We start from the raw sequence: 111,555 nt of genomic DNA, 5'->3' as shown, positions 1-111,555 counted from the left end.
TGTCGGGGGACACGAGGCCGGGGCAGGGTGCCCCGGCAGCGATGCATCAGGCCGACAGCATCAGATCCATGTTCTGGACCGCAGCACCCGAGGCGCCCTTGCCGAGATTGTCGAGTACGGCCACCAGATTGACATGAGCGCCGCCCGGCGTGCCGAACACGAAGAGCTTCATCGTGTCCTGGCCCACCAGTTCCTCGGCATCGATGCGGCCGAGCGCGCGGCTCTCCTCAAGCGGCACAACTGTGACGATGTCCTGCCCGGCATAATGGGCGACGAGGGCGGCATGGAGGACGTCGATCGTCGTGCCCGCTTTCAGGTCGTCGAGGAACAGCGGCACCTGGACGATCATGCCCTGGGCAAAGCGGCCGACCGATGGCGAAAACAGCGGGGCGCGGTCGAGCAGGCCATGCGTCGTCATCTCCGGCACATGCTTGTGCTTGAGGGACAGACCATAGAGGAAATTATTGGCCTTGATGGCGTCGGCATGATTTGCGTCCTCCATCTGCGCGATCATCTGCTTGCCGCCGCCGGTATAGCCGGAGACCGCATTGACTGTGACCGGATAACCATCGGGCAGCAGACCCGCTGCGCGCAGCGGCCGGATCAGGCCGATGGCGCCGGTCGGGTAGCAGCCCGGATTGGCCACGAAGCGCGCGGCGCGGATCTTGTCGGCCTGCGCGTCGTCCATCTCGGCAAAGCCATAGGCCCAGTTCGGATCGACGCGATAGGCGGTCGAGGTGTCGATGATCCGCACATTGTTGTTGCCGGCAACCATGGTCACGGCGTCGCGCGACGCGTCGTCCGGCAGGCACAGGATGGCGATATCGGCGCCATTCAGCATGTCCTCGCGAAGCGCGGCATTGCGCCGTTCGGCTTCCGGGATCGACAGCAATTCGACATCGCGACGGCCGGCCATGCGGGTGCGGATCTGCAGTCCCGTGGTGCCGTGTTCGCCGTCGATGAAGATCTTCGCTGTCATTTTATCCTCGGATATCAGTTGCTTGGTTCCATTTGCGGAATCAGGTGGTGAAAGGCTTGAATCAATCTCTGAGCACCAGTCGGGCCAGCCGCTCGGCATTGAGGCCCAGCATATACATCGCCACCGTCGCCCCTGCAATGGCGGTGATATCGGCATGGTCATAGGCCGGCGCCACCTCCACCACATCGGCGCCGCGAATGTCGATCTGGTGCAGGCCGCGCAGCACCGACAGGATCTTGGCGCTCGACGGGCCGCCGGCAACCGGCGTGCCGGTACCCGGCGCAAAGGCCGGATCGAGGCAATCGATGTCGAAGGTGACATAGGTCGGCAACCCGCCCGTATGGCTGACGATCAGCGAGGCGATATCGCCGGCGCGCATGTCCTCGACCTCATGGCCATAGACGATGCGGATGCCGCAATCGTCGGGCGCATGGGTGCGGATGCCGATCTGGATCGAACGGTCCGGATCGATCAGCCCGTCGCGCGCGGCGCGGCCGACGAAGGAGCCGTGGTCGATGCGCTTTTCGTCGTCGAACCAGGTGTCCTGATGAGCGTCGAACTGCACCAGCGCCAGCGGCCCATGCTTGGCGGCATGCGCCTTCAAGAGCGGCCAGGTGATGAAATGGTCGCCGCCGAGCGTCAGCAGGAAGTCGACGCTCTTCAGGATATGGCTGGCCTCGTCTTCGATCTTGGCCGGCGTCTGCCAGTGATTGCCATAGTCGAGCAGGCAGTCGCCATAGTCGATCGTCGCCATGCCGGCAAACAGATCGCGTTCAAACGGATATTGCGGATCATTGTCGAAGATCGCCGAGGCGCGGCGGATCGCCTGCGGCCCGAACCGGGCACCAGGACGGTTCGACGTGGCAGCATCAAACGGAATGCCCCAGACAGCGGCATCGACGCCCTCCAGCGACTTCGTATAGCGGCGGCGCATGAAGGACAGCGCGCCGGCATAGGTCGGATCGGTGGCCGCCGATGTGAGGTCGGTTGCGGTAAAGGCGTGATCGATGGTCTTATTCATAAGGGCTCTGCTCCAGGCACCGCAGCGACAGCATTTTCAACAAGACATATATGGCGTATATGACAAAGTCATACACGGAGGATATTCCGATGCGTGCGAGCAAACCTATAACAGTGACGCTGGGCGATCAACGCGACGATATCGAGCGCCGGGTGTCCAGTGGTCAATATGCCTCGGCAAGTGAGGTCATGCGTGCGGCGCTGCGGGCGCTCGACCGCGAAGAGCGCATGCTGGATGACTTGGTCGCCACACAGGTCCGTCAGGCTCTGGAGGACACTCGGCCGTCGGTGCCGGCGCGCGCCGCGTTCGCGCGGATCGAGGAGCGACATGCCGCGCAGTCAAACCAGCGGGCAGGGGACGATGGCGCTTGACGTCCGCCTCCATCCGCTCGCCGACGATGACCTGAACCGTATCTACGACTTCATTGCTGCGGACAATCCTGCCCGAGCTATCGCATTCCTGCGGGAACTTGAGGCCTTGTCGTTCTCTCTTGGCGATCATCCGGAAAAGGGCAGGCTGCGACCGGATCTTGGGGCCGATATCAGAAGTTTTTCCATGCGGCGCCGGGTGGTGATCTGCTACCGGGTCGATGCGAATGCCGTCGAGATACTCCGCTTTGTCTATGCCGGACGCCTGCTTGATCCGCTGGATTTTCCCAAGCTGTAATACCAAGTCTCGATGATAGGAACCTATAGGATGGCTTATGGCAGGTCTCTGGCTAGGCGCGGTGCGCAGGGCGATGCTGTCGCATCGGCCAAGCGGCGCAACAACGCCAGAGGCCTGTCATAAGCCACCTTCGGCCGGCTTCTCGGACCTTCTGGCGTCGTCGAGATCCTCGACCGATGCGCAAGCATCGCTCTTCGGACCTCTCCTAGCCAGCAGGGCCGATCGAGCCGGTCCTATAGGTTTCTATCATCGAGACTTGGTATAACCCCAAACGAAAAAAGGCGGAGCCGAAGCCCCGCCTTTTCCAAGTCCGTGTAGCGGAAGCGATTAACGCTTCGAGAACTGGAACGAACGACGGGCCTTCGCCTTGCCGTACTTCTTACGTTCGACAACGCGGCTGTCGCGGGTCAGGAAGCCACCCTTCTTGAGCACGCCACGCAGGCCGGGCTCGAAATAGGTGAGTGCCTTGGAGATGCCGTGACGAACGGCACCGGCCTGGCCGGACAGACCGCCACCGGTGACGGTTGCGACCACGTCGAACTGGCCTTCGCGGGCAGCGGCCACGATCGGCTGCTTCAGGATCATCTGCAGAACCGGGCGTGCGAAATAGACCGGGAATTCGCGGCCATTGACCGTGATCTTGCCGGTGCCGGGCTTGACCCAGACGCGGGCAACCGCGTTCTTGCGCTTGCCAGTCGCATAGGAGCGACCCTGGGCATCGACCTTGCGGACGTGCACGGGAGCGGAAGGGGTTTCCTGGGTCGTGCCGAGGTCCTTCAGGGAAGAGAGATCAGCCATGATCAGGCGCTCCTTACGTTCTTGCTGTTCAGCGATGCCACGTCGAGAGCGACCGGCTGCTGTGCTTCATGGGGATGGTTCGAGCCGGCGTAAACGCGCAGGTTCTTCATCTGGCGGCGGCCGAGAGGACCACGCGGGATCATGCGCTCGATAGCCTTTTCAACGACGCGTTCCGGAAAACGGCCTTCGATGATCTGGCGAGCCGTGCGCTCCTTGATGCCGCCCGGATAACCGGTGTGCCAGTAGTACTTCTTGTCGGAGTACTTCTTGCCGGTCAGGACGATTTTCTCGGCATTGATGATGATGACATTGTCGCCATCGTCAACGTGAGGGGTGTAGGTTGCTTTGTGCTTGCCGCGCAGGCGGTTTGCAACGAGGGTGGCGAGGCGACCGACAACGAGCCCTTCGGCGTCGATGATGATCCACTTCTTCTCCACCTCAGCAGGCTTCTGAACGAAGGTAGACATATCAGTTTCTTTCCTTATGTCCCCGATTGCGAAAGAGCCGCATGGGGCGTTTCTTGTTGCTTGTCTTTGGCCTGTCTTGCGACGCCAAAAAAGAAAGCGGTCCGTAAGGGCCGCCAACTCCGGGCTTTATAGTGTCGCCGCGAAAAACGGTCAAGAGACGCGTTTTGCAGGGCTGCGAAAATAAGAAAGCAAAAACAATGGCTTAATAGTGTGGTAAAATGATACCGCAAAAATCAAGGAGCCAGCCGATGTTTGGCGGGCCTTGGACTCACCGTGGCGGAATGGAATAGGTGGCGGTGACCTGCGCCACGGCCTTGGCCGGATCGCCCTGGTGCAGCAGCGCCTCGACCACGGCCAAGCGCTTGCCGAGCTTCAGGATCCGGCAATCGCAGTCGATGGCGGCCTGTTTCGGCAGGCGCAGGAAGTTGATGGACAGATTGGTGGTGACCACCATGGACACCGGGCCGATCTGGGCTAGAATCGTCACCCAGCAGGCGACATCGGCCAGCGTGAACATCGCCGGTCCCGAGATCGTGCCGCCGGGCCGCAGATGCCGCTCGTCCGGTTCAAGCCGCATGGTGGCCTGGTCGGGACCGATCCTGCTGACGGTAAACTGCCGGCCATCGGTGTGCAGTTGCGGAAATTCGGTCTCCAGGAAGCGGTGTATATCCTCCGCCGTCATCACGGGCGTCCTGTTGTCCGGCATGTCGATATCCCTTCCATCCGTGTCCGCACTGGCGCTGGGGGCGCTTTTCGTGGCACAGATAACCGCAAAATCATCGAGAGAGGAGATAGACCATGGCCGAAGTCGTATCGTTGCACAAGGAAGCGCCCGCGGCACCCTTGGTGCGCGAAGAGCAGACCGGCGGCGTGTTGCGGCTGACACTCGACAATCCGCCGGCCAATGCTCTCTCGGTGGCCATGATGAAGGCTCTGGGTGCAGCGCTCGATCGGGCGGCCGACAATGCGGACGTGCGGGTCATCATTCTGGCGGCCTCCGGCAAGCTGTTTTCGGCCGGCCACGACCTTAAGGAATTGACCGCACACCGCACTGACGCCGACCGCGGCCGTGATTTCTTCGAGACGACCATGCGGCTCTGCGCCGATCTGATGCTGAAAATCACCCATCTGCCAAAGCCCGTCATCGCCGAGATCGATGGCCTGGCGACGGCGGCCGGCTGCCAGCTGGTGGCCTCCTGCGATCTGGCGATCTGCACCGACACCGCGACCTTCTGCACGCCGGGCGTCAATATCGGCCTGTTCTGTTCGACGCCGATGGTCGCCGTCAGCCGGGCGGCCCATCGCAAGCAGGCGATGGAAATGCTCTTGACCGGCGAGACGATCGACGCCTCGACGGCCAAGGATTTCGGCCTCGTCAACCGCATCGTGCCGAAACAATATCTGGCGCAGGTGGTCAACAAATATGCCGCCGTGATCGCCTCGAAGTCGCCGCTGACGCTGAAGATCGGCAAGGAAGCCTTTTATCGCCAGATCGATATGCCGCTCGAGGAGGCCTATCGCTACGCGGCCGGCGTCATGGTCGAGAACATGCTGGCGCGCGATGCGCAGGAAGGCATCGGCGCCTTCCTGGAAAAACGCATGCCGGAATGGTCGGGCGAGTGACCGGAAACGCTGGAGTGGGAGGCCGTTTCGGTCGACAATTCGTTATCATATATACATGATTGTTTTCATCAGCAAATACAACTATAAGGCGCTTCTAATTCAAAAAGAACATTTATAGAAATAAACAGGAACAAACCGTCACTTCATGCCTTGGGAGGCCTGCATGTCACTGGACCGTCGCATTTCCTTGATCACTCTTGGCGTGTCCGACGTGGCGCGCTCCACGGCTTTTTACGAGAGACTTGGCTTTCGTCATTCCTCGGCATCCCAGGACAGCGTCACGTTCATCCAGTTGAAGGGCACCGTCCTGGCGCTGTTCGAGCGCGGCGCGCTGGCTGAGGATGCAGGCGTCGAAAACACCCCGCCCGGCTTTTCCGGCGTGACGCTGGCGCATAATGTGTCGAGCCCGACCGGTGTCGATGCGGTGATCAAGTTTGCGGTGTCCTGCGGTGCGACCTTGGTGAAGAAGCCGGAGAAGGTGTTCTGGGGCGGCTATTCCGGCTATTTCGCCGATCCGGACGGCCATTTGTGGGAAGTCGCCCATAATCCGTTCTTCCCGATGGACGAATATGGCCATATCGTCCTGCCGGACTGAGCGACAGGCATCGGGCTTTGTGCCGATGCAATTGATTAAGACATTCGGAATATTCTGGGTCTGGGGAATTCGAGGAGCGGGAAACACGCAACGCCGGCATGGCCGGGGGAGGTTTCCATGGACCACGACAACTACTCGAGCGACTACATCCGCGATATCCTGGCTTCGGCGAAACATATCGCCGTTGTCGGTGCCTCATTGCGCGACGACAGGCCAAGCCATTGGGTGATCGGCTTTCTGCTCGGCAAGGGATATCATGTCTATCCGGTCAATCCGGCCCATGCCGGCGACAAGATTGAAGGCCAGACCGTCTACGCCCATCTGAGCGACATTCCGGAACCGATCGATCTCGTCGACGTGTTTCGCCGCAGCGACGCCTTTGCCGGCGTGGTCGACGAGGTGCTGGCCCTGAACAAAAGGCCCGCGGCGATCTGGGGGCAATTGGGCGTCCGTGATGACGCGGCAGCGCTCCGCGCCGAAAGCGCCGGCATCAAGGTGGTGATGAACCGCGCCCTGGTGTCGGACTATCCGCTGGTCTACCAGGCCAGCCATCCCGCCGCCAAACGGGCCGGCACGGCCCGAAGCTGACGGTCAGAGCGAATAGTGCGGAAGAAAAAGCCGATCGTTGCGATCCGGTATGGGTTCGCATGCCAGCACCGGGCACCTTGGGCTGTCTTTGGTCGGAACGTAGTTCCACTCGGCATATTCGCCGGGATCGCACTGCCGGCTGTCGCGGACATAGCGATCGTAGAGCGTCATGCCGGCCACCCTCTTGGAGGGATGCCGCAGGATGACCGCGCCTTCGTTGCGGATCGCCTGGCGGGCGCCTTCACAGGTCATGCCGCTCAGATTGTAGCGGCTGATGGCTTCGGCGGGGCCTGATAGCAGCAGGATGCCCAGGCAAAGGGCGGCGGCGACCTTCATGTCATGTCTCCTGGATCTGATGCGGCTGGATGACGCGCAGTCTCGTGTTGGACAATGGCTTTGTCGAGGCGTCCGTTGCCGGGCATTGTTGGTATCGGGAACAAGTCCTAAATGATGTAGTCCTGACGTGAACTTGAGTGAGGCGACCGTGAACCACGACAATTACGACAATGCTTATATAGCAGATATCCTGCACGACACGAAGACCATTGCGCTGACCGGCGCATCCCCCAATCCGGCCCGGCCGAGCTACGGGGTCATGCGCTTTCTGCTGTCCAAGGGTTATCGGGTCATTCCGGTCAATCCCGGTCAGGCTGACAAGGACATCCTCGGCCAGAAGGTCTATGCACGGCTTGCCGACATTCCCGAGCCGGTCGATATGGTCGACGTGTTCAGGGCGGCCGAATATCTGGACGATGTGGTGGACGAGGCGCTCGCCCTGCAGCCACGGCCCAAGGTGATCTGGGGCCAGCTGTCGGTGCGCGACGACGATGCGGCGGCGAAAGCCGAAGCCGCCGGGTTGAAGGTCGTCATGGACCGTTGCCCGGCGATTGAGTATCCCAAGCTGATCAACGCGTGATCAGTCGGCCAGCACTTCGGGCGAGGCGCGCAGGCTGCTGAGGTCATCGGCATTGGCGCAGTAGTCGTTGAAATGCTGGGCGGCGGTGCCGTCCTTGAGATCGCGGCGGCATTCGTCCTTCGACGTGCAGTTGGAACAATCGATCTGCATGGCGCGGAACTGCTCGCGAAAGCGGGTCTCGACTTCCATCGGGTCGATGCCCAGCGCCCGCATCATGGCCGGCATCTCGTCGGCGGCATGCGGACCGGCTTTGGCAAGCGCGATCAACTGGTCGGGCTGGATGCCGCAATCATGGGCGATTTCGCGGATGGTCTCGTCATCGAGCGAGGCGATCATGTCGGCCTCGCTGGCGCGCTCCCAGCCCTTGGCCATCCAGTCGATAATGCGGGAAACGGCACTGCGTGCCGCGTCATGGTGTGCGATGTTCATAGCCGATCCTCCGTCAATTGCTGCCAGTGTCGGCCCGGCGCGGTGCGGCTGCATTGATTTCGATCAAATGTGACGAAAGACCATTTTGGCTGCCGGCCAAAGTTTGCGATTTCAATCGTGCCGCCGCTGGTTATGATCGCGCCGTAAAAACAAGACCAGGGAGGTTTCCATGTCCAGCAACAATCCGGGCTTTGCCACGCTTGCCGTGCATGCCGGCGCGCAGCCCGATCCGACGACCGGCGCGCGAATCACGCCGATCTACCAGACCACGGCTTATGTCTTCCAGGATTCCGACCATGCCGCCGCCCTGTTCGGCCTGAAGCAGTTCGGCAATATCTACACGCGCATCATGAACCCCACCCAGGCGGTTCTCGAGGAGCGGGTGGCCGCCCTTGAAGGCGGTACGGCAGCGCTGGCCGTCGCCTCCGGCCATGCAGCCCAGATGCTGGTGTTCCACACCATCATGCAGCCGGGCGACAATTTCGTCGCGGCCCGCAAGCTCTATGGCGGTTCGATCAACCAGTTCGGCCATGCCTTCAAGAATTTTGGCTGGCAGGGGCGCTGGGCCGATCCCGCCGATCCCGAAAGCTTCGCGGCTGAGATCGACGACAAGACCCGCGGCATCTTCATCGAGAGCCTCGCCAATCCGGGCGGCACCTTCGTCGATATCGCCGCCATTGCGGCCGTTGCCCGCAAGCATGGCCTGCCGCTGATCGTCGACAACACCATGGCAAGCCCCTATCTGATCCGCCCGCTCGAGCATGGCGCCGATATCGTCGTGCATTCGCTGACCAAATTCCTCGGCGGCCATGGCAATTCCATGGGCGGCATCATCGTCGATGGCGGCACGTTCGATTGGTCCAAATCCGGCAATTATCCGATGCTGTCGGCACCGCGCCCGGAATATGGCGGCGTCGTGCTGCATGAGACTTTTGGCAATTTCGCCTTCGCCATCGCCTGCCGGGTTCTCGGCCTGCGCGATCTGGGTCCGGCCATCGCGCCGATGAACGCCTTCCTGATCCTGACCGGCATCGAGACGCTGCCGCTGCGCATGCAGCGTCATTGCGACAATGCCATGAAGGTGGCGACCTGGCTGTCGAAGCACGACAAGATCGCCTGGGTCAATTATGCCGGCCTCGACAGCGATCCGAACCATGCGCTGCAGACCCGCTATTCGCCCAAGGGAGCAGGCTCCGTCTTCACCTTCGGCATCAAGGGCGGACTGGAGGCCGGCAAGGCGCTGGTCGGCGGACTGACGCTGTTTTCGCATCTGGCCAATATCGGCGACACCCGCTCGCTGATCATCCACCCGGCCTCCACCACCCATGCGCAATTGACCGAGGAACAGCAGATCGCCGCCGGCGCCGGCCCCGACGTCGTTCGCCTGTCGATCGGCATCGAGGATCCGGAAGACATCATCGGCGATCTCGAACAGTCGCTGGCCGGGATCTGACCCACACCCAACCGCGCCGTTTCCTGATCGGGACACGGCGCGAAGGAGTTACGCATGAGCAATAGCCTCGTCTTCGATCTGTCGATCATCGAGCCGGAAGAGGGGGCGCCCGCCGCCGACCGGCTGATCTCCGGCAATCCGCGCTTCACCACCTGGAACCTGGAAGAGGCCGCCGGCGGGATTTATGCCGGCGTCTGGCAGGCAACGCCCGGCAAGTGGCTGATCGCCTATGACGAATGGGAATATTTCTCCGTTCTCGAAGGTCATTCCATCGTCACGGAAGAGGGCGGAAATCCCGTCCATCTGAAATCCGGCGACCGCATGATCCTCAGACCCGGCTTCAAGGGAACTTGGGAAGTGGTTGAAACGACTCGCAAGGACTACGTGATCCGGCTTTGACGTTTCCGCCTATTCGTCGAGGCCGGAAAAGCCTTGGCGAAATCCGGCGAGGCGATGAGTGCCAGGGTGCGGCGCAGCTCTTCGGATTTCTCCTTGCCGAACACAGCATCGAAACGTCTCTGCGCCACCCTCCAGTTCGCAACCATGTCGCTCTGGCGCTTGGCCCCGGCCGCCGTCAGCCGCACGCGCTTGGCGCGGCGATCCTTGAGGTCCGGCACCAGTTCCACCAGTCCGTCGCGGATCAACGGTTTCAGCGTGTGCCCGAGCGCCGAGAGATCCATCACCATCGCGTCGGCCAGGGCCTTCTGCGTCGGCTCGCCCGAATGGGCGATCTGCGACAGCAGCGAGAACTGCGTGCCCCTGAGCCCTGTCTCTCCCATCGCATCGTCATAGAGCTGACCCAACTGGCGGGCCGCGCGCCGGACGGCGCTGCTGGTGCAGTGAAGCCAGATGGCATCCTCTGTGTCGTCCATATCTCTCACCTCTTTGCGAACTGTCCCGCACCGGTCACCACCGGCTTAGTCGACCATCCGCGGCATCGCCAACAAAAATTTCGAGGCGGCTCTTGCGCTGTGAAACTCCATCGATAAATATAGTGGTATATACCAGTAAAATCTAACCCAGGATAAAATCATGACCTCGACCCACGGAACTGCCCTCGTCACCGGCGCCTCATCGGGCATCGGCGCCGTCTATGCCGACCGCCTTGCAAGGCGCGGCTATGACCTGATCCTTGTCGCCCGTGATGTCGCAAGGCTGGAAAAACTCGGAGAAAGGCTTGCCGGCGATTACGGAGTGACGGCGCAGGTTCTAGCAGCCGACCTCGGCGATCGGGCCGATGTGCGCAAGGTCGAGGACCGCCTGCGGCAGGATGTCGGCGTCACGTTGTTCGTCAACAATGCCGGGATCGGTCCGAACGGCCCGCTGTTGCAGAATGATATCGACTATCTCGACCGGATGGTCGATCTGAACGTGCTGACGGTAAACCGCCTTGCGGTCGCCGCTGCCCAGGCTTTTGTGCAGCGCGGCTCCGGTGCCATCATCAACACGGCCTCCGTCGTTGCCCTGGCTCCGCATTTTTTCAACGGCACCTACAGCGCCACCAAGGCTTTCGTGCTGACTCTAACCGAATCGTTGGCCGCTGAACTGGCCGGAACGGGCGTGCGGATCCAGGCTGTACTGCCCGGACTGACCCGCACGGAAATCTTTGACCGCGTCGGCGATTCCATCGATGCGCTTGACCAAAGCCGGGTGATGGAGGTCGGCGACATGGTCGACGCGGCTCTGGCAGGGTTCGACCAGGGAGAACTGATCACCGTCCCGTCCCTGGCGGACAAGGCCCTGTACGACGCCTACGAGGCGGCCCGCGGCGCCCTGGCCCCGTATCTCTCCCTGAACAAGCCGGCGCCGCGTTACGGTGTCAGGTCGGCGGCTTAGGCCCGGTCCCACTTCAGATCCAACCGCTCCAGACCGTGAAAATGGTAGATGTCCTTGACCTTCGGTTCGTCCGCAAGCTTTAAGCCCGGCAACCGTTCGAACAGGATCGGCAGGGCGAGGTTGAGTTCCAGGCGGGCGAGCGGCGCGCCGATACAGAAATGGATGCCGGCGCCGAAGGAGAGGTTGGGCGCTTGCGCGCGATCCGGGCGGAAGGCGAGGGGCTCGGTGAATTTCTGCGGGTCGAGATTGGCGGCGGCAAGGATCAGGCTGACCTTGTCGCCGCGCTGGAACGACACACCGTCGATCTCCGCCGGCTCCAGGCAATAGCGCTGGAAGATATGCACCGGCGCGCAAATGCGCAGCGCCTCCTCGACGGTGCGCTCAGTCGCAGGCCCATCGCGGAACAACTCTGTGGGTGACAGGCCGCTGTCCAGAATGATCCGCACCGAATTGCCGATCTGGTGCACCGTCGCCTCGTGTCCGGCATTGAGCAGCACGATCGTCGTCGACACTAGCTCGTCGTCCGTCAGCAACTGGCCCTTGTGCTCGGTATGGATCATGTGGGTCAGCAGGTCGTCGCGCGGCTCGGCGCGGCGCTTGGCGATCATCTCCCTGACATAGGCGGCAAATTCCAGCGCCGCCTGGTCGGCAGCGATCTCGTCGGCGAGGCTGCGCTTGAACATGTACATGCCGACATAGGCATGCGACCATTTCAAGAGCTGCGGCCCCATCTCCTCCGGAATGCCGATCATCCGGGCGATCATCGTCACCGGGATGATCTCGGCAAAGGAGGACAGCAATTCCGTCTCGCCGTCCTTTTCGAAGCGGTCGATCAGCCGATGCGCGAGTTCTGCGATCTCCGGCTTCATCTTCTCGACATGGCGCGACACGAAGGCACGGTTGATCAGGGTGCGCAGCCGCGTGTGCTCGGGCGGTTCGATTTCCAGCAGCGAATGGGCCTCCGCCGCATCGAAATGCCGGGTATGGGCCGTAGGCTCGGCCATCCCAAGCTCTTCCCGGCTGGCGATATGCAGGATCTGCCGACCGAACCGGCGGTCACGCAGCAGCCCGTTGACATGGTCGTAGCCGGTGAAGAACCACTGCTTCTGCTCCTCCCAGTAAAAGGTCGGGCACTGGGCGTGGAGCGCGGCATAAACCGTGTTCGGATCGCCGAAAAAGGCCGGGTCGCGCCCGTCAAGCCTGACGCGGCGGTTGGTGCTGTCGATCGTGAGAAAGGAAGGCGTTGTCATGCGGGCGTTTTATCGCAATCCATGACGGCATGAAAGCGGAGCCCGATCATGTTGCGGCCGTACCTCGGTCGCCGGACGTCAGACCGACGACCCGGCGCAGGGCGGACACCTGGCGGTCGGCATCGAGGTCGATCTCGTCGGCGGTGCCGGCGCGGTCGGCGGCCGGAATGCAGGCGATCGCATCGCCCCGCAGCACCGCCGTCCGGTTTCGCCCGGCAGCCTTGGCCTTATACAGGGCGCGGTCGGCACCGCTCATCAACTGGTCGAGATCGGCGCTGCGGACCGGCATCACCGAGATGCCGATGCTGACCGTGACCTGGACCGAACCTTTTGGCGTGTCGATCTTCGTCTGCGCCAATTGCTGGCGGATGGCTTCGGCCAGCCGGGCCGCCTCGCGGACGTCGCCGATCCGCAGGACCGCGCTGAACTCTTCACCGCCCGATCGTCCGAACACGCCTTTGGCGCCGATGGCCTTCTGGCCGATCTGCGAGAAGGCCATCAGCACGCAATCGCCGGCCTGGTGGCCATGAAGATCGTTGATCTGCTTGAAATGGTCGAGATCGAACAGCAATAGTGCCATGAGCGGCGGCTGAGTGGCCAATGTCGTGGCACGTATCTCGTCAAAGGCGTCGATGATGCCGCGCCGGTTGAGGACGCCGGTCAGCGGGTCGGTGCGAACCAGTTGCTGAAGTCTCAGTTCCGAGCGGTCCATCAGGATGCGCGCGCCAATCAGCAGCGAACTCACGAAGCAGAAGATGGCAACGATCCCCGTGAACCCGAAGATCTGCGCGCCCTGCAGCGTCTGCGGCGGTGAAAGGCAATTGGCGATGCCACCGGCCAGGGAACTGACCGCCTGCATGCACCATATTCCGGATATCCATCCTCGCCTTTTGCGCGAACTGAACTGCCCCGTATAGGCGATCCGGGCCAGGATGAAAAAGCCGGCGGAGGCTCCAAAATTGTAGAGGGCAACGCGGTAGCCGAGATTGTCGTGGATTGGCGGCAACAGCATGCCTGCGATCCACAGCAGCGCGGGGACTGCGGCATAGGCCGGCACGGACCTCCCATCGAATTGTCGAAGCCCGTAGGCCCAGAAGAAAAAGCAGCTGAGCGCCAGGGTATTGGCGAATTCGATCGAGATGAAATCGGGGATATGGCCGCGCAGGGCCACCAATGCGACGCCCATTCCGTGCGCGGCAAATCCCGCGCTCCAGCCCGCGTAATGCCTCTGGGAGCGGTCGTGCAGCCAGACGGCCGCAAGCAATCCTGCAACGGTCAGGGCTTGAACCGACCAGAGAATGAATCCTGTCTTGATATCGAGCACGGAAAAGGGGCCTCAGCTTTTGAATGCGATGACGTTCGCTCAAAACGTGGAAAGGAGTTCTTAACATCGGCCGGTGGGTTGTGAGTTACGCACAGGTTCCTGCGACTTCTTTGGGGGGTACCAATTGTTCACCATAGACTGCGGCATTTCTGTGGGCGCGTGCCGTGGCGCGGCGGCATGGATGGCCACGGGCCAAAATGCACACTAACTTGGTATAAAGCCGGCTGGCACCGACACATTAAGGATATCCGATACTCACGTCTTGAAGTCGGGGGTCCGGACACTCTATGTAGGGATTGACAGGATAAAAAATTGATTCCCGCCGCGACTACAGTGTTTGGGATATGGGCTATAAAGGACGGACATGAGAAATCCAGTTGATACCGCCATGGCACTTGTGCCGATGGTCGTGGAGCAGACCAACCGCGGCGAGCGCTCCTACGATATCTATTCGCGTCTTTTGAAAGAGCGCATCATCTTCCTGACCGGGCCTGTCGAAGACCATATGGCTTCGCTGGTCTGCGCCCAGCTGCTGTTCCTCGAGGCCGAAAACCCGAAGAAGGAAATCGCCCTCTACATCAATTCTCCGGGTGGCGTGGTCACCGCCGGCATGGCGATCTATGATACGATGCAGTTCATTCGTCCTGCCGTTTCAACGCTTTGCGTCGGCCAGGCGGCATCGATGGGCTCGCTTCTGCTGGCCGCCGGCGAGAAGGGCATGCGCTTTGCGACCCCGAACGCTCGCATCATGGTGCACCAGCCCTCGGGCGGCTTCCAGGGCCAGGCATCCGACATCGAGCGTCATGCCCGCGACATCATCAAGATGAAGCGCCGTCTGAACGAGGTCTATGTCAAGCACACCGGCCGGACCTACGAGGAGGTTGAAAACACCCTCGACCGTGACCATTTCCTGGAATCAAGCGAAGCCAAGGAATGGGGTCTGATCGACAAGATTCTGACGTCGCGTCTGGAAATGGAAGGCGCGATGCCGGCCTGATGTCATCCGGCCTGTTCACGTCCGTGTGAACGGATAGTGCTGGCGGGTATGAATGAGGGGGTTTAAACTGGCTGCGAACGCGCTAATAGTAACTATTAAGCCTATGTTGAGTTTTTGTGACATAGTCTGACAATTCGAAGAGGTTTTCGTTGCCGCCGGTTCTCGAATGTGAACTTTGAGAACCGGATAGTACCTTGGAGAATGAGGCAGCCCCGGCTCTGCAGTGGAGCGGCCCGCGGGGCGGTGTAAGTGGACTGCGCTCCGTCAAGGCGGATGTGCGGCGTGCCGGAAGGAAAAAGTTATGAGCAAAGTCAGCGGAAGCAACGGCGGTGACTCCAAGAATACCCTGTATTGTTCGTTCTGCGGCAAGAGCCAGCACGAGGTCCGCAAGCTGATTGCCGGACCGACGGTGTTCATCTGCGATGAATGCGTCGAACTGTGCATGGACATCATCCGCGAAGAGAACAAATCGTCGATGGTGAAATCCCGCGACGGCGTTCCCACGCCGCAGGACATCATCAAGATCCTCGATGAGTATGTGATTGGCCAGAAGCAGGCCAAGAAGATCCTCTCGGTGGCGGTGCACAATCATTACAAGCGCCTGTCGCATGCCTCCAAGGGTGGCGATGTGGAACTGGCCAAGTCGAACATTCTTCTGGTCGGACCGACCGGCTGCGGCAAGACCTATCTTGCCCAGACGCTGGCCCGTATCATCGACGTGCCGTTCACCATGGCCGACGCCACGACACTGACCGAAGCCGGTTATGTCGGCGAGGATGTCGAGAACATCATCCTGAAGCTGCTGCAGTCGGCCGACTACAATGTCGAGCGCGCCCAGCGCGGCATCGTCTATATCGACGAAGTCGACAAGATTTCCAGAAAGTCCGACAACCCGTCGATCACCCGTGACGTTTCGGGCGAGGGCGTGCAGCAGGCACTTCTGAAGATCATGGAAGGCACGGTTGCTTCTGTACCGCCGCAGGGTGGACGCAAGCATCCGCAGCAGGAATTCCTGCAGGTCGACACGACGAACATCCTGTTCATCTGCGGCGGTGCCTTTGCCGGTCTCGACAAGATCATCTCGGCCCGTGGCGAAAAGACCTCGATCGGCTTCGGTGCGACGGTCACCTCTCCGGAAGATCGCCGTGTCGGCGAAGTCCTGCGCGAACTGGAACCCGAGGATCTGGTCAAGTTCGGCCTGATCCCGGAATTCATCGGCCGTCTGCCGGTTCTGGCAACGCTCGAGGATCTCGACGCAGCCGCGCTGATCCAGATCCTGTCGGAGCCCAAGAATGCGCTGGTCAAGCAGTATCAGCGCCTGTTCGAGATGGAAGATGTCGAACTGACCTTCCACGAGGATGCCCTGCGCGAGATCGCTCTGAAGGCGATCACCCGCAAGACCGGTGCCCGCGGACTGCGGTCGATCATGGAGAAGATCCTGCTCGACACGATGTTCGAACTGCCGGAACTCGAAGGCGTCCGCGAGGTCGTGATCTCCGAGGACGTGGTGCGTGGCTCGTCCCGCCCGCTGTATATCTATGCAGACCGTCAGGAAGAAAAAGCCAACGTTTCGGCTTGATCTCGGGTGCTTTGCAAGAGTTAGAGAGCCCGCTTCGGCGGGCTTTTTGCATTTTTGGGTCGTGCTTGTGCTTCAGCCGTGATCCCAGCAGTCCGTCGAGAACGGCATATTTGTGGCCCCGGCCGGTTTCCAGTCGGTTTCGATTGGTCTAGAACGGAGTCTGTGTTCGCTTTGGCGGTTGTCGCCGTGTTCTGCTGTCGCGCCCCGCCCAGCCAAACGGGCCGCGACCGGCGCAAGCCACGCGATAGCTGAGCAAGTTAAGAGTAATGTTGCGTTTTGTCTGTGACATGACTGTCATAATTTGCCGGTGCCTGCCGCCGGCAGGCTTGAATTCTGTGTCACGGAACTCCACTTTCAGTGCGAGACAAAGACCTACCCCGCGGCATTTATCCGTGGGTTCTGTGCCCGGCAACGGGACGATGGAAAGGAAATAGAATGACGAATGTAACGTCTGCCGCAACCGAGGCGAATACCTATCCGGTATTGCCCCTGCGCGACATTGTGGTGTTCCCGCACATGATCGTGCCGCTGTTCGTTGGACGCGAAAAATCCATTCGCGCCCTCGAAGAAGTCATGGGTTCGGACAAGCAGATCATGCTGGCCACCCAGATCAACGCCGGCGACGACGATCCGATGCCCTCGGCAATCTACGAGATCGGCACGATCGCCAATGTTCTGCAATTGCTGAAGCTGCCGGACGGCACAGTGAAGGTGCTGATCGAAGGGCGTGCCCGCGCCAAGATCGATTCCTATACCGGCCGCGAAGAGTTCTACGAAGCCAAGGCCCATGTTCTGAGCGAACCCGACGAAGATCCGGTCGAGATCGAGGCGCTGTCGCGCTCCGTCGTCTCGGAATTCGAGAACTACGTCAAGCTGAACAAGAAGATCTCCCCCGAAGTGGTCGGCGCTGCAAGCCAGATCGAGGATTATTCCAAGCTCGCCGATACGGTCGCCTCCCACCTGTCGATCAAGATCACCGAGAAGCAGGAAATGCTCGAGACGGTCAGCGTCAAGCTGCGTCTTGAAAAGGCGCTCGGCTTCATGGAAGGCGAGATCTCCGTTCTTCAGGTCGAAAAGCGTATCCGGTCGCGCGTCAAGCGCCAGATGGAAAAGACCCAGCGCGAATATTACCTGAACGAGCAGATGAAGGCGATCCAGAAGGAGCTTGGCGACGGCGAGGACGGCCGCGACGAGATGGCCGAACTGGAAGAGCGTATCGCCAAGACCAAGCTGACCAAGGAAGCCAAGGAAAAGGCCGAGAGCGAGCTGAAGAAGCTGCGCCACATGAGCCCGATGTCGGCAGAAGCCACCGTCGTGCGCAATTATCTCGACGTGCTGCTGGGTCTGCCCTGGAACAAGAAGTCGAAGATCAAGGTCGACCTCAACGCTGCCGAGAAGGTTCTCGATGAGGATCACTTCGGTCTCGACAAGGTCAAGGAACGCATCGTCGAATATCTCGCCGTCCAGGCCCGTGCGACCAAGCTGAAAGGCCCGATCCTGTGCCTCGTCGGCCCTCCGGGCGTCGGCAAGACCTCGCTCGCAAAGTCGATCGCCAAGGCGACCGGCCGCGAATATGTGCGCATGGCGCTCGGCGGCGTGCGCGACGAGGCCGAGATCCGCGGTCACCGCCGCACCTATATCGGTTCGATGCCCGGCAAGGTCATCCAGTCGATGAAGAAGGGCAAGAAGTCCAATCCGCTGTTCCTGCTCGATGAAATCGACAAGCTCGGCCAGGACTATCGCGGCGATCCGTCGTCTGCGCTGCTGGAGGTGCTGGATCCGGAACAGAACTCGACGTTCATGGACCACTACCTGGAGGTCGAATACGATCTGTCCGACGTGATGTTCATCACCACGGCCAACACGCTGAACATTCCGGCGCCGCTGATGGACCGCATGGAGATCATCCGGATCGCCGGCTATACCGAAGATGAGAAGCTTGAAATTGCCAAGCGGCACCTGCTGCCGAAGGCGATCAAGGACCATGCGCTGCGGCCTGAGGAATTCTCGGTCGCCGACAGCGCCATCGTCGCGATCATCCAGCAGTACACCCGCGAGGCGGGCGTGCGCAGCTTTGAGCGCGAGCTGATGAAGCTCGCCCGCAAGGCCGTCACCGAGATCATCAAGGGCAAGTCCAAGACGGTGGCGATCACCGGCGAGAACATCCATGACTATCTGGGTGTGCCGCGCTATCGGCACGGCGAGGCGGAAGGCCATGACCAGGTCGGCATCGTCACGGGTCTTGCCTGGACCGAAGTCGGCGGCGAGCTTCTGACCATCGAAGGCGTCATGATGCCCGGCAAGGGCCGCATGACGGTGACGGGCAACCTGAAGGACGTGATGAAGGAGTCGATCTCGGCTGCTGCCTCCTATGTTCGCAGCAGAGCGGTGGATTTCGGCATCGAGCCGCCGCGCTTCGACAAGTCCGACATCCACGTGCATGTGCCGGAAGGTGCGACGCCGAAGGATGGTCCGTCGGCCGGTGTTGCCATGGCAACGGCCATCGTCTCGATCATGACCGGCATCCCGGTCAACAAGGACGTGGCGATGACTGGCGAAATCACGCTGCGCGGTCGGGTTCTGCCGATCGGCGGCCTGAAGGAAAAGCTGCTCGCAGCTCTTCGCGGCGGTATCAAGAAAGTTCTGATCCCGGAAGAAAACGCCAAGGACCTGGCGGACATCCCGGACAATGTGAAGAACAATCTGGAGATCGTTCCGGTGTCGCGGATGGGTGAGGTAATTGCCCATGCTTTGTTGCGGATTCCCGATCCGATCGAGTGGGACGGAACCGTTGAAACGCCGGCTGTTGGCACAGTTGAGGCGGTCGATGAATTCGGCCAAACCTTGGCGCATTAGGCTTTATTTGCCACAATCTTGCCAAATTGGCACATTGACAACAAAAAGGCTGGCAAATTTGCCAGCCTTTTTTGTGTAAACTCGTCAAACCTCCTTGTTTTTCAGGTCATTGCGATGCTTTTGGGTTGCGACGGGCACAAGCATGCGTATTGTCCGCCCGACTTGTAAATCTTGAGTCGTTTCATGCCAATCAGAAAGGGTGGAAACATGAATAAGAATGAACTCGTATCGGCAGTCGCCGAGAAGGCCGGCCTCACCAAGGCTGACGCCGCTTCCGCTGTAGATGCCGTTTTCGAAACGGTGCAGTCCGAGTTGAAGGCCGGCGGCGACATCCGTCTCGCAGGCTTCGGCGCCTTCACGGTTTCGCGTCGCGAAGCTTCCAAGGGCCGTAACCCTTCGACCGGCGCGGAAGTCGACATTCCGGCTCGCAACGTTCCGAAGTTCTCGGCTGGCAAGGGTCTCAAGGACGCTTGCAACAGCTAATCGATTTCCCATCCAGACGGCAATTGAACGATTGCCGTCTGGATGGGACGACGATGTAGAAGACCCGGCCACCGTGCCGGGTTTTTTATTACCCGCTTGCTTGTTCCGCAGCGGTTGGATTATCGAGACAGGGCCGGACCTGCGGGGCATGGCGCATCCGCCAGCATTGGTTTCCCGCTGCTCTCATGCGTCCTGGTTCGTGTTGGTCCTTTGTCGAGGAAACGAAGACATGAATCAGACTTCCCGATCGTTCAAGCGGTCGCGCGCCTTTGCCGGAGCATCCTTTATGGTGCTGGCGGGCATCGCCTTTGCAGTCCTCAACGTCGTCACCCAATGGCTCGCCATGACGCTCGCCTTTCCGGCCGCCTCGATGGCCTTCTGGCAATATGGCTTCGCGCTGGTCCTGTCGCTGCCACTGCTATGGAGGCTCGGATGGTCGGCCATGCGCACCCGCTTTCCCGGCCGGCATATCGTGCGCGTGGCGCTGGCGGCCTTTGGCGTACAGGCCTGGATCATGGGCCTGGCCTCGGTGCCGATCTGGCAGGCGATCGCGCTGGTCATGACCTCTCCGTTTTTCATCATTCTCGGCGCCCGGCTGTTTCTGGGCGAAGCGGTCGGATGGCGGCGATGGGCGGCAACGGCGGTCGGTTTCCTCGGCGCCATGATCATCCTCCAGCCGTGGTCGGACGACTTTACCACCGCTGCTCTGCTGCCGGTGCTCTCGGCTCTGCTGTGGGGTGCGTCATCCCTGTTGATGAAGAACCTCACGGCCTATGAGCGGCCGGAGACCATTACGGTCTGGTTGCTGGTCCTGCTGACGCCGATCAATGGCGGCCTGGCGCTTGCCGCCGGCTTCGTGGTGCCCACCGGCGCCGCCCTCTGGCTGCTGCTGGCGGCCGGTCTTCTGACGGTCGCTGGCCAATATCTGCTGACGCTTGCCTATAATGCCGCCGACGCCGCCTATGTGCAGCCCTTCGACGACCTGAAGCTGCCGCTCAATGTTCTGGCCGGCTGGCTGGTGTTCGGCTACGCGCCGGCCGGGCTGCTATGGCTCGGTGCGCTGCTCATTCTGGGCGCATCGCTGTTCCTGATGAGCAGTGAATTGCGCAAGGAACGACAGACGGCGCCGGCCTGATCGGCGGCCCGCGCCACGAACTCGATAAAACGGAACAACTGTCATGTGCCTGTCATCCACATGACGCAAAAGCCTCCTGTTGGTTTCTCATGGAAACAGGAGGTTTCCCCCATGGCTTTTAATCTTTCCCGCGCCGCATTCACGGCTGCCCTGCTGGCCTCGGTCGCCGTACCGGCCAGCGCCGAGCAGGTCTTCAACCGCATCGCATCCTTCCCGGTCGCCACCAATCTGCCGGCCGACAAGGACAAGCTGTCCACCACCTCGGCGGAAATCGTCACCGCATCGGAAGACGGCATGACGCTGGTCTATTCCGACAGCCCGCTCGGTGCGATCGGTTTCGTCGACATTAAAGACGCCAAGGCTCCGAAGGCCGCTGGTGCGCTGATGATGGACGGCGAGCCAACCTCGGTTGCCGCCATCGGCAGCAAGGTACTGGTCGCCGTCAACACCTCCGAGAGCAAGGCCAAGCCGTCCGGCCGCCTGGCAGTCGTCGACATCGCCACCAAGAAGATCGACTCGACTTGCGATCTCGGCGGGCAGCCGGATTCGGTTGCCATCTCGCCGGACAAGAGCTTTGCCGTCATCGCCATCGAGAACGAGCGTGACGAAGAGGTCAACGAAGGCAAGATTCCGCAGATGCCGGCCGGTGACCTCGTCATCGTCTCGCTGAAGGACGGCACCGTCGATTGCGCCAGCATCAAGCATGTCGCCATGACCGGCCTGGCCGAGATTGCCGGCGACGATCCGGAGCCGGAATTCGTCTCCATCAACAGCCTCGGCGAGATTGCGCTCACGCTGCAGGAAAACAACGAGATCGTCATCATCGACGGCAAGACCGCCACGGTGAAGACTCATTTCTCGGCCGGGACGGTTGACCTCGCCAGCATTGACACCAAGTCCGATGGCGCCCTCAAGTTCAACGGCAAGAAGGAAGGCGTCAAGCGCGAGCCCGACGCTGTGAAGTGGCTGGACGACAACCGTCTCGTGGTGGCCAATGAAGGCGATTACGAAGGCGGTTCGCGCAGCTTCACCATTTTCGACAAGACGGGCAAGGTCGCCTACGAATCCGGCCCTTCGCTGGAACTGGCGATCGCCCAGATCGGCCATTTCCCCGACAAGCGCGCCAAGTCCAAGGGTGTCGAGCTCGAAGGCCTGGAAGCAGCCACCTTCGGCGGCCAGAAGTATTTCTTCGTGCTGGCCGAGCGCGCCTCGGTGGTCGGCGTCTACAAGGACACCGGCGCCGAGCCGGAACTCGTGCAGATCCTGCCGTCGGGCGTTTCGCCGGAAGGCGCTGTGGCCATTCCGGCCCGCAACCTGCTGGTCACCGCCAACGAAGTCGATCTCGGCGAAGACGGCGGCCCGCGCTCCCATGTCATGCTCTATGAGCTTGGCGAAGGCAAAGCCGCCTATCCGATGATCCAGTCCGCTCTCGTCGATGGCGCGCCGATCGGCTGGGGTGCCCTGTCCGGTCTGGTCGGCGATGCCGAGAAGGCTGGCCAGCTCTATGCCGTCAATGACAGCTTCTACAGCATGCAGCCGACCATTTTCACCGTCGACGCCAACCAGTCGCCGGCCGTCATCACGGCGGCCCTGCCGATCACCCGAGCCGGTCAGCCGGCCCAGAAGCTCGACATCGAAGGCGTGACGCTGGACGGCAAGGGCGGCTTCTGGCTGGCCTCCGAAGGCGATGCTGCCAAGCTCACCGGCCACGGCCTCTACAATGTTGACGCCAAGGGCGAGATCAAGACCGAGATCGGTCTTCCGGTCGAGCTGCTGGCCGGCCAGACCCGCTTCGGCTTCGAAGGCGTGACGCTGATCGGCAAGGGCGACGACGCGACGCTGTGGATGGCCATGCAGCGCGAATGGAAGGATGACGACAAGGGCACCGTCAAGCTCGTCTCCTACAACATCAAGGCCAAGGAATGGGGCGCTGTCAGCTACCCGCTCGACAAGACCGAAGCCGGCTGGGTCGGCCTGTCGGAAATCACCGCCCACGGCGATCACGTCTATATCGTCGAGCGTGACAACCAGGTCGGCGACAATGCCAAGCTGAAGAAGCTCTACCGCGTTGCCATTGCCGACCTGAAGCCGGCCAAGCTCGGCGACAAGCTGCCGCTGGTGGCCAAGGAAGAATTCCATGACTTCATCCCGGACCTGAAGGTGACCAACGGCTACGTCGTCGACAAGCTGGAAGGCTTCACCTTCGACGCGAGCGGCAAGGCCTTTGCCGTGACCGACAATGACGGCGTGGACGACTCCTCCGGCGAGACGCTGTTCTTCCCGGTCGACCTGAAGGGCACCAACTAAGTCTCCTAAGTCTTCGTCCTCCCAAGACGACTGCAAGCGGAAGGCCGGGCGCGCGATCGCCCGGCCTTCTGGCATTTGGGAAGGGAAGCCATGGAATGTCCGTGAGATCGGCTCTTCTTTTGTGAGTTTTCGTGGCCCCTCATCCCCGGCGCAACGAGTTGCGCCTGACCTGCCGGCACCTTCTCCCCGCAAGCGGCGAGAAGGACGGATGCCGAACCGTCTCCATCCCTCTCGCGCTTCGAGCCGGGCACGTCCCCTCTCCCCGCTCGGCGGGGAGAGGTCGGAGCAACAAGTTGCTCAGGGGTGAGGGGCAAGGCCCAAGGCCCAAGGCCCAAGGCCCAAGGTCCAAGGCCCAAGGCCCAAGGATGCGATCGAGCGCAAACCGCATCAAAGCCCGCGCAGGAAGGCGATCACCGGTTCGGCGAGGGCCTTAGGCGCCGAGACATGCGGTGCGTGGCCGGTGGCAAGAGTGGCGACGGCCGCACCTGGCACCAGCTGCTGCATGCGGCGTTGCAGGTAGAGAAACACCGACTGGTCCTCCGTCGCCTCGACATAGAGCCTGGGGACGCTGCCGAAGCGGTCCTGTGTCAGATGCGGTGCGGTTGCCCTGCCGCCTTCCGGCTGCGGCGTCAGGCGGGCTGCGGCGCGCGCTGCCACATCCCGTGGCAGGTCGTTCAGGAAGTGCCGGATCGCGGCGTCCGCCGCTACGCTGCTGGTCAGCCGGTCGGCAGACCAGATCAGATGCGGGGAGATGCCGGCCGCCTCCGGGTGCTCGGTCAGCGCCTCGCGCACCAACTGGCCAAACCCCATGCCCGACGGCAGCATCATGCCGGCCACATAGACAAGGCCGCGGATCGCTTGCGGCACCGCCTCGGCCAGGGCAGAGGCCGCCACTCCGCCGCCGGAATGGGCGATCACCGCCACCGGCCCGCCGAGAGCCTCGACGATGGTTCTCAGATATTCCACATATAGCGCGAGCGTGACCTTTTCCGCCGGCGTGTCGTCGGTGCCGTTGCCGGGCAGGTCGATGGCAACAGGCCGAAAGCCGGCATCGGCCAGCAGCGGCGAAAAATCCTCCCAGACCCAGGCGCCCTGCCAGGCGCCGTGAATCAGCAGCACGGGCAGGGGGGCTTGGCTCATCCCTTGGCGGCCGGCGCGTAGGAGCGCTGGTACATGGCCTTCAGATGATCCTCGACGGTGATCGGCGGAAATTTCGGCTGTTCGCCGGGGGCAAGGCAGTTCGGCAGGCATTCGACCACATGGTCGGGATTGCCGACATAGAAGAACGGGATCGAATAGCGCTCCCGGCCGCTGTCGTTGACGACCCGGTGCAGCGTCGAGCGGTAGCGCTCGTTGGTCCAGCGGGCGATCATGTCGCCGAGATTGACGATGAAGGTGCCGGGGATCGGCTCGGCATGGATCCAGCTGCCACCATCGGCATCGAATACCTGCAAGCCGCCGACATCGTCCTGCACCAGGAGCGTCAGCCCGCCGAAATCCGTATGGGCGCCGGCCCCCTTTTCGTTGGGCGCGGCATCGCTCGGCTGCGGCGGATAATGCAGGAGCCGGAGCGTGCCGAGCGGTTCGCGGCAATAGGCGTCGAAATGGGTCTCCGGCAGGCCGAGCGACAGCGCCATGCCGCGCATCAGCCGCTCGCCGAGATCGGTCAAAGCCGCGAAATAGGCCATCATGGTCGGCCGGAAGCCCGGCTGGTCCGTCGGCCACTGGTTCGGTCCGCGGTTGAAGCGGCGCGCCATCACGCGCGGGTCGTCGGGGCCGAGTTCGGGGCCGATGTAAAAACCTTCCTTCAGATCGGCCGGCGCACCCGGCTCCAGCGTCTGGCCGCGCAGATGCTCGTAGCCGCGATTGCAGAAGGACTGCACCTTGTCGACGGCGAGCTTCTCGTCGATCGGCCGGTCGAAGAAGGCCCGGGTCTCGGCAAAGGCCGCATCGATCAGCCCCTCAGGGATGCCATGCCCGGCGCAGTAGAAGAACCCCTTGTCGAGGCACGCCTGGCGCAGGGCGGCACCGACCTCGGCGCGCGTCTCAGGGCTGGACGACGAAAGACCGGAAATGTCGATCACCGGCAGGGCGGCCGTCTCGACGGAACGGGCTTGCAAGAGGGCGCTCATGGACGGTCTGGCTCCTGGCTGGCGGGGATCGTGTCAGCGAGGCTAGTTCAGCCGGAGCCCGGTCGCAACGGGGCGTATGATCAAATTTTGGGTGTTCTTGTTGGGTGCTTATGGATTGGGCATGGTACCGCATGTCGAAGCGCCTGACGTGTTCTGCGCCCCGTCACGCACGGTATGGGGTAAAGCAAGAGATGCCGCCTGCAAACGTCAGGCAGCCACTCTCCCGCAAACCCTACCAGCGCTGATGCACATGCGGTGCGATCAGCCGCTCGTAGGTGTCGTGGGCCGCTGCCATCACCTCGGCAGAGAGCGCCGCCAGATCCGAGGCTTGCGCATTGGCCTTGGCCTGGGCGGCATTGCGGGCGCCGGGGATGACGACGGTCACGGCATCGTGCATCAGGATAAAGCGCAGCGCCAACGCCGCCATGGAGCCGCCCTGCGGCACCAGCTTGCGAATCTCTTCAACGGCCTCAAGGCCGGTCTCGAACGGCACGCCGGCAAAGGTTTCGCCGACATCGAAGGCCTCGCCATGGCGGTTGAAACTGCGGTGGTCGTCCGTGGCAAACACCGTCTCGCGGCTGATCTTGCCGGACAAAAGGCCGCTCGCCAGCGGCACGCGGGCAATCACGGCGACATTTTTGCGTTTGGCTTCCTGGAAAAACAGACCGGACGGGCGCTGGCGAAGCAGGTTGAAGATGATCTGCACGCTGACGACGCCCGGATATTCGATCGCCTTCAGCGCTTCCTCGACCTTTTCGACGCTGACCCCGTAATGGCGGATCTTGCCGGCCTTTGTGAGATCGTCCAATGCGCCGAACACCTCGGGGCGATAGAACACCTCGGTCGGCGGGCAATGCAGTTGCACGAGATCCAGCGTTTCGACACCGAGATTGGCAAGGCTGCGATCGATGAAACCTTCGAGATTGGCCTTGGTATAGCCCTCCGCCACATGCGGGCTCAGCCGCCGGCCGGCCTTGGTGGCGACCATCGGCCGGGCACCGCTGCGGGATTTCAGGACATCGGCAACGATCTTTTCCGAGCGGCCGTCGCCATAGACATCGGCCGTGTCGACAAAACTCATGCCGGCATCCAGCGCTGCATGGAGCGCGGCGCGACCGTCGGCCTCCGAGACATCGCCCCACGAGCCGCCGATCTGCCAGGCGCCGAAACCGATATCGCTGACGGTAAATCCGGTCTTTCCAAAACCATGCTGTCGCATTTTGTCTCCCTTGCATCATTCCGTGCGGTTGCTGGTAACAACTGCGGTCGCAAGCGGCAAGGTCAAGGGCGGCGGGCCGGAAACGTCATCGAAAAGCCCGGAAGCCATGATATCCAGGGCATCACGTTGAAACAGGCCAACCGTGCGAGCGCCTTTGCATCAGATTTTCTCCATCCGACCGGGGAGTTTCCAATGGTGTTGCTGAAAGCGACCCTGTGGAAAGTTTGGCGGATAGTGCGGTGGCTGTCGCTGCTGGCTTCCGTCTGGCTGCTCGGTGAGCAGGGGCTGGCGCTCTATCGCACCGGCATTGCCTTTGGCTTGGTCGATCCGGTGCACCTCGCCGAATACCGGCTCTACATGGCCGGCTCCGATCGATTTGTCGCGGAAATCGAGGCGGCGATCGCGGCGGAGGACTATGGTTATGCCGAGGATCTCGTGACGCTTGCCACCCGCTACGGCCATGACCTGCCGCCCGATCTGCGGGAAAGGGCCGTGCCCGGTTTTGCCACCCGCGCCTTCGTGTCGAGCAGCCGCGCGGCGCGCGGTTTCATCTTCGGCTCCTTCGACAGCGGCGAGGAGATTGCCGGCTCGGTTGCCAGCGATCTGGTCGGCGTCGGCGATCTCCGGGATTTCTCCGTCCAGGGCGTGGCCTACATGGCCGGGCGCGATTACGATCCCTTGCTGCTCGGCCTGTCGGCGGCCGGCCTCGGGCTGACGGCGGCGGCCTATGGCACGGCCGGTGCCGGCGCCCTGCCGGATGCCGGCCTGTCGCTGCTGAAGAACGCCTATCGAGCCCGAAAACTGTCGCGGCCGCTGACCACGTACCTCACCAAAACCGCAACCCGCGTCGTCGACATGAAGGTGCTGCGCCGCGAATTGACGGCGGTGGCCGACGAGGGGGTAACAGGCCTCGGCAAGGTCAGGAGTGCGGCCGCCAAGTCGCTCGACAAGACCGCCGCCCGCACCCTGCTGGACGATGCCGAGGTGCTGGGCGATATCGGCAAGCGCGGCGGCGCACGGGCTTCCGTTGCGGCCCTGTCGATTGCCGACGGCCCGAAAGATCTGCGCAAACTGCAGCGCGTTACCCGCCATTTCGGAGCCGAATCGTCCGCCGTGCTGAAATTTCTCGGCAAGACGGTGCTGAAAGCCGGCTATGGGCTCTATGCCTTTGCCGCGGCCGTGGCCTCGCTGGCCCTGACGCTCCTGTGGATCGCCATCAAGCTGCCGGCCCGGCTGATGCTGCGCCTGCTGGGACGCCGGCTGGGATTTGGCGCGGCGACCACCGGCCTTGTGCTGCGGCCGCTGTCGAGGCTTTGGTAGCCAAAGCCGATGGCCAAGATGATCAGGAAAGGCGACCTGCCGAGCAAGGCCTGTGCCCAGTGCAACCGGCCGTTTGCCTGGCGCAAGAAGTGGGAAAAGACCTGGCACGAGGTGCGCTTCTGCTCGGATCGCTGCCGTAGCGACTCGAAATCGACGCGAAAGGCCTGACGGCGGCGAGGCGCGATCCAGTTCGCGCCGATCTGCGTAACAGATCAAATGACCCACTCCGATGACACCGGCACCCCGCCGCACCGCTCCAGCGCCTCTTATGCGCTCTATGCCCTTCCGGCCATCCCGCTGGCGGCCATCGCTTTGCCCTTGTACATCATCGTGCCGTCCTTCTATGCCGGTCGCTTCGGCCTGTCCTTGGCGGCAATCGGTACGGTGCTGATGGCAATCCGCATCCTCGACGCCGTCACCGATCCGCTGATCGGCTGGCTGTCGGATCGTTTTCGCTCGCGGTTCGGACGGCGGCGCATGTTTTTCCTGGCCTCGGTGCCCCTGACGGCGCTGTCCGCCTTTATGCTGTTCTGGCCGCCGGAAGGCGCTGGCCTGCTTCATCTGGGGATATGGGGTGCGTTGCTGTCGGTGGGTGCCACCTGGTCGCTGCTGCCCTATACGGCCTGGGGTGCGGAACTGGCGACGGGCTATCAGGATCGTGTCCGACTGTCGGGCTTTCGCGAAGGGGCAACCCTGGTCGGCACGCTGCTGGCGATCACGCTTCCCTTTGTCGTCGGACTGGACAACGACCGCGCCTTTCACGGACTGGCCTTTCTGTCGCTGGCCATCGTCGGCCTGCTGCCGCTGACGGCGTTGATCGCCGTTCGCTTCGTGGCCGAACCCCGTGACCGCACCACCCGCCGGTTGGCCCTTGGCGAGAGTGTCCGGTTTCTGACGCGCAACCGGCCATTTCTCAGGTTGGCTGCGGCCTTCCTGCTCAACAGTTTCGCCAATGCCATCCCGGCCTCGCTCTTCCTGTTCTTCGTCAGCGAGCGGATCGGCGCCGCCAGCCTGCAGGGGCCGCTGCTGTTTGGCTATTTCTTCTGCGCCGTGCTCGGCGTGCCGCTGGCCGTCTTGGCCGCCCGCTATCTCGGCAAACACCGCGCCTGGTGCCTGTCGATGATCGTCACCACCGTCATCTTTTCCAGCGCCGGCTTTGTCGGAGAGGGGGATGTGGCAGCTTTTGCTGCGATCTGCGCCGTGACAGGCCTGCTGCTCGGCTTCGACCTGGCCCTGCCGCTAGCCATCCAGGCCGATGTCATCGATCAGGACACGCTGCAATCGGGCGAACAGCGCTCCGGCCTCTATTTCGCCGCCTGGAGCTTCATCACCAAGCTGGCACTGGCGCTGTCCGCCGGCATCGTCTTTCCGATTCTCGGGCTCGCCGGCTTCGTGACCGCGCCGGGCACCCCGCAATCCCCCCTGGCGCTCGGCACGCTGGTCGTCCTCTACGCCTGGCTGCCGATCCTGCCGAAACTGGCGGCGATCGGCATCATGTGGAATTTCGAACTCGACGAGAAGGCTCATGACGTTCTGCGGGAAAGCCTCGACCGGGGGAGCGGGTCGACATGACAAGCGTGATCATACAATTGAAGGAATCGGCTTCGGATGCTGGGGTACAGTCTAAGCCGGGATAGCGTGATCTGTCGGCGAGTGTCTGGGGCGTGGTTAGGGGTGCAGCTAATCCAAGCTAATCGGAACAACCGTGCAGTAAGCTGTCAAGATTAAATACAGCCTGCACAAATGGACTATCCCAGTCTGGCCTTCCAAACTTGCGGGCGTCGATGCATACGTTTGGTTTTAAAAAATCGATAATCTTCTAGTCGGGCCGCCACGTCGTCGTTAAGTAGGTGGAGCGTTCTAAGAAACTCTTCAAGCTCATCTGGTGACGGTTCGAATCCGATGCCTTTTCGCAGATCTGCCGAATAGAATTCGTTCCAGAGTCTGCGATCCTCTTCTTTAAGGCCAGCTGAGAGATTGCGAGTTACGAATAGTGAATAGTCGAAGTCGATATAGGGGTATTCTATTGCCTTAATTTCTGCGATCTCCCTGTCGCTCGCGCCGAGAGTCTTCACCGTATTGAGGACCTTTTCTCGCATGGTATCTTGGCTGTCGATACTCGTTCCACCAAGACGACTATGCGCTTGCATCGACCACAAAATCGCCTTCGAAAGCTCAACACCTAGCAAGTTTAATTGTGTCACCGTCGCTTTGGCCTCATCGATAGCTTGCCGCATCTCTCCTTCCAGGCCATCCTTGGAAAACTTGAATTTGGCGATATCCTCAAACCGCGCGGCCACTAGGCATATACAAGCGGCGAGAAGTGACAGAAACTGACCGTCGGCCTCTCTAAAGAGGCGATAAACAAAGATCGCTAAGAATACCACAGCGCCGGCGTAGAAGAAGTCTCTCCATACTCGAACGGACATCTCTTCCTCATTCGCTAAAGGTTGTTGTAGAGCTGTAGCATAAGATCAATGGCGCCGACGGCAGAAGTGCCGGCGCTGACGAAGAATGCAAGGGCCCAAATGGGACGCGCCCACATCATCCGCCTGGCCTCCTTTGCCAGTTGCTGTTGACGAAGTGGCTCAAAATCATCGACGGATACCATGTTCCGGAAAAAGAAGTTGATCTCCTCCAGTCCCTTCATCCGCATATGCATGGCGAATAATTCCCAGCAGATAAAAGTGGCAAGTGATATCATACCCATCATGCCAATGAATGAGCCGTGCCAGCTATCGATATCTGACCTCATTAGCGTCCAGGTTGCGAAGTATCCAGCGTAGCCTACTGCCATGACTGTGTTAAAGTATTTGGAGGCTTCCTCATACTGGCGGCGATACAGATCTTCCGCTTCCTTCTTGTATACCGCAACCTTTCCTTCAATATCTCGAGCTCTAGCTCGCGCCTCCTTTGACTTCTCATCATAGCCGATATAGCGCCACAGGCCATCAATCTCATCAGTCAATTGGAGAACGTATTGCGCGGTTTCCTTGTCCATGGCCATTTTCTATTCCGATCATGATTCGATCCATGAGAGAATATACACCGACCTACCGATCATCATTGGCAGTTCATTGGAGATTCAACTACAAATCAGGCCTTTGTGACATTGCCATTCCCACTTGAGGTGAGCCTTTATTAATTTCCGCGGCGCATTTTGGTTGCCGCCGCCTACTAATGTTGCGGAGATAGGGCAAAAGGTGGAGTGGGATAAGCAGTCGTACTAAGGGACGCCATTCGTCAACCTGCGCTCGCTTGCCGGTCATTTAAAGTCCGCTGCTGGCGTTAAAACGGAGAAACGCTAATAGCGACTAGACTTACACAAATATCAAAAGGAAAAATGGTGGGCGATGACGGACTCGAACCGCCGACATCCTCGGTGTAAACGAGGCGCTCTACCAACTGAGCTAATCGCCCTAACGCATGAGGCAGGTTGTCCCCGCCGCGTCGGTGGCCGTGATCTATGCGGATCGGCGAAAATCCGCAAGAGCGTTTGTGAAGTTTTTTTGTTTTTTTTAGCGCGTCGGACCGGCCGGGCTGTCGCAGCGCCTTGTTTGCCGGGCTTCTCGGCGCAGAAGCAGGGAAGGGGGGAAACGGTGGAGGATTCCGTCTCGAAGCCCTGTGCAAAACATTTTGCATTCCGTCACGGTTTTGTCTTCGATCACGCTTGACACCCCTTCGCGAACCCCTTAGTTAGCCGCTCATCGACGGGCTACGGTTCGTCGGACAGGAGCGCTTGCCGCTCCCGTTTTCAAGATATGCGCGGGTGTAGCTCAGTTGGTTAGAGTGCCGGCCTGTCACGCCGGAGGTCGCGGGTTCGAGCCCCGTCACTCGCGCCATCTCTTGAAAGTTCTGTTTTGCTGCGGTTCGGATTTGGCTTTGCCGGTTCGTATCGCAGATCGGATCGCCTCATTGCGGTCTTATATGCGCGGGTGTAGCTCAGTTGGTTAGAGTGCCGGCCTGTCACGCCGGAGGTCGCGGGTTCGAGCCCCGTCACTCGCGCCATTTCTTCAAATCACCTCCCTGTCTTTCCTCGATTATTATTGCGCCGCAAAGGCATAATATGCCGATTTGCCGCGACACGCTTTTGACCGCCTGTTAAAGTCGCGGAGGTTGCGGGTGAAAAGCCTCCACCCGGTCTTGCGCAACCGCTCAGCCTGCGCTAACCACGGCTCTTAGCAACACTCTTTTCGGCTTGTTGGCTTCGGCCAGAAATGCCGCCCGGCATTCAATCAAGCGGGGATGGATATGATGACTGAACTGCTCAGTTCCTACCTTCCGATAGCAATTTTCATCGGTATTGCGTTGATCATCGGCCTAGCTTTGCTGATCGCGCCCTTTGCCGTGGCCTTCAAGGCGCCGGACCCGGAAAAGCTTTCCGCGTTCGAATGCGGCTTCAATGCCTTCGACGACGCCCGCGTCAAGTTCGATATCCGATTCTATCTGGTGTCGATTCTCTTCATCATCTTCGATCTGGAAGTCGCCTTCCTGTTTCCCTGGGCTGTGTCCTTCGGTGAAATCGGCTGGTTCGGCTTCTGGTCCATGATGGTTTTTCTCGGCGTCCTGACCATCGGCTTTATCTATGAATGGAAGAAGGGAGCCCTGGAATGGGAGTAGCCCCAGTGAACACCACCCTGGTTGCCCAGCAGCCCAAGGGGCTCGTGGATCCTTTGACCGGCAAGCCGGTTGGCAGCGATGATGCCTATTTCGGCGAGATCAACAATGAGCTCGCCGACAAGGGCTTTCTGGTCACCTCGACCGACGAGCTGATCACCTGGGCCCGCACGGGATCGCTGATGTGGATGCAGTTCGGCCTGGCCTGTTGCGCCGTGGAAATGATGCAGGCCTCCATGCCGCGCTACGACATGGAGCGCTTCGGCTTTGCGCCCCGCGCCTCACCGCGCCAGTCCGACGTGATGATCGTCGCCGGGACGCTGACCAACAAGATGGCGCCGGCTTTGCGCAAGGTCTATGACCAGATGCCGGAGCCGCGTTACGTGATCTCCATGGGCTCCTGCGCCAATGGCGGCGGCTACTATCACTATTCCTATTCCGTCGTGCGCGGTTGTGACCGTGTCGTGCCGGTCGACATCTATGTGCCGGGCTGTCCCCCCACGGCAGAGGCACTGATCTACGGTGTGCTCCTGCTGCAGAAGAAGATCCGCCGCACCGGAACGATCGAGCGCTAAGGGCAAAGGACAATACCATGAGTGAAGCCCTGAACGAGCTTGCGTCCTATCTTAAGGAGGCACGAGGCTCGGTGATCACCTCGACCGAGGTGACCTATGGCGAATTGACGCTGGTGACCACGCCGGCCGCCATCATCGAGCTGCTGACCTTCCTGCGCGACGACGTGCAATGCGGTTTCGTCTGCATCATCGATGTCTGCGGTGTCGACTATCCGCAGCGCGAAAAGCGCTTCGACGTCGTCTACCACCTGCTGTCGCCGCGCCAGAATATGCGCATCCGCGTCAAGCTGGCAGTCGCCGAAGACGAGCCGGTGCCGTCTGCAACCGCTGTCTATCCCGGTGCCGACTGGTTCGAGCGAGAAGCCTGGGACCTCTATGGCGTGATGTTCACCGGCCACCCGGATATGCGCCGCATCCTGACCGACTACGGTTTCGAAGGTCATCCGCTGCGCAAGGATTTTCCGACCACCGGTTTCGTGGAAGTGCGCTACGACGACAATGCCAAGCGCGTCATCTATGAGCCGGTCGATCTGAAGCAGGAATTCCGGAATTTCGATTTTCTCTCGCCCTGGGAAGGCACGGATTATGTGCTGCCGGGCGACGAGAAAGCGGCCAAGTAGGGAAGCGGATCGCCATGACTGAACACAATGTCCGCAATTTCACCATCAACTTCGGCCCGGAACATCCCTCCGCGCACGGCGTGTTGCGCCTCGTTCTGGAACTGGACGGCGAAATCGTCGAGCGCGTCGATCCGCATATCGGCCTTCTGCATCGCGGCACCGAAAAGCTGATCGAAACCAAGACCTATCTGCAGGCCGTTCCCTATTTCGACCGTCTCGACTATGTCGCGCCGATGAACCAGGAACACGCCTTTGCCTTGGGCGTCGAACGGCTTCTCGGCCTCGAGATCCCGATCCGCGGCCAGCTGATCCGCGTGCTGTTTTCGGAAATCGGCCGCATCCTCAACCATCTGCTGAACGTCACGACCCAGGCCATGGACTGCGGCGCGCTCACGCCGCCGCTCTGGGGCTTCGAGGAACGTGAAAAGCTGATGATCTTCTACGAGCGGGCCAGCGGCGCGCGCCTGCATGCGGCCTATTTCCGTCCGGGCGGCGTGCACCAGGACCTGCCGCCGGAACTCGTCGACGATATCGACAAGTGGTGCGACCAGTTCCCGGCACGGCTCGCCGACATCGACAAGCTCTTGACCGGCAACCGCATCTTCAAGCAGCGCAATGTCGATATCGGCGTGGTGTCGCTGGAAGACGCCTGGGCCTGGGGCTTTTCCGGCGTCATGGTGCGTGGATCCGGTGCTGCCTGGGACCTGCGCAAGTCGCAGCCCTATGAATGCTATTCGGATTTCGACTTCGACATCCCGGTTGGCCTGAACGGCGACTGCTATGACCGCTACCTGGTGCGCATGGAAGAAATGCGCCAATCGGTGCGCATCATGAAGCAGGCGCTGGCCCGCCTGAAGGGCGAGGCCAGAAACGGCCCGGTCTCGGCGCTGGACGGCAAGGTCGTGCCGCCGAAGCGCGGCGAGATGAAGCGTTCGATGGAAGCCTTGATCCACCATTTCAAGCTTTACACCGAAGGCTATCACGTGCCGGCCGGCGAGGTTTACGCCGCCGTCGAGGCGCCGAAGGGCGAGTTCGGTGTCTATCTGGTCTCCGACGGCACCAACAAGCCGTATCGCTGCAAGATCCGCGCTCCGGGCTATGCCCACCTGTCGGCCATGGATTTCCTGGGTCGCGGTCACATGCTCGCCGACATGGCAGCCCTGATCGGGTCGCTCGACATCGTGTTCGGAGAGGTGGACCGCTGATGCGATCTGGTCTGCTGGCCTTGGCCGTCGTGACATTTGCTGCCGGCGCTATGGCGCAGGACAGTGACGTTTCGACGAGCAATTCCTCGGCAGACATGGCACAGCTCATCGAACAGGGATATGAGATCAAGGCGGCCGCCCCGAACGGCACCAAGTTCGTCGTGTTCCTGCAGAAAGAAAAGTCGGCCTATGCCTGCGAATTCGCCTCGGTGACGAGTTCGCGGTGTAGAACCATAAACTGAGATAAGGCGTGAGGAAGTATGTCCGTTCGTCGATTAGCCGAAGACCAATTCCAGCCCGCAGCGTTCTCCTTCAGTGAGGAAAACGCGGTCTGGGCCGAGGCCACCATTCGCAAATATCCAGAGGGCCGCCAGCAATCGGCGGTGATCCTGCTGCTGATGCGCGCCCAGGAACAGGACGGCTGGGTGACGCGCTCGGCCATCGAGTTCGTCGCCGACAAGCTCTCCATGCCCTATATCCGGGTGCTGGAAGTCGCGACCTTCTATACCCAGTTCCAGCTGAAGCCGGTCGGCACGCGCGCCCATGTGCAGGTCTGTGGCACCACGCCGTGCATGCTGCGCGGCGCCGAGGATCTGATCAAGGTCTGCAAGAGCAAGATCAGTGCCAATCCCCTCGAGCCCAATGCCGACGGCACGCTGTCGTGGGAAGAGGTGGAGTGTCAGGGCGCCTGCGTCAATGCACCGATGGTGATGATCTTCAAGGATAGCTACGAAGATCTCACGCCGACCCAGCTCGAGCACATCATCGATCGTTTTGAAGCAGGCAAGGGCGCCGATATCAAGCCGGGGCCACAGGTCGACCGGGTCTATTCCGCTCCTGTCGGTGGCCTGACGTCCCTGACCGAAGAGATCAAGCCGGTCAACATTCTCGGTGACGTGCCGCCTGCCGCACCGCCGGCCAGCGTTCAGCCGGCCAATGCCGCTCGGCCAAACACCGCTGCCGACGAGACCAACCCGGCGCTGAAGACGCCGGCCACCGACAAGCCGGCCGCCGCGGCCAATGCCAAAGTGTCCGGCGAGACCGCCGACAAGGCGGGCGAGCCCGTGGTGACGACGGCCGAGGGATCGCCCTCCGCCAGGGCTGCCGCCGCACCCAAGCCGTCGCTCGACGATCCGGCCCGTCCGGCTGGCATCGAGAAGCCCACCACCGTCGACGATCTCAAGCTGATCTCCGGCGTCGGTCCGAAGATCGAAGGCACGCTGCACAGCCTCGGCATCTTCACCTATGCGCAGGTCGCGGGCTGGACGAGCGCCGAGCGCCAATGGGTCGACGGCTACCTGCGCTTCAGCGGCCGCATCGAGCGCGACGACTGGGTCAAGCAGGCCGAGGCGCTGGCCCGCGGCGGCGAAGCGGAATACATCAGGGTCTTCGGCAAGAAGCCACGGTAAGGGTTGAGACATGTTACACGATCAGGATCGCATCTTTACCAATATCTACGGCCTCAAGGACAAGTCCCTGAAGGGCGCGATGAGTCGTGGCCACTGGGACGGCACCAAGCAGATCCTTGAAAAGGGTCGCGACTGGATCATCAACGAGATGAAGGCCTCGGGTCTTCGCGGCCGCGGCGGCGCAGGCTTCCCGACCGGTCTGAAATGGTCCTTCATGCCCAAGGAAAGCGACGGCCGACCCCATTATCTGGTGGTGAATGCCGACGAATCCGAGCCCGGTACCTGCAAGGACCGCGACATCATGCGCCACGATCCGCACACGCTGATCGAAGGCTGCGTGATTGCCTCCTTCGCCATGGGTGCCAATGCCGCCTATATCTACGTTCGTGGCGAATACATGCGCGAACGCGAAGCGCTGCAGGCCGCCATCGACGAATGCTACGATGCCGGATTGCTGGGCAAGAACAACAAGCTCGGCTGGGACATGGAGATCTTTGTTCACCATGGCGCCGGCGCCTATATCTGCGGCGAGGAAACCGCCCTTCTCGAAAGCCTCGAAGGCAAGAAGGGCCAGCCGCGCCTGAAGCCGCCGTTCCCGGCCAATATGGGCCTCTACGGCTGCCCGACCACGGTCAACAATGTCGAGTCGATTGCCGTTGCCCCGACCATCCTGCGCCGTGGCGCCGGCTGGTTTTCCGGCATCGGCCGACCCAACAATGTCGGCACCAAGCTGTTCATGGTCTCCGGCCATGTGAACCGTCCCTGCACGGTCGAAGAAGCGATGGGCATTCCCTTCCGCGAACTGATCGAAAAACATTGCGGCGGCGTTCGCGGCGGTTTTGACAATCTGCTGGCTGTCATCCCGGGCGGTTCGTCCTGCCCGGTGGTCAAGGGCGAGAACATTCTCGACGCGCCGATGGATTTCGACGGCATGCGCGACGTCAAGTCGTCGTTCGGCACCGCGGCGGTCATCGTTATGGACAAGTCCACCGACATCATCAAGGCCATCTGGCGCCTCTCGGCCTTCTACAAGCACGAGAGCTGCGGCCAGTGCACACCGTGCCGCGAAGGCACCGGCTGGATGATGCGCGTCATGGAGCGCATGGCCAAGGGCAATGCGCAGAAGCGCGAAATCGACATGCTGTTCGATGTGACCAAGCAGGTCGAGGGACACACGATCTGTGCGCTCGGCGATGCGGCCGCCTGGCCGATCCAGGGCCTGATCCGCAATTTCCGGCCTGAGATGGAAAAGCGCATCGACGAATATACCCGCAACGCCATGGCCCATGGCGTCGTCCTGGAAGCAGCGGAATAAGGGAGCCGGTTGGATGGTCAAGGCATCGGATAAGACGAAGGACGGAGGCGCGCCCGAACCGGCTGACTTCAGCCGCGTCGCCGATGCGTTGAAGGACATTCCGGCCGTCCCATTGCATCCGCTGATGGCCCATCCGGCAGCCGCCTTTGCGGCGGCAACCGCGATCGGTTTCGGCTTTGCCACCCAGATGGCCGGCGCCTTTTTCGGCTCCCTACAAGGGGTGATGGACGCCAGCAACAGGCTGGCGCGCAAGGCCGAGGAAGGCTCTGCGGACGACGATGCACCGCTCAAGGATTTGCCGGCGGAAAGTCCGGAACCTGTCGCGGCTGTTGCAGTCGCTTCCGAACCCGAGATTGCCAAGCCCGTTGCGACGCCGAAGCCGGCAGCAAAGCCATCGGCGACCAAGGCACCTGCTGCTAAGCCATCGGCCGCCAAGGCGCCTGCTGCCAAGGCACCTGCTGCCAAGTCTCCGGCTGCAAGCCCCGTTGCCAAGGCGAAAGCCGGTCCTGCGGTAACGCCGGTGGCCAAGGCTGCGGCCAAGCCGGTCAAGACGGAAAAGACAGCCGACAAGGCCCCGGTGGCCAAGCCGGCTCCCGCCAAGGCTGAGCCAGCGCCGGCAAAAGCCAAGGTCTCCAAGGCCAAGCCGGATGATCTGAAGACGATCTCCGGGATCGGCCCGAAGGTCGAGCAGGTTCTGAACGGCATGGGCTATAGCCGCTATGCCGATATTGCCGGCTGGACCGAGGCCGACATTGCCAAGGTCGAAGAGACGCTCGGCTTTGCCGGACGCGTTGAGCGAGACGACTGGGTCGGCCAGGCCAAAGCCCAGGTAAAGCCCAAGGCCAAGACATTGAAGGGGAGCAAGGCGTGATGCCGCGGCTTACCCCGGACGCAAGACTATGGCGCGTGGCTCAAGACTCAGGCAAAGCCGGGTGGTGGGTTTCGCAGCACGATGAATTGAACATGCACGGCAACAGCGAAAAGGCTCAGACCTCTTCGCAATTGCCGGAGGTTACACTCTGGCAAGTGACGCAGGCTGCGTGAGACAGGAAGGCGAATATGGCAAAGCTGAAAGTCGACGGTAAAGAGATCGAAGTTCCGGATCATTTCACGCTGTTGCAGGCGTGCGAGGAAGCCGGCGCCGAGGTCCCGCGCTTTTGTTTCCACGAACGGCTGTCGGTTGCCGGCAATTGCCGCATGTGCCTTGTCGAAGTGAAGGGCGGCCCGCCGAAGCCGGCGGCCTCCTGCGCCATGGGCGTGCGCGACGTTCGCGGCGGCCCGAATGGCGAATTGCCGGAAGTTTTCACCAATACGCCGATGGTCAAGAAGGCCCGCGAAGGCGTGATGGAATTCCTGCTGATCAATCATCCGCTGGATTGCCCGATCTGCGACCAGGGCGGCGAATGCGACCTCCAGGACCAGGCCATGGCCTTCGGCATGGACAGTTCGCGCTACTCTGAAAACAAGCGCGCCGTCGAAGACAAGTATATCGGCCCGCTGGTCAAGACCGTGATGAACCGCTGCATCCACTGCACGCGCTGCGTCCGCTTCAGCACGGAAGTCGCCGGCGTTGCCGAGCTTGGCCTGATCGGCCGCGGCGAGGATGCCGAGATCACCACCTATCTCGAGCAGGCCATGACGTCTGAACTGCAGGGCAATGTCGTCGACCTCTGCCCGGTCGGCGCCCTGACCTCCAAGCCGTTCGCCTTCACGGCCCGTCCGTGGGAACTGGGCAAGACCGAATCGATCGACGTGATGGATGCGCTCGGTTCGGCGATCCGGGTCGATACCCGTGGCCGCGAAGTGATGCGCATCATGCCGCGCGTCAACGAACAGATCAACGAAGAGTGGATCTCCGACAAGAGCCGCTTCATCTGGGACGGCCTGAAGACCCAGCGTCTCGACCGCGCCTATGTGAAGAAGGACGGCCGCCTGCAGCCAGCCAGCTGGGCCGACGCCTTTGCCGCCATCAAGTCGGCTGTCGCGTCGACGAGCGGCGACAAGATCGGCGCCATTGCCGGCGATCTGGCCTCGGTCGAGGAAATGTATGCGCTGAAGGAACTGCTGAGCGCGCTGGGGTCGGCCAATACCGACTGTCGCCAGGATGGCGCAGCCCTTGACCCGGCGCTCGGCCGCTCAAGCTACCTGTTCAACCCGACCATCGAGGGCATCGAAGCGGCCGACGCGCTGCTGATCGTCGGCGCCAATCCGCGCTATGAGGCCTCGGTGCTCAACGCCCGCATCCGCAAGCGCTGGCGGCGCGGCGGCTTCCCGATCGGCGTGATCGGCGAGCCAGGCGAATTGCGCTACGACTACAGCTATCTCGGCGCCGGTCCCGACAGCCTGTCGGACCTGGTCGCTGGCAGCGGTGCTTTCTTCGATGTGCTGAAGAATGCCAAGAACCCGATGATCATTGTCGGGCAGGGGGCGCTGGCCCGCGCTGATGGCGCAGACGTTCTGGCCAGTGCCGCCAAGCTCGCAGAGGCGGTCGGCGCGGTCACCGAAGGCTGGAACGGTTTTGCCGTCCTGCATTCGGCCGCATCCCGCGTCGGCGGCCTCGATCTCGGCTTCGTGCCGGGCGACAAGGGGCTTGCCGCGGCGGATATGCTGAGCGGCATGGACGTGCTGTTCCTGCTGGGCGCTGACGAGCTGGATTTTTCAACCAAGGGCGCCAAGTTCACGGTCTATATCGGCTCGCATGGCGATCAGGGCGCCCATAACGCCGACGTCATCCTGCCGGGCGCGACCTATACCGAGAAGTCGGGCATCTGGGTCAATACCGAAGGCCGCGTCCAGATGGGCAACCGCGCCGGTTTCGCGCCGGGCGAAGCCCGCGAGGACTGGGCGATCATCCGCGCCCTGTCGGACGTGCTGGGCAAGAAACTGCCGTTCGATTCGCTGCAGGCTCTGCGTGCCAAACTTTATGCCGCCCACCCGCATTTTGCCGCTCTCGACGAGATCGCGACAGGCGATAGCGGCGAAATTGCCGCGCTTGCGAAAAAAGCCGGGAAGATGGGCAAATCCGGGTTTGCGTCGACGGTGAAAGACTTCTATTTGACGAACCCGATAGCACGCGCTTCGGCGGTCATGGCCGAGTGTTCGGCATTGGCCCGCAAGAACTTCCAGGCAGCGGCAGAGTAAGGGCAGGGGACCATGGACACCTTCGTTTCGACCTATGTCTGGCCCGCGGCCATCATGATCGGCCAGTCGCTTCTGCTGCTGGTCGCGCTGCTCGTCTTCATCGCCTATATCCTTCTGGCCGACCGCAAGATCTGGGCTGCCGTCCAGATGCGGCGCGGCCCGAACGTGGTTGGTCCGTGGGGGCTGTTCCAGTCCTTCGCCGACCTTTTGAAGTTCGTCTTCAAGGAGCCGATCATTCCGGCCGGCGCCAACAAGGGCGTCTTCCTTCTGGCGCCGCTGGTCTCGGTGACGCTGGCGCTTGCCACCTGGGCCGTCGTGCCGCTTGCCGATGGCTGGGTGATCTCCAATATCAATGTCGGCGTCCTCTACATTTTCGCGATCTCCTCGCTGGAGATTTACGGCATCATCATGGGTGGCTGGGCTTCCAACTCGAAGTACCCGTTCCTCGGCGCCCTGCGCTCCGCAGCCCAGATGGTGTCCTATGAAGTGTCGATCGGCTTCGTCATCGTCACCGTGCTGCTCTGCGTCGGCTCGCTGAACCTGACCGATATCGTCAATGCCCAGCAGGACGGCCTCGGCACGATGATGGGCCTGCCGGCCTCGTTCCTCGACTGGCATTGGCTGTCGCTGTTCCCGATGTTCGTGATCTTCTTCATTTCGTCGCTGGCCGAGACCAACCGTCCGCCTTTCGACCTTCCGGAAGCCGAATCGGAACTGGTCGCCGGCTTCATGGTCGAATACGGCTCCTCGCCGTATATGATGTTCATGCTCGCCGAATATGCCGCCATCGTGCTGATGTGCGCCCTGATGACGATCATGTTCCTCGGTGGCTGGCTGCCGCCGGTCGACGTGTGGTTCCTGAACTGGGTACCGGGCATCTTCTGGTTCGTGCTGAAGGCATCGATGGTGTTCTTCATGTTCGCCATGGTGAAAGCCTTCGTGCCGCGCTATCGCTACGACCAGTTGATGCGTCTGGGCTGGAAGGTCTTCCTGCCGCTGTCGCTCGGCATGGTCGTGATTGTTGCATTCGTGCTGAAGCTGATGGGATGGGCGTGATCATGACCGTTCCTTCTTGCTGCAGAATTGGAGGTTGAAGATGGCTAGTCTCTCCCAGGCAGTCAGTTCCCTGTTCCTGAAAGAGTTCGTCGGCGCGTTCTTCCTGTCGATGCGCTACTTCTTCGCCCCCAAGGCGACGATCAACTATCCGTTCGAAAAGGGGCCGATCAGCCCGCGGTTTCGTGGCGAGCATGCCTTGCGGCGCTATCCGAACGGTGAGGAACGCTGCATCGCCTGCAAGCTGTGCGAGGCGATCTGTCCCGCCCAGGCCATCACCATCGAGGCCGGGCCGCGCCGCAACGACGGCACCCGCCGCACGGTGCGTTATGATATCGACATGGTGAAGTGCATTTATTGCGGTTTCTGCCAGGAAGCCTGCCCGGTCGACGCGATCGTCGAAGGCCCGAATTTCGAATTCGCGACCGAGACCCGCGAAGAGCTCTATTTCGACAAGGCGCGCCTGCTCGAAAACGGCGACCGCTGGGAACGGGAAATCGCACGCAATATCGCATTGGACTCGCCTTACCGCTGATCCGAAGCGAACGAACGTCTGGGCGGGACGTGCAGCCGCAAAGGCTCCGCCCGGACACGGGATTGAAACGAGGTGCCGACCGATAAGGGATATCGGCGGCACTTTATCGGATGGCGCGCAAGGCTCCGTCCGGGGGAAGATGAAAAGGCACCAACATGGGTCTTCAGGCTCTCTTTTTCTATCTGTTCGCCTTCGTCGCAGTGGCTTCGGCGTTCATGGTCATTTCGGCGCGCAATCCGGTTCATTCCGTCTTGTTCCTGATCCTGACCTTCTTCAACGCCGCCGGTCTGTTCCTGCTGACGGGCGCCGAATTCCTGGCGATGATCCTGCTGGTCGTCTATATCGGCGCCGTGGCGGTTCTCTTCCTGTTCGTGGTGATGATGCTCGACATCGATTTCAACGAGCTGCGGTCCGGAGCGCTGAAATATGCGCCGATCGGTGCCCTGGTCGGCTTGATCGTCGCGGCCGAACTGGTGGTGGTGATCGGCGGCAGCGCCATCTCGCCGCAGGCGGCCAAGGCCATCACCATGCCGATCCCGTCTCCGGTCGAGCGCGAAAACACCGCGGCTCTCGGCGACGTGCTCTACACCCACTACGTCTTCTACTTCCAGATCGCCGGTCTCGTGCTTCTGGTGGCGATGATCGGCGCGATCGTGCTGACGCTCCGTCACCGGGTGAACGTCAAGCGCCAGGATATTTCGAAACAGGTTGCCCGCAACCCTGCGACCGGCGTCAAGGTCGTCAAGGTCAAGCCGGGCCAGGGCGTATGAGCCGCCAGCAAGAGGTCAAGGAACACTAAAATGGAAATCGGACTTTCCCATTACCTCACCGTCAGTGCGTTGCTCTTCATGCTGGGCGTTTTCGGCATCTTCCTCAATCGCAAGAACATCATCGTCATTCTGATGTCGGTCGAACTGATCCTGCTGGCCGTCAATGTGAACATGGTGGCGTTCTCGTCCTTCCTGAACGACATCGTCGGCCAGGTCTTCGCCTTGTTCATTCTGACCGTTGCGGCCGCGGAAGCGGCCATCGGCCTTGCAATACTCGTTGTCTTCTATCGCAATCGCGGATCGATCGCCGTTGAAGACGTCAATATGATGAAGGGCTGACACGGCTATGATAGTGTACAAGGCAATTGTCTTCCTTCCCTTGATCGGCGCGCTGATCGCCGGCCTGTTCGGCCGTCAGATCGGTGCCAAGGCCTCCGAATACATCACCAGCGGCCTGATGATCCTGACCGCTATCCTGTCCTGGGTGGTGTTCCTCCAGGTCGGCTTCGGCGAGCATGCCGAAGGCCACGATGTGATCAAGGTGGCGCTGTTCCGCTGGATCCAGTCCGGCGGTGTTGACGTCGAATGGTCGCTGCGCATCGATACGCTGACCGCCGTCATGCTGGTGGTGGTCAACACCGTCTCGACGCTGGTGCATATCTATTCGATCGGCTACATGCATCACGATCCGCATCGGCCGCGCTTCTTTGCCTATCTGTCGCTCTTCACCTTCGCCATGCTGATGCTGGTCACCGCCGACAACCTGCTGCAGATGTTCTTCGGCTGGGAAGGCGTCGGTCTTGCGTCCTACCTGCTGATCGGCTTCTGGTTCAAGAAGCCGTCGGCGACGGCGGCCGCCATGAAGGCCTTCATCGTCAACCGCGTCGGCGACTTCGGCTTCATCCTCGGCATCGGGGGCGTGTTCGTGCTGTTCGGCTCGATCAATTTCGAAACCATCTTTGCCGCCGCCCAGACCTATCTGCCGGCCGAAGGGGCTGCGACCAGCGAAGCAGTCATCAACCTGTTCGGCATGCAGCTCGACAAGGGCCATGCCATCACCGCCGTCTGCCTGCTGCTGTTCATGGGTGCCATGGGCAAGTCGGCGCAGTTCCTGCTGCACACCTGGCTGCCGGACGCCATGGAAGGCCCGACCCCGGTCTCGGCCCTCATCCATGCCGCAACCATGGTCACCGCCGGCGTCTTCCTCGTCGCCCGCATGTCGCCGCTGTTTGAACTCTCGCCGGATGCCCGCATCGTCGTGACGGTCATCGGCGCGATCACCGCCTTCTTCGCGGCAACCGTCGGCCTGGTGCAGAACGACATCAAGCGCGTCATCGCCTATTCGACCTGTTCGCAGCTCGGCTACATGTTCGTCGCCCTCGGCGTCGGGGCTTATGGTGGCGCCGTCTTCCATCTGTTCACGCACGCCTTCTTCAAGGCGCTGCTGTTTCTATGCGCCGGTTCGGTCATCCACGCGGTCGATGGCGAACAGGACATGCGCTACATGGGCGGCCTGCGTCCGCACATCAAGGTCACCTTCTGGATGATGCTGCTCGGCACCCTGGCCATTACCGGTGTCGGTATCCCGGGCACGATGTTCGGCTTTGCCGGCTTCTTCTCCAAGGACGTCATCATCGAATCGGCCTACGCCTCCCATTCGGCGGTCTCGGGCTTTGCCTTCACGCTGCTGGTCATCGCGGCATTGTTCACCAGCTTCTATTCCTGGCGCCTGATGTTCATGACCTTCTTCGGCAAGCCGCGCGCTTCCGCCGATGTCATGCACCACGTGCATGAATCACCGATGGTCATGCTGTTGCCGCTCGCCGTTCTGGCCGTCGGTGCGGTCCTGGCCGGTGTCGTCTTCGAGGGCTACTTCTTCGGCCATGAATACGAGCATTTCTGGAAGTCCGCCCTGTTCACCTTGCCCGAGAACGAGATTATCGAAGAGTTCCACCACGTGCCGCTCTGGGTGAAGTGGAGCCCGTTCGTGGCGATGCTGACGGGTCTGGTGACCGCCTGGTACATGTATATCAAGTCGCCTTCGACGCCGAAGGTGCTGGCAGGCCAGCACCGGGTTCTCTACCAGTTCCTGCTCAACAAGTGGTATTTCGACGAACTCTACGACTTCCTCTTCGTCCGCTCGGCCAAGGCGCTCGGCCGCTTCCTGTGGAAGAAGGGTGATGTCGGGATCATCGATGCCTATGGCCCGAACGGCGTTGCCGCCGGCGTGTCCGGCCTGACCCAGCGCGTCGTGCGCCTGCAGTCCGGCTTCCTCTATCACTACGCCTTCATGATGCTGATCGGCATCGCGGCGCTCATTACCTGGATGATGCTCGGGAGTTCCTTCTGATGACCGATTGGCCCATACTCTCAGCGGTCACCTTCCTGCCTTTGGTGGGCGTAGCGCTCTTGCTGCTGACCCGCGAAGACAGCGCGTTCGGACGCCGCAACACCCTCAACGTCGCCTTGCTGACGACGGTGTTCACCTTCGTCGTCTCGCTGTTCATCTGGATCGGCTTCGACAATTCCGACGCCGGCTTCCAGATGGTCGAGAAGAAGGAATGGCTGAGCACCGGGATCTCCTACCATCTCGGCGTCGACGGCATTTCCATGCTGTTCATTGTTCTGACCACGTTCCTGATGCCGATCTGCGTTCTGGCCAGCTGGACCTCGGTGACGGTGCGCATCAAGGACTACATGATCGCCTTCCTGATCCTGGAAACCATGATGATCGGCGTGTTCGTCTCGCTCGATATCGTGCTGTTCTACGTGTTCTTCGAAGCCGGCCTCATTCCGATGTTCATCATCATCGGCGTCTGGGGCGGCAAGGACCGCGTCTACGCTTCCTACAAGTTCTTCCTCTACACGCTGCTCGGCTCGGTGCTGATGCTTTTGGCCATCATGGCCATGTACTGGGATGCCGGCACGACCGATACCCCGGCGCTGCTCGCCCATGATTTCCCGCCGCAGATGCAGACCTGGCTGTGGCTCGCCTTCTTCGCCTCCTTTGCGGTGAAGATGCCGATGTGGCCGGTCCACACCTGGTTGCCGGATGCCCACGTGCAGGCGCCGACCGCAGGTTCGGTCATCCTGGCCGGCATCCTGCTGAAGCTCGGCGGCTACGGTCTGCTGCGCTTCTCCCTGCCGATGTTCCCGCTGGCCTCCGATTTCTTCGCGCCGATGGTCTTTGCTCTGTCCGTCATCGCCATCATCTACACCTCGCTGGTGGCCATGATGCAGGACGACATGAAGAAGCTGATCGCCTATTCGTCGGTCGCCCACATGGGCTACGTGACCATGGGGATCTTCGCCGCCAATACCCAAGGGGTGCAGGGCTCGATCTTCCAGATGATCAGCCACGGCTTCGTCGCCAGCGCGCTGTTCCTCTGCGTCGGCGTCATCTACGACCGCATGCATACCCGCGAGATCTCCGCCTATGGCGGTCTTGCCAACAACATGCCGAAATATGCCTTCGCCTTCATGATCTTCACCATGGCCAATGTCGGTCTGCCCGGCACGTCCGGTTTCATCGGCGAATTCCTGACGCTGATCGGTGTGTTCCGCGCCAATACCTGGGTGGCGCTGTTTGCCGCCACCGGCGTGATCCTGTCGGCGGCCTATGCGCTCTGGCTTTATCGTCGTGTCGTGTTCGGTCCGCTCGAGAAGGAGAGCCTCAAGGCGCTGCTCGATCTGACCCCGCGCGAACAGGTCATTCTCTACCCGCTGATTGCCCTGACGATCTTCTTCGGCTTCTATCCGGCACCGATCAATGACGTGACCGCGGCCTCCGTGGACGCGCTCCTCAACCACTACTCCGCAGCCCTGCAGGCGGCGCAATCCGTTGCGCTCTCGGTGAACTGACGACGGGATATTTCGAAATGACTGCTGAAACACTCCTAGCCAGCCTGCATCTCGTCACGCCAGAGCTGATCCTTGCGGTCGGAGCGCTTGCACTGCTGATGATCGGCGTTTTCTCCGGCGACAAGTCGACGCCGACGGTCACCGGGCTTGCCGTGGCGCTGCTGATTGCCGCCGGCCTGTGGATGATCCTCGTCCCGGCCGAGGGCGAGGCCTTCGGCGGGGCGTTCATCGCCGATGGCTATGCCCGTTTCATGAAGATCCTGGCACTGATCGGTTCGATCACCGCGATGATCATGGCGGTCGGCCATGCCCGCTTCGATCACCTCGATCGGTTCGAGTTTCCGGTCCTGCTGGTGCTGGCGACGCTCGGCATCCTGCTGATGATTTCCGCCAATGACATGATCTCGCTCTACCTTTCGCTGGAACTGCAGTCGCTGGCGCTCTATGTCGTGGCCGCCATCAACCGCGACAGCCTGCGTTCCACCGAAGCGGGCCTCAAATATTTCGTGCTCGGTGCCCTGTCGTCCGGCATGCTGCTCTATGGCATGTCGCTGATCTACGGCTTCACCGGCAATACCGGCTTTGGCGAGATCGCCGCCGTGCTGGTGTCCGGCGAACCGCAGCTTGGCATCATCTTCGGCCTGGTTTTCGTGCTGGCCGGCCTTGCCTTCAAGATCTCCGCCGTGCCCTTCCACATGTGGACGCCCGACGTTTACGAAGGCGCGCCGACCCCGGTCACCGCCTTTCTGGCCGCGGCCCCGAAGATTGGCGCCATGGCCATCCTCGTGCGCGTCGTCATCGGCGCCTTCGAGCCGATCTTTGCCGAATGGCAGCAGATCATCGTCTTCATCTCGATCGCCTCGATGATCCTCGGCTCGGTCGCTGCCATCGGTCAGCGCAATATCAAGCGCCTGATGGCCTATTCGTCGATCGGCCATATGGGCTATGCGCTGGTGGGCCTTGCCGCCGGCACCAAGACCGGCGTCACCGGCGTCATCGTCTACATGCTGATCTATCTGGTGATGACGCTCGGCACCTTTGCCTGCATCATGGCCATGCGCCGCAAGGAAGGCGGCAATGTCGAGACCATCGACGATCTGGCCGGTCTGTCGACCACCAAGCCGTTCATGGCCGTTGTCCTGACCGCGCTGATGTTCTCGCTCGCCGGCATCCCGCCGCTCGCCGGTTTCTTCGGGAAGTATTTCGTCTTCCTGGCCGCCATCGAGGCAAAGCTCTATGGCCTGGCGATCATCGGCGTGTTGGCCTCCGTCATCGGCGCCTTCTACTATCTGCGCCTGGTCAAGGTCATGTGGTTCGATGAGGCGACCGGCGAATTTGCCCGTGTCGCCGGCGAACTGCGCCTGGTCTTCGGCCTGTCGGGTCTGTTCGTCGTCGCCTATGTGCTGGTCGGCGGACCGATCGGCAGTGCTGCGGAAGCCGCGGCGGCCTCGCTCTTCTATTGAGCGCTTTGACCCCATCGCGCCGGATGTCGCTCGACGACTTCCGGCATGAAGCCTTCGATGTGCTGGCCTCGACCAATGCCGAGTGCCTGGCTCGCGCACGGGCCGGAGATGCCGGCCTGCTGTGGATTACCGCCGGCCGGCAGACCGGCGGCCGCGGCCGCCGCGGCCGACCCTGGGTCTCCGAGCCCGGCAATCTCTACGCCTCGCTTCTGCTGATCGATCCCGCACCCGTCGCCGATCTTCCCTCGCTGCCGCTGGCCATTGCCCTTGCCGTGCATGATGCGGTCCGTGCCGTTCTGCCGTTGGACGCGCCGCCGCTGGAGGTCAAGTGGCCGAACGATGTGCTGATCGGCCGACGCAAGATTTCCGGCATTCTGCTGGAAGGCGAGCCGCTTGCCGATGGTCGCCGCGCTTTGGTGATCGGCATCGGCATCAACATCGCAGCCAAGCCGGGCGAGACACCCTATCCTGTGGCAGCGCTCAGCGATTTCGGCGTCAGCCTGTCGCCGGAGGAGCTTTTTGCGCGGCTGTTTGCCGCCATGGCCGAAACCCTGGCACTGTGGAATCGCGGGCAGGGGGTGGGCGCCGTGACGGCCCGCTGGCGGTCGGTGGCCTGCGGCATAGGCGAAAAAATTACGGTCAATCTGCCGGACCGGTCGATTTCGGGTTATTTTTCCGGAATCGATGATAAAGGCATGTTGATGCTCGATCAGGGTGACAGCGGCATTTTGCCGATTGCCGCGGGCGATGTATTCTTCGAGCAAGTTGGACCAAGAGACGAATGACAAAAAAAGACGAACTGGTGTTTCTGCCGCTGGGCGGTGTGGGTGAGATCGGTATGAATCTCGCTCTGTACGGCTATGGCGAACCGAAACATCGCCAGTGGATCATGGTGGATTGCGGCGTGACCTTTCCCGGTCCCGATCTGCCCGGCGTCGATCTCGTGCTGCCCGATATCCGTCATATCCTCGCCGACAAGAAGAGCCTCAAGGGCATCATCATCACCCACGCCCATGAAGACCATTATGGCGCGTTGAACGACCTGTGGCCCGGTCTCAACGTTCCGGTCTATGCCTCGGCCTTTACCGCCGGCATGCTGGAGGCCAAGCGCGAATATGAGGGCAGCCGCGCCCAGATTCCGATCACGCCGTTCAAGGCCGGCGACCGCATCAATGTCGGTCCCTTCGAGATCGAAGCCATCGGCGTCAACCATTCGATCCCCGAGCCGATGTCGCTGGTGATCCGCACGCCGCTCGGCAATATCGTCCACACCGGCGACTGGAAGATCGACCACGCCCCGTCGCTGGGGCCATTCACCGATGAGGCCCGCTTCCGCGAGGTCGGCAGGGAAGGTGTGCTGGCGCTGATGTGCGACAGCACCAATGCCATGCGCGACGGCGTCTCGCCCTCCGAGCAGGAAGTCTCGGAAGGCCTTCGCCAGATCATCGAACATGCCGAGGGCCGGGTGGCGATCACCACCTTCTCCTCCAATGTCGGCCGTATCCGCTCGATCGCCCAGGCAGCAGAAGCCGCCGGCCGCGAAGTGCTGCTGCTCGGCAGCTCGCTGAAGCGCGTCACCTCGGTTGCCTATGATGTCGGCCTGATGGAAGGCGTGAAACCCTTCATCGCCGAGGACGAGTTCGGCTTCATCCCGCGCGACAAGGTGGTCGTCATCCTGACCGGCAGCCAGGGCGAGTCCCGCGCGGCATTGGCCAAGCTGTCGCGCGACGAGATGCGCAATGTGGCGCTGACCGCTGGCGACACGGTGGTGTTTTCCTCCCGCGCCATTCCCGGCAACGAAAAGGCGATCAACGACATCAAGAACGGCCTGGTCGAACAGGGCGTGCATATCATCACCGACTCCGAGGCCCTGGTGCATGTCTCCGGCCATCCGCGCCGCAAGGAATTGCTGCAGATGTACGAGTGGACGCAGCCGGCCATCCTGGTACCGGTGCATGGCGAGGCGGCTCACCTGTCGGCGCAGGCCCTGCTCGGCACCCAGGCCGGCATCAAGTCCGTGCCGCGCGTGCGCAACGGCGATATCCTGCGAATTGCACCGGGCCCCGCCGAAGTGATCGGCGAAGCGCCCCATGGCCGCGTCTTCAAGGACGGCAAGCTGATCGGCGATTTCGAGGAAATGGGCATCGGCAATCGCCGCAAGCTGTCCTTCGCCGGCCATGTCGCCGTCAATGTCGTGCTCGACGCGCGCTATGATTTCCAGGGCGATCCCGAGATCGTTGCCTTCGGCCTGCCGGCCTATGACAACGAGGGCGAGGACATGGAAGACACGCTCTACGATGCCGTGCTCGGCGCCGTGGAGAGCATTCCGCGCACCCGCCGCAAGGACCTCGGCGCGCTGCGCGAAAGCATCCGCCGCACGATCCGCTCGACGGCCAACGAATGCTGGGGCAAGAAGCCGATCGTCACGGTTTTTGTAACCAAAGTCTGATTGGCGTGGAGCTGTCCGGAAAGGTATAGGCTCAGGCCATTCTTTGACGGGAGAAACCTTGATGCTTGGACGGGTAAACCATATCGCGATCGCCGTGCCGGATCTGGCCGCGGCGACCGCCTCCTATCGCGACACCCTTGGCGCCACGGTGTCGGCGGCGCAGGCCCTGCCGGAGCATGGCGTGACCGTGGTTTTCGTCGAACTGCCGAATACCAAGATCGAACTGCTGGAGCCGCTCGGTGAGGGCTCGCCGATCGCCGCCTTTCTCGACAAGAACCCGGCCGGCGGCATGCATCACATCTGCTACGAGGTTGCCGATATTCAGGCGGCCCGCGACCATCTGCTGGCAAGCGGCGCGCGCGTTCTGGGCAGTGGCGAACCGAAGATCGGCGCTCATGGCAAGCCGGTGCTGTTCCTGCACCCCAAGGATTTCTTCGGGACACTGGTCGAACTTGAGCAGGTGTGACGAAGAACCGCTCGCGGCGGGTTTGTGATTGCCGGGAAATGTCCCTATAACGCCGCCACGAACCCTGGGGCATTGCACATGCAGTTTATCTCGGCTTTTGCCGTTTATTTCATCATCTGGTGGATCACGCTCTTCGCCATCCTGCCGATCGGCCTGAAGACCCAGGCCGAGGATGAGCAGATCGTGCCCGGCAGCGTCGAAAGCGCACCGGCCAGGTTTCGCGGCGGACGCGTTGTTGTCCTGACGACTCTGGTATCCGGCGTCATTTTTGGCAGCTGGTATATCGCCTCGACCTATTTCGGCATCGGCTTCGACAGTCTGCCGCTCATCCTGCCCAATTTCGACTGAAACAAAGGGGCTGTCTTACTCGCCGCGTCGGCTTGGCCGCCGGTAAGATATGGCTTGTCGAAAGGCAAAAAAAAACAAGGTCTGAAGACCTTGTTTTTCCAAGTATCGCGTGATCTTTCACCAATTAAGGGGCAGCGAACGGGCGCGCCTAAGATCTTATCCTCCCAAGACTTGACCGCGAAATCGACATGAATTTAGGCTTCATGCCTCTTTTGTGAGCTGACGTTAGCTCAATAAAATCGCCTTGTCATCTCGTTTTTTGCATTTTTGCTACAGTTCGTGAAAAAAATCCGGGAAGGTGAAAATGCCGCAGAAGTGATTGGATTTTCATCTGATTGTGGAGGTGAGCAATTGCCCGGACGCCTTCAAAATGCCCTGGTAAGACCGTGGTTCTCCACCGTCATGCGGGTTTTCTTCCTGTGTGGAACCAGCTATGAACGCAACCGAAAACAAACTTCTCGGCCGATTCCGCACGATGTCCGGAATCCCTAGCATCTGGAATCCGACATGCGTCTGTCACGCTACTTTTTGCCCATCCTGAAAGAGAATCCCAAGGAAGCGGAAATCGTTTCCCATCGCCTGATGCTGCGCGCCGGCATGATCCGCCAGCAGAGCCAGGGCATCTATTCCTGGCTGCCGCTCGGCAAGCGGGTTCTGGACAAGGTCAACGGCATCATCCGCGAGGAGCAGAACCGCGCCGGCGCCATCGAGATTTCGATGCCGACCCTGCAATCGGCCGAACTCTGGCAGGAAAGCGGTCGCTACGAAGACTATGGCAAGGAAATGCTGCGCATCCGCGACCGCCAGGACCGGCCGATGCTCTATGGGCCGACCAACGAGGAAATGGTCACGGACATTTTCCGCTCCTACGTGAAGTCCTATAAGAGCCTGCCGCTCAACCTCTACCATATCCAGCTGAAGTTCCGCGACGAGATCCGGCCGCGCTTCGGCACCATGCGCTCGCGCGAGTTCATGATGAAGGATGCCTATTCCTTCGACCTGACCCAGGACGAGGCGATCCATTCCTACAACAAGATGTTTGCCGCCTATCTGCGCACTTTCTCGCGGCTCGGCCTGCGCGCCATTCCGATGCGCGCCGATACCGGGCCGATCGGCGGCAATCACAGCCACGAATTCATCATCCTCGCCGATACCGGCGAATCGGAAGTGTTCTGTCACAAGGATTTCGTCAATTTCGACATTCCGCCGGTCGACACCGACTTTGACGATGTCGCCGGCCTGAAGGCGATCTTCGACCAGTGGACCTCGGTCTATGCGGCAACCTCCGAAATGCACGATGCGCCGGCCTTTGAGGCCATTCCCGAAGGCGATCGCCTGTCGGCGCGCGGCATCGAGGTCGGCCATATCTTCTATTTCGGCACGAAATATTCCGAGCCGATGGGTGCCAAGGTGCAGGGACCGGACGGCAAGGAACACGTTGTCCACATGGGATCCTATGGCATTGGCCCGACACGCCTTGTTCCCGCCATCATCGAAGCCTCGCATGACGAGAACGGCATCATCTGGCCGGCATCGGTCGCCCCGTTCGATTGCGTGGTGATCAACATGAAGGCCGGCGATGCTGCCTGCGACGGCGCTTGCGAAACGCTCTATGCGGCTTTGACCAAGGCCGGCCGGGACGTGCTGCTGGACGACACCGACGATCGTGCCGGCACCAAGTTTGCCACGGCCGACCTGATCGGCGTGCCGGTGCAGATCATTGTCGGTCCGCGGTCCGTCGCCAGTGGCGAGGTCGAGGTCAAGGATCGCAAGACCGGCGCGCGTGAGACCATGACGATAGAAGCTGCCATCAATCGGTTGGCGGTCTGACTGTTGAGCCAGGAGGCGTAATGAACAGCGAAGCTGCCGGTACAGAGGCGGGTCCAGCCAACCCGGGCAACTCTGCTCGACCGTTTTCGGCGTTCGAACGCATGGTGGCCTGGCGCTATCTGCGCTCGCGGCGCAAGGAAGCGGTGATCTCGGTGATCGCCGGCTTTTCCTTTGTCGGCATCATGCTCGGCGTGGCGACGCTGATCATCGTCATGGCGGTCATGAACGGTTTCCGCACCGAGCTGATCTCGCGCATCCTCGGCATCAACGGCCACATGATCGTCCAGCCGGTCGATGGACCGCTGACCGACTATGCAGCCCTTGCCGACAAGTTCGCCGCCATTCCCGGCGTCACGATGGCCCTGCCGCTGGTCGAGGGCCAGACGCTGGCCTCCGGCCGTGACGGCGCCGGCACCGGCGCACTGGTGCGCGGCGTGCGCGCCGACGATCTGGTCAAGCTCAAGGAAGTCTCCGGCAATATACGCGCCGGCGATCTCGTCGGTTTTGCCGCGGGCGAGGGCGTGCTGGTCGGCTCGCGCATGGCAGCCCAGCTCGGCATCTCGGCCGGCGACAATATCACGCTGGTCTCGCCGGAAGGCGACGTCACGCCGCTCGGCATCAACCCGCGCGTCAAGTCCTATCCGGTCTCCGGTATTTTCGAGATCGGCATGTCGGAATATGATTCGACGATCATCTATATGCCGCTTGAGGAATCGCAGCTCTATTTCAATGCCGAAGGCCTGGTGCAGTCGATCGAGCTGTTCGTCAGCGATCCCGACAATGTCGATCTGCTTCGCCCGCTGGTCGAGGCCGCCGCCGGCCGCCAGATCTTCATCAGCGACTGGCGCCAGCGCAACCAGACCTTCTTCTCCGCCCTGCAGGTGGAGCGCAACGTGATGTTCATGATCCTGACGCTGATCGTGCTGGTGGCGGCCCTCAACATCATTTCGGGCCTCATCATGCTGGTCAAGGACAAGGGCAGCGATATCGCCATCCTGAAGACCATGGGAGCGACCTCCGGCTCGATCATGCGGATCTTCTTCATGACAGGGGCGGCGATCGGCATTACCGGCACGCTGGCCGGTGTGGCGCTCGGCGTCGTCGTCTGTCTCAACGTCGAATCCATCCGCCAGTTCTTCTCCTGGCTGTCCGGCACGGTGCTGTTTGATCCGGAACTCTATTTCCTCAGCCAGTTGCCGGCCGACATGAATGTCGGTGAAACCGTCTCGGTTGTCATCATGGCGCTCGTCCTGTCGTTCCTGGCGACGATCTTCCCGGCCTGGCAGGCCTCGCGGCTCGATCCTGTCCAGGCGCTGCGTTACGAATAAGGACCCCGTCATTCATGGCAAAGAAAACCGCGCTTGGCCTTTCCGGCATCGAACGCAATTACGGACAGGGCGAGACCGTGCTGACGATCCTGAAGGACGCCAGCCTCAATCTCTATGAAGGCGAGACCGTGGCGCTGGTGGCCCCGTCAGGCACCGGCAAATCGACGCTGCTGCACATTGCCGGCCTGCTGGAACATCCAACCGAAGGCCAGGTGCTGATCGGCGGGGAGGATTGTTCCGGCCTGTCGGCCGACCGCCGCACGGCGATCCGCCGCAACTCGATCGGCTTCGTCTATCAGTTCCATCATCTCCTGCCCGAATTCACCGCGCTGGAGAATATCATGATGCCGCAGCTGATTGCCGGCCTGTCGATGGCGGAAGCCCGCGAACGGGCCTCGCAACTGCTCGACTACATGCGCATCGGCCATCGCGGCGATCATCGTCCCTCGGAACTGTCGGGCGGCGAACAGCAGCGTGTGGCGATTGCCCGTGCGGTTGCCAATGCCCCGCTGGTGCTTTTGGCCGACGAGCCGACCGGCAACCTCGATCCGGAAACCGCATCCTATGTGTTTTCGGCGCTCGAAGCCCTGGTGCGGCAATCCGGGCTTGCCGCCCTGATCGCCACCCACAATCACGAACTCGCCCGCCGCATGGACCGCTGCGTGACGATCGTCGACGGCAAGATCGTCGACTTCGTCGCCTGACCGCAAAACGGGCGCGGGTCTAGTTCAAGTCCAGCCCGCAGGCCGTCTGGCCGATCTCGTCGGTCCAGTCCTCGATCGACACGGTTTTGGCGGCGGTGCTGCCGGCCGTTTCGCCCGTCTTGAACTTTCCTGTCACGACATTGTAGTCGCAGGATTGGCCGGCGTCCGGATCAAGCGTGTCGTAGGACGAGTAGGTGTAGCCGGCGACGATGAAACGGCCCTCGCGATAGGCGAGCGTCAGGGTCTGCTCCCAACGGTTTCGGCCGATGCCCGAATTCTGCGACATCACGGCGATCGAGCCATTGGCCAGCGCCGTGATCTCCGGATCCTGGCCATAGAGGCCGTCCAGCTTCGTATTGCCCCAGATCTTGTCTGGCGCCGATGCGACCAGCTTCTGCAGCGGCCGATCGCTCTCCGTCAGATAGAGATAGATGCCGATCCCGTCGTCATCATTGTCCGGCGCAACGAGAATGGCCAGGTCCGACGTGCCATCCTTGTTCCAGTCGCCCGACGCACCGGACAGGATCCGCCCCGCCGGAAACGGATCGGCAAACACCCCCGTGGCCGGCAGCAGCCCCACCAGCACTCCCGCGACAAACATCCTGACCATTGCCATTCCCCCACAAGCTTTTCCGCCGCAGTGTGTCGGACTTGGGCGCCGAAGTCACCTCCCTTGGCGGATCAAAAAATCCTGTTGACAACAGAACAAAGAACGAACATAAAGGATACATAACGAGTAAGGAGTAAGCCATGACTGAGATCCTTCGTGACATTGCCGCATTCGCCTCTCTCACCGTTTTCGTCGCCAGCTTTTCGGTCATCGTGCTGGCACTCTGATCCGAGCCGCCGTAAAGCTGTCGATACGCCGTAAGCAGTTCTGGACTTCCTGGGCTCGAAGCCCGACAATCGCACCCGAGTCTTTGGATGCGATGGGAATGTTGGAATGGATGGCAAAGTCATGGCGGCGCGGCCGGCGATTGGGGGGCAGGCGTCCCCCGGTTTCGTGCATCTGCGGGTCCATTCCGCCTTCTCGCTGCTCGAAGGCGCGCTACCGCTGAAGAAGATCCTCGGCAAGGCCGTGGCGGACGCTCAGCCCGCCATCGCCATCACCGATACCAACAACCTGTTCGTGGCGCTGGAGTTTTCCCAGAAGGCCATGGACGAGGGGCTGCAGCCGATCATCGGCTGCCAGCTGGCGATCGACATGGAAGATGCCGGCGATGAGAAGCGCGGCGGCAATTCCGGCTTCGCCCGCTATCCCTCGATTGTCCTATTGGCTTCGACGCCGGCCGGCTATGAGCGCCTGGTCGATATCGTCAGCCGTGCCTATCTGGACGGCGAAAGTTCGAGCGCCGTGCATATCTGCGCCTCCTGGCTGATCGAGGGTGGCGCGGACGGGCTGATTGCCTTGACCGGCTTTACCGGCGGTCCCGTCGATATGCCGTTGAAGGAGGGCCATAAGGCCCAGGCCGAGGCGCGTCTGTCGACCCTGAAGGATATTTTCGGCGACCGGCTCTATGTCGAATTGCAGCGCCAGGCCGGCTATGACCGGGCGCACGAGCAGAAGATGATTGCGCTCGCCTATGCGCATGATCTGCCGCTGGTCGCCACCAACGAGGCCTTCTTCCCGACGCGCGGCGATTACGACGCCCACGATGCGCTGATGGCGGTCGCCCACAATGCCATCGTCTCGGATGACCGCCGCTTCCGGCTGACGCCGGACCACTACATGAAGAGCCGCGCCGAAATGTGCGCGCTGTTTGCCGATCTGCCGGAGGCGCTCGCCAATACGGTCGAGGTCGCCATGCGCTGCTCCTTCGTGCTCGACACCCGCAAGCCGATCCTGCCGCGCTTCACCGGCGCCAGCGACGATCCAAAGGAGGCCGAACGGGCCGAAGCGGTCGAACTGCGTCGCCAGGCGATCGAAGGCCTCGACCAGCGGCTGCTGTCGCTCGGCATGGCGCCGGGCTACGAGGAACAGGAATATCGCGACCGGCTCGATTTCGAACTCGGCGTCATCGAGCGCATGGGCTTTCCCGGCTACTTCCTGATCGTTGCCGACTTCATCAAATGGGCCAAGCTGCAGGATATCCCGGTCGGTCCGGGCCGCGGTTCCGGTGCGGGCTCGCTGGTCGCCTATGCGCTGACGATTACCGACGTCGATCCCTTGCGCTTCTCTTTGCTGTTCGAACGCTTTCTCAATCCCGAACGCGTCTCGATGCCCGACTTCGACATCGACTTCTGCCAGGACCGCCGCGAAGAGGTCATTCGCTACGTCCAGCAGAAATATGGCCGCGAGCAGGTGGCGCAGATCATCACCTTCGGGTCCCTGCAGGCCCGCGCCGCCCTTCGCGACGTCGGCCGCGTGCTGGAAATGCCCTATGGCCAGGTCGACAAGATCTGCAAGCTGGTGCCCAACAACCCGGCCAATCCGACGCCTTTGTCCAAGGCGATCGAAGAGGATCCGAAATTTCAGGAGGAGGCTGACCGCGAACCGGTCGTCGCCCGCCTGCTCGATATCGCCCAGAAGATCGAGGGCCTTTATCGCCACGCCTCGACCCACGCCGCCGGCATCGTCATCGGCGATCGGCCGCTGTCGAAGCTGGTGCCGATGTATCGCGATCCGCGCTCCGACATGCCGGTCACCCAGTTCAACATGAAATGGGTCGAGCAGGCCGGCCTGGTCAAATTCGACTTTCTCGGCCTGAAGACGCTGACGGTGCTGAAGACCGCGGTCGATTTCGTCAAGCTGCGCGGCATCTCGGTCGATCTGGCGGCCCTGCCGCTCGATGACGAACCGACCTACCAGATGCTGTCACGCGGCGAAACGGTCGGCGTGTTCCAGGTGGAATCGGCCGGCATGCGCAAGGCGCTGATCGGCATGCGGCCCGACTGCATCGAGGACATCATCGCGCTGGTGGCGCTCTACCGTCCCGGCCCGATGGAGAATATCCCGACCTACAATGCCCGCAAGCATGGCGAGGAGGAGTTGGAATCGGTCCATCCGAAGATCGATTATCTGCTGAAAGAGACGCAAGGGGTTATCGTCTACCAGGAGCAGGTCATGCAGATCGCTCAGGTTCTGTCGGGGTATTCGCTCGGCGAGGCCGATCTCTTGCGCCGCGCCATGGGCAAGAAGATCAAGGCGGAGATGGACCAGCAGAGCGAGCGCTTCATCGACGGCGCCATGAAGAACGGCGTCTCCAAGCCGCAGGCCAGCAATATCTTCGAACTCCTGGCAAAATTCGCCAATTACGGCTTCAACAAGTCGCATGCCGCGGCCTACGCCATCGTCTCCTACCAGACGGCCTATATGAAGGCCCATTTCCCGGTCGAGTTCCTGGCTGCCTCCATGACGCTCGACATGTCGAACACCGACAAGCTCAACGACTTCCGCCAGGATGCCGGTCGCCTCGGCATTACCGTCGTGCCGCCCTCGGTACAGACCTCGTTCCGCCATTTCCAGACCGGCGACCAGCGCATCTATTATTCGCTGGCTGCTATCAAGGGCGTCGGCGAAGCGGCCGTCGAGCATATCGTCGCCCAGCGCGGCGACACGCCGTTTGCCGATATCGAGGATTTCTGCCTGCGCATCGATCCGAAACAGGTCAATCGCCGGGTCTTCGAAAGCCTGATCACCGCCGGCGCCTTCGACTGCTTCGGCTATGACCGCGCCGAAATGATCGCCGGCCTCGACCGTATCATCGGCTATGCCCAGCGCATCCACGAAAACAAGGTGCGCGGCCAGTCTGATATGTTCGGGGCGGGGGCTGCCAGCGGTCCGGAGCGCATCGGCTTGCCGCCGTTTACGCCCTGGCTGGCGTCTGAAAAGCTGCTGCGCGAGTTCAACGTGCTGGGCTTCTATCTCTCGGCCCATCCGCTTGATGCCTACCGCGCCATTCTGGAAAAAATGCGGGTGCAGAACTTTGCCGATTTCTCCAATGCGGTCAAGCAGGGCGCCAATGCCGGCCGTCTGGCCGGAACGGTGATCGCCAAGCAGGAGCGCAAGACCCGCACCGGCAACAAGATGGGCATCATTACCTTTTCCGATGCGACCGGGCAGTTCGAAGCAGTGCTGTTTTCCGAGGGCCTCGCGCAATATCGCGATTTGCTGGAACCCGGCAAATCCCTGGTCATCACGGTTGCCGCCGAGGAGCGGCCGGAAGGCATAGGGTTGCGCATCCAGACGGTTCAGTCGCTGGAGGAAAAATCGGTGCAGATGCAGAAGGCGCTCAGGGTTTTCGTGCGCGATGCAGGACCGCTGAAGACGGTTGCCGCCCATCTCAACGCCCGCGGCGACGGGCTGGTCTCCTTTGTGGTCATCAAGGAGGATGGCCAGCGCGAAATCGAGGTCGAACTCACGGAAAAATACCGCATCTCCCCCGACATCGCCGCCGCCCTGCGCTCCGCCCCCGGTGTGATCGACGTCGAACTGGTGTGAGGTGTCGAGGGGATGGGGGAATATTTACCGATATTGCCCCTCATCCGCCTGCCGGCACCTTCTCCCCGTTTTGACGGGGAGAAGGACGGATGACGCACCCGTCCAACTCCCTCTGGGGCTTAAATTGTGGCACGTCCCCTCGCCCCGCTTGCGGGGAGAGGGTTAGGGTGAGGGGCAGAGCAGGCTAGGCGCAACGCGTAGCGCCGGGGATGAGGCGCAGCCTATCCCTTCGACCGAGGCAACCCCGCTCAGGCCGGCTTTTTCCGCGTAATCGTAATAAAATCCGTGCCCGGTCCGGTCTCCTGACCGATGCCGGTGTCGGAAATGGTGATCGAGCTGCCTTCGCCGAGCATGGCCTCGATCCTGGCGCGGATATCGGCCGGGATGGTGATGCGGTCCAGGGCGTGGCTGGCATCGAACATTGCCGTATCGTCGGCCGGAACGGTGATGCCGAGCCGCTTCAGGGTGGCGGGCGACAGGTGGTTTTCCAGCGACACCGTGTGCCATTCGGCTTTTCCGGAATAGCGGTTGACATCGGTGGCCTCGATGAAATGCGTGCCGAGCGCGATCTCCGGGCTGGAAATGCCGATCGGCGCCTCGAACATCGGCTTGAACGCCTGCCGGACCAGGATCTGGCCGGCCGGCGGTTCACCCTTGCCGGCAGCCTTGTAGAGCGCCGTCAGCATCTCGGCGCTGATAAGAGTGCCGCCGGTCGACAAACCCTTCCAGCGCTTGAAGCCGTTGATGGCGCTGACCGTCAGCCGGCCGGTATGGCCGTCGGGAACGCCAGCGTCGAAGCCCAGCTCGTTCAGCAGGCCCTGCATGTCGAGGATCGTTTCGCGCTCGCCGCGCCGGGTGATCAGGATGCGCACCGGAGGCAGGTCGTTGAGCGCAACGGTGGCCTTGGCGCCGGCCTTTGGCAGGACATCGATCATCGCTACCTCGACGGGGTTTTTGCCCGTCTCGATATTGCCCGGCCGCAACTGCGCGTCCGACAGCAATTGGCCGGGCTCCGTGCCAGCGGTCGGCTTGAACAGCGTGGCATGGCTGATCGAGACCGGCACCACGGGCTTGTCGGTGATGATCACATGGGCGCCGCGTTCGGTCATCTGGAACAGCGCCTTGGCGAAATCGCCGGGCATGCGCACGCAGCCATGCGAGGCCGGATAGTTCGGCACACTGTTGGATTCGTGCAGGGCGACCCCGGACCAGGTGATGCGCTGCATCCACGGCATCGGCGCGTTCGAATAGAGATTGGACTCGTGGTATTTTTTCTTTTCCAGGATCGAGAAGATGCCGGACGGCGTCGTATGGCCCTGCTTGCCGGTCGACACTTTCGAGGTCGCCACCACCTGGCCGCCGTCATAGACGACCATCTGCTGGGTGTCCTTGGACACCATGATCTGCAGCGTGCCACCGCTGCCGGCCGACGCCGGTGTGACCAGCGCGGTCGCGGAGAGAAGGCCGAGGCTGAACGCCAAAGACTTGATCATGAGTGTCATCCTGTTACGCAAAACCGATGCCGCTAAAATAAGTGACGAAGTTTAAGGAAGATTTGAAGTAGGGTGCCCCTTCACGTTTAAGTGTTCCTATGCACGGATATTTTGGAGTGCGCGCCCTTCGAACGGAGGGGCAGGGCAAGTTCACGTGCCGGGTTTCGAACCGGGCTCGGGACGCGGTTTGCGGCTGCCGAACGTGTAGCCGGTTTCGACCGTCGACTTGCCGAATTTCTCGCGCAACTTGTCCATGGCGGCCTCGGCGGCCGCCCGCCGCGCTGCCTGGGCATCGACCAGATCAGGAGGGTCGGCAAGGGCTGCCTCGCGCAGGTCGGTGACCCCTATGCCGATCAGCCGGAAGCGCGTGCCGTCAGTCTCCTTTTCCAAGAGCGACAGTCCGGTGCGAAAGATCCGGTCGGCAAGCTGCGTCGGGTCTTCCAGGCGGCGGTTGCGGGTGCGGCCCTTGAAATCGGCCGTCTTCAGCTTCAGCACCACCGTGTGGCCGGCAATGCCGGCCTTCTTCAGGCGCCAGGCGACCTTTTCCGATAGCGAGCGCAGGTGCGGTATCAGATCCTCGGGCCGCCAGATATCGTCGAAGAAGGTGGTTTCCGAAGACACGCTCTTGGCGGCATCGTTGAGATGCACCTCGCGGTCGTCGATGCCGCGCGACAGCCTTGATAGGCGCTGGCCGATCGAGCCATAGCGGCGCATCAGCTCGCTTTCCTCCATGATCTGCAATTGACCCACCGTGCGGATGCCGTCGCGCTCCAGGGTCGCCGCAAAGGCCTTGCCGACGCCCCAGATGGTGGTGACCGGCCGCGGCGCCAGGAAGGCGAGCGCCTCGGCCTCGCCGATCACCGAAAAGCCGCGGGGCTTCTGCAGGTCGGACGCCACCTTGGCCAGGAACTTGCAATAGGAAAGCCCCACCGACACCGTGATGCCGACCTCCCGCTCGATGCGCTGCGCCAGACGCGCCAGCACCTGGGCCGGGCGGGCATGATGCAGCATTTCCGTGCCGGACAGTTCGAGAAACGCCTCGTCGATCGAAATCGGCTGAACCAGCGGCGTCAGTTCTTCCATCATGGCCCGCACCTGCCGCCCGACCTGGACATATTTCTCCATGTTCGGCGGGATGACGACCGCCTGGGGACAGGCTTCCAGCGCCTTGAACATCGGCATGGCCGAGCGCACGCCATGAATGCGGGCGATGTAGCAGGCGGTGGACACCACGCCGCGCTTGCCGCCGCCGATGATCACCGGCTTGTCGGCAAGCTCCGGATTGTCGCGCTTCTCGATCGAGGCATAGAAGGCATCGCAGTCGATATGGGCAAGGGTCAGCCGGGCAAGCTCCGGATGATAGACAAGCCGCGGACTGCCGCATTGGCTGCAGCGCTTTCGGCCCTCCGGCTGCCCTGTCAGGCAATCGCGGCAAAATCCCGGAAGTTGAGTGTTTGGCGCGGTCATGATGAGAACAAAGGTTGAACAAAACAACCTTACGCGCTAGCCTGATCCTACTCAAGAGGCAAGATTCGAGGAATGGGACGGTGTTCACAACAAAGCCTTTGACCGCCGACCTCTGGCAAGATTTCGAGACCGTCATGGGACCGCAGGGCGCCTGTTATGGCTGCTGGTGCACCTATTTCCGCCTCGCGGCCTCACAGCGCAAGCTGCTCGGCAATGCTGACAAGAAAGCGTTTATACGCACGCGGGTGCAGACCGGGCCGCCGCCGGGCCTGATCGGCTATCGCGACGGCCAACCGGTCGGCTGGGTTCAGGTCGGGCCGCGCAGCGATGTGCCCAACTGGAATTCGTCGCGCACCGTGTCGCGCCCGCTCGACGAGGCCGATGCTGTCGATCCGGGCGTCTGGGCGATCAGCTGCTTTTTTGTTGTCTCGGCCGGCCGCGGCACCGGGCTCAGCCATGCCCTGCTGGCCGCAGCGGTCGATTTTGCCAGGCAAAATGGTGCGCGACGCGTCGAGGCCTGTCCGATCGATCGCGCCAAGCAATCGAAATCCGTCGGCCTCTATGTCGGGCCGACGCGGATTTTTCGGGTCGCCGGCTTCGAGGAAGTCGCCTTGCGCAAGGCGGGCAGGCCGCTGATGCAGCTGTCGCTGCTATGAGGTCTCTCGGGTACCGCAGTGCCGGCGGATATGCTGCGTGGCCTCGGGCCAGTCGGCAACGCGCAGGACGGGCGGTTTTGCCATCGGCGCATGGCGATGGATCTCGGAGATCGGAACCATGTGCAGGAGCAGGCAATCGGCGACATGGCTGCCGACCGAGACCAGATTATGCGCCATGTCGTCGATGAAGGCGACCGGCAGCGGGCGTCCGGCATGCAGGGTTTCGACAACCGGCCCCTTGGGCTGTTGCGTGGCCACCAGGGGCTGGGAGAAGCCGATCGTGTCGAGCAGACGCCGGCGCCGGTCGGCAAAGCGTGGCGGCATGGCGGTCAGGAACACGATGTCGGCGTCACGGGCGATGGTCTCGATGGCCGCAGCCGTCGTCGAAAATGGCGTCTGCCAGGTCTCCTGGGCATCGAAGAAAGCCTCGATGAGGTCGCTGACCTCCTGGTCGGGCAGGGGAGCCTCTGTGGCCTGCGAAACGATATTGCCATGCAGCCGGAACGAGCGGGGAACCAGCCTGTGACCTAGGCTGTCGAGATAGGATTGAAAGGGGACGATGAATTGCAGCACCACGTCATCGACGTCACACACCACCAGCGGCCGGTCGGCTAGCCTGACATGATCGAGGTCGAGGTCGAGTTCCATCAATAGTCCCCCGACTCGAGCCCCGGGGAGGAGAAATACTGCCAGGCCATCATCACCGTTTCGGGCGCCGTGTCGGTGGCAGCGCAGAAGGCCAGCAGGGTTGGCTCATGGGAGGCGAGAAAATCGACGATGCCGGCCAGGAAGCCGGGATCGTTGACCGCCTGGCGCAGTTGATCCGCCTGAACGCCGCTCAGCGCCAGAAAGCGGCCAAGCATCTCGGGCTCTCCGGCCAGCCAGCCAAGAATGGCAATGGCGGTTTCCTGGGCAGCCTGGCTCGAAGGAGCAGGTCTCGCCGACTTATTGCGTATTTCTTTCAAGGGTTACCTCTTTTTCAACTAAATGGTTTTAACATGAATCCGTGGGGGGAATGCAATCGGCGTGATGACACTCCATATACAGACGGTTGCACTCAGGGACGCAAGGACAGTGGAATGCCCAAAAAGGTCATGATAGTCGAAGACAACGAGCTGAACATGAAGCTCTTCCGTGACCTTATCGAGGCGTCCGGTTATATCACCATCCAGACCCGCAATGGCCTTGAGGCCCTCGATCTGGCCCGCAAATATCGCCCCGATCTGATTCTCATGGATATCCAGCTTCCGGAAGTCTCTGGTCTGGAGGTCACCAAATGGCTGAAGGAAGACGATGAATTGCACGTCATCCCGGTCATCGCCGTCACCGCCTTCGCCATGAAGGGCGACGAGGAGCGGATACGCCAGGGGGGCTGCGAAGCCTATGTTTCCAAGCCGATTTCCGTGCCTAAATTCATCGAGACGATCAAGACCTATCTCGGCGACGCTTGAAACTTACAGGACAGCCTGCATGACCGCGCGAATTCTTGTCGTTGACGACGTTCCGGCAAACGTGAAGCTGCTTGAGGCCAGGCTGCTGTCGGAGTATTTCGACGTGCTGACCGCCGACAACGGCTTCAAGGCGCTGGAAATCTGCGATCAGACCCAGGTCGACCTGATCCTGCTCGACATCATGATGCCGGGACTGGACGGCTTCGAGGTCTGCGACCGGCTGAAATCCAATCCGAAGACGGCGCATATCCCGGTTGTCATGGTCACCGCCCTCGACCAGCCCTCCGACCGCGTGCGCGGCCTGAAGGCAGGCGCCGACGATTTTCTGACCAAGCCGGTCAACGATTTGCAGCTGATCTCGCGGGTCAAGAGCCTGGTGCGCCTGAAGACCCTCAGCGACGAATTGCGCATCCGCGCCGAGACCGCCCAGAAGATCGGCATGGAAGATCTGCTGAAGATGAACGACGGGCGCATGGAAGAGGCCGGCCAGGTTCTGCTGGTTGACAGCCGCGGCAGCTCGCAGGAGCGCATCGTCAAGGCTCTGAAGCCCGTTGCCGAAGTAGTTGCCATGTCCGATCCCCAGGCCGCCCTGTTCGAGGCGGCCGAAAACCCGTTCGATCTGGTGATCGTCAATGCCAATCTGGAAGACTACGATCCGCTGCGGCTCTGCTCGCAGCTGCGCTCGCTGGATCGCACCCGCTTCATTCCGCTGCTGCTGATTGCCGACCATGGCAACGAGCCGATGGTGGCGCGGGCGCTCGATCTGGGCGTCAACGACTATATCACCCGGCCGATCGACCCGAACGAGCTGGTGGCCCGCACGCTGACCCAGATCCGGCGCAAGCGCTTCAACGACCGGCTGCGCACCAGCGTCAACCAGACCATCGAACTGGCCGTGACGGATGGCCTGACGGGCCTCAGCAACCGCCGCTATCTCGATGGCCACCTGAAGATGCTGTTCAACCGGGCGCTTGCCCGCGGTCGTCCTTTGTCGATCTGCCTGACCGATATCGACCGCTTCAAGCAGGTCAACGACACCTATGGCCACGACGCCGGCGACGATGTGCTGCGGGAGTTCTCCGCCCGAATCCGCTCGACCGTCCGAGGCGCCGATCTTGCCTGCCGTTATGGCGGCGAAGAATTTGTGGTGGTCATGCCCGATACGTCTCTGGACGTGGCAGCGGCTGTCGCCGAACGGCTTCGCGAGCGCATCGAGAGCAAGCCGTTTCAATTGCGGATGTCAGGCTCCGAGCTCAATATCACGGCATCGATGGGCATTGCGACGATCATGCCGGGCATCGACACGCCGGAACAATTGCTGAAACAGGCCGACCGCGCGCTATACCAGGCCAAGAACACTGGCCGCAACCGCGTGGTGGCCGTGGCAGCCTGACGATCCGTCGCAAAGCATCGGATTTCTGTGTCAATCTCCCCAAATAGGCTATTGCGCAGCACGGCACTGTGGATAACACTGCGCTCACGATGATTTTTCGCACGCCCGATCTTTAATCCGGTCTGCGCCCAGTTCCCTGCACCTTGAAGTATCCTCATGTATTATGCATGGGAAAATTAGGCATGGATGTCCATGCTGATGAAAAACCGTGCCCATCCGGTGCCTGCGACGCTCACTCCGGCCCCTTCTTGCTTTGTAGTGGCGCAATGCGTGTATAGCCGAGGAAATGTGCTTATTGTTCCGGAAATATCCGTGGACGACGTCATGCTCGTGTATTTCGCGCACTATAATAACGGTGACGGCGCATTTAAATCTTGCAGATCGACAGCATAGATATGCTGGGAAGTGTGACGGGGCGTTTTCGCTCTTAACCATAGTGCAAGTGAAATTTAGCCACAGTTAAGAAATTGTTGATTTTTTTCACGAATTGCGCGAAGTTGGGTCAACAAGAGGTTATGTTCTCCTTGTGAGACAGAGATACCCCATGATGCTCAGGTCCGCCGCATCTCCTGGGTCGTGGGGTCGGTCGGTGGACATGCGATATAAAAACGGTTCCTCGTGCCGTTATTGCGTGTCTGCCGACCCCCTTATTCAACGAAAAACGCCGCGCTCGATAGAGCGCGGCGTTTTTCGTTATGGGCCGGGCAGAGTCCCGTTTTCAATGTCGTCGGCGCCGGCAGGGGCGCGTGCAGGGGCATCCGTCGGCACAACGAAAAACGCGCGGCCTTGCGACCGCGCGTTTTTGAAATTCCACCGAAATCAAGAGTTACTTGATCTTGGTTTCCTTGAACTCAACATGCTTACGTGCGACCGGGTCATACTTGGTCTTCGTCATCTTGTCCGTCATCGTACGGCTGTTTTTCGTCGTGACGTAGAAGAAACCCGTGTCGGCTGTCGACAGCAGCTTGATCTTGATTGTTGTAGCCTTCGCCATGGTCGTCCTGCCTTCACTAAAAAATCAAGCCGTGGACGACCGGATGGCTCCACGGCAAATTCTGGCGGGAAACTACAAATAGCTCCCGAAAAGTCAACCCTCTTTCCGCCGAAAAAGCAGCCGGCCTATGGAAAGCAGGACATAAAGCGCAAAGAAGCCGGCAATTGCCCAGGCAAAGCCGTCATTTCCGGAGATGTCGATGGCCGCACCGATCGCCTGCGGCCCGGCCACCGTGCCGACGGCATAGCAGAACACGAAGGCGGCATTGGCGGCGGCCAGGTCCGAACCGGTGAGTCGCGAGCCGAGATGGCTGAGCCCGATCGTATAGAGGCCGGAGACGCTGCCGCCCCAGAAAAGCAGCACGACCGCCATCAGCACCCAATTCGACGTCAGCAGCGGCAGCAGCAACGCGCCGAACAGACCGATCACCGCCATCAGCGACAGCAGCAGGCGGCGATCCTTGAGCTTGTCGGAGAGCATGCCAAGCGGGATCTGGAACACCATATTGCCGACCCCCATCGCTGTCAGCAGCAGGGCCGCCTGCGATTCGGTAAAGCCGGTGCGGGTGGCATAGATCGGGAACAGCGACAGGCCGCCGGCCTCGACCGCGCCGAACACGAAGACGGCGGCGGTGGCGGTCGGCACCAGGAAGATATAGCGCAGAAAGTGCCGGCTGGGCTTTTCGTCCAGGGCCGGGCTTTCGTTGCGGGCGATATAGATCGGAATGGCGGCGGCGAGAATGGCGATGGCGCCCACGGCAAACGGCAGGATGCCGTCGCTGCCGATCACCGAGAACAGCAGCGGCCCGGAGGCAAAGCCGATGCCGAGGACCGTCGCATAGATGCCCAGCACCAGGCCGCGCCGTGACGGCGGGGCGGCCGCGTTGATCCAGAATTCCGACAGGATGAACAGGGTGGTCGTGGCGCCGTGAAAGACGATGCGCAGCGGAAACCACATCCAGAACTCTTCGGCAAAGTAGAAGCCCAGGGCGCTGATGGCGGCAAACAGCACCGCCCACAGCATGGTGCGGGCAACGCCGAAGGAATGGGCAAGCCGGGTGGTGATCGGCGCCGCAGCCATGGCGGCGATCCCGGCCATGGCCGAATTGAGGCCGATCAGCGTCGACGATATGCCGCGCTTTTCGAGGATGATGCTGAGCAGCGGCAGGCCGAGACCGATGGCGATGCCGACCGCCGAGATCGCCGAGATGGCGGCAAACAGCGAGGGCCAGTGGATGTCTTCGCGGTGGCCGGGTTCACCGTTCATCGGTTGAGACATGGGTGATCCTTAAATGATGCCACAATGGAATCGGCCGCGCCGTGCGAAGTAAAACGGCCCGCTACTTCCAAAGGGTAAAGACGGATCAAGTTTCATCTGCATTTTCACGTGCTCGAATATCGTCTGGGTAATGGAGGGCATGTTCAGACCTGAAATATCTTCGATGTCAAGCCAGCGCACATCCTGCAATTCATCGGAATCGCGGATCTGAGCAGGGTCCAGGCCGGCTTCGTCGGTAAAGGCCAGAAAAAAACGGGTATCGAACCGGCGTATATTGCCGGGCGGCGTAATGGCACGCGCCACATAGCGCAGGCAGGAGAGGCTGGCGATCGAGGTGTGCGAGTGGGCATCCTTGCCGCCGATGACAAGGCCCGTTTCCTCCTGCAATTCGCGGATCGCCGCAATCGCCAGCCCGCGCGCTCTGCGCCGCGCCGCGTCCCCCTGGTTGCCCTCCATCAGACGGCGGAGCACATCTGGATGCAGATCGGTCGCGAAGGCACGAAACATGTCGGCGCGGTCGCGTCGTCCGCCCGGAAACACGTAGACATCCGGCATGAAGGCATGTTTGCGGTCGCGCTTGCCCATCAGGACGCGCACGCGGCCCTGGCCACGATCGAGCAACACCAGCGTCGCCGCATCCTTTGGACGCAGCCGCAGCGGGACGGGAGGGCCCTCAGGCTGGCCGTCGAAGGGATGGGGTGTCATGCGTCCGGCTTTGGCGGAAGAACGTCCTCAGGGGTGTCCTCTTCGCCGCTGAAGCCATGCATGCGCAGCGCCCATTGCAGGCCGACCACGCCACCCTTGATCGGCTGCAGTGTCGCAAGGGCGATGATCACGCCGAGCGGCGCCCAGATGGCGAGATGGATCCAGGAGGAGGCGGGAAACACCAGGTCGGTCATCATGAACCCGCCCAGCAGCACATGGCCGAGCACGATGATCACCAGATAGGGCGGCAGATCGTCAGCCCGGTGGTGGAACATCGCTTCGCCGCAGGCCGCACAATGGTCGACCGGTTTCAGATAGCTGCGAAACAGTTTGCCGCCGCCGCAGGCCGGACAGCGGCACAGCAGGCCACGACCGATCGACCGGCCGAGCGGTCGCTCGGGCAGGGGATCCGCGCCGTAGCGGACAACGGGGTCTGCAGGCGTGTCGGTGTGCATGCCGGGTTCCTTTCCTGTCGTCGATCTCAGCGACGGCCGCGCGGGGGTCGTGTTCCCGGCTGCCGGTAGGCGCCGGACTGGGGCCGCCGCGACGCCTTGTGGAACGAGCGGATGCCGGTCGGCATCTTGCGCCCCTCGCTCAGCATTTCAAAGCGCAAGGCGCCGGCCAGCGGGATCGCTTCCACAAGCTTGACCGATACCGCGTCGCCGAGTTGATAGCCAAGCCCGGTCTTTTCGCCGGTCAGCGCCTGATGGGCCTCGTCGTAAAGGAAATAATCGCGACCCAGCGTCGACACCGGGATAAAGCCGTCGGCACCGAATTGCGGCAGGCTGATGAACAGGCCGGATTTCGTCACGCCGGAGATCCGGCCGTCGAATTCGTCGCCGATGCGCCCCGCCAGGTGATGAGCGATCAGCCGGTTGACGGTGTCGCGCTCGGCGGCCATGGCGCGGCGCTCGAAGGTCGAGATTTCCGCGGCCACATCGTCGAGCCCAGCCTCTTCCTCCTGGGTGATGCCGCCATCGCCGAGCCCCAGCGAGCCGACCAGGGCGCGATGCACGATCAGGTCGGCATACCGGCGGATCGGCGAGGTGAAATGGGCATATTTCAGCAGGTTGAGACCGAAATGACCGATATTCTCCGGACTGTAGATCGCCTGGCTTTGGGAGCGCAGCACCATTTCGTTGACCATGGTCTGGTGCGGCGTGTCGATCGCCTTGGCCAGGATGCCGTTGAAGCTGTTGGATCGCAGCGCAGCGCCCTTGGCCAGCGAAATGCCGATCGTCGCCAGGAATTCGCGCAGCGCCTCCTGCTTCGACAGCGTCGGGGCATCGTGGATCCGGTAGACCAGCCGCTGCTGCTTCTTTTCCAATGTCTCGGCGGCCGAGACATTGGCCTGGATCATCATTTCCTCGATCAGCTTGTGGGCGTCGAGGCGGTCGGGAATATGGACGCGATCGACCGTGCCATCCTCTTTGAGGATCAGCTTGCGCTCCGGCATGTCGAGTTCGAGCGGCTGGCGCCGCGTGCGCCCCCGTTTCAGGATGGCATAGGCATGCCATAGCGGTTTCAGGATGGGCTCCAGCAGCGGCCCGGCCTTGTCGTCGGCATTGCCGTCGATCGCTGCCTGGGCCTGCTGGTAGGAGAGTTTTGCAGCACTCTTCATCATGATGCGATGGAACGTATGGCTCGCCTTGCGGCCCTCGCTGGAAAACACCATGCGCACAGCAAGGGCAGGGCGGTCGACGCCTTCCTTCAGCGAGCAGAGGTCGTTGGAGATCCGCTCCGGCAGCATGGGCACGACGCGGTCCGGGAAATAGACCGAATTGCCGCGCTTCAGGGCTTCCCGGTCGAGCGCCGATTTCGGCCGGACATACCAGGAGACGTCGGCGATCGCCACGGTGACGATGACGCCGTCCGGATTGTCGGGCGAGGGATCGGGCTCGGCATAGACCGCGTCGTCATGGTCCTTGGCATCGTGCGGATCGATGGTGATCAGCGGCAGCTGGCGCCAGTCCTCGCGATGCGACATGGTCGCCGGTCCCGCCGCATCGGCGTCCGCCAGCACGGAGGGCGGAAAGATATAGGGAATGCCGTGGGCGTGGATGGCGATCATCGAGATCGCCTTTTCCGAGGCGACCGAACCGACCACCGACAGAACCTTGGCACGCGCCAGGCCGAGGCGGCCGGCCCGGCCGAGTTCGACCTCGACCAGGTCGCCGTCCTTGGCGTCGCCCCGGTCGGCGGCGTCGATGACCATCTCCTCGCCGCGCCGTTCGATCGGCATCAGCCGCCCGGCGCCATCGGCCATGTCCCGGTAAACCCCGAGCAATGCGCCCCGGCGCTTGTCGATCAGCTTGATGATGCGGGCCGTATAGGCCGGACCGTCACGATCCTTGGCGGGAAAGATCTTTGCCAGCACGCGGTCGCCGAGGCCGCCGACGGGCGTCTTGCCATTGGCGCGATCGGCGCTCGACTGGCGGATGGCAACGGCCGGCGCCACGCCCAGCTCCTCCGGCCATTCGGCCGGCCGGCCGATCAACTCGCCATCCTTGTCGCGGGTGGTGATATCGAGAACGGTGACCGGCGGCAGGGCGCCGGGACGGGTTAGCGTCTTGCGGCTTTTCTGCAGCAGGCCGTCCTGTTCCAGATCGCGCAGCAGCGCCTTCAATTCGACGCGCGTATCGCCCTTCAGCCCGAAGGCCTTGGCGATCTCCCGCTTGGAGGCACGGTCGGGATTGTCGGTGATGAAGCGCAGCAGGACATCGCGCGGCGGCACGGCGCCATGGATGATCACCGGTTCATCGGTTTTCGACCCGGCGCCGCCGCGCCGCGCTTTGCCGGTGTCTGCGCCGGTCGGCCGGGTTCTGTCCCGCGGGAATTTTACCACCTGTCAGCTCTTCTTCGGTTTGCTCGCTGCCTTGGCTTTGGGCTTGGCAGCCGCTTTGGGTTTGGCGGCGGTCTTCGCCTTGGGCTTTGCATCGCCGTCATCCGCCGTCTTGGCAGACTTGGCTGCCGCAGCTTTTGCCGGTGCCTTTTTGGCGGGCGCCTTCTTGGCTGCCGCCTTGCCGCCGCCCTTGGCCGCCCGCTCGACGATCAGCGCCAGGGCTTCCTCGACGGTCACCGATTGCGGATCCTTGCCGTTTGGCAGCGTCGCGTTGACCTTACCCCAATTCACGTAAGGTCCATAGCGGCCATCGCGCACCGTGATGGCACCGCCGTCCGGATGGTCGCCGAGTTCCTTGAGGGCCGCCGGCGCGCCGCGGCCGCTCGGTCCCTTGCTCTTCTTTTCGGCAAGCACGGTCACCGCGCGGTTGAGGCCGATGGTGAAAACGTCCTCGATGCTGTCGACATTGGCATAGGTGCCATCATGCAGGATAAACGGCCCGTAGCGGCCGAGGCCGGACGTGATCATCTTGCCGCTTTCGGGATGGGTTCCCACATCGCGCGGCAGGGAGAGCAGGGACAGCGCCTTTTCGAAATCCACGTCGTCCGGCTTCCAGCCCTTGGGCAGCGACGAGCGCTTGGCTTCCTTGCCCTCGCCGCGCTGCACATAGGGGCCAAACCGGCCGCTGCGCAGCGTCACATCCTCGTCGGTGGCGGGATCCTTGCCGAGCGTCTTTGTCTCGGTCAGCGCCGCATCGGCCTCGGCGCCGTTTTCAGACGACAGCTGGCGGGTGAAATTGCAGTCAGGATAGTTCGAGCAGCCGACGAAGGCGCCGTATTTGCCGAGCTTCAGCGACAGGTTGCCCGTTCCGCAGACCTGGCAGATGCGCGGGTCGCTGCCGTCTTCCCGCTTCGGGAACACCAGCGGCGCTAGCGCCTCGTTGAGCGCGTCGAGCACATTGGTGACGCGCAGTTCCTTGGTGTCCTCGATCTGGGCAAAGAAACTCGTCCAGAATTCGCGCAGCACGTCCTTCCAGTTGAGCTCGCCGGCCGAAATCTTGTCGAGCTTTTCCTCGAGATCCGCGGTGAAATCATATTCCACATAGCGGGTGAAGAAGCTTTCGAGGAAAGCCGTCACCAGCCGGCCCTTGGCCTGCGGGATGAGCTTGCGCTTGTCGATCGTCACGTAGTCGCGGTCGCGGAGCGTTGCCAGCGTTGCCGCATAGGTGGAGGGCCGGCCGATGCCGAGCTCTTCCATCTTCTTGATCAGCGTCGCTTCGGAATAGCGCGGCGGTGGCTCGGTGAAGTGCTGGGTGGCGTTGATCTTCTGCTTGGCCAGTTTTTCCCGGGCATTGATTTCCGGCAGGCGGCCATCCTCGTCGTCGTCGGCGGCCTCGCCCTCTTCCTTCTGGTCGATATAGGCGGCAATGAAGCCGTCGAAGCGGATGACCGAGCCGACGGCGCGAAGGCCGGCCTTCTCGCCGTTGCGGTCCGCCAGAATTTCCGCGGTTGTCCGCTCGATCTCGGCCGATGCCATCTGGCTGGCGATGCCACGCTTCCAGATCAGGTCGTAGAGCCGCAACTGGTCGGCGTCGAGGAAGCGGCGAACCATGTCGGGCGTGCGGTTGAAGTCGGTCGGACGCACGGCTTCGTGCGCTTCCTGGGCATTCTTGGCCTTGGCGGTATATTGACGCGCCTTTTCCGGCAGGTAGCGATTGCCGAACTGGTCGGCGATGGCAGCGCGCGCCGCATCGATCGCTTCCGGCGCCATCTGCACGCCGTCGGTACGCATATAGGTGATCAGACCGACGGTCTCGCCGCCGATGTCGATGCCTTCATAAAGGCGCTGTGCCACCTGCATGGTGCGCGATGCCGAAAACCCGAGCTTGGAGGATGCGGCCTGCTGCAGCGTCGAGGTGGTAAAGGGCGGCGCCGGATGGCGCTTGACGGGCTTGGCCTCGATCGTGTCGACCACATAATTGGCGCCGTCGAGCAGATCCTTCAGGCGGGCGGCCTCGTCGCCATTGGTCACCGTGTTGCGCTGGATGCGCTTGCCGTCGACCGAAACCAGGCGGGCCTCGAAATCGTCGCCGCGCGGCGTCTTCAGGAGCGCCGAGATATTCCAGTATTCTTCCGAGATGAAGCGTTCGATTTCGCTTTCCCGGTCGCAGACCAGCCGCAGTGCGACCGATTGCACGCGGCCCGCCGAGCGGGCACCCGGCAGCTTGCGCCACAGCACCGGCGACAGGTTGAAGCCGACGAGATAATCGAGGGCGCGGCGCGCCAGATAGGCGTCGACCAGCGGACCGTCGATGTCGCGCGGATTGGCCATGGCATCGAGCACGGCCTTCTTGGTGATCGCATTGAAGACGACGCGCTTGACCGGCTTGTCGCCGATCACCTTCTTCTTCTTCAGGAGATCCAGCACATGCCAGGAAATCGCTTCCCCTTCGCGATCCGGGTCGGTCGCCAGAAACAGTCCGTCGGAGGATTTGACCGCGTCGGCAATGTCCTTCATGCGCTTTGTCGAGGCGCCGTCGACTTCCCAAAGCATCTCGAAGTCCTGGTCCGGCAGCACGGATCCGTCCTTGGCAGGCAGATCGCGCACGTGTCCGAACGAGGCCAGGACCGTGTACCCGGGGCCAAGATATTTGTTGATTGTCTTGGCTTTGGCGGGCGACTCTACAACGACTACATTCATAGTGTTTCTCTGAACTTGCGTTCGTGTTTTCAACGTTCGGAAGGATTCCGGCGGTTTGTTCCGGGAATCCGGCTCCCCGACATGGACAGGGATTCGGCCGCGGTCAAGAGGGGCGGGCCATTTATGTCAGCCATAACGCGATACAACCTGTGGAAGATAGAGTGCATATTGCAATTCTAGATAAATAGTTTTATCGTTTTCCCAGCTTGTGGTTGAAGCCCCCGGCAGACTTTGGACACCCGATCCACAGGAACGAAAAATGGCCGCCAATAATGTGAGCCCTGACAGCAGCACCACTCAGACGAAAGAGAATATTGCCTATATCCGCCAGATGCTGGGAGAGTTGCGGTCGGTCGCGCAAAAGGAAGGCGCCGAGATGCTGTGTTACCTCATCGAAATGGCCTATGTGGAAGCCGGCGACGTGCAGGCGGGCCGTCGGGCCCTGTCAATCGAGCGCGGCAAGGGAGACAAGCCCACCCGCATGCCGATGTAGCCGCCCGGCGATATCCAGTTCCAGCAGCACGAGATAGACCGACGAGGCCGGCAGTTCGGTATGCCGGATGATGTCGTCGACCTCGACCGGGGTGGGCCCAAGCGCATCGACGATCCGCGATCTCTCGGCATCGTCGGGCGGCAGCATCAGCGGCTTTTCCTCGTCCTGGGTCGGCTCGCGCGCCTGGACCGGCGAGAACAGGTCGATCTTCGACAGTGGCGCCAGGGCCTCCAGAATGTCCGCCGCTTCGGTGGTGACGATCGCTCCGTCCTTCAGCAGCCCGTTGGTGCCGTGGCAGCGCGGATCAAGCGGCGAGCCGGGAACGGCAAACACCAGCCGGCCGAAATCGCCCGCCAGTCTCGCGGTGATCAGCGAGCCCGAACGGCTGGCCGCCTCGATCACCACGACGCCGAGCGCCACGCCGGCGATCAGCCGGTTGCGGCGCGGAAAATCCCGGGCGCGCGGCTCCCAGCCGAACGGCATTTCGCTGATGGCAAGCCCCGTTCCATCCCAGATTTCCTTCAGCAGGCCGATATTTTCCGGCGGGTAGGGCTGGTCGAGACCGCCGGCCATGGCGGCAATGGTGCCGGTCTCAATGCTTGCCTGATGGGCTGATGTGTCGATGCCGCGCGCCAGGCCGGAGATGATCGTATAGCCGGCCCGGCCGGTGTCGCGCGCCATCATGGCGGCAAACTTGGCGCCGCTGATCGAGGCATTGCGCGATCCGACAATGCCGATGGCCGGTTTCAGGCCGGCCTTCAGATTGCCTTTGACCGCCAAGAGCGGCGGCGCGCCGTCGATCTGGCGAAGGGCAGGGGGGTAATCGGGTTCGCCGATGCCAATGAAGGAAGCACCGAACCGCCGCGCGGTCTCCAGTTCCCGCTCGGCCTCACTCTCGGTGGCGATCCGCACAGTGCGCGTCGATCCGCCGCGTCGCGACAGTTCCGGCAGCATGGCAAGGGCGGTCTCGGCTGTGCCGAAATGGTTGATCAGGTCGCGAAAGGTGGCGGGGCCGACATTGTCACTGCGGATCAGTCTCAGCCAGGCGATCCTTTGCCGCTCCGTCAGCGCAATCCCGGTTCGTCCTGCGCCGCCGAGCGACATGCCCTATCCCTTTTGTCCGATCTTGCTTTCGGTGCCGGCGATCAGTCGCTCGATATTGGCCTTGTGCTTCCACCAGGTGATGGTGGTCATGGCCGCCGTGACGAGCGCTGCCTCCTGCTGGCCCAGTATCCACAGGACAACCGGAATAACAAGGGTTGCAACCAGAGCGGACAGCGAGGAATAGCGGCTGAAGAACGCCATGCCCAGCCAGACGACAGCAAACACCGGCACCATCAGCGGCACGACGCCGAGCAGCGTACCGATATAGGTGGCGACGCCCTTGCCGCCCTTGAAGCCGAGCCAGACCGGAAAGAGATGGCCGATAAAGGCGGCAAAACCCGCCAGCAGGCCGGCATTGCCGCCGAAGACGTATTGAGCGGCAACGGCGGCAGCCGTCGCCTTCAGGGCGTCGAGCAAAAGGGTTGCCGCCGCCAGCTTCTTGTTGCCGGTGCGCAGCACGTTGGTCGCGCCGATATTGCCCGATCCGATCGAGCGCAGGTCGCCGAGCCCGGCCATGCGGGTCAGGAGCAGGCCGAACGGGATGGAGCCGAGCAGATAGCCGAGGCTCAAGACCGCGATCAGCGCGGGCAGTCCGATATCCAGAAAGTTCACTGTGGCCACGGCCGGTCCCCCCAATGCGCAGGTGTCAGAGCGAAAAGACTAACAGCCCCGCGACATAGGTCGCGACGGCCCGGCCCGAGAAACGGGCGTCTTCGAAAGGTGTGTTCTTCGAGCGCGAGGCTATGCCGTCTTTGGCAACCAGCCAGGGCTCGTCGAGATCGATCAGCGTGATGTCGGCACGCGCGCCGGGCTTCAACGTTCCGGCGTCGAGACCGAAAATCTGCGCCGGCCGCGTCGACATGGCGTCGATCAGCCGCATCAGCGGCACCTGGCCGTTATGATGCAGGCGAAGTGCTGCCGCCAGCATGGTCTCAAGACCGATCGCCCCGTCGGCCGCATCGGCAAAGGGCAGGCGCTTGGTATCGACATCCTGCGGATCATGGGACGAGACGATGATGTCGATATCGCCGGCGGCCAGTGCATTGGCCATCGCCATGCGGTCGTCTTCGGCGCGCAGCGGCGGCGAGAGCTTGAAGAACGTGCGGTATTCGCCGATGTCGTTTTCGTTGAGCGCCAGATGGTTGATCGAAATGCCCGACGTCACGTTGACGCCGCGCTGCCGTGCCGCCTTGATCGCCTCGACCGAGTCCGGCACGGAAATCTTGGCGGCATGATAGTTCGCGCCGGTCAGTCCGGCGATGCGCAGGTCCCGTTCCAGCGGAATGATCTCCGCCTCCTTCGGCACGCCGGACAGGCCAAGCCAGCTGGCCAGCAGCCCTTCGTTCATGACGCCCGAAGTGCCGAGATACTGGTCGCGCGGTTCCAGCGCCACCACGGCCGAAAACTCGCGCGAATAGGTCATCGCCCGGCGCAGCATCTGCGTGTCGTAGAGCCCGTGCCGGCCATTGGTGAAGGCCACCGCACCGGCTTCCTGCAGCAGGCCCATTTCGGTCATTTCCGTGCCGTGCAAACCCTTGGTCAGGGCCGCTGCCGGATAGACATGGACGATCGCCGTGTCGCGGGCTTTCTTCTTGACGTATTCGACCAGCGCGATGTCGTCGATGACAGGATCGGTGTCCGGCATCATGATGAACGAGGTGACCCCACCGGCGGCGGCCGCACGGCTCGCCGAGGCGATCGTCTCGCGGTGTTCGGCACCGGGCTCGCCGACGAAGACCCGCGCATCGACCAGACCCGGAACGGCGGTCAGGCCTAAGCAGTCGCGCACCGCAGCACCGTCCGGAATGCCCTGGTTGCGGGCGTCCGCGCCAGAAGCCTGAATGCGGCCGTCCGCGCCGATGATGATGCTGCCGACCTCGTCGATGCCGCGGGACGGATCGATGATGCGGAGATTGTTCAGAACGGTTGGCGTGCTCATGCCCGTTCTCCCTGGTTCTGCGAGATCAGCAGGGCTTCCATCACGGCCATGCGCACGGCGACCCCCATTTCGACCTGCTGTTCGATAACGCTTTGCGGCCCGTCGGCGACATCGGAGGAAATCTCCACGCCGCGGTTCATCGGACCGGGATGCATGACCAGCGCGTCGTCCTTGGCATATTTCAGCTTTTCGGCGTCGAGGCCATAATAATGGAAATATTCGCGCACCGACGGCACGAAGGCACCCGACATGCGCTCGCGCTGCAGGCGCAGCATCATCACCACGTCGGCGTCCTTCAGGCCTTCCTTCATGTCGTGATAGACCTCGACGCTCATGTCGGCGATCCCGGCCGGCAGCAGGGTGGCCGGCGCCACGACGCGGACGCGCGCACCCATGGCGTTCAGCAGCAGGATGTTGGAGCGTGCCACGCGCGAATGCAGCACGTCGCCGCAGATCGCCACGATGATGCGCGAAAGCTTGCCCTTGGCGCGCCGGATGGTCAGCGCGTCGAGCAAGGCCTGGGTCGGATGTTCATGCTGGCCGTCGCCGGCATTGATCACCGAGCAGGCGACTTTCTGGGAGAGCAGCGCCGCGGCCCCGGCAGACGAGTGGCGAACCACCAGCACATCCGGCCGCATGGCGTTGAGCGTCATCGCGGTATCGATCAGCGTTTCGCCCTTCTTGACCGACGAATTGCCGACCGACATGTTCATCACGTCGGCGCCCAGCCGCTTGCCGGCCAGTTCGAACGAGGACTGGGTGCGGGTCGAGGCTTCGAAAAATAGGTTGATCTGGGTCAGGCCTCGCAGGGTCGAGGTCTTTTTCTCGCGCTGACGGCTGATTTTCACCGCCTCATCCGCTTTATCGAGCAGAAAGGTAATGTCTTGGTGGGTAAGGCCCTTGATGCCAATGAGATGGCGGTGGGGAAAGAAGACCATGAGACTGTCCTCCGGATGTGGTCGCGCGGTCTATAAAGATTGCCAGCAGCCGGGGCAAGCATATGGTAAGGCGATAGACATTTGTTCCCCATATTAAACGAATCGGGACGCGTAAGAAGAGTTGTATGAGCAGATGAACCGGACGGAAGAAAAACTCGCGGAATTAAACCAGCCCAAGCCCTGGTCCGGCATCAATGCCTATCGCACCGACCCGCTGATCGTCGATCTCTCGGCCAATCTGCACCGCAGCGTCCGGGAAGAGTTCGACGCGATCGGCCGCTATGTGACCTCCCACGAGGCGCAGGAACTGGCCCGCATGGCCAACCAGAGCCCGCCGCAGCTGCGCACCCACGGGGCGCGCGGCGAACGGCTTGATACCGTCGAGTTTCATCCGGCCTGGCACGCGCTGATGCGCCGCTCCATGTCGGCCGGCCTGCATTCCTCCGTCTGGGATGGCCAGACCGATGCCAGGGGCGCCGAGCACAAGGCGCGCGCCGTGCGCTTTTTCCTGACCTCGCAGCTGGAAAGCGGCCATCTTTGCCCGCTGACCATGACCAATGCGTCGGTGGCGGCCCTGATGGCCTCGCCCAGGGTGCAGAAGGAATGGGCGCCAAAGATCCTGTCGCGCAAATATGATTCGTCCAACCGTCCGGCCATGCAGAAGACGGCGGTGACGCTCGGCATGGGCATGACGGAAAAGCAGGGCGGCACCGACGTTCGCGCCAATGTGACCGCGGCAACCCGGGCCGGCGACGGCATCTACCGCCTGTCCGGCCACAAATGGTTCATGTCGGCGCCGATGAGCGACGGTTTCGTCATGCTGTCCCAGATGCCGGAAGGCATGGGCTGCTTCCTGGTGCCGCGGCTTTTGGAAGACGGCACGGCCAACGGCCTGCAGTTCCAGCGGCTGAAGGACAAGATCGGCAATCGCTCGAATGCCTCGTCCGAAGTCGAGTTCACCGATGCCTTCGGCTATCTGCTCGGCGAGCCGGGCGGCGGCATCCGCACCATCCTGGAAATGGTCACCCTGACGCGGCTCGACTGCGCGCTGGCCTCGGCCGGCATCATGCGGGCCTCGATGGCCGAAGCCGTGCACCATGTGCGCGGCCGGGCGGTGTTCGGCAAGAAGCTGATCGACCAGCCGATCATGACCCGTGTGCTGGCCGACATGGCGCTGGATGTGGCGGCGGCGACCGCGCTGTCCTTCCGGCTGGCCGATGCCTTCGACCGGGCCCGCGACAGCGCGGCCGACGCCGCCTATGCCCGCGTCATGACGCCGGTCGTCAAATACTGGGTCTGCAAGATGGCGCCGCCGCTGATCTACGAGGCGATGGAATGCATCGGCGGCAATGGTTACATCGAAGAGAGGGCGATCGCCCGCCATTACCGCGAGGCGCCGGTCAACGCCATCTGGGAAGGCTCCGGCAATGTCATGGCGCTCGACGTGCTGCGCGTGCTGGCCCGCGGCAAGGACCTGTTTGAGATGGTCTTTGCCGAGCTGGAGCGGGATCTCGGCCCCTCGGGCAAGAAGACCATCGAGGTGCTGCGCGTCGCCATGGCGCTCTGCGAAAAGGACGAGGGTGCCGCCCGCCTGCTGGTCGAGCAGATGGCCCTGGCCGCCGCCGCCGCCGAACTTTATCGGCTCGGCGCCGGAAAGATCGCCGATGCCTTCCTGGAAACGCGCCTGGCCGGCGGCTGGCGCTACACCTACGGTGTGCTCGACGCCCGCTTCGACGCCCGCTACGTCATCGACCTGCTCTATCCGCCGGCGGCCTGAACCGACGACAGCCTAAAGGCTCACCACGAACAGCACGGCGGGAATGGTGAAGAACGCGGCGGCCGTCTGGATGGTCGCGGTCGCGGCATAAAGCGGTGCATCGCCGCCCATCTGCTTGGCCAGCAGATAGCCGTTCATGGCGGTCGGCACCGCGGCGCTGAGCGCCAGCATGGTCAGCGCATCACCCTCGATATCGAAGGCGAGGCCGAGGGCCACCATCACGATCGGGAAGACGATCAGCTTCAAGACCGTGGCGAGAATGGCGGACGGATGCGGTTTCAGCGCATCGGAGATCTTCAGGCCGGCCCCGACCATGATCAGGCCGAGGCTGAGCGAGGATTGCGAGACCAGTTCCACCGTCTGCATCAGGGGCGCATAGATCGGCAGGCCGGTCAGATTGACGATCACGCCGGTTGCCGCCCCGAGAATGATCGGGTTCGAGAGGAGTCTCGCGGCAAAGCTCTTGACGTTGCGATTGCCGCCGCCAAACCAGACCATGACACCGACATTGACGACATTGAGCGGCACGATGATCGCCGCCATCACCAGCGCGACCAATGTCAGCCCCGGCTGTCCGGCGATCTTTTCGGCGATCGCCAGCGCCATGAAGCCGTTCCAGCGGGTCGTCGTCTGGAAAATGGTGGTGAAGGCCGGCGCATCGACGCCGTTGCGCCTCAAGAGCGGCCAGAGCGCCAGGGTGCCGATCGACATGACCAGGACCGACAGATTGGCGACAACGCTGACGGCGCCGGTTTCGATTGCCGAAAAATCCGCCTGCGACAGGGTGACGAACAAGAGGGCAGGGAAGAGCACGTAAAAGCCGAGCTGCTCCAGCCCATCCCAGAGCGAGCCGTTGATCAGTGGCCATCGCTTCAGCCCGACGCCGAGAAGGACGAGCAGGAAGACCGGCAGGATGCTTTCGAAGGTGGTTGCCACGGTGTCTCAGATCCGGTTACATAGGGCCATTAGCGCTTCGCGAACTGCAACGCAATCCGCAGATTGTTGCATCCAGCCGACGCCGCTGTGCCCCCCCTGACGCTCCGAACAAAATCAACGCCCGTATTTTACGGAAGGAGACCCTATGCAAGATCATCAGGCAGAAACGAGCTATTGCCCGGAACGTGTCGCATCGCGATCACGCGACATGATCGTCCTCACCGGCTGTTCTGGTGGCGGGAAATCGACGCTCCTGAGCGCTCTGTCGCGAAAAGGTGCCTCGGTTTTTGAGGAGCCTGGACGGCAAGTGGTACGCGAACAGATATTCGTTAACGGGGATGCTTTGCCATGGAAAGACCTCGGTCTATTCGTGGACCTAACGATCTCCCGTTCCATTTACCACATGATCGAGGCATGCCGTCGGCCGGATCGCGCTTTCTTTGACCGCGGAATTATTGACCAGATCGCCGGACTTCAAGTGGCTGGCATCGACGTCCCCGAATTTCACATGCGCGCGGCTGAACGTTTTCGCTATCGGCGTCAGGTTTTCGTTCTGCCGCCTTGGCCGGAAATCTTTCACAACGACGGCGAGCGTCGACATGCATTCGAGGACGCCTTGAAAAACTACGAAGGCCTTCTGCACACATACAGGCAGTTTGGTTATGATCTTTTAGAAGTGCCGAAAGAAACCGTGGAAATGCGAGCCGAGTTTATCATTGCGCACCTCGCTGACGACGACCCTGAACAATCCCTGCGTTTTTGAGGATAATGGAATTGCGGTTGTTCGGTACGTTATCCCCAGCCCGCGTTAACCTTAATAAAAGGTTTACGTTGCCGGCAAAGGGTTAACAGTCCAGTTTCATTAACTAAGGGAAACCGGACACGGATAGGCCATATGGGAACCGCTGTGGGACGATATGCGTTGCTGCTCGTCATGATGACGTTCTTTGCGATGCTCGCTTTGGATATCACCGTTCCAGCGCTCGTGCTGAGCGTGATGGCCATGTCCAACTGGCTGGTGCAGGAGGGCGTGCCCTCAAGCCTTGGTGGGAGTAGAACCGCATGAAGTGGTTGCTGGTATTCTGGGCAGGGCCGATCCTTATTCTCGGCACATGGTATGGCCTGTCCGCGAACGACATGAGCTTCGGCATCTTCATGCTGACCCGCCAGGCGCATGATCTGGTGTTCCAGGTCTACGGTAATCTTCTCGGCATCGCGCCGGAGAGCATTCCGCCGCTGGTAGCGCGCGCCATCGTCATCGACAGTGCCGTGTTGTTTGCGCTGGTCGGCTTTCGCCGCCGCGCCCGGATCCTCGCCTGGTGGCGCGGAAGCGACCGTCAGGACGGGGAGGCCGCCTCCCTTGCCAATCCCGACAACCTGTCCAGGGCGCCCTGAAGAATAAAGCTGGCCGCCGCCGAATCGATACGGGTTGCGCGTTTGGCCCGCGACACGTCCATTTCCAGGAGCGCCCGTTCGGCCGCCACCGTCGACAACCGTTCGTCCCAGAACACGAAGGGAATGTCTGTTTTGTCCGACATCGCCCTCACGAAGGCCTTGGTCGCCTGAACCCTTGGGCCCGACGATCCATCCATGTTGACCGGCAGGCCGATGATGAAGGCGGCGACCTTTTCCTTCGTCGCAAACTCCAGCAGGACCTCGGCATCCCTAGTGAACTTGACCCGCTTGATGACCGTGCGCGGCGTGGCGAACCGCCGGCCGATATCCGACATCGACAGCCCGATCGTCTTGGTGCCGAGATCAAGCCCGGCCACCGCTTCGCCGGGCTTGAGGGCGGCGGCGAGTTCATCGATGGTCAGAATTGTCATGGAATTTGCTCATTCGGTAGATTATCTCATCACCACTGTTCGTTTCGGCCTTATGACATATTTTGCGTGAGCGACACCATTTCAAACGGCAATACTCAAAGGAGCACTCCATGAAAATCACCTGGCTCGGCCATTCCGCTTTCCGGCTTGAAACCGCCAAGGCGAAGATCCTGATCGACCCGTTCTTTTCCGGAAACCCGTCCTTTGCCGGCCTGGATGCCAAGGATGCGGCTGAAGGACTGACCCACATTCTCCTGACCCATGGTCATGGCGACCATGTCGGCGACACCGTGGCGCTCGCCAAGGAGAGCGGTGCGACGGTTCTCGCCAATGCCGATCTCGCCGCCTGGCTGGGATCGAAGGGCGTTTCCAAGCTCGAGATGGGCAATACCGGCGGCACGGTCGGTTTCGACGGCTTTACCGCCACCTTCACCAATGCCCTGCATTCCTCGGCCACGTTGACCGAAGACGGTGTGTCCCACTCGCTCGGCAATGCCAATGGGCTAATGCTGCATTTCGAGGACGAAGCCTCGCTGCTGCATATGGGCGATACCGACATCTTCTCCGACATGGCGCTGATCAACGAATTGCACCAGCCCGATATCGGCATCGTGCCGATCGGCGACCGGTTCACCATGGGCGGTGCCGTGGCCGCCCTTGCCTGCCAGCGTTTCTTCAGTTTCAAGACGGTGCTTCCCTGCCACTACGGCACGTTCGGCATCATCGACCAGACGCCGGAGAAATTCGTGGCCGGCATGGAGGGCACCAAGACCCGCGTCGAGACCCCGAAGCCGGGCGGACACGTCACCGTCTGACAAATCCCCGTTGCGCGAGAGGATCGCGGACATTATAGCGGGGAGGACAACCGCCCTGGAGAATACCGATGTCCGTTGATCTTGCCACCGTCAAGCGCGTCGCGCACCTTGCCCGCATTGCTCTCAATGATGAAGATGCCGAGCGCATGATGGGCGAACTGAATGGCATTCTCGGCTTTGTCGAGCAATTGTCCGAGGTCGACGTCTCCGGCGTGGAGCCGATGACCTCGGTCACTCCCATGGTGATGCGCAAGCGGCAGGACGTGGTGACGGATGGCAACAAGGCCGACGATATCGTCGCCAATGCGCCCGAGACAGACCGCAATTTCTTCCTGGTGCCGAAAGTGGTGGAATAGGCAGCCCGCGGCGCCGATCCGCGCGCCGCTGTTGTTGCGAGCCTGACCCATTCGAGATTGAAGCGGCCCGCGTGCCGCGCGTTCCTTTGCAAAGTGAAGCGAAACCATGAGCGACCTGACCAGCCTGACCATTGCCGAAGCCCGCGACAAGCTTGTGGCCAAGGAGATCAAAGCCGTCGAACTGACCGACGCCTATATCCAGGCGATCGAGGCGGCCAATGATGCGATCAATGCCTATGTGACGGTCACGCCGGACAAGGCCCGTGCCATGGCAGCGGCCTCCGACGAGCGTCTCTCGCAGGGCAAGGCCGGCGCGCTGGAAGGCATTCCGCTGGGCATCAAGGACCTGTTCGCCACCAAGGATGTCCATACCCAGGCCTGCTCCGACATACTCAACCGCTTCAAGCCGAAATACGAATCGACCGTCACCCAGAACCTCTGGAACGATGGCGCCGTCATGCTGGGTAAGCTTAACATGGACGAATTCGCCATGGGCTCGTCCAACGAGACCTCCCATTACGGACCGGTGATCAACCCCTGGAAGGCGACCGGTTCCAACCAGCAGCTCGTGCCGGGCGGCTCGTCCGGCGGTTCCGCTGCAGCCGTTGCCGCGCATCTGTGCGCCGGCGCCACGGCCACCGATACGGGCGGCTCGATCCGCCAGCCGGCCGCCTTTACCGGCACCGTCGGCATCAAGCCGACCTATGGCCGCTGCTCGCGCTGGGGCGTCGTCGCGTTTGCCTCGTCGCTCGACCAGGCCGGTCCCATCGCCCGCGATGTGCGCGACGCGGCGATCCTGCTGAAGTCGATGGCAAGCCTCGACCTCAAGGACACCACCTCGGTCGATCTGCCGGTTCCCGATTACGAGGCGTCGCTTGGCCAGTCCCTGAAGGGCATGAAGATCGGCATTCCGAAGGAATACCGCGTCGACGGCATGCCGGGCGAAGTCGAAACCCTGTGGAGCCAGGGCATTGCCTGGCTGAAGGATGCCGGCGCAGAGATCGTCGATATCTCGCTGCCGCACACCAAATACGCGCTGCCGGCCTATTACATCGTCGCCCCCGCCGAAGCCTCGTCGAACCTCGCCCGCTACGATGGCGTGCGCTACGGCCTGCGCGTCGACGGCAAGGACATTGCCGACATGTACGAAAAGAGCCGTGCCGAAGGTTTCGGCACCGAGGTCAAGCGCCGCATCATGATCGGCACCTATGTGCTGTCGGCCGGCTATTACGACGCCTATTATCTGCAGGCCCAGAAGGTCCGCACCCTGATCAAGCGCGACTTCGAGCAGGTCTTTGCAGCGGGTGTCGATGCGATCCTGACGCCAGCCACGCCATCCTCGGCCTTTGCCATCGGTGACGAGGAGCTCGCCGCCGATCCGGTCAAGATGTATATGCAGGACATCTTCACGGTGACCGTCAACATGGCCGGCCTGCCGGGCCTGTCCGTTCCCGCCGGCCTCGACGCCCGCGGCCTGCCGCTTGGCCTGCAACTTATCGGCAAGCCGTTCGAGGAGGAAACCCTGTTCAAGACGGCGCATGTGATCGAACAGGCCGCTGGAAAATTCACGCCGAAGAAGTGGTGGTAAGGTCGAGGTTGGGACCTTCGCCGTTCAGTCTTCGTTGAGCGGCGGATATTGACGTCTTTGGTGGATCACCGTCAGGATGTCTATGTGTGTTGCTGTGGTCGCAGAATAGACAATTGTGTAGGGAAGCCCGGCAATCGCAAGTTCGCGTGAGCCGGCGACGACGCCTTGACGGCCCAGCAGCGGGAAAGCCGCCAGGATGTCGATCGCCTGTCTTATCCTTGAAATGATCCGGTCTGCAGTATTCGGATCGTATTCGGCGATATGTGAGTGGATGGAGCGGAGATCGTCGACAGCCTGAGGAGTGAAACTAACGTTCAAAGCCGAACGACTCCCAGACGTCATCCGCCGGGATCATTTTCGAACGATCCTTGGCTTGGTCCAGGGCTTTGCGAACCTTGGCTTCCTTCCAGGCGTCATAGCCTGGACCATGCGCTACCGAAGGCTCAGTCGTCAGTTCCGCGAGGTCGGGGCGTTCGTTGGACATCTTCATAACTATAATTTAGCGCATCATCGGGCTTGAAGCCAGTCTTTACCGAGCACTGCCGATCAGTCTGACTTGAGGCGCGCCCGCTGCCGGATATGACAGCGAGCGCGCCGGTTCGACTTACCGATTATCCAGCTCCGCCCTGACCAGCACCAACCCTCTCTCGGTGATGCGGTAGGGCTTTCCGCCTTTCGACGAGATCGCCCGTTTCTGTTTCAACTTTCGAAACAGGTCCAGTCCGACGCCGGGATAGAGCCAGCCGTCGCGGGAAAAGCAGTGCACGGTTTCGATTTTGCGGTTTTGGTCGCGGATGAGTTCGATCCTGCCGCCCTGGGCGAGCAGGTGAAGGATGCGCTGTTCGGCGCGGGAAATGTCCATTGTGGTGATCCGGAATTCGCGTTCGAAAACGAACGCACAAAAACGTATCCGGCGCCGGTCAGGCGTCGGTGCTTCGTTTCTGTCGGGCCCTTGCGCGCGGCATCTCCGCGGGCAGGGGCCTTTACCGGGTCTCAGCGAACATAAAAGCTCCACGGGTTGGAGATTTGCCTATGCCGGAACTCCATAAATCCGTCAAGCGAGCGTGATGCTGTCCCTATCCTGCGCGTCGTTCCCGCTACCCTCGAATCCCGGCAATGGGCGCCGTCCGACCCCATGTGCGGACCCCACTGGAAAAAGCCCCCCGCTAATGGTCTACTGATCGGGATTGAAGGGGAGACCATGATCACCATACGGAACGCGCGACTGGATGAGGCCGGACTTTTGGCCGAAATCGGGGTTAGAGCCTGGGAAAAGGCCATGGTGCCCGTCGGCGAGACCAAGGCGATGCTGGACAATGCGCGATCGGCCTTCATGAATTTCACCCAGTCGCGCTGGCTAACCATTTCCGTGGTCGAAAAGCATGGCAATCCGGCCGGCTGGGCGGCCCGCGAGGATCTCGACGAGAATATCTCCGATTTCTGGATCGACCCGGACCATCAGGGGCAGGGGCTTGGAACGGCGCTGCTGGCGGCCATCGAGGCCGACATTCTCCATCAGGGCTTCGAAAAGGCCATGCTGCAGAGCCATGCCCGCAATCGCGAAGCGGTGGATTTCTTCGAAAAACACGGATTTTCGGTACACTGGCTGACGGTCGCCTATAACCCCAAGCTCGACCGCGATGTGGAAACGGTCGGCCTGTCAAAGCAACTCGCCTCCGAGACGGCGAACACCTATGGCCCGAGCGGCAGTTTCGAGTAGAACGGTTTGGCCGACCTCGGTCGCCGGCTTACTGAAACTCCGCCATGACCCCACGTGCCATATCGGTCATGAGGGAAGGTGCAACGGCCAAGATAATACCGGCCGCCGCAATGATCAGGACATGGATCCCGGCAATGCCGATCAGATAGGTTGCAAAGGGTTGCTTGCGTGTCTTGTGCCGCAGGATGTTGCAGGCCAGCAGAGCGCCGGGACTGCCGGCCAGCAAGGCGAGCGTCAACAAGGTCGATTCCCGAATACGCCAGCCGCCGTCTCGGGCCGCCATCTTGTCCCACCAGTAGACGCAGAAAACCACCGCATTGTAGAGCGCCACGATCAGCGCGAGATAAAGGATATGTTCGAGTGCCATGCGCGCAAGGGTAGCGGATTGATGTTAAAGGATCGTCACCCATGGCGGTCGACCTTGACCCCGCGGGCGTGCCAAGCCTTGCGCCGCCCGGCCATTTGTTCTACCTCAACGAAGACCAAAGTTCTCCTTCAGCCCAGCATTCGCACGAGCATCAGATGACCCTTGTTGACACCCGCACGCCCGATCCGAAACGCTTCATCCCTGGCGCCACCGGCGATTGGGAAATCGTCATCGGCATGGAAGTCCATGCGCAGGTCACCAGCCAGTCAAAACTGTTTTCCGGTGCCTCGACCACCTTCGGCAATGCGCCGAATTCCAACGTCTCGCTGGTCGATGCGGCCATGCCCGGCATGCTGCCTGTCATCAACGAGGAATGCGTGGCGCAGGCCGTGCGCACCGGTCTTGGCCTGAAAGCCCAGATCAACAAGCGCTCGATCTTCGACCGCAAGAACTATTTCTATCCCGACCTGCCGCAGGGCTACCAGATCTCGCAGTTCAAGGATCCGATCGTCGGCGAGGGCAAGATCATCATCTCGCTCGGCCCCGATCGCCAGGGCCAGTTCGAGGACATCGAAATCGGCATCGAGCGCCTGCATCTGGAACAGGACGCCGGCAAGTCGATGCACGACCAGCACCCGACCATGTCCTATGTCGATCTGAACCGCTCCGGCGTGGCGCTGATGGAAATCGTCTCCAAGCCCGACATGCGCTCGTCCGACGAAGCCAAGGCCTATATGACCAAGCTGCGCTCCATCGTGCGCTATCTCGGCACCTGCGACGGCAACATGGACGAGGGCTCGATGCGCGCCGACGTCAACGTCTCGGTGCGCAAGCCCGGCGGCGAATTCGGCACGCGCTGCGAGATCAAGAACGTCAACTCGATCCGCTTCATCGGCCAGGCCATCGAATACGAGGCCCGTCGCCAGATTGCCATTCTGGAAGACGGCGGCTCAATCGACCAGGAAACCCGCCTGTTCGATCCGGGCAAGGGCGAGACCCGCTCGATGCGCTCCAAGGAAGATGCGCATGACTATCGCTATTTCCCCGACCCGGACCTGCTGCCGCTGGAATTCGACGACGCCTTCATCGAGGAGATGAAGAAGGACCTGCCGGAACTGCCCGACGACAAGAAGGCCCGCTTCGTCGCCGAACTCGGCCTGTCGGTCTATGACGCCTCGGTGCTGGTCTCGGAAAAGGCGATCGCCGATTATTACGAGGCGGTGGCTGCCGGCCGCGACGGCAAGATCGCTGCCAACTGGGTGATCAACGACCTGCTGGGCGCCTTGAACAAAGCGGGCAAAGGCATTGAAGAGACTCCGGTTTCCCCCGCCCAGCTCGGCGGCATCATCGATCTGATCAAATCGGAAGTCATCTCCGGCAAGATCGCCAAGGACCTGTTCGAGATCGTCTTTTCCGAAGGCGGCGACCCGGCCGAGCTGGTCGAAAGCCGCGGCATGAAGCAGGTCACCGATACCGGCGCCATCGAGAAGGCCGTCGACGACATCATCGCCGCCAACCCGGACCAGGTCGCCAAGGTGCTGGCCAAGCCGACCCTGGCCGGCTGGTTCGTCGGCCAGGTGATGAAGGCGACCGGCGGCAAGGCCAATCCCCAGGCGGTACAGGCCCTGGTCAAGGCCAAGCTCGGTTTGCCGGAGGAATAGGCCTTGTTCTTTGTGCGCACCGTTGGCCCGCAGGATCTCGACGCGGTCAGGGCGTTGCTGGCGGAAAGCTTCCACGCCACCTATGACGGCTATTATGGTGCCGCCAAGGTCAAGCAGCTGCTCGACAGCTGGCATTCGCCGGCAGCGCTGAAAGCCCGCCTGGCCAAGAAAGGTGGCGAGTTTCTGGTGGCTGATGATGGACGCAAGCTTGGCGGTGTCGCTTATGCCGCCATGTCGGACAAGATGGCCAAGACCGCCATGCTGCACCAGCTCTACGTGCGCCCGACCTGCGTCAGGCAGGGTATCGGCCGCGATCTCTTCGCCGAGCTGGAAACCTGTTTTCCGGATGCCGAAGTCATGCGTCTCGAAGTCGAGCCGCGCAACGAAGCGGCGATCGCCTTCTATACCTCCCATGGCTTTGTCGAGGTCGACCGCACGACCAGCTGCGGCGGCGCCAACAGCGGTCTTGACGCCATCGTCATGGAAAAGACGCTCGGCTGACGGGATCGTTTCAACAAGGAGAACCGCCGATGGACCTTGGCCCGATCACGGTCAGGCTGGCTGTCGAACAGGATGTGCCGGCGATTGCCGCCATTCTGGCCGGTGACACGGTCGGCGGCCACGGCGATACCGCCGATCCCGCCGCTTTGCCGGACTACCTGAAAGCCTTCCGGCAGATCGCCGCCTCGACCAGCGAGCGGCTCTATGTGGCCGAGCGCGGCGGCGAGGTCGTGGCGACCTTCCAGACGCTCGTCACCACGACGCTGTCCGGCCGCGGCTCGTCCTCGATGATCATTGAGGCGGTGCACACCCGGCCCGATTGCCGCGGGCAGGGCATCGGTGCGCAGATGATCCGCTTCTGCCTGGACGAGGCCGAGCGGAGCGGCATGCGGCTGGTTCAGCTGACGTCCAATGCGGCGCGCAAGGATGCCCACCGCTTCTATGAGCGCCTCGGCTTTACGGCGAGCCATATCGGCTTCAAGATCAAGCTGAAATGACGGGCATGACATTTGGAATCACTGGACAACGCAGCCCCGAGGCGGCATAAGCGGGAGAGCGAATTTGGGACCGGCTCGGCCTCTGCGCCTGCCGGCATCGACTGACGAATCCCTAAGGAAAAGACATGAAGAATTTCCTGCTGCAGATTTTCACCTGGTGGAATGGCCAGACCATGGGGACGCGTTTCTTTACCTGGCGCAACGGCAAGCGCGTCGGCGAAGATGAATTCGGCAATATCTATTACGAAGGCGGCCTGACCACATTCGGCCTGCCGCGCCGCTGGGTCGTCTACAAGGGCTATGCGGACGCCTCCTGCATTCCGCCCGGCTGGCACGGCTGGATCCATCACCGCACCGATGTCGCCCCGACCAAGGAAGACTACAAGGCCCGCGAATGGGAAAAGGGCCACCGCGCCAATGCCACCGGCACGTCGCTGGCCTATCGTCCGCCGGGTTCGATCGCCGTGGCCGGCGAGCGTCCCGCCGTCACTGGCGATTATGACGCATGGACGCCGGGCAACTGATCCCGGCTTTTTGCCACAATTGACCTTTAGGCGCTTGGATCGACGGTGCTGCAATCGCCAGCGGCGCAAGACGATGCATTCGGTGGAGACCTGCAGACACATGAAGCCTTTCAAGCAGGATGGATCTTTGCCTGGCCTGTTGCGGCTGGGCGTGGCACTGGCCGTCGGATCCGTCTTCCTCCCGGTCGCGCCGGCCCAGGCAGAGCGGATCAGCAATTCCGTTGCCGTCTTTTCCGGGATCGACAAGATCACCGGGCGCATCACCGAATTCGATGTCTATATCGACGAGACCGTACAGTTCGGCGCGCTGCAGGTGACGCCGAAGGTCTGCTATTCCCGCGACGAAACCGAAGCGCAGAAGATCGATGCCTTCGTGGAAGTCGACGAGATCACCCTCGACCGCAAGATCCGCCGCATCTTTTCCGGCTGGATGTTCGCCGACAGCCCGGCGCTCAATGCCGTCGAGCACGCCATCTATGACGTCTGGCTGAAAGACTGCAAGCAGTCCTCCGACGTCCCGGCACCCAAGCCCGCCAGCTGACGCCTATCGTCGGCCCAGGCCCGCACGCCTATCAAAAACACATAGCTGCTCAATCCCCAAAAGGCAGGTTCGGCGAGGCCATGGCGCGCTCCAGCAGGCGTGCGTAATCCGCTTTTGGAACGTCGATGGCGCCGAATGTCTTCAGATGCTCGGTGGTGAACTGCGTGTCGAGCAGGGTGAAGCCCCGGGCGTTCAGATGGTCGACCAGGAAGGCCAGGCAGATCTTCGAGGCATTGGTGCGCCGGGAAAACATGCTCTCGCCGAAGAAGGCCGAGCCGAGCGACACGCCGTAGAGCCCGCCGATCAACTCGTCGCCCTCCCAGGCCTCGACCGAATGGGCATGGCCCATGCGGAACAGCGCGCCGTAGAGGCCGCGAATGGTCTGGTTGATCCAGGTGCTCGGCCGGTTGTCGACCGCCTCGCCGCATTTCTCGATCACCTGCTCGAAGGCGGTATCGATGCGGATGTCGAACGGCTTCTGGCGGATGGCCTTGGCAAGGCTGCGGGGAAGATGAAAAGCATCGAGCGGCAGGATGCCGCGCAGATCCGGTTCGACCCAGAAGATTTCCGGGTCGTCTGCCGATTCGGCCATCGGGAAAAGCCCGATGGAATAGGCGCGCAGCAGGATGTCCGGCGTAATGGATGTCTCTCTGCCGCGCCGCCTTGCCATCGAGGTCTTTAATGAGCTGTCCTGGCCAGATATTCCTCCAGCCAGTGGATGTCATAGTCGCCGTTGGCTATGTCCTGATTGGAAATCAGGTCCTGGAACAGCGGCAGGGTGGTCTTGATACCGTCGATGACAAACTCGTCGAGCACGCGGCGCAGACGCATCATGCATTCGACGCGGGTGCGGCCATGCACGATCAGCTTGCCGATCAGGCTGTCATAGTAAGGCGGGATCTTGTAGCCCTGATAGGCGCCGCTGTCGACGCGCACGCCCAGGCCGCCCGGCGCATGGAAATGCGTGATCGTGCCGGGGGAGGGCACGAAGGTGCGCGGATCCTCGGCATTGATGCGGCATTCGATGGCATGGCCGGAAAACACCACTTCGGCCTGGGTGACCGACAGGCCGCCGCCGGACGCGATGCGGATCTGTTCATGCACCAGGTCGATGCCGGTGATGGCTTCGGTGATCGGATGCTCCACCTGCAGGCGGGTGTTCATCTCGATGAAGAAGAACTCGCCGTTTTCATACAGGAACTCGATCGTGCCGGCGCCGCGATATTTCAGCTTGCGCATCGCATCGGCGCAGATTTCGCCGATCTTCATGCGCTGCTCGACATTGAGGGCCGGAGAGTTGGCCTCTTCCCAGACCTTCTGGTGGCGGCGCTGCAAAGAGCAGTCGCGTTCGCCCAGATGAATGGCATTGCCTTCGCCGTCGCCCAGCACCTGGACTTCGATATGGCGCGGCTTGCCGAGGTATTTTTCCATGTAGACGGCGTCGTTGCCGAACGCCGCCAGCGCTTCGGAGCGGGCCGTCGAGACGGCCTCTTCGACTTCCGACTCGTCCTTGGCAATCTTCATGCCGCGGCCGCCGCCGCCGGCGGTTGCCTTGATCAGCACGGGGAAACCGATTTCGCGGGCGATCTGCAGGGCGTTTTCCGGCAGCACTTCGCCGGCCGATCCGGGAACGACCGGAATGCCGAGCGCCTTGGCGGTATCCTTGGCGGTGATCTTGTCGCCCATGATACGGATATGGTCCGCGGTCGGTCCGATGAAAGTGATGCCATGGGCGTCGAGGATATCGGCGAACCGGGCATTTTCCGACAGGAATCCGTAGCCCGGATGCACGGCATCAGCACCGGTGATTTCGCAGGCAGCGACGATCTGATGAATGTTCAGATAGCTGTCGCGCGATTGCGGCGGGCCGATGCACACGCTTTCGTCGGCCAGGCGCACGTGCATCGCATCGGCGTCGGCAGTCGAGTGCACGGCGACCGACGCAATGCCGAGTTCCTTGCAGGCGCGCAGGACGCGAAGGGCGATTTCGCCGCGATTGGCAATGAGGATCTTGGAAATGGGGGGCATTGGCTTACTCGATGATGACCAGAGCCTCGCCGTATTCGACAGGGCGGGAATCCTCGGTGAGGATTTCAACGACCTTGCCCGAACGCGGCGCGGGAATCTGGTTCATGGTTTTCATCGCTTCGATGATCAGAAGCGTCTGGCCTTCCTTGACGATCGAGCCCACTTCGATAAAGGGCCGCGATCCGGGAGCCGGCGAAAGATAGACCGTGCCGACCATCGGAGCGGTGACGGCATTGGCGAGGTTGCGCACGGGTTCGGCAGCAATGACCGGCGCCACGGCAACGGGTGCCGGCTGAGCCTGGTAGGCCATCTGCGGCATCGCCATCATCGGCATGCCGGCGCGCGAAACGCGAATGCGCAGGGCGTCCTGCTCGACTTCGATTTCCGTCAGATCGGTTTCGTTGAGAATGTTTGCCAGATCACGGATCAACGCCTGATCGATACCCGTCTTTTTTTCAGCCATGGAGTCTGTCCCAATTCTTGTCTATTGAGTGATGTTCTTCAGCGCATGCAGCGCCAGGATATAGCTAAACGGCCCGAAGCCGCAGATAACGCCTTTGACCGCGGGCGCTATCATCGATTTGTGGCGGAATTCCTCGCGCGCGTGCACGTTGGAAATATGCACTTCGATGACCGGCACCGGAATGGCGCGGATGGCATCGTGCAGGGCAACGGACGTATGGGTGTAGGCACCGGCATTGAAGGCCACGCCTGCCGCCGTGGCTCCCGCCTCGTGCAGCCAGTCGACCAGCACACCCTCGTGATTGCTCTGCCGGAAATCGACAACAAAGCCGAGCGCTTCGCCGGCGGCGCGGCAATCGGCCTCGATATCGGCCAGCGTCTTGCCGCCGTAAATTCCGGGCTCGCGCTTTCCCAGCGCATTGAGATTGGGGCCGTTCAGGACAAATATCGTCTTGCTCATCTGCGGTTCCGTAGCGTCTTGAAGGCCTCCTATAGACCGCCGGGCCGGCTAGGGAAAGCCCCTAGCCGTTTTGCACAGGCTGCAGGATGGGGAAACCGTGCTCAGCAGGTGGTCTTGCCGCAGCCGCGGATATTGGCGACCATCTCGCCGAGCGCCTTAGACCCGACGGCACCGCCCAGCGGCTGGTCGCCCACGACATAGGCAGGCGTTCCCGTGAAGCCCAGGCTGAGCGCCAACTGGTTGGCCTCGGCAAAGGCCTGGGTGGCCGGTTTGGCCACCATCATCGCCCGGATCGCGGCTTCGCTGACCCCGAGGGACTCGGCCGTCTCAAGGGCGCTTTCTTCCGTGGCGCGGTTCGGGCTGCCCATCAGGGTGCGGTGAAACGCGCCGTATTTTTCCGGGGCGATCTTGCGGAAGGCGTCCGACACCACATGGGTCGCCTCAGAATCGGGGCCGAGGATCGGCCATTCCTTCAGCACGAAGCGAACATTCTTGTCGCTGGCGATGATCGTGTCCATGTCGGCCAGCGCCTTGCGGCAATAGCCGCAATTGTAGTCGAAGAACTCGACGATGGTGACGTCGCCCTCAGGGTTGCCCAGCGCGATGTCGTGTTCCGACTGGAAGAGGGCGGTCTTGTTGTCCTTCAGGGCGGCCGATGCCTTCTGGGCCTGGGCGTCGCGGTATTTCTTTTCCAGCGCATCCTGGACTTCGAGCATGATCTCGGGATTGGTCACCAGGTAGTCCTTGATCCGTGCTCCGAAGGCGGCGTCATTGCCCGCATCGGCAACCTGGACCGGTGCCGGCGCCAAGGCCTTGGGAAGCAGAACGAGACCTGTCGCTGCAACGGTCCAGGCGACGAACGCGACGCCTGCGATAATGGCGATTTTCGATGCACTCAGTGCCATGGTGGTCCTCGTCTGAAGGCCCCCGGGCAGGGCCGTGCTTGTTTGGCGGTGGCGGGCCGCGCCGGTCTTCGTGACCCTTTTAAAGAAAGGGCATAACGAGGGGAACGGCAAAAAGAAAGCGGTCCTCGATCTCTCGCCATTGTGATGACCGGAATAATACGGCAAATGTCGGGCGCCGATGACTAGCAGAGAAAGCCTTGCTTGTGGTTCCCTTGTCCAAACGCAGTGCCGTCGATCCCTTCCATGCCATGGACGTTCTGGCGGAGGCCAATCGCCGCCGCCAGGCCGGCCGTCCGGTGATCTCCATGGCGGTCGGCCAGCCGGGTCACGCCGCACCCGCCGCAGCCCTTGAGGCGGCCCGCACGGCCCTCGAGCATGGCCGGATCGGCTATACCGATGCGCTTGGGCTGCCGGACCTGCGCCAGGCGCTGTCGGGCTACTATCGGCGCAAACACGGCGTTGACATCGATGCGCGGCGTATCGCCATTACCACCGGCTCTTCGGCCGGCTTCAACCTCGCCTTCCTGACGTTGTTCGACGCCGGCGATGCGGTGGCGATCGCCCGGCCCGGCTATCCCGCCTACCGCAACATTCTGCGGGCTCTGGGGCTGGTGGTGGTCGAGGTGCCGGTCAGTGCCGAGACGCACTACACCCTGACGCCGGAAAGCCTTGAGGCGGCGCAGACGAGGGCAGGGGTGCGGCTGAAGGGTGTACTGCTGGCAAGTCCCGCCAATCCGACCGGGACGGTGACCGGCCGGCTTCAGCTTCAGCGCGTCTCCGACTATTGCAGGCTGCACGACATCGCCTTCATCTCCGACGAGATCTATCACGGCCTGACCTATTCGACGGACGCCGCCAGCGCCGTTGAATTCGGCGATGACGCGATCATCATCAATTCCTTTTCCAAATACTATTGCATGACGGGATGGCGGATCGGCTGGATGGTCGTGCCGGATGCCATGGTCCGGCCGCTCGAATGCCTGGCCCAGAGCCTCTATATCTCGGCGCCGGAACTGTCGCAGGTCGCCGCCATCGCGGCGCTCGGTGCGGGCGACGAGCTGGAGCTCTACAAGGACAGCTGCCGGGCCAATCGCGACGTCCTGCAGCAGCGCCTGCCGGAGTTCGGCTTTGACCTTCTGTCGCCGATGGACGGCGCCTTCTATGCCTATGTCGATGTCAGCCGGTTCACCAATGACAGCATGGATTTTGCCCGCCGCATGCTGGCAGAGACCGACGTCGCCGCCACGCCGGGTCTCGACTTCGACCCGCTCGAGGGCCATCGCGCCCTGCGTCTGTCCTATGCCGGAACCATGGCCGAAATGGTCGAGGCCACGGATCGCATCGCCGGCTGGCTCCGGTAAATATGATTCTGCCTCAAGGGCTTGGCGCGGTTTGCGGATTCCGTCTTTGAGGCCGTTGATTCAGTGCATCAGCCGGGTGCAAATGCACCGGTCGATGTCAAAGATGAGAGTCGAGGCAGCCTATGACCAAAGCCGGACAATTTTCCCCAGTCCCCGTTCTGGAGACCGAAAGGCTGCGTATGCGCGGCCATGGGGTCCAGGATTTCGAGGCTTCGGCTCGCATGTGGGCCGACGAACGGGTGGTGCGCTTCATTACCCGCAAGCCATCGAGCAAGTCGGAATCCTGGTCGCGACTGTTGCGCTATATCGGCCATTGGCAGGCCCTGTCCTTCGGCTATTGGGTCGTTGAAGACCGGCGCACCGGAGCGTTTCTCGGGGAGGTTGGCTTTGGCGACTTCAAGCGAGACATGGTGCCGCCGCTGAACGGCATTCCGGAGGCCGGCTGGGCCCTGGTCCCCGAAGTCCACGGTCGTGGCATCGCCACCGAAGCGGTTACGGCCGCCCTGCAATGGGCCGACCGAAACCTTGCCGGAAGCCATACGGTCTGCCTGTTTGATCCGGAGCACAAAGTCTCCCGGCGCGTCGCGGAAAAGGTCGGCTTTGTCCGCAAGGCAGACGCTGTCTATATGGGCAATCCGACCTTGATCATGGAGCGCGCCAAGCCGTCTTCATAGCAGCCGTCTTCGCCGCTTCTCGTGCCTCGAACAAGAGGCTCGAACCAAAACGGCCGCGTCATTGACGCGGCCGTTCGTATTTTCAAAGCGGTGTCGGGCGGCCTATAGGAAGCCGCGCTTCTGCCACCAGCCGCCCTTCTTGGGCTTCGGTGCCTCGCCATCCGCAGCGCCCGATGTCACCACCGGCTCGGAGGAGCTGACATTGGACTGCCGGTTGGCGCGCAGCGGCTTGTCGTCTTCGACCGCGGCGGGTTCCACGGCTGCAGGGGCTGGATCCGCCTTGACAGGCTCGGGAGCCGCTTCAGGTGCCGGAGTAGCCTCAGCGGCAACCGGTGCGGGTTCCGACAGGGCCTCAGCGGCCTCTACGACCTCTTCCGGCGCTGGCTGCGCAGCAACGTCCTCGATCACGGGTTCCTCGACGGGCGAGGGAGCACCCTTGGCCTTGCGAGTCCGGCGCGGCTTGGGCGCGGCAACACCTTCGGTCGCTTCGACAGCGGCCATGGCCGGCTGAGCTGCAGCGACGCGTTCGACCACAGCGTCTTCGATCCGCTCGACCTGTATAGGATCTTCGTCAGCCGTGTCGGATGCTTCTGCGTCCGATCCTTCGCCTTCTGCCGAGATCTCGTCTTCCGGACGGTTGCGGCGGCCGCCACGCTTGCCGCGCCGACGGCGCTTGCGCTTCTGGCCGTCTTCGGACGTGTCGTCCTGGGCCTCGACACCGTTGACGGCGTCATCGGCCTCTTCGCTGCCATCCTCGTCATCGGCTTCGCCGTCATCATCCTCGTCGTCGCCGGCGGCGGACTGCTGGGAATTGGCGGGATCGCCCGGCTGCTGGCCATTCTTGCCCCGACGGCGACGGCGACGCTTGCGCTTGCGTCCGGCGCTGTCATCGCCGGCCTCGGCAGCAACGGCTGCCTTCGGTGCGGCGACCGGTGCGTCGATGACGTCGTCTTCTTCTTCCTCATCGATTTCGATGATGACGTCGTCTTCCTCTTCAAGTTCGGGAACGAACTGCAGCAGGGTCTCGACCTTGACCGGATTTTCGACGGCTTCGCCTCGCTCGACGGCGAAATGCTGGGCCCCGACATTCGCATCGGCTTCGATGACGATCGATACGCCGAAGCGGTTCTCATAATCGACGATCGTGCCGCGCTTCTGGTTGAGGATATAAAGGGCCGTCTCCGGCGTCGTGCGCACGGTGATATCGTGCGTCGTGCTCTTCAGCAGGAATTCCTCGATGCCGCGCAGCACATGCAGGGCAACCGACGACTGCGAACGGATCAGGCCGGTGCCTGCGCAATGCGGGCAGACCTGGGTGGTGGATTCCAGAACGCTGGCGCGAATGCGCTGGCGAGACATTTCCAGAAGGCCGAAATGCGAGATGCGGCCGACCTGGATGCGCGCCCGGTCGTTCTTCAGGCAATCCTTGAGCTTCTTCTCGACGGAGCGATTGTTGCGCTTTTCCTCCATGTCGATGAAGTCGATGACGATCAGGCCGGCAAGGTCGCGCAGTCGCAGCTGGCGGGCCACTTCCTCAGCCGCTTCCAGGTTGGTCTGCAGCGCCGTGTCCTCGATCGAATATTCGCGGGTCGAGCGGCCGGAGTTGACGTCGATGGCAACCAGCGCTTCGGTCTGGTTGATGATGATGTAGCCGCCCGACTTCAGGGTCACCTGCGGCTGCAGCATGCGGTCGAGCTGGGCTTCGATGCCCGAGCGCGAGAAGATCGGATGGATGTCGCGATAGGGCTGAACCACCTTGGCATGGCTCGGCATCAGCATCTTCATGAAGTCTTTCGCTTCACGATAGCCTTCTTCGCCAGCCACGACGATCTCGCTGATGTCCTTGTTGTAAAGGTCGCGGATCGAGCGCTTGATCAGGCTGCCTTCTTCATAGACGAGGCAGGGCGCGGTAGAGTTCAGCGTCAGCGTGCGAACGTTTTCCCACAGGCGCATCAGATATTCGAAGTCGCGCTTGATCTCGACCCGGGTGCGGTTGGCGCCGGCGGTGCGCAGGATCACGCCCATGCCCAAAGGTACTTCGAGATCGCGGGCGATTTCCTTCAGGCGCTTGCGGTCGGTCGGCTGGGTGATCTTGCGGGAAATGCCGCCGCCCCGTGCCGTGTTGGGCATCAGGACCGAGTAACGGCCGGCCAGCGACAGATAGGTGGTGAGCGCAGCGCCCTTGTTGCCGCGTTCTTCCTTGGCCACCTGCACCAGCAGGATCTGCCGGCGCTTGATGACTTCCTGGATGCGATACTGCTTGCGCGGCATGCGGCGGACCCGGTCGGGAACCTCTTCCATCGCATCTTCGGCGCCGACATTCTCGATGACTTCCTTCTCGCCTTCGTCCTCGTCGTCGAAGTCGTCGTCATCGTTACCGCGGCCACGGCGTCCGCCGCCGCCGGCTTCCTCGGAAATGAAATCGGTCTCGACCACGGCGGCCATGCCGCCACGACCATTGCCGTCGTCGTCTTCGGCAGGGCCGGTCTGGCTGTCGTCGGCTGCGGCGTCAGACGCTTCGGAGACGACCGGTTCGGATGTCTCGACGACCGCCTGCTCCTCGGTCTCGCCGGCCTTCTTGCGCGGCTTGCGGACGCGGCGCGGCTTGGCCTTGACCGCGGCTTCTTCCACAGCTGCTTCGACCACCGGCTCTTCGGAGGCGGCTTCTACAGCGGCAGCGGCCTCAGGCTCGGGGGAAATGTCAGGCTGTTCGGCATGGGCAAGATCGACGCTGCGATGGTCGAAGTCGCCCTCATCGTCCTTGCGCTGTTCTTCCGCTTCGGCTCTGAGCAGAGCCTGCCGGTCGGCCAGTGGGATCTGGTAATAGTCGGGATGGATTTCGGCGAAAGCCAGGAAGCCGTGGCGGTTGCCGCCGTAATCGACAAAAGCGGCCTGGAGAGAGGGCTCGACCCGCGTCACCTTTGCCAGATAGATATTGCCGCGGATTTGTTTCTTGTGCTGGGACTCGAAATCGAATTCTTCGATCCGATTACCGCGTACGACAACGACCCGCGTCTCTTCTTCGTGAGACGCGTCGATAAGCATTTTGTCTGCCATTTAAGCTGTGCTCCTCGGCGCGACCGCGAAGGTGAGAAGCCGCTCGTTGAATGCAGAGCGGATAGACCCTTGGAAAGGAGGCGCCGGATATGAATGCTCGCGACTGGTTGGGTGTCAGGGGCAGCAGCCGCACAGCGTCCGGGATGGTGAAATCCCTAAGCCTGCTGACTTGAAACGAAACCTGCTGCGACGACATCAAAGACCAAACGAGAACGACAATTGCCAAAGGCCCGTCGGGGCCCGATGAATGCTCTGGAGAGCGTTTGGTGGTTGCCCACCCAGTACTGCCGCCGGCCTGTGCCGGCATTGGATCCAGTTTCAGGACAAAAGTGCAATAGCGGCGGATGAAAAACCGGACATGTGGCGCCAATCCTAAATCGGTTGGCAGCCGTCGCGCTGATTCTATCCCGTCAACACTTTTAACCCTCATTTGCGTTGTATGTTTTCTCTGTCACAATGGCAAGAGGAAACCAAAAAGCGCCATAATATTGATAAATTCAACGGCATTAGCAGCAAGAGCCGAATCGCGACATGAAGCGCGCGAAACCGGGCGTTTGGGCCTGCCGGGTCGTTTCCCGGTTGGATCCAAGGGCAGTCGGTGGTGCAGTTGCGATCCGGGATGCGGTATGGGGCAATCTGGCAGTTTTAGGCGGGACTTTGGCGGAGCGGGTCGGGCGTATGCATTTTAACCGGGCAAGGGTAGGCAGTGGCGGGCCTGCTGCAATGGCAAAGCGATTGTTGGCGGCGTTGTGCCTGGCGATCGCTCTTTCCCCCATGGCAACGTTTGCGGAAGCACTCGCCGCCGAGGAATCGCCGCTGGTCGCTTACGGCGCCCGCATTGCCGGCGACAAGGCGCGGACCCGAATCGTCATCGATTTTGACCGCAAGCCCGATTTCCAAGTGCGCTATATCGCCAAGCCCGATCGCATCGTCATCGATCTTCCGGCCACAGTCTTCGGCTTCCCGGCGACCGATCTGGTGGCGCGCGGCCTGTTTGAAGACATCCGCTATGGGGCAATCGACGCATCGAGCGCCCGGATCGTGCTGACGACAGCCAAACCCGCCCGCCTTGTCCTCAGCGACATTCAACCGGACGAGGGTGGCAAGGGATTTCGCCTGGTTCTGGATGCCGAGATGGCGACGGAAGCTGTCTTTGCCGAATTGGTCAAGGGGCAGGTATGGGAGCAGGCGGGGCCCGCGTCGGTGACACGGGGTGAGCGCGTCGCAGTGCCCGAAAACACCCGTTCCGGCGATTTCGTGGTCGCCATCGATGCCGGCCATGGCGGCATCGATGCGGGAGCGACGGGGGCAGCGTCCAAGACGGCGGAAAAGGACATCACCCTGGCCTTCGCCAAAATCCTGGCCGAACGGCTGAACAAGGAACCCGGCATCAAGGCCTTCCTGACCCGTGACAAGGATGATTTCCTGTCCCTGTCCGAACGGGTGACGATGGCCCGCCAGGGCGGCGCCAATCTGCTGGTTTCGCTGCATGCCGACACCCTGCGCCAGGCCAATATCCGCGGCGCCACCGTCTACACGATCTCCGATACCGCCTCCGACCACATGGCGGCAGCCTTGGCCGAGCGCGAGAACCTGTCCGACGAGGTTGGCGGCGTCGCCCGCACCGCCGAGCCGGCAGAGGTGACCGACATTCTCATCGACCTCACCCGGCGCGAGACCCAGGCCTTTTCGATCGCCATGGCGAAATCCGTCGTGTCGTCCTTCGACGGCCAGGTGGGACTGATCAACAATCCGCACCGCTATGCCGGTTTCCAGGTGCTGCAGGCCCATGACGTGCCCTCCGTACTGCTGGAACTGGGCTTTCTGTCCAACAAGGATGACGAGAAACTGCTGCTCGACGAGGCGTGGCGCGTAAAGGTCGCCGATCTCCTGGCGCAGGCCGTCAGGCGGTATCGGGCGCCGGTCGTCGCCAATGGCGGCTGAAACCTGCTGGTGACATTCTTTGTCCTTAGCCTCAAGAGTTGTGACTATGTGCCCGGCGGCCCTATTTTCCTCACATTCGGCACGTTACACAGGCACAACAGCGGCTTAGGCTGAAACCGTCAGGTTCGCCAAAGCCTCAGCGCCTTGCCTTCCCCGGCACTGTGTGCAAAACGCCAAGAGATGTGCGATGTTCTGGATCGCACGCCGACCTGAAAGCAATTGCCGGTAGCTGGACCATGATAAGATTAATTGGATATCTCTTCGGACTTGCCTCCGTTCTTGCCCTGTGCGTCGCTGTTGTTGCAGCGATCTACCTGGCCGGCGTGACGAAGGACCTGCCGGACTATGAAGTGCTGAGCAGCTACGCGCCGCCGGTCACGACCCGTATCCATGCCGGCAACGGCGCGCTGATGGCCGAATATGCCCGTGAGCGGCGACTGTTCCTGCCGATCCAGGCTATTCCCGATAGGGTCAAGGCGGCCTTCCTGTCGGCCGAAGACAAGAATTTCTACAATCATCCCGGCGTCGATATCTACGGCCTCGGCCGGGCCATCCTGGTCAACCTGCAGAATTTCGGCTCGGGCCGGCGCCCGGTCGGTGCCTCGACCATCACCCAGCAGGTGGCGAAGAACTTCCTGTTGAGTGCCGACCAAACCATGGACCGCAAGATCAAGGAAGCCATCCTGTCCTTCCGCATCGAGCAGACCTATTCGAAAGACAAGATCCTCGAACTGTATCTGAACGAAATCTTCTTCGGCCTGAACTCCTACGGCATCGCCGGCGCGGCACTCACCTATTTCGACAAGTCGGTCACCGAACTGACCATTGCCGAGACCGCCTACCTGGCCGCCCTGCCGAAAGGCCCGTCCAACTATCATCCTTTCCGCCATCCCGAGGCTGCCACCGAGCGCCGCAACTGGGTTGTCGATCGCATGGTCGAGAACGGTTTCGTCAGCAAGGCCGAAGGCGATGAAGCCAAGAAGCAGCCGCTCGGCATTACGCTGCGGCGCAGCGGCTCCTCGCTGTTTGCCTCCGATTATTTTGCCGAGGAAGTGCGTCGGCAGATTATCGAGAAATACGGCGACAAGGCCCTTTACGAAGGTGGCCTATCGGTCCGCACATCGCTGGATCCGCAGATGCAGATCGAGGCCCGCAAGGCGCTTCAGCATGGCCTGGTCTCCTATGACGAGAAGCGCGGCTATCGCGGCCCCGTCAAGCAGATCCCGGTCGCGTCCGACTGGGGAACGCCGCTCGCCGAACTGGCGTCGCTGGCCGACGTTCCGGAATGGAAGCTGGCCGTGGTGCTCGCCGTGTCCAAGACGGCGGTCAATATTGGCCTGCAGCCCGCCAAGGAGGCCGGCGGCAAGGTGGCCGCCGAGCGCTTGACCGGCACGATTGCCGCCGACGACATGGAATGGGCTTATCGCTCGGGCCGGGGCGACCGCAAGACGGCAAAATCGCCGGACGGTGTACTGGCCCCCGGCGATGTCGTCTATGTCGAGCCGGTGGGTGGCGAGACATCCGGCCGCTACCGCCTGCGCCAGCCGCCGAAGGTCCAGGGCGGTCTTGTCGCCATGGATCCCCATACCGGCCGTGTCCTGGCGCTGGTCGGCGGCTTCTCCTATTCGCAGTCGGAATTCAACCGCGCCACCCAGGCGATGCGCCAGCCCGGCTCGTCCTTCAAGCCCTTCGTCTATGCGGCAGCCCTCGACAATGGTTATACCCCGGCCTCGGTCATTCTCGATGCGCCGGTCGAGTTCGTCTCGGGCGGTCAGGTGTGGCGGCCGCAGAACTACGGCGGCGGCTCGGCCGGCCCCTCGACGCTGCGCCTCGGCATCGAGAAGTCGCGAAACCTGATGACGGTGCGCCTGGCCAACGACATGGGCATGAACCTGGTCGCCGAATATGCCGAACGCTTCGGCATCTACGACAAGATGAATCCGGTTCTCGCCATGTCGCTCGGCTCAGGCGAAACCACCGTCATGCGCATGGTCTCGGCCTATGCGGTGCTCGCCAATGGCGGCAAGCAGATCAAGCCGACTCTCATCGACCGGATTCAGGATCGTTACGGCAAGACCATCTTCCGTCATGAGGAACGGGTCTGCGAGGGCTGCAATGCCAATGGCTGGGAAGGCCAGGACGAGCCCAACATCGTCGACAATCGCGAGCAGGTGCTCGATCCGATGACCTCCTACCAGATCACCTCGATGATGGAGGGTGTCATCCAGCGCGGTACGGCAGCCGGCAAGATCCAGCTCGATCGCCCGGTGGCCGGCAAGACCGGCACGACCAATGACGAAAAGGATGCCTGGTTCGTTGGCTATACGCCGAACCTGGTGGCCGGTCTCTATATGGGCTTCGACACGCCGACGCCGCTCGGTCGCGGTTCGACCGGCGGCTCGCTGCCGGCGCCCGTCTTCAACGAATTCATGCAGGCCGCCATCGCCGGCACGCCGGCCACCAAGTTCCGCGTGCCGGACGGCATGCAGCTGATCCCGGTCAACCGCAAGACGGGGATGCTGGCCATGGAGGGCGAGCCGGATACCATCATCGAGGCCTTCAAGCCCGGCACCGGCCCGGCCGACACCTTCTCGGTCATCGGCATGGAAGGCTACATGGCGCCCGAGGAAATCCTGCGCACCTCGCCGCAGGCCAATCAGGCGGTGCAATCGGGCACTCCGGGCCTCTTCTGACACCAGGCCTGAGCGTCACGCCGCGGCTCTTTACATCCGCGGCGCGCGCCACTATTCACGGGGCCACGTGAAGTTCCAAACTTGAGAAACAGGATACAATGCGGACCGAGATCGAGAATATTGTCGACGACATCAAGCAGGCCGTAAGCCTGCTGAGGAGGCATCTTTGACTGGGATCAGGCGATAAGACGACTGGACTGGTTGAACAACAAGGCTGAAGATCCCAATCTCTGGAACGATGCCACTGAGGCTCAGAAGCTGATGCGCGAGCGCCAGCAGCTGGAAGACGGCATCAATGGCGTCAAGATGCTGGAACGCCAGCTGAACGACAATATCGAGCTCATCGAGATGGGCGAGGAAGAGGGCGATGCCGGCGTCATCAAGGAGGCCGAGGATGCGCTGAAGGCGCTGAAGTCGGAATCCGGACGCCTGCAGGTCGAAGCCATGCTGTCGGGCGAAGCCGATGGCAACGACTGCTATTTCGAAGTCCATTCCGGCGCCGGCGGCACAGAGAGCCAGGACTGGGCCAACATGCTCTTGCGCATGTATATGCGCTGGGCCGAAAAGCGCGGCTTCAAGGTCGAGATCATGGAACTGCATGACGGCGAAGAAGCCGGCATCAAGTCGGCAACCGTGCAGGTCAAGGGCCACAATGCCTATGGCTGGATGAAGACCGAATCGGGCGTGCATCGCCTGGTGCGCATCTCGCCCTATGACAGCAACGCCCGTCGCCACACGTCCTTCTCCTCCGTCTGGGTCTATCCCGTGGTCGACGATTCGATCCAGATCGACATCAACGAGAGCGATTGCCGGATCGACACCTATCGCTCGTCCGGCGCCGGCGGCCAGCACGTCAACACCACCGACTCCGCGGTGCGCATCACGCACATTCCGTCGGGTATCGTGGTGCAGTGCCAGCAGGAACGCTCGCAGCACAAGAACAAGGCCAAGGCCTGGGATATGTTGCGCGCCCGCATGTACGAGGCCGAACTGATGAAGCGGGAAGCGGCAGCCAATGCCGAAGCCGCATCCAAGACCGATATCGGCTGGGGACACCAGATCCGTTCCTACGTGCTGCAGCCCTACCAGATGGTCAAGGACCTGCGCACCGGCGTCGAAAGCTCGGCACCCGACGACGTGCTGAACGGCGACCTCAACGAGTTCATGGAAGCAGCTCTCGCACACCGCATCAGCGGCGGCGCGGATGCCGCAGTCGACGACATCGCCTGATCGGCCATCGATCGGAAACAAAAAAAACGGCGGGGCAGGGCTCCGCCGTTTTTCTTTTGGGGGCCAGCTTGTTATGCCGGCCGTCTATTCCACGGTCACGGCTTTGCGGGCCGAAGGCCGCAATGTCAGGACGCCGAGCACGCACACCATCAGGCTGCAGAGGGCGATGGTGGCGATCATCGGCAGGGATGTGCCATCGAAGTAGAGGCCCGAAAGCCCCATGACCGCAGCGGCGGTGATGAATTGCAGCGTGCCCATCATGGCCGAGGCGCTTCCGGCGATCCGTCCATGGCTCTCCAGGGCAAGGACGGCAGCCGTCGGGATGATCGATCCGAGAAAGCCGTAGCCAATGAACAGAAAAGCCACCATGACCGCCAGGCGGTCGATGCCAAGCGCCGTGACGGCGAAAAGCGCCACCATGGTGGTGACAAAGCCGAGGATGGCAAAGCCGATGACGCGTTTCAGGCCGAACCGCCGGGCAAACCTGCCGTTCAGCTGCGACATGCCGATAAAGGAGACCGCGTTGAGGGAAAACATGACGCTGTAGAGCGATGGCGAGAGCCCGTAATGCTCGATCAGCACGAAGGACGAATTGGCCAGATAGGTCATGTAGCTGGCCATGCCGAACGAGGCGATCAACACGAGGCCGAGATAGTGCGGATCGCGCAGCAGGATTTTGTAACCGCTGATCGTGCTGGCCAATCCGGTGGCCGTGCGCTGTTCGGGCGGACGGGTTTCCGGCAGCCGCAGGGCGACCAGAACCAGGCCGAGCAGGCAGGCGCCGCCCATCACCCAGAAATTGGCTTGCCAGCCGCCGGCCGCTGCGACAAAGCTGCCGGCGAGCGGTGCCAGCAGGGGAGACACGCTGAAGACCAGCATCAGCCGCGCCATCATATGCGCTGCGGCCACGCCGGTATGCAGGTCGCGGACGACGGCACGGGGAATGACCATGCCGGCGCAGGCGCCCATGCCCTGCAGGAAGCGAAAGGCGATCAGCCATTCGATGGTCGGCGCCAGTGCGCAGCCGACGGAGCCGAGAGCAAACAGCCCAAGGCCGACATAAAGAGGCGGCTTGCGGCCGAACATGTCGGACAGCGGGCCATAGACCACCTGACAGAGGGCGATGGCGATGAAGAAGGCAATCAGGCTTGCCTGGACCTGTCCGCTATCGGCGCCAAGATCGGAGCCGATGGCCGGAAGCGAGGGCAGGTACATGTCGGTGGCAAACAGGCCGACGGCGGTCAGCAGACCGAGGACGACGGAAATGGGAATGGGTCTGGTCAGCATGAACAACCTATTTTAAGGAGGCCGGCCGGGAGAAAAGGCCGGGACGCCACGATCGCGACGAGGGAGGGATGGCCGCAGACGCGGGCATCGGGCAGGAGAATGGAATGTCATTAAGTCAACTATGTAAAATATATTGGACACAATTGTCCAATTCGTCAAGGGCAGTTAGGGTGAGGTCATGAAAACCGTCGCACCGTCCCCTGATTCTCCAAAGGCTTTGCCCGAACTGCCGCAGACCAAGCGAAGGGCGATCCTTGATGCGGCGGCGGCGGTCTTTTCGGAAGAGGGCTTTGCCGGCGCCAGCATCGACCAGATCGCCTCGCGGGCCAAGGTATCGCGGCAGACCGTCTACAATCAGATCGGCGACAAGGAAAAGCTGTTCCATGCCGTGGTTGCGGAAATCACCGAGAAATCGAGCGCCCGGCTGTTCGAGGTCATGGAACAGTTCCCGGTGGCGCCTGTCGATCTGGAAGCGGAGCTGACGGCGTTTTCCGCCTTTTTCCTGCGCCGCGCCCTGTGCGACCCGAACGGTCGGCGGCTGCGCAAGCTTCTGGAGGCGGAGGCCGTGCGCTATCCGCAACTGTTCTCGACCTGGAATGAATATGGTCCGGGCAAGAAATATCCGGCGATCGCAGCGCGGCTGGCGCAACTGGCCCATGCCGGCTATCTCGACCTGGACGATCCGAATATAGCTGCGCGCCAGTTCGTCGCCCTGCTCGGCATGGATATCAAGACCGATATCCAGTTTGGCCGCCAGCCCAGCGACGAGGAACTCGACGATATGGCAAAGACCGCCATGCGGACCTTTGTCAAGGCCTATGCCAAGCGCTGATCCAGGGTCTTAACGGGCATCCCACGTCAGTTGGTCGCCTTTTCGACGCGGATCTCGCCGAATTCGTCGATCAGCACCGTATAGCTTTCCGGCTCCGCGCTGGTCGGATCGGTTTTCAGGTAAACGGTGGCAAACAGGCCGGGCAACCGGCTGACGCCGGACGAATCCTCGGGCCTGACATCGGTCACGTAAGGCTTGATCGCGGTGAACTCTTCCAGTTCCACATTGGTGACCAGCGCCGGGCCGTCGTCGCCGGCGGCCATCTGCTGCAGAAAGACCTTGGCCGTGCGATCCGGCTGGCGCACCGAGATCAGCCGGTAATAGCCGCGCCGCATCGCCGGCTGCTCCGCCGACGGGGCGGGCGTCGCGGGCGCGGTCGCCTCTGTCTGGCCCTCGACCACCGCGTCTCCGTCGTCCTCCCAGTATCCGCCGCTGATCACGAAGGTCACGGTGGCCGGCACGGTTCCGGCATCCTGCGCGACGGCGCTGAACGACTGGACCAGCAGGGCTGCCGCAATCGGGAACAGCAAACGAGAAAAGCGTGCCATGGTATCCTCGCTCAATTGGAAAACTGTTCGGTCAGGATGCGGTCCGACCAGGACCGGTCGGGATCGGACAGGATGCGCGCCGTGGTGTCTTCGGACTGGGCGACGCGCACATGCAGCACCGACTTGACCTCGGTGTGATCGGCCACCGCATTGACCGGCCGCTTTTCCGGCTCCAGCACCTCGATATCGACGCAGACGCGGTTGGGCAGCAGCGCGCCGCGCCAGCGGCGCGGCCGAAAGGCGCTGACCGGCGTCAGGGCCAGCAGGGGCGATTCCAGCGGCAGGATCGGGCCGTGTGCCGACAGATTATAGGCCGTCGATCCGACGGGGGTTGCCACCATCAGCCCGTCGCAGATCAATTCCTCAAGCCGCACCTGTCCATCGATCAGCACGCGCAGCTTGGCGGCCTGATAGGACTGGCGAAACAGCGAGACCTCGTTGATAGCAAGCGCGATCGATGAGGAGCCATCGGCATTGGTGGTGGTCATACGCAGCGGATGGAAATCGTTTTCGACGGCCACAGCGATTCGCTCGCGCAGATTGTCAATATTATACTCGTTCATCAGGAAACCGACCGAGCCGCGATTCATCCCATAGATCAGCTTACCGGAATTCATCGTCTCATGCAGCGTCTGCAGCATGAAACCGTCGCCGCCCAGCGCCACGATGACATCGGCGTCTGCGGGCTCGGCATGGCCATAGAGACGAATCAGCGCATCGCGCGACGCCATGGCCTCGACGGTGTTGGAGGCCTGAAAGGAAAGCGACTGGAACGAACGCGACATGAAACGGCCCTTTGCGGTTGGCCTCTTGGTACATGATAAACCGCTTGAGCGACAAGGTTATTTGCGCTGCAAAGCGACCGCCGCCAAGCCTCAGCCTGCGCCATTGCGGTTCGCGCATCGGCAATTTTTGCTTTACAGGCAGGCAAAATCTGCTAGGGACGGTGCCGATTGCCCTTGTAGCTCAGTTGGTAGAGCACCTGATTTGTAATCAGGGGGTCGCGGGTTCGAATCCTGCCGGGGGCACCAATTGCGTTTATATCTGCGAACCGCGTTTTCGCTGCCTAATCCGACATTGATATTGGCTTCGCGGGTGATCTCACCTTTCAGATCAGATAGCCTGCCAACGATGCTGATGTCGTCGCGGCCTACTTCTACGCGGGCAACTACTGCAGCAAGATAACTTTTCATGCTGGCTCGGTTCGATTTCCGCAGCCGCTTAATGATCAAATTCGAAAACCAGTTAATTTGCTGCTCGGTGATCGAGACATCGTTTCCCCTGACCTTGCCCCGCTGAACTAATCCATTTTGAAGTAAGCTCTGGCCTATTGAGAGGACCAGAGAATGAAGCGCAACCGTTTCACAGACGAACAGATTATCGGCATACTGAAGGAGCACGAGGCGGGC

110 protein-coding genes and 4 tRNA genes are annotated in these 111,555 nt (G+C 61.9%); 68 read left to right on the top strand and 46 right to left on the bottom strand.

The genetic code is table 11. The features are described from left to right. Positions 1-46: 46 nt before the first annotated feature. Positions 47-979, bottom strand: a complete 933-nt coding sequence (argC, locus tag HGO38_RS10280) for an N-acetyl-gamma-glutamyl-phosphate reductase (protein WP_250955789.1) — start codon at positions 977-979, stop codon at positions 47-49. A 61-nt stretch (positions 980-1,040) separates the two neighbouring features. Then, on the bottom strand, positions 1,041-2,000 hold the full coding sequence (gene speB / locus HGO38_RS10275; protein ID WP_250955788.1) for an agmatinase: 960 nt from the start codon (positions 1,998-2,000) through the stop codon (positions 1,041-1,043). A gap of 89 nt (positions 2,001-2,089) precedes the next feature. On the opposite strand from speB, the gene HGO38_RS10270 reads away from it, so the two are divergent. Both HGO38_RS10270 and HGO38_RS10265 read left to right on the top strand, forming a co-directional pair. Continuing rightward, positions 2,090-2,371 (top strand): ribbon-helix-helix domain-containing protein, encoded by a 282-nt coding sequence (locus HGO38_RS10270; protein WP_250955787.1) that lies wholly within the window; start codon positions 2,090-2,092, stop codon positions 2,369-2,371. Then, on the top strand, positions 2,361-2,666 hold the full coding sequence (locus tag HGO38_RS10265; protein WP_250955786.1) for a type II toxin-antitoxin system RelE/ParE family toxin: 306 nt from the start codon (positions 2,361-2,363) through the stop codon (positions 2,664-2,666). Before HGO38_RS10270 ends, HGO38_RS10265 begins: the two co-directional genes overlap by 11 nt. A 327-nt stretch (positions 2,667-2,993) precedes the next feature. On the opposite strand, the gene rpsI is transcribed toward HGO38_RS10265, so the two are convergent. The 3 genes from rpsI to HGO38_RS10250 form a co-directional block, all read right to left on the bottom strand. Further along, complete coding sequence (gene rpsI, locus HGO38_RS10260; RefSeq protein WP_168474520.1) at positions 2,994-3,464, bottom strand: 30S ribosomal protein S9; 471 nt, start codon at positions 3,462-3,464, stop codon at positions 2,994-2,996. Positions 3,465-3,466: 2 nt separating this feature from the next. Beyond that, positions 3,467-3,931 carry a 50S ribosomal protein L13 gene (rplM, locus tag HGO38_RS10255; protein ID WP_250955785.1) on the bottom strand — a complete coding sequence of 155 codons (465 nt, stop codon included), beginning with the start codon at positions 3,929-3,931 and terminating at the stop codon, positions 3,467-3,469. Positions 3,932-4,199: 268 nt separating this feature from the next. After that, entirely contained in the window at positions 4,200-4,637 is a 438-nt protein-coding gene (locus tag HGO38_RS10250; protein WP_250955784.1) for a PaaI family thioesterase, read from the bottom strand. Between the two features lie 92 nt (positions 4,638-4,729). On the opposite strand from HGO38_RS10250, the gene HGO38_RS10245 reads away from it, so the two are divergent. The 3 genes from HGO38_RS10245 (at position 4,730) to HGO38_RS10235 (ending at position 6,737) form a co-directional block, all read left to right on the top strand. Then, on the top strand, positions 4,730-5,554 hold the full coding sequence (locus HGO38_RS10245) for an enoyl-CoA hydratase (protein WP_250955783.1): 825 nt from the start codon (positions 4,730-4,732) through the stop codon (positions 5,552-5,554). Positions 5,555-5,717: 163 nt separating this feature from the next. Further along, positions 5,718-6,149: a VOC family protein gene (locus HGO38_RS10240; RefSeq protein ID WP_250955782.1), complete on the top strand. Its 432-nt coding sequence runs from the start codon at positions 5,718-5,720 to the stop codon at positions 6,147-6,149. 117 nt (positions 6,150-6,266) lie between these two features. Next, a complete protein-coding gene (locus HGO38_RS10235) occupies positions 6,267-6,737 on the top strand; it encodes a CoA-binding protein (protein ID WP_250955781.1) in 471 nt (156 codons plus the stop codon). 3 nt (positions 6,738-6,740) lie between these two features. Here the strand turns inward: HGO38_RS10235 and HGO38_RS10230 are convergent, their stop codons facing one another. Beyond that, positions 6,741-7,073, bottom strand: a complete 333-nt coding sequence (locus tag HGO38_RS10230; protein WP_250955780.1) for a hypothetical protein — start codon at positions 7,071-7,073, stop codon at positions 6,741-6,743. 148 nt (positions 7,074-7,221) lie between these two features. Between HGO38_RS10230 and HGO38_RS10225 the strand changes: the two genes are divergently transcribed. Then, positions 7,222-7,653: a CoA-binding protein gene (locus HGO38_RS10225; RefSeq protein ID WP_250955779.1), complete on the top strand. Its 432-nt coding sequence runs from the start codon at positions 7,222-7,224 to the stop codon at positions 7,651-7,653. On the opposite strand, the gene HGO38_RS10220 is transcribed toward HGO38_RS10225, so the two are convergent. After that, entirely contained in the window at positions 7,654-8,082 is a 429-nt protein-coding gene (locus HGO38_RS10220; RefSeq protein ID WP_250955778.1) for a DUF6455 family protein, read from the bottom strand. It lies immediately after the preceding gene. Between the two features lie 169 nt (positions 8,083-8,251). On the opposite strand from HGO38_RS10220, the gene HGO38_RS10215 reads away from it, so the two are divergent. Beyond that, positions 8,252-9,535 carry an O-acetylhomoserine aminocarboxypropyltransferase gene (locus HGO38_RS10215; protein ID WP_250955777.1) on the top strand — a complete coding sequence of 428 codons (1,284 nt, stop codon included), beginning with the start codon at positions 8,252-8,254 and terminating at the stop codon, positions 9,533-9,535. 54 nt (positions 9,536-9,589) lie between these two features. Next, positions 9,590-9,934, top strand: a complete 345-nt coding sequence (locus tag HGO38_RS10210; protein WP_250955776.1) for a cupin domain-containing protein — start codon at positions 9,590-9,592, stop codon at positions 9,932-9,934. Here HGO38_RS10210 and HGO38_RS10205 read toward each other — a convergent pair. Further along, the gene (locus HGO38_RS10205; protein WP_250955775.1) at positions 9,916-10,407 is read right to left on the bottom strand and encodes a MarR family winged helix-turn-helix transcriptional regulator; all 492 of its coding nucleotides are present in this window, start codon (positions 10,405-10,407) and stop codon (positions 9,916-9,918) included. The genes HGO38_RS10210 and HGO38_RS10205 overlap by 19 nt on opposite strands. Before the next feature lie 160 nt (positions 10,408-10,567). Here HGO38_RS10205 and HGO38_RS10200 point away from each other — a divergent pair, with 160 nt between their 5' ends. Next, complete coding sequence (locus tag HGO38_RS10200; RefSeq protein ID WP_250955774.1) at positions 10,568-11,371, top strand: SDR family NAD(P)-dependent oxidoreductase; 804 nt, start codon at positions 10,568-10,570, stop codon at positions 11,369-11,371. On the opposite strand, the gene HGO38_RS10195 is transcribed toward HGO38_RS10200, so the two are convergent. Both HGO38_RS10195 and HGO38_RS31130 read right to left on the bottom strand, forming a co-directional pair. Further along, positions 11,368-12,621: a cytochrome P450 gene (locus tag HGO38_RS10195; protein ID WP_250955773.1), complete on the bottom strand. Its 1,254-nt coding sequence runs from the start codon at positions 12,619-12,621 to the stop codon at positions 11,368-11,370. The genes HGO38_RS10200 and HGO38_RS10195 overlap by 4 nt on opposite strands. 46 nt (positions 12,622-12,667) lie before the next feature. After that, positions 12,668-13,945 (bottom strand): GGDEF domain-containing protein, encoded by a 1,278-nt coding sequence (locus HGO38_RS31130; protein ID WP_250955772.1) that lies wholly within the window; start codon positions 13,943-13,945, stop codon positions 12,668-12,670. Between the two features lie 364 nt (positions 13,946-14,309). Here HGO38_RS31130 and clpP point away from each other — a divergent pair, with 364 nt between their 5' ends. The 6 genes from clpP to HGO38_RS10160 all read left to right on the top strand — a co-directional run bounded on the left by clpP (position 14,310) and on the right by HGO38_RS10160 (position 23,302). Continuing rightward, the gene (gene clpP / locus HGO38_RS10185; RefSeq protein ID WP_250955771.1) at positions 14,310-14,942 is read left to right on the top strand and encodes an ATP-dependent Clp endopeptidase proteolytic subunit ClpP; all 633 of its coding nucleotides are present in this window, start codon (positions 14,310-14,312) and stop codon (positions 14,940-14,942) included. 301 nt (positions 14,943-15,243) lie between these two features. Next, positions 15,244-16,521: an ATP-dependent Clp protease ATP-binding subunit ClpX gene (gene clpX / locus HGO38_RS10180; RefSeq protein WP_250955770.1), complete on the top strand. Its 1,278-nt coding sequence runs from the start codon at positions 15,244-15,246 to the stop codon at positions 16,519-16,521. 435 nt (positions 16,522-16,956) lie between these two features. Then, complete coding sequence (gene lon, locus HGO38_RS10175; protein ID WP_250955769.1) at positions 16,957-19,377, top strand: endopeptidase La; 2,421 nt, start codon at positions 16,957-16,959, stop codon at positions 19,375-19,377. Positions 19,378-19,584: 207 nt separating this feature from the next. After that, complete coding sequence (gene hupB / locus HGO38_RS10170) at positions 19,585-19,860, top strand: DNA-binding protein HupB (protein ID WP_168474538.1); 276 nt, start codon at positions 19,585-19,587, stop codon at positions 19,858-19,860. 229 nt (positions 19,861-20,089) lie between these two features. Beyond that, positions 20,090-20,995 (top strand): DMT family transporter, encoded by a 906-nt coding sequence (locus HGO38_RS10165; protein ID WP_250955768.1) that lies wholly within the window; start codon positions 20,090-20,092, stop codon positions 20,993-20,995. 111 nt (positions 20,996-21,106) lie between these two features. Beyond that, positions 21,107-23,302 (top strand): esterase-like activity of phytase family protein, encoded by a 2,196-nt coding sequence (locus HGO38_RS10160; RefSeq protein WP_250955767.1) that lies wholly within the window; start codon positions 21,107-21,109, stop codon positions 23,300-23,302. Between the two features lie 387 nt (positions 23,303-23,689). Here HGO38_RS10160 and HGO38_RS10155 read toward each other — a convergent pair whose 3' ends face one another. The 3 genes from HGO38_RS10155 to HGO38_RS10145 all read right to left on the bottom strand — a co-directional run bounded on the left by HGO38_RS10155 (position 23,690) and on the right by HGO38_RS10145 (position 26,653). Then, positions 23,690-24,442, bottom strand: a complete 753-nt coding sequence (locus tag HGO38_RS10155) for an alpha/beta fold hydrolase (RefSeq protein WP_250955766.1) — start codon at positions 24,440-24,442, stop codon at positions 23,690-23,692. Then, the gene (locus HGO38_RS10150; RefSeq protein ID WP_250955765.1) at positions 24,439-25,434 is read right to left on the bottom strand and encodes an isopenicillin N synthase family dioxygenase; all 996 of its coding nucleotides are present in this window, start codon (positions 25,432-25,434) and stop codon (positions 24,439-24,441) included. The genes HGO38_RS10155 and HGO38_RS10150 overlap by 4 nt, the downstream gene beginning before the upstream one ends. A 232-nt stretch (positions 25,435-25,666) precedes the next feature. After that, the gene (locus tag HGO38_RS10145) at positions 25,667-26,653 is read right to left on the bottom strand and encodes an aldo/keto reductase (RefSeq protein ID WP_250955764.1); all 987 of its coding nucleotides are present in this window, start codon (positions 26,651-26,653) and stop codon (positions 25,667-25,669) included. A gap of 192 nt (positions 26,654-26,845) precedes the next feature. Here HGO38_RS10145 and HGO38_RS10140 point away from each other — a divergent pair, with 192 nt between their 5' ends. Genes HGO38_RS10140 through HGO38_RS10130 form a run of 3 tightly spaced genes read left to right on the top strand, consistent with a single transcriptional unit; the run spans position 26,846 to position 29,545 of the window. After that, positions 26,846-27,973 (top strand): hypothetical protein, encoded by a 1,128-nt coding sequence (locus HGO38_RS10140; protein ID WP_250955763.1) that lies wholly within the window; start codon positions 26,846-26,848, stop codon positions 27,971-27,973. 9 nt (positions 27,974-27,982) lie between these two features. Then, positions 27,983-28,141 carry a DUF2256 domain-containing protein gene (locus HGO38_RS10135; RefSeq protein WP_250955762.1) on the top strand — a complete coding sequence of 53 codons (159 nt, stop codon included), beginning with the start codon at positions 27,983-27,985 and terminating at the stop codon, positions 28,139-28,141. Positions 28,142-28,189: 48 nt separating this feature from the next. Beyond that, positions 28,190-29,545, top strand: a complete 1,356-nt coding sequence (locus HGO38_RS10130) for an MFS transporter (protein WP_250955761.1) — start codon at positions 28,190-28,192, stop codon at positions 29,543-29,545. A 176-nt stretch (positions 29,546-29,721) separates the two neighbouring features. Here HGO38_RS10130 and HGO38_RS10125 read toward each other — a convergent pair whose 3' ends face one another. The 3 genes from HGO38_RS10125 to HGO38_RS10115 all read right to left on the bottom strand — a co-directional run bounded on the left by HGO38_RS10125 (position 29,722) and on the right by HGO38_RS10115 (position 31,393). Then, positions 29,722-30,402, bottom strand: coding sequence for a hypothetical protein (locus tag HGO38_RS10125; RefSeq protein WP_250955760.1), 681 nt, complete (start codon positions 30,400-30,402; stop codon positions 29,722-29,724). A 14-nt stretch (positions 30,403-30,416) separates the two neighbouring features. Beyond that, positions 30,417-30,974, bottom strand: coding sequence for a hypothetical protein (locus HGO38_RS10120; protein ID WP_250955759.1), 558 nt, complete (start codon positions 30,972-30,974; stop codon positions 30,417-30,419). Positions 30,975-31,317: 343 nt separating this feature from the next. Further along, positions 31,318-31,393 (bottom strand) — tRNA-Val (locus HGO38_RS10115). A 345-nt stretch (positions 31,394-31,738) separates the two neighbouring features. On the opposite strand from HGO38_RS10115, the gene HGO38_RS10110 reads away from it, so the two are divergent. The 25 genes from HGO38_RS10110 (at position 31,739) to HGO38_RS09990 (ending at position 55,662) form a co-directional block, all read left to right on the top strand. Further along, positions 31,739-31,815, top strand: a tRNA-Asp gene (locus tag HGO38_RS10110). A gap of 89 nt (positions 31,816-31,904) precedes the next feature. Next, a tRNA-Asp gene (locus HGO38_RS10105) sits at positions 31,905-31,981 on the top strand. A gap of 246 nt (positions 31,982-32,227) precedes the next feature. Continuing rightward, positions 32,228-32,593 carry an NADH-quinone oxidoreductase subunit A gene (locus HGO38_RS10100; protein ID WP_250955999.1) on the top strand — a complete coding sequence of 122 codons (366 nt, stop codon included), beginning with the start codon at positions 32,228-32,230 and terminating at the stop codon, positions 32,591-32,593. Continuing rightward, on the top strand, positions 32,584-33,165 hold the full coding sequence (locus tag HGO38_RS10095) for a NuoB/complex I 20 kDa subunit family protein (RefSeq protein WP_168473195.1): 582 nt from the start codon (positions 32,584-32,586) through the stop codon (positions 33,163-33,165). The genes HGO38_RS10100 and HGO38_RS10095 overlap by 10 nt, the downstream gene beginning before the upstream one ends. Before the next feature lie 17 nt (positions 33,166-33,182). Beyond that, positions 33,183-33,785 carry an NADH-quinone oxidoreductase subunit C gene (locus tag HGO38_RS10090; RefSeq protein ID WP_250955758.1) on the top strand — a complete coding sequence of 201 codons (603 nt, stop codon included), beginning with the start codon at positions 33,183-33,185 and terminating at the stop codon, positions 33,783-33,785. A gap of 14 nt (positions 33,786-33,799) precedes the next feature. Beyond that, positions 33,800-34,990, top strand: a complete 1,191-nt coding sequence (locus HGO38_RS10085; protein ID WP_250955757.1) for an NADH-quinone oxidoreductase subunit D — start codon at positions 33,800-33,802, stop codon at positions 34,988-34,990. Positions 34,991-35,040: 50 nt separating this feature from the next. Continuing rightward, positions 35,041-35,232: a hypothetical protein gene (locus HGO38_RS10080; protein WP_502941541.1), complete on the top strand. Its 192-nt coding sequence runs from the start codon at positions 35,041-35,043 to the stop codon at positions 35,230-35,232. Positions 35,233-35,250: 18 nt separating this feature from the next. Continuing rightward, positions 35,251-36,399, top strand: coding sequence for an NADH-quinone oxidoreductase subunit NuoE (gene nuoE / locus HGO38_RS10075; protein ID WP_250955755.1), 1,149 nt, complete (start codon positions 35,251-35,253; stop codon positions 36,397-36,399). Between the two features lie 10 nt (positions 36,400-36,409). Next, positions 36,410-37,714 (top strand): NADH-quinone oxidoreductase subunit NuoF, encoded by a 1,305-nt coding sequence (gene nuoF, locus HGO38_RS10070; RefSeq protein ID WP_250955754.1) that lies wholly within the window; start codon positions 36,410-36,412, stop codon positions 37,712-37,714. A 13-nt stretch (positions 37,715-37,727) separates the two neighbouring features. Next, entirely contained in the window at positions 37,728-38,585 is an 858-nt protein-coding gene (locus HGO38_RS10065) for a helix-hairpin-helix domain-containing protein (RefSeq protein ID WP_250955753.1), read from the top strand. 188 nt (positions 38,586-38,773) lie between these two features. Then, on the top strand, positions 38,774-40,855 hold the full coding sequence (nuoG, locus tag HGO38_RS10060) for an NADH-quinone oxidoreductase subunit NuoG (RefSeq protein ID WP_250955752.1): 2,082 nt from the start codon (positions 38,774-38,776) through the stop codon (positions 40,853-40,855). A 12-nt stretch (positions 40,856-40,867) separates the two neighbouring features. Beyond that, positions 40,868-41,911: an NADH-quinone oxidoreductase subunit NuoH gene (gene nuoH, locus HGO38_RS10055; protein WP_250955751.1), complete on the top strand. Its 1,044-nt coding sequence runs from the start codon at positions 40,868-40,870 to the stop codon at positions 41,909-41,911. Between the two features lie 40 nt (positions 41,912-41,951). Continuing rightward, positions 41,952-42,443, top strand: a complete 492-nt coding sequence (nuoI, locus tag HGO38_RS10050) for an NADH-quinone oxidoreductase subunit NuoI (RefSeq protein ID WP_168473185.1) — start codon at positions 41,952-41,954, stop codon at positions 42,441-42,443. Between the two features lie 155 nt (positions 42,444-42,598). Further along, positions 42,599-43,213, top strand: a complete 615-nt coding sequence (locus HGO38_RS10045; protein ID WP_168473184.1) for an NADH-quinone oxidoreductase subunit J — start codon at positions 42,599-42,601, stop codon at positions 43,211-43,213. Positions 43,214-43,243: 30 nt separating this feature from the next. Beyond that, positions 43,244-43,552, top strand: coding sequence for an NADH-quinone oxidoreductase subunit NuoK (nuoK, locus tag HGO38_RS10040; RefSeq protein WP_168473183.1), 309 nt, complete (start codon positions 43,244-43,246; stop codon positions 43,550-43,552). A gap of 7 nt (positions 43,553-43,559) precedes the next feature. Beyond that, on the top strand, positions 43,560-45,563 hold the full coding sequence (gene nuoL / locus HGO38_RS10035; RefSeq protein WP_250955750.1) for an NADH-quinone oxidoreductase subunit L: 2,004 nt from the start codon (positions 43,560-43,562) through the stop codon (positions 45,561-45,563). Beyond that, on the top strand, positions 45,563-47,074 hold the full coding sequence (locus HGO38_RS10030; RefSeq protein WP_250955749.1) for an NADH-quinone oxidoreductase subunit M: 1,512 nt from the start codon (positions 45,563-45,565) through the stop codon (positions 47,072-47,074). Before nuoL ends, HGO38_RS10030 begins: the two co-directional genes overlap by 1 nt. Before the next feature lie 17 nt (positions 47,075-47,091). Beyond that, complete coding sequence (nuoN, locus tag HGO38_RS10025) at positions 47,092-48,537, top strand: NADH-quinone oxidoreductase subunit NuoN (RefSeq protein WP_250955748.1); 1,446 nt, start codon at positions 47,092-47,094, stop codon at positions 48,535-48,537. A gap of 23 nt (positions 48,538-48,560) precedes the next feature. After that, a complete protein-coding gene (locus HGO38_RS10020) occupies positions 48,561-49,322 on the top strand; it encodes a biotin--[acetyl-CoA-carboxylase] ligase (protein ID WP_250955998.1) in 762 nt (253 codons plus the stop codon). Continuing rightward, positions 49,319-50,986: a ribonuclease J gene (locus HGO38_RS10015; RefSeq protein WP_250955747.1), complete on the top strand. Its 1,668-nt coding sequence runs from the start codon at positions 49,319-49,321 to the stop codon at positions 50,984-50,986. Before HGO38_RS10020 ends, HGO38_RS10015 begins: the two co-directional genes overlap by 4 nt. A 61-nt stretch (positions 50,987-51,047) precedes the next feature. Continuing rightward, entirely contained in the window at positions 51,048-51,452 is a 405-nt protein-coding gene (gene mce / locus HGO38_RS10010) for a methylmalonyl-CoA epimerase (RefSeq protein WP_250955746.1), read from the top strand. Positions 51,453-51,530: 78 nt separating this feature from the next. Continuing rightward, the gene (locus HGO38_RS10005; RefSeq protein WP_502941534.1) at positions 51,531-51,800 is read left to right on the top strand and encodes a DUF1467 family protein; all 270 of its coding nucleotides are present in this window, start codon (positions 51,531-51,533) and stop codon (positions 51,798-51,800) included. A 507-nt stretch (positions 51,801-52,307) separates the two neighbouring features. Beyond that, positions 52,308-53,630: a proline--tRNA ligase gene (proS, locus tag HGO38_RS10000; RefSeq protein ID WP_250955744.1), complete on the top strand. Its 1,323-nt coding sequence runs from the start codon at positions 52,308-52,310 to the stop codon at positions 53,628-53,630. 20 nt (positions 53,631-53,650) lie between these two features. After that, on the top strand, positions 53,651-54,958 hold the full coding sequence (locus HGO38_RS09995) for a lipoprotein-releasing ABC transporter permease subunit (protein WP_250955743.1): 1,308 nt from the start codon (positions 53,651-53,653) through the stop codon (positions 54,956-54,958). A 14-nt stretch (positions 54,959-54,972) separates the two neighbouring features. Continuing rightward, on the top strand, positions 54,973-55,662 hold the full coding sequence (locus HGO38_RS09990; protein ID WP_250955742.1) for an ABC transporter ATP-binding protein: 690 nt from the start codon (positions 54,973-54,975) through the stop codon (positions 55,660-55,662). Positions 55,663-55,681: 19 nt separating this feature from the next. On the opposite strand, the gene HGO38_RS09985 is transcribed toward HGO38_RS09990, so the two are convergent. Beyond that, complete coding sequence (locus HGO38_RS09985; RefSeq protein ID WP_250955741.1) at positions 55,682-56,272, bottom strand: hypothetical protein; 591 nt, start codon at positions 56,270-56,272, stop codon at positions 55,682-55,684. 333 nt (positions 56,273-56,605) lie between these two features. Here HGO38_RS09985 and dnaE point away from each other — a divergent pair, with 333 nt between their 5' ends. Then, the gene (gene dnaE, locus HGO38_RS09980) at positions 56,606-60,103 is read left to right on the top strand and encodes a DNA polymerase III subunit alpha (RefSeq protein WP_250955740.1); all 3,498 of its coding nucleotides are present in this window, start codon (positions 56,606-56,608) and stop codon (positions 60,101-60,103) included. 248 nt (positions 60,104-60,351) lie between these two features. On the opposite strand, the gene HGO38_RS09975 is transcribed toward dnaE, so the two are convergent. Both HGO38_RS09975 and HGO38_RS09970 read right to left on the bottom strand, forming a co-directional pair. Further along, complete coding sequence (locus tag HGO38_RS09975; RefSeq protein ID WP_250955739.1) at positions 60,352-61,596, bottom strand: L,D-transpeptidase family protein; 1,245 nt, start codon at positions 61,594-61,596, stop codon at positions 60,352-60,354. A 150-nt stretch (positions 61,597-61,746) separates the two neighbouring features. Then, a complete protein-coding gene (locus HGO38_RS09970; RefSeq protein ID WP_250955738.1) occupies positions 61,747-63,063 on the bottom strand; it encodes a DNA polymerase IV in 1,317 nt (438 codons plus the stop codon). A 134-nt stretch (positions 63,064-63,197) separates the two neighbouring features. On the opposite strand from HGO38_RS09970, the gene HGO38_RS09965 reads away from it, so the two are divergent. Further along, complete coding sequence (locus HGO38_RS09965) at positions 63,198-63,719, top strand: GNAT family N-acetyltransferase (protein WP_250955997.1); 522 nt, start codon at positions 63,198-63,200, stop codon at positions 63,717-63,719. Here the strand turns inward: HGO38_RS09965 and HGO38_RS09960 are convergent. Both HGO38_RS09960 and HGO38_RS09955 read right to left on the bottom strand, forming a co-directional pair. Next, positions 63,714-64,367: a hypothetical protein gene (locus tag HGO38_RS09960; RefSeq protein ID WP_250955737.1), complete on the bottom strand. Its 654-nt coding sequence runs from the start codon at positions 64,365-64,367 to the stop codon at positions 63,714-63,716. The genes HGO38_RS09965 and HGO38_RS09960 overlap by 6 nt on opposite strands. Beyond that, complete coding sequence (locus tag HGO38_RS09955) at positions 64,367-64,675, bottom strand: DUF3572 domain-containing protein (RefSeq protein WP_250955996.1); 309 nt, start codon at positions 64,673-64,675, stop codon at positions 64,367-64,369. The genes HGO38_RS09960 and HGO38_RS09955 overlap by 1 nt, the downstream gene beginning before the upstream one ends. Positions 64,676-64,798: 123 nt before the next feature. On the opposite strand from HGO38_RS09955, the gene HGO38_RS09950 reads away from it, so the two are divergent. Next, complete coding sequence (locus tag HGO38_RS09950) at positions 64,799-65,170, top strand: response regulator (protein ID WP_250955736.1); 372 nt, start codon at positions 64,799-64,801, stop codon at positions 65,168-65,170. Between the two features lie 19 nt (positions 65,171-65,189). After that, positions 65,190-66,563: a PleD family two-component system response regulator gene (locus HGO38_RS09945; RefSeq protein WP_250955735.1), complete on the top strand. Its 1,374-nt coding sequence runs from the start codon at positions 65,190-65,192 to the stop codon at positions 66,561-66,563. An 826-nt stretch (positions 66,564-67,389) separates the two neighbouring features. Here HGO38_RS09945 and rpmG read toward each other — a convergent pair. From rpmG to topA, 6 genes are all read right to left on the bottom strand, one after another. Beyond that, positions 67,390-67,557: a 50S ribosomal protein L33 gene (gene rpmG, locus HGO38_RS09940; protein ID WP_007626161.1), complete on the bottom strand. Its 168-nt coding sequence runs from the start codon at positions 67,555-67,557 to the stop codon at positions 67,390-67,392. Positions 67,558-67,650: 93 nt separating this feature from the next. Next, the gene (locus tag HGO38_RS09935; RefSeq protein WP_250955734.1) at positions 67,651-68,835 is read right to left on the bottom strand and encodes an MFS transporter; all 1,185 of its coding nucleotides are present in this window, start codon (positions 68,833-68,835) and stop codon (positions 67,651-67,653) included. A gap of 9 nt (positions 68,836-68,844) precedes the next feature. Further along, on the bottom strand, positions 68,845-69,540 hold the full coding sequence (locus HGO38_RS09930) for an NUDIX hydrolase (protein ID WP_284739374.1): 696 nt from the start codon (positions 69,538-69,540) through the stop codon (positions 68,845-68,847). After that, complete coding sequence (locus tag HGO38_RS09925) at positions 69,537-69,995, bottom strand: DUF983 domain-containing protein (RefSeq protein WP_250955733.1); 459 nt, start codon at positions 69,993-69,995, stop codon at positions 69,537-69,539. Before HGO38_RS09925 ends, HGO38_RS09930 begins: the two co-directional genes overlap by 4 nt. 26 nt (positions 69,996-70,021) lie before the next feature. Then, positions 70,022-72,292 (bottom strand): ribonuclease R, encoded by a 2,271-nt coding sequence (rnr, locus tag HGO38_RS09920; protein ID WP_250955994.1) that lies wholly within the window; start codon positions 72,290-72,292, stop codon positions 70,022-70,024. 96 nt (positions 72,293-72,388) lie between these two features. Beyond that, complete coding sequence (topA, locus tag HGO38_RS09915; RefSeq protein WP_250955732.1) at positions 72,389-75,082, bottom strand: type I DNA topoisomerase; 2,694 nt, start codon at positions 75,080-75,082, stop codon at positions 72,389-72,391. 259 nt (positions 75,083-75,341) lie between these two features. Here topA and HGO38_RS09910 point away from each other — a divergent pair, with 259 nt between their 5' ends. Then, entirely contained in the window at positions 75,342-75,575 is a 234-nt protein-coding gene (locus tag HGO38_RS09910) for a hypothetical protein (protein WP_250955731.1), read from the top strand. Here the strand turns inward: HGO38_RS09910 and dprA are convergent. Genes dprA through HGO38_RS09890 form a run of 4 tightly spaced genes read right to left on the bottom strand, consistent with a single transcriptional unit; the run spans position 75,528 to position 79,556 of the window. Continuing rightward, positions 75,528-76,679, bottom strand: a complete 1,152-nt coding sequence (dprA, locus tag HGO38_RS09905; protein WP_250955730.1) for a DNA-processing protein DprA — start codon at positions 76,677-76,679, stop codon at positions 75,528-75,530. The two genes, HGO38_RS09910 and dprA, sit on opposite strands and share 48 nt — an antisense overlap. 3 nt (positions 76,680-76,682) lie before the next feature. Then, complete coding sequence (gene plsY / locus HGO38_RS09900) at positions 76,683-77,300, bottom strand: glycerol-3-phosphate 1-O-acyltransferase PlsY (RefSeq protein ID WP_250955729.1); 618 nt, start codon at positions 77,298-77,300, stop codon at positions 76,683-76,685. A gap of 25 nt (positions 77,301-77,325) precedes the next feature. Next, a complete protein-coding gene (locus HGO38_RS09895) occupies positions 77,326-78,618 on the bottom strand; it encodes a dihydroorotase (RefSeq protein WP_250955728.1) in 1,293 nt (430 codons plus the stop codon). Further along, complete coding sequence (locus tag HGO38_RS09890) at positions 78,615-79,556, bottom strand: aspartate carbamoyltransferase catalytic subunit (protein WP_250955727.1); 942 nt, start codon at positions 79,554-79,556, stop codon at positions 78,615-78,617. Before HGO38_RS09890 ends, HGO38_RS09895 begins: the two co-directional genes overlap by 4 nt. Before the next feature lie 133 nt (positions 79,557-79,689). On the opposite strand from HGO38_RS09890, the gene HGO38_RS09885 reads away from it, so the two are divergent. Continuing rightward, positions 79,690-81,333: an acyl-CoA dehydrogenase family protein gene (locus HGO38_RS09885; RefSeq protein ID WP_250955726.1), complete on the top strand. Its 1,644-nt coding sequence runs from the start codon at positions 79,690-79,692 to the stop codon at positions 81,331-81,333. Positions 81,334-81,345: 12 nt separating this feature from the next. Here the strand turns inward: HGO38_RS09885 and HGO38_RS09880 are convergent, their stop codons facing one another. Further along, positions 81,346-82,269 carry an AEC family transporter gene (locus HGO38_RS09880; RefSeq protein ID WP_250955725.1) on the bottom strand — a complete coding sequence of 308 codons (924 nt, stop codon included), beginning with the start codon at positions 82,267-82,269 and terminating at the stop codon, positions 81,346-81,348. A gap of 145 nt (positions 82,270-82,414) precedes the next feature. Here HGO38_RS09880 and HGO38_RS09875 point away from each other — a divergent pair, with 145 nt between their 5' ends. The 3 genes from HGO38_RS09875 to HGO38_RS09865 all read left to right on the top strand — a co-directional run bounded on the left by HGO38_RS09875 (position 82,415) and on the right by HGO38_RS09865 (position 83,664). After that, the gene (locus tag HGO38_RS09875) at positions 82,415-83,032 is read left to right on the top strand and encodes an AAA family ATPase (RefSeq protein ID WP_250955724.1); all 618 of its coding nucleotides are present in this window, start codon (positions 82,415-82,417) and stop codon (positions 83,030-83,032) included. A 132-nt stretch (positions 83,033-83,164) separates the two neighbouring features. Beyond that, a complete protein-coding gene (locus HGO38_RS09870) occupies positions 83,165-83,335 on the top strand; it encodes a hypothetical protein (RefSeq protein WP_250955723.1) in 171 nt (56 codons plus the stop codon). After that, positions 83,332-83,664, top strand: a complete 333-nt coding sequence (locus HGO38_RS09865; protein ID WP_250955722.1) for a DUF6105 family protein — start codon at positions 83,332-83,334, stop codon at positions 83,662-83,664. Before HGO38_RS09870 ends, HGO38_RS09865 begins: the two co-directional genes overlap by 4 nt. On the opposite strand, the gene ruvX is transcribed toward HGO38_RS09865, so the two are convergent. After that, the gene (gene ruvX, locus HGO38_RS09860; protein WP_250955721.1) at positions 83,607-84,095 is read right to left on the bottom strand and encodes a Holliday junction resolvase RuvX; all 489 of its coding nucleotides are present in this window, start codon (positions 84,093-84,095) and stop codon (positions 83,607-83,609) included. The two genes, HGO38_RS09865 and ruvX, sit on opposite strands and share 58 nt — an antisense overlap. A 110-nt stretch (positions 84,096-84,205) precedes the next feature. Between ruvX and HGO38_RS09855 the strand changes: the two genes are divergently transcribed. From HGO38_RS09855 to gatA, 3 genes are all read left to right on the top strand, one after another. Further along, positions 84,206-84,910, top strand: coding sequence for a metal-dependent hydrolase (locus HGO38_RS09855; protein ID WP_250955720.1), 705 nt, complete (start codon positions 84,206-84,208; stop codon positions 84,908-84,910). 68 nt (positions 84,911-84,978) lie between these two features. Next, a complete protein-coding gene (gatC, locus tag HGO38_RS09850) occupies positions 84,979-85,266 on the top strand; it encodes an Asp-tRNA(Asn)/Glu-tRNA(Gln) amidotransferase subunit GatC (protein ID WP_168473151.1) in 288 nt (95 codons plus the stop codon). A 106-nt stretch (positions 85,267-85,372) separates the two neighbouring features. Then, positions 85,373-86,854: an Asp-tRNA(Asn)/Glu-tRNA(Gln) amidotransferase subunit GatA gene (gene gatA / locus HGO38_RS09845; protein WP_250955719.1), complete on the top strand. Its 1,482-nt coding sequence runs from the start codon at positions 85,373-85,375 to the stop codon at positions 86,852-86,854. 24 nt (positions 86,855-86,878) lie between these two features. On the opposite strand, the gene HGO38_RS09840 is transcribed toward gatA, so the two are convergent. From HGO38_RS09840 to HGO38_RS09830, 3 genes are all read right to left on the bottom strand, one after another. Next, positions 86,879-87,172 carry a type II toxin-antitoxin system RelE/ParE family toxin gene (locus HGO38_RS09840; RefSeq protein WP_250955718.1) on the bottom strand — a complete coding sequence of 98 codons (294 nt, stop codon included), beginning with the start codon at positions 87,170-87,172 and terminating at the stop codon, positions 86,879-86,881. Then, complete coding sequence (locus tag HGO38_RS09835; protein WP_250955717.1) at positions 87,162-87,338, bottom strand: hypothetical protein; 177 nt, start codon at positions 87,336-87,338, stop codon at positions 87,162-87,164. Before HGO38_RS09835 ends, HGO38_RS09840 begins: the two co-directional genes overlap by 11 nt. 120 nt (positions 87,339-87,458) lie before the next feature. Beyond that, positions 87,459-87,716: a YjhX family toxin gene (locus tag HGO38_RS09830; RefSeq protein ID WP_250955716.1), complete on the bottom strand. Its 258-nt coding sequence runs from the start codon at positions 87,714-87,716 to the stop codon at positions 87,459-87,461. A gap of 339 nt (positions 87,717-88,055) precedes the next feature. Here HGO38_RS09830 and HGO38_RS09825 point away from each other — a divergent pair, with 339 nt between their 5' ends. Next, entirely contained in the window at positions 88,056-88,574 is a 519-nt protein-coding gene (locus HGO38_RS09825) for a GNAT family N-acetyltransferase (protein WP_250955715.1), read from the top strand. Between the two features lie 28 nt (positions 88,575-88,602). On the opposite strand, the gene HGO38_RS09820 is transcribed toward HGO38_RS09825, so the two are convergent. Then, on the bottom strand, positions 88,603-88,941 hold the full coding sequence (locus HGO38_RS09820; RefSeq protein ID WP_250955714.1) for a DUF1294 domain-containing protein: 339 nt from the start codon (positions 88,939-88,941) through the stop codon (positions 88,603-88,605). 155 nt (positions 88,942-89,096) lie between these two features. Here HGO38_RS09820 and gatB point away from each other — a divergent pair, with 155 nt between their 5' ends. The 5 genes from gatB to HGO38_RS09795 all read left to right on the top strand — a co-directional run bounded on the left by gatB (position 89,097) and on the right by HGO38_RS09795 (position 92,665). Beyond that, positions 89,097-90,602 (top strand): Asp-tRNA(Asn)/Glu-tRNA(Gln) amidotransferase subunit GatB, encoded by a 1,506-nt coding sequence (gene gatB, locus HGO38_RS09815; RefSeq protein ID WP_250955713.1) that lies wholly within the window; start codon positions 89,097-89,099, stop codon positions 90,600-90,602. Between the two features lie 3 nt (positions 90,603-90,605). Further along, the gene (locus HGO38_RS09810; RefSeq protein WP_250955712.1) at positions 90,606-91,103 is read left to right on the top strand and encodes a GNAT family N-acetyltransferase; all 498 of its coding nucleotides are present in this window, start codon (positions 90,606-90,608) and stop codon (positions 91,101-91,103) included. Between the two features lie 29 nt (positions 91,104-91,132). Next, positions 91,133-91,600 (top strand): GNAT family N-acetyltransferase, encoded by a 468-nt coding sequence (locus HGO38_RS09805; RefSeq protein WP_250955711.1) that lies wholly within the window; start codon positions 91,133-91,135, stop codon positions 91,598-91,600. Positions 91,601-91,725: 125 nt separating this feature from the next. Further along, positions 91,726-92,124 carry an NADH:ubiquinone oxidoreductase subunit NDUFA12 gene (locus HGO38_RS09800; RefSeq protein ID WP_250955710.1) on the top strand — a complete coding sequence of 133 codons (399 nt, stop codon included), beginning with the start codon at positions 91,726-91,728 and terminating at the stop codon, positions 92,122-92,124. A gap of 100 nt (positions 92,125-92,224) precedes the next feature. Then, a complete protein-coding gene (locus HGO38_RS09795) occupies positions 92,225-92,665 on the top strand; it encodes a DUF2155 domain-containing protein (RefSeq protein WP_250955709.1) in 441 nt (146 codons plus the stop codon). 49 nt (positions 92,666-92,714) lie between these two features. Here HGO38_RS09795 and aat read toward each other — a convergent pair whose 3' ends face one another. The 5 genes from aat to HGO38_RS09770 all read right to left on the bottom strand — a co-directional run bounded on the left by aat (position 92,715) and on the right by HGO38_RS09770 (position 96,520). Next, positions 92,715-93,335: a leucyl/phenylalanyl-tRNA--protein transferase gene (gene aat, locus HGO38_RS09790; protein WP_250955708.1), complete on the bottom strand. Its 621-nt coding sequence runs from the start codon at positions 93,333-93,335 to the stop codon at positions 92,715-92,717. 8 nt (positions 93,336-93,343) lie between these two features. Continuing rightward, complete coding sequence (gene accC, locus HGO38_RS09785) at positions 93,344-94,693, bottom strand: acetyl-CoA carboxylase biotin carboxylase subunit (protein ID WP_250955707.1); 1,350 nt, start codon at positions 94,691-94,693, stop codon at positions 93,344-93,346. 4 nt (positions 94,694-94,697) lie between these two features. Then, positions 94,698-95,156 (bottom strand): acetyl-CoA carboxylase biotin carboxyl carrier protein, encoded by a 459-nt coding sequence (accB, locus tag HGO38_RS09780; RefSeq protein WP_250955706.1) that lies wholly within the window; start codon positions 95,154-95,156, stop codon positions 94,698-94,700. A 21-nt stretch (positions 95,157-95,177) separates the two neighbouring features. Beyond that, positions 95,178-95,615, bottom strand: a complete 438-nt coding sequence (aroQ, locus tag HGO38_RS09775; RefSeq protein ID WP_250955705.1) for a type II 3-dehydroquinate dehydratase — start codon at positions 95,613-95,615, stop codon at positions 95,178-95,180. Positions 95,616-95,716: 101 nt separating this feature from the next. Beyond that, the gene (locus HGO38_RS09770; protein ID WP_250955704.1) at positions 95,717-96,520 is read right to left on the bottom strand and encodes a DsbA family protein; all 804 of its coding nucleotides are present in this window, start codon (positions 96,518-96,520) and stop codon (positions 95,717-95,719) included. 203 nt (positions 96,521-96,723) lie between these two features. Here HGO38_RS09770 and HGO38_RS09765 point away from each other — a divergent pair, with 203 nt between their 5' ends. Together HGO38_RS09765 and HGO38_RS09760 are read left to right on the top strand one after the other, a co-directional pair. After that, a complete protein-coding gene (locus tag HGO38_RS09765; protein WP_250955993.1) occupies positions 96,724-97,881 on the top strand; it encodes a pyridoxal phosphate-dependent aminotransferase in 1,158 nt (385 codons plus the stop codon). Between the two features lie 122 nt (positions 97,882-98,003). Beyond that, positions 98,004-98,555, top strand: coding sequence for a GNAT family N-acetyltransferase (locus tag HGO38_RS09760; protein ID WP_250955703.1), 552 nt, complete (start codon positions 98,004-98,006; stop codon positions 98,553-98,555). 102 nt (positions 98,556-98,657) lie between these two features. On the opposite strand, the gene HGO38_RS09755 is transcribed toward HGO38_RS09760, so the two are convergent. Further along, positions 98,658-101,612: an Rne/Rng family ribonuclease gene (locus HGO38_RS09755; protein WP_250955702.1), complete on the bottom strand. Its 2,955-nt coding sequence runs from the start codon at positions 101,610-101,612 to the stop codon at positions 98,658-98,660. Between the two features lie 678 nt (positions 101,613-102,290). Here HGO38_RS09755 and HGO38_RS09750 point away from each other — a divergent pair. The 3 genes from HGO38_RS09750 to prfB all read left to right on the top strand — a co-directional run bounded on the left by HGO38_RS09750 (position 102,291) and on the right by prfB (position 107,479). After that, the gene (locus HGO38_RS09750) at positions 102,291-103,556 is read left to right on the top strand and encodes an N-acetylmuramoyl-L-alanine amidase (RefSeq protein WP_502941531.1); all 1,266 of its coding nucleotides are present in this window, start codon (positions 102,291-102,293) and stop codon (positions 103,554-103,556) included. Positions 103,557-103,792: 236 nt separating this feature from the next. After that, positions 103,793-106,249, top strand: coding sequence for a penicillin-binding protein 1A (locus tag HGO38_RS09745; protein ID WP_250955701.1), 2,457 nt, complete (start codon positions 103,793-103,795; stop codon positions 106,247-106,249). Positions 106,250-106,347: 98 nt separating this feature from the next. Beyond that, a protein-coding gene (gene prfB / locus HGO38_RS09740) for a peptide chain release factor 2 (protein WP_250955700.1) occupies positions 106,348-107,479 on the top strand; the annotation gives its coding sequence in 2 pieces (ribosomal slippage) (positions 106,348-106,416 and positions 106,418-107,479; 1,131 coding nt in all). An 84-nt stretch (positions 107,480-107,563) separates the two neighbouring features. Here the strand turns inward: prfB and HGO38_RS09735 are convergent. Beyond that, entirely contained in the window at positions 107,564-108,766 is a 1,203-nt protein-coding gene (locus HGO38_RS09735) for a multidrug effflux MFS transporter (protein ID WP_250955699.1), read from the bottom strand. 178 nt (positions 108,767-108,944) lie between these two features. Here HGO38_RS09735 and HGO38_RS09730 point away from each other — a divergent pair, with 178 nt between their 5' ends. Further along, complete coding sequence (locus tag HGO38_RS09730; RefSeq protein WP_250955698.1) at positions 108,945-109,598, top strand: TetR/AcrR family transcriptional regulator; 654 nt, start codon at positions 108,945-108,947, stop codon at positions 109,596-109,598. A gap of 26 nt (positions 109,599-109,624) precedes the next feature. Here the strand turns inward: HGO38_RS09730 and HGO38_RS09725 are convergent, their stop codons facing one another. Both HGO38_RS09725 and HGO38_RS09720 read right to left on the bottom strand, forming a co-directional pair. Continuing rightward, positions 109,625-110,146, bottom strand: coding sequence for a hypothetical protein (locus tag HGO38_RS09725; RefSeq protein ID WP_250955697.1), 522 nt, complete (start codon positions 110,144-110,146; stop codon positions 109,625-109,627). An 11-nt stretch (positions 110,147-110,157) separates the two neighbouring features. Then, positions 110,158-110,931, bottom strand: a complete 774-nt coding sequence (locus HGO38_RS09720; RefSeq protein WP_250955696.1) for an NAD kinase — start codon at positions 110,929-110,931, stop codon at positions 110,158-110,160. 170 nt (positions 110,932-111,101) lie between these two features. Here HGO38_RS09720 and HGO38_RS09715 point away from each other — a divergent pair. Beyond that, positions 111,102-111,177, top strand: a tRNA-Thr gene (locus HGO38_RS09715). Positions 111,178-111,555 lie beyond the last annotated feature (378 nt).

This window comes from Rhizobium sp. CG5 (assembly GCF_023701945.1).
In the GTDB taxonomy this organism is placed as follows: domain Bacteria; phylum Pseudomonadota; class Alphaproteobacteria; order Rhizobiales; family Rhizobiaceae; genus Allorhizobium.
This window is presented reverse-complemented; position numbering and strand designations above follow the sequence as displayed.

What these genes read in the sequence shown, in the direction of transcription:
- argC (WP_250955789.1), bottom strand. Translation starts at nt 979, where the DNA reads ATGACAGCGAAGATCTTCATCGACGGCGAACACGGCACCACGGGACTG.
- speB (WP_250955788.1), bottom strand. Translation starts at nt 2,000, where the DNA reads ATGAATAAGACCATCGATCACGCCTTTACCGCAACCGACCTCACATCG.
- HGO38_RS10270 (WP_250955787.1), top strand. Translation starts at nt 2,090, where the DNA reads ATGCGTGCGAGCAAACCTATAACAGTGACGCTGGGCGATCAACGCGAC.
- HGO38_RS10265 (WP_250955786.1), top strand. Translation starts at nt 2,361, where the DNA reads ATGGCGCTTGACGTCCGCCTCCATCCGCTCGCCGACGATGACCTGAAC.
- rpsI (WP_168474520.1), bottom strand. Translation starts at nt 3,464, where the DNA reads ATGGCTGATCTCTCTTCCCTGAAGGACCTCGGCACGACCCAGGAAACC.
- rplM (WP_250955785.1), bottom strand. Translation starts at nt 3,931, where the DNA reads ATGTCTACCTTCGTTCAGAAGCCTGCTGAGGTGGAGAAGAAGTGGATC.
- HGO38_RS10250 (WP_250955784.1), bottom strand. Translation starts at nt 4,637, where the DNA reads ATGCCGGACAACAGGACGCCCGTGATGACGGCGGAGGATATACACCGC.
- HGO38_RS10245 (WP_250955783.1), top strand. Translation starts at nt 4,730, where the DNA reads ATGGCCGAAGTCGTATCGTTGCACAAGGAAGCGCCCGCGGCACCCTTG.
- HGO38_RS10240 (WP_250955782.1), top strand. Translation starts at nt 5,718, where the DNA reads ATGTCACTGGACCGTCGCATTTCCTTGATCACTCTTGGCGTGTCCGAC.
- HGO38_RS10235 (WP_250955781.1), top strand. Translation starts at nt 6,267, where the DNA reads ATGGACCACGACAACTACTCGAGCGACTACATCCGCGATATCCTGGCT.
- HGO38_RS10230 (WP_250955780.1), bottom strand. Translation starts at nt 7,073, where the DNA reads ATGAAGGTCGCCGCCGCCCTTTGCCTGGGCATCCTGCTGCTATCAGGC.
- HGO38_RS10220 (WP_250955778.1), bottom strand. Translation starts at nt 8,082, where the DNA reads ATGAACATCGCACACCATGACGCGGCACGCAGTGCCGTTTCCCGCATT.
- HGO38_RS10215 (WP_250955777.1), top strand. Translation starts at nt 8,252, where the DNA reads ATGTCCAGCAACAATCCGGGCTTTGCCACGCTTGCCGTGCATGCCGGC.
- HGO38_RS10210 (WP_250955776.1), top strand. Translation starts at nt 9,590, where the DNA reads ATGAGCAATAGCCTCGTCTTCGATCTGTCGATCATCGAGCCGGAAGAG.
- HGO38_RS10205 (WP_250955775.1), bottom strand. Translation starts at nt 10,407, where the DNA reads ATGGACGACACAGAGGATGCCATCTGGCTTCACTGCACCAGCAGCGCC.
- HGO38_RS10200 (WP_250955774.1), top strand. Translation starts at nt 10,568, where the DNA reads ATGACCTCGACCCACGGAACTGCCCTCGTCACCGGCGCCTCATCGGGC.
- HGO38_RS10195 (WP_250955773.1), bottom strand. Translation starts at nt 12,621, where the DNA reads ATGACAACGCCTTCCTTTCTCACGATCGACAGCACCAACCGCCGCGTC.
- clpP (WP_250955771.1), top strand. Translation starts at nt 14,310, where the DNA reads ATGAGAAATCCAGTTGATACCGCCATGGCACTTGTGCCGATGGTCGTG.
- clpX (WP_250955770.1), top strand. Translation starts at nt 15,244, where the DNA reads ATGAGCAAAGTCAGCGGAAGCAACGGCGGTGACTCCAAGAATACCCTG.
- lon (WP_250955769.1), top strand. Translation starts at nt 16,957, where the DNA reads ATGACGAATGTAACGTCTGCCGCAACCGAGGCGAATACCTATCCGGTA.
- hupB (WP_168474538.1), top strand. Translation starts at nt 19,585, where the DNA reads ATGAATAAGAATGAACTCGTATCGGCAGTCGCCGAGAAGGCCGGCCTC.
- HGO38_RS10165 (WP_250955768.1), top strand. Translation starts at nt 20,090, where the DNA reads ATGAATCAGACTTCCCGATCGTTCAAGCGGTCGCGCGCCTTTGCCGGA.
- HGO38_RS10160 (WP_250955767.1), top strand. Translation starts at nt 21,107, where the DNA reads ATGGCTTTTAATCTTTCCCGCGCCGCATTCACGGCTGCCCTGCTGGCC.
- HGO38_RS10155 (WP_250955766.1), bottom strand. Translation starts at nt 24,442, where the DNA reads ATGAGCCAAGCCCCCCTGCCCGTGCTGCTGATTCACGGCGCCTGGCAG.
- HGO38_RS10150 (WP_250955765.1), bottom strand. Translation starts at nt 25,434, where the DNA reads ATGAGCGCCCTCTTGCAAGCCCGTTCCGTCGAGACGGCCGCCCTGCCG.
- HGO38_RS10145 (WP_250955764.1), bottom strand. Translation starts at nt 26,653, where the DNA reads ATGCGACAGCATGGTTTTGGAAAGACCGGATTTACCGTCAGCGATATC.
- HGO38_RS10140 (WP_250955763.1), top strand. Translation starts at nt 26,846, where the DNA reads ATGGTGTTGCTGAAAGCGACCCTGTGGAAAGTTTGGCGGATAGTGCGG.
- HGO38_RS10135 (WP_250955762.1), top strand. Translation starts at nt 27,983, where the DNA reads ATGGCCAAGATGATCAGGAAAGGCGACCTGCCGAGCAAGGCCTGTGCC.
- HGO38_RS10130 (WP_250955761.1), top strand. Translation starts at nt 28,190, where the DNA reads ATGACCCACTCCGATGACACCGGCACCCCGCCGCACCGCTCCAGCGCC.
- HGO38_RS10125 (WP_250955760.1), bottom strand. Translation starts at nt 30,402, where the DNA reads ATGTCCGTTCGAGTATGGAGAGACTTCTTCTACGCCGGCGCTGTGGTA.
- HGO38_RS10120 (WP_250955759.1), bottom strand. Translation starts at nt 30,974, where the DNA reads ATGGACAAGGAAACCGCGCAATACGTTCTCCAATTGACTGATGAGATT.
- HGO38_RS10100 (WP_250955999.1), top strand. Translation starts at nt 32,228, where the DNA reads ATGACTGAACTGCTCAGTTCCTACCTTCCGATAGCAATTTTCATCGGT.
- HGO38_RS10095 (WP_168473195.1), top strand. Translation starts at nt 32,584, where the DNA reads ATGGGAGTAGCCCCAGTGAACACCACCCTGGTTGCCCAGCAGCCCAAG.
- HGO38_RS10090 (WP_250955758.1), top strand. Translation starts at nt 33,183, where the DNA reads ATGAGTGAAGCCCTGAACGAGCTTGCGTCCTATCTTAAGGAGGCACGA.
- HGO38_RS10085 (WP_250955757.1), top strand. Translation starts at nt 33,800, where the DNA reads ATGACTGAACACAATGTCCGCAATTTCACCATCAACTTCGGCCCGGAA.
- HGO38_RS10080 (WP_502941541.1), top strand. Translation starts at nt 35,041, where the DNA reads ATGGCGCAGGACAGTGACGTTTCGACGAGCAATTCCTCGGCAGACATG.
- nuoE (WP_250955755.1), top strand. Translation starts at nt 35,251, where the DNA reads ATGTCCGTTCGTCGATTAGCCGAAGACCAATTCCAGCCCGCAGCGTTC.
- nuoF (WP_250955754.1), top strand. Translation starts at nt 36,410, where the DNA reads ATGTTACACGATCAGGATCGCATCTTTACCAATATCTACGGCCTCAAG.
- HGO38_RS10065 (WP_250955753.1), top strand. Translation starts at nt 37,728, where the DNA reads ATGGTCAAGGCATCGGATAAGACGAAGGACGGAGGCGCGCCCGAACCG.
- nuoG (WP_250955752.1), top strand. Translation starts at nt 38,774, where the DNA reads ATGGCAAAGCTGAAAGTCGACGGTAAAGAGATCGAAGTTCCGGATCAT.
- nuoH (WP_250955751.1), top strand. Translation starts at nt 40,868, where the DNA reads ATGGACACCTTCGTTTCGACCTATGTCTGGCCCGCGGCCATCATGATC.
- nuoI (WP_168473185.1), top strand. Translation starts at nt 41,952, where the DNA reads ATGGCTAGTCTCTCCCAGGCAGTCAGTTCCCTGTTCCTGAAAGAGTTC.
- HGO38_RS10045 (WP_168473184.1), top strand. Translation starts at nt 42,599, where the DNA reads ATGGGTCTTCAGGCTCTCTTTTTCTATCTGTTCGCCTTCGTCGCAGTG.
- nuoK (WP_168473183.1), top strand. Translation starts at nt 43,244, where the DNA reads ATGGAAATCGGACTTTCCCATTACCTCACCGTCAGTGCGTTGCTCTTC.
- nuoL (WP_250955750.1), top strand. Translation starts at nt 43,560, where the DNA reads ATGATAGTGTACAAGGCAATTGTCTTCCTTCCCTTGATCGGCGCGCTG.
- HGO38_RS10030 (WP_250955749.1), top strand. Translation starts at nt 45,563, where the DNA reads ATGACCGATTGGCCCATACTCTCAGCGGTCACCTTCCTGCCTTTGGTG.
- nuoN (WP_250955748.1), top strand. Translation starts at nt 47,092, where the DNA reads ATGACTGCTGAAACACTCCTAGCCAGCCTGCATCTCGTCACGCCAGAG.
- HGO38_RS10020 (WP_250955998.1), top strand. Translation starts at nt 48,561, where the DNA reads ATGTCGCTCGACGACTTCCGGCATGAAGCCTTCGATGTGCTGGCCTCG.
- HGO38_RS10015 (WP_250955747.1), top strand. Translation starts at nt 49,319, where the DNA reads ATGACAAAAAAAGACGAACTGGTGTTTCTGCCGCTGGGCGGTGTGGGT.
- mce (WP_250955746.1), top strand. Translation starts at nt 51,048, where the DNA reads ATGCTTGGACGGGTAAACCATATCGCGATCGCCGTGCCGGATCTGGCC.
- HGO38_RS10005 (WP_502941534.1), top strand. Translation starts at nt 51,531, where the DNA reads ATGCAGTTTATCTCGGCTTTTGCCGTTTATTTCATCATCTGGTGGATC.
- proS (WP_250955744.1), top strand. Translation starts at nt 52,308, where the DNA reads ATGCGTCTGTCACGCTACTTTTTGCCCATCCTGAAAGAGAATCCCAAG.
- HGO38_RS09995 (WP_250955743.1), top strand. Translation starts at nt 53,651, where the DNA reads ATGAACAGCGAAGCTGCCGGTACAGAGGCGGGTCCAGCCAACCCGGGC.
- HGO38_RS09990 (WP_250955742.1), top strand. Translation starts at nt 54,973, where the DNA reads ATGGCAAAGAAAACCGCGCTTGGCCTTTCCGGCATCGAACGCAATTAC.
- HGO38_RS09985 (WP_250955741.1), bottom strand. Translation starts at nt 56,272, where the DNA reads ATGGTCAGGATGTTTGTCGCGGGAGTGCTGGTGGGGCTGCTGCCGGCC.
- dnaE (WP_250955740.1), top strand. Translation starts at nt 56,606, where the DNA reads ATGGATGGCAAAGTCATGGCGGCGCGGCCGGCGATTGGGGGGCAGGCG.
- HGO38_RS09975 (WP_250955739.1), bottom strand. Translation starts at nt 61,596, where the DNA reads ATGATCAAGTCTTTGGCGTTCAGCCTCGGCCTTCTCTCCGCGACCGCG.
- HGO38_RS09970 (WP_250955738.1), bottom strand. Translation starts at nt 63,063, where the DNA reads ATGACCGCGCCAAACACTCAACTTCCGGGATTTTGCCGCGATTGCCTG.
- HGO38_RS09965 (WP_250955997.1), top strand. Translation starts at nt 63,198, where the DNA reads ATGGGACCGCAGGGCGCCTGTTATGGCTGCTGGTGCACCTATTTCCGC.
- HGO38_RS09960 (WP_250955737.1), bottom strand. Translation starts at nt 64,367, where the DNA reads ATGGAACTCGACCTCGACCTCGATCATGTCAGGCTAGCCGACCGGCCG.
- HGO38_RS09950 (WP_250955736.1), top strand. Translation starts at nt 64,799, where the DNA reads ATGCCCAAAAAGGTCATGATAGTCGAAGACAACGAGCTGAACATGAAG.
- HGO38_RS09945 (WP_250955735.1), top strand. Translation starts at nt 65,190, where the DNA reads ATGACCGCGCGAATTCTTGTCGTTGACGACGTTCCGGCAAACGTGAAG.
- rpmG (WP_007626161.1), bottom strand. Translation starts at nt 67,557, where the DNA reads ATGGCGAAGGCTACAACAATCAAGATCAAGCTGCTGTCGACAGCCGAC.
- HGO38_RS09935 (WP_250955734.1), bottom strand. Translation starts at nt 68,835, where the DNA reads ATGTCTCAACCGATGAACGGTGAACCCGGCCACCGCGAAGACATCCAC.
- HGO38_RS09930 (WP_284739374.1), bottom strand. Translation starts at nt 69,540, where the DNA reads ATGACACCCCATCCCTTCGACGGCCAGCCTGAGGGCCCTCCCGTCCCG.
- HGO38_RS09925 (WP_250955733.1), bottom strand. Translation starts at nt 69,995, where the DNA reads ATGCACACCGACACGCCTGCAGACCCCGTTGTCCGCTACGGCGCGGAT.
- topA (WP_250955732.1), bottom strand. Translation starts at nt 75,082, where the DNA reads ATGAATGTAGTCGTTGTAGAGTCGCCCGCCAAAGCCAAGACAATCAAC.
- HGO38_RS09910 (WP_250955731.1), top strand. Translation starts at nt 75,342, where the DNA reads ATGGCCGCCAATAATGTGAGCCCTGACAGCAGCACCACTCAGACGAAA.
- dprA (WP_250955730.1), bottom strand. Translation starts at nt 76,679, where the DNA reads ATGTCGCTCGGCGGCGCAGGACGAACCGGGATTGCGCTGACGGAGCGG.
- HGO38_RS09895 (WP_250955728.1), bottom strand. Translation starts at nt 78,618, where the DNA reads ATGAGCACGCCAACCGTTCTGAACAATCTCCGCATCATCGATCCGTCC.
- HGO38_RS09890 (WP_250955727.1), bottom strand. Translation starts at nt 79,556, where the DNA reads ATGGTCTTCTTTCCCCACCGCCATCTCATTGGCATCAAGGGCCTTACC.
- HGO38_RS09885 (WP_250955726.1), top strand. Translation starts at nt 79,690, where the DNA reads ATGAACCGGACGGAAGAAAAACTCGCGGAATTAAACCAGCCCAAGCCC.
- HGO38_RS09875 (WP_250955724.1), top strand. Translation starts at nt 82,415, where the DNA reads ATGCAAGATCATCAGGCAGAAACGAGCTATTGCCCGGAACGTGTCGCA.
- HGO38_RS09870 (WP_250955723.1), top strand. Translation starts at nt 83,165, where the DNA reads ATGGGAACCGCTGTGGGACGATATGCGTTGCTGCTCGTCATGATGACG.
- HGO38_RS09865 (WP_250955722.1), top strand. Translation starts at nt 83,332, where the DNA reads ATGAAGTGGTTGCTGGTATTCTGGGCAGGGCCGATCCTTATTCTCGGC.
- ruvX (WP_250955721.1), bottom strand. Translation starts at nt 84,095, where the DNA reads ATGACAATTCTGACCATCGATGAACTCGCCGCCGCCCTCAAGCCCGGC.
- HGO38_RS09855 (WP_250955720.1), top strand. Translation starts at nt 84,206, where the DNA reads ATGAAAATCACCTGGCTCGGCCATTCCGCTTTCCGGCTTGAAACCGCC.
- gatC (WP_168473151.1), top strand. Translation starts at nt 84,979, where the DNA reads ATGTCCGTTGATCTTGCCACCGTCAAGCGCGTCGCGCACCTTGCCCGC.
- gatA (WP_250955719.1), top strand. Translation starts at nt 85,373, where the DNA reads ATGAGCGACCTGACCAGCCTGACCATTGCCGAAGCCCGCGACAAGCTT.
- HGO38_RS09835 (WP_250955717.1), bottom strand. Translation starts at nt 87,338, where the DNA reads ATGTCCAACGAACGCCCCGACCTCGCGGAACTGACGACTGAGCCTTCG.
- HGO38_RS09830 (WP_250955716.1), bottom strand. Translation starts at nt 87,716, where the DNA reads ATGGACATTTCCCGCGCCGAACAGCGCATCCTTCACCTGCTCGCCCAG.
- HGO38_RS09825 (WP_250955715.1), top strand. Translation starts at nt 88,056, where the DNA reads ATGATCACCATACGGAACGCGCGACTGGATGAGGCCGGACTTTTGGCC.
- HGO38_RS09820 (WP_250955714.1), bottom strand. Translation starts at nt 88,941, where the DNA reads ATGGCACTCGAACATATCCTTTATCTCGCGCTGATCGTGGCGCTCTAC.
- gatB (WP_250955713.1), top strand. Translation starts at nt 89,097, where the DNA reads ATGACCCTTGTTGACACCCGCACGCCCGATCCGAAACGCTTCATCCCT.
- HGO38_RS09805 (WP_250955711.1), top strand. Translation starts at nt 91,133, where the DNA reads ATGGACCTTGGCCCGATCACGGTCAGGCTGGCTGTCGAACAGGATGTG.
- HGO38_RS09800 (WP_250955710.1), top strand. Translation starts at nt 91,726, where the DNA reads ATGAAGAATTTCCTGCTGCAGATTTTCACCTGGTGGAATGGCCAGACC.
- HGO38_RS09795 (WP_250955709.1), top strand. Translation starts at nt 92,225, where the DNA reads ATGAAGCCTTTCAAGCAGGATGGATCTTTGCCTGGCCTGTTGCGGCTG.
- aat (WP_250955708.1), bottom strand. Translation starts at nt 93,335, where the DNA reads ATGGCAAGGCGGCGCGGCAGAGAGACATCCATTACGCCGGACATCCTG.
- accC (WP_250955707.1), bottom strand. Translation starts at nt 94,693, where the DNA reads ATGCCCCCCATTTCCAAGATCCTCATTGCCAATCGCGGCGAAATCGCC.
- accB (WP_250955706.1), bottom strand. Translation starts at nt 95,156, where the DNA reads ATGGCTGAAAAAAAGACGGGTATCGATCAGGCGTTGATCCGTGATCTG.
- aroQ (WP_250955705.1), bottom strand. Translation starts at nt 95,615, where the DNA reads ATGAGCAAGACGATATTTGTCCTGAACGGCCCCAATCTCAATGCGCTG.
- HGO38_RS09770 (WP_250955704.1), bottom strand. Translation starts at nt 96,520, where the DNA reads ATGGCACTGAGTGCATCGAAAATCGCCATTATCGCAGGCGTCGCGTTC.
- HGO38_RS09760 (WP_250955703.1), top strand. Translation starts at nt 98,004, where the DNA reads ATGACCAAAGCCGGACAATTTTCCCCAGTCCCCGTTCTGGAGACCGAA.
- HGO38_RS09755 (WP_250955702.1), bottom strand. Translation starts at nt 101,612, where the DNA reads ATGGCAGACAAAATGCTTATCGACGCGTCTCACGAAGAAGAGACGCGG.
- HGO38_RS09750 (WP_502941531.1), top strand. Translation starts at nt 102,291, where the DNA reads ATGCATTTTAACCGGGCAAGGGTAGGCAGTGGCGGGCCTGCTGCAATG.
- HGO38_RS09745 (WP_250955701.1), top strand. Translation starts at nt 103,793, where the DNA reads ATGATAAGATTAATTGGATATCTCTTCGGACTTGCCTCCGTTCTTGCC.
- HGO38_RS09735 (WP_250955699.1), bottom strand. Translation starts at nt 108,766, where the DNA reads ATGCTGACCAGACCCATTCCCATTTCCGTCGTCCTCGGTCTGCTGACC.
- HGO38_RS09730 (WP_250955698.1), top strand. Translation starts at nt 108,945, where the DNA reads ATGAAAACCGTCGCACCGTCCCCTGATTCTCCAAAGGCTTTGCCCGAA.
- HGO38_RS09725 (WP_250955697.1), bottom strand. Translation starts at nt 110,146, where the DNA reads ATGGCACGCTTTTCTCGTTTGCTGTTCCCGATTGCGGCAGCCCTGCTG.
- HGO38_RS09720 (WP_250955696.1), bottom strand. Translation starts at nt 110,931, where the DNA reads ATGTCGCGTTCGTTCCAGTCGCTTTCCTTTCAGGCCTCCAACACCGTC.